Genomic DNA, 115,343 nt, shown 5'->3' on the forward strand with positions numbered 1-115,343 from the left:
GATTCTTGATTTAGACCCACTAGACCTTTAAATCGCCGCCGCGTCTACAAACCAAGTCATTCTCGCTGAACCTAGCATCTCGAGGTTACTTGGGTATAACTCATTTGTTATAGCAATGGGTTAAATAGATAGAAAATACGTTCCAAGAAACGAGAGAAGATACTGCGCTTCTCCCATTCTTCTTTATCAACAGTGTGTGATTGTTGGATGTAGGTGTCCTGCAGCCACGACATTTGCTTGGTGAACTCTTCGTCATCTACTGCCAGAGTTACCTCAAAGTTGAGCCACAAGCTGCGCATATCCATGTTTACCGTGCCGACCAGACAGAATTGATCATCAATCACCACCGATTTAGTGTGCAATAAACCGCCATAGAATTCGTAGATTTTCACACCAGCAGCCATCAACTCACTGTAGAAAGCTCGCGATGCCCATTGCACCATCATGGAATCGTTTTTGTGTGGGATGATCAGCTCAACATCGATGCCACGTTGTGCGGTCATTTTTAATGTTTCGAGTAAATCAGAGCTTGGCACGAAGTAAGGTGTGGTGATCCTCACCGAGCGATTCGCTTGGTTGATCGCCAAAGTCAGTACTTGGTAAATCAAGTACTCCGGCATCCCCGGACCAGATGGAACCACCTGAATTGGATGTTGAAACTCATCGCTGTTGTCAATGCGGCACTCTGGGTGTTTAGGTAGCTGACGTTCACCTGTTTCTACTTCCCAATCCCAGCAGTGAATGGCACTTAGCACGTTGACCGTAGGACCGGTAATTCGCACCATGATGTCAATCCACTGACCAACACCACTGCTTTGTTTAAAGAAAGCAGGGTCGACCAAGTTCATTGATCCTGTATAAGCAATTTCGTCATCAATCACGATGATCTTACGATGCTGACGCAAGTCCAAACGGCGCAGGAAGATACGCCACATTTTAACTTCCAATGCTTGTACTACATCGATGCCCGCATCCTTCATCATCTTATACCAATGACTGCGGAAGAAGCGCGGACTACCAGCAGAGTCAAGAAGCAGTTTTACGTCTACGCCACGTTTTGCCGCTTGAATCAGTGCAGAAGCGACTGAATCGGCTAAGCCTCCTGGGTGCCAAATGTAGAACACCATTCGAATGCTGTGCTGTGCGTTTTCGATATCTTCAATGATGGAATGAAGGATCTCATCCGGTGATTGCTGAAGTGAAAGTGTGTTACCACTTAATGCAGGAAGACCCAAACGGTTGTTACATAGCTCATCAATGCGATAGATATGACGCCCCATTGCTTCTGGAACATGCGCGTTACAATCATTTAACTGAGTGAACCATTGTTGGAACGGTGTGAACATCACTTTAGCCCGTTCTGCACGTTTTCGACCAAGGTTAAGCTCACCAAATAAGAAATAACAAGCAACACCAAGCACTGGCAGGATGTAGATGATCATCAGCCATGCAAGAGAGACGCTAACAGCGCGACGTTTTAATACGACACGAATAGTAACACCAGCCACTAGGAACCAATAAAGCCCAATGCTAGCTAGGGTGAGAAAGTGATAGAACTTGTCCATATACGCCAAAAGTAATAAGCCCAACATGGATATTAAGCGGAAATGACGTAACGGGAAACTATTTTCATACCAACACGGTTAGGTGATTTTATGTTGTGAAATAGATTTTATAACGGGGTAATGTGTTACTAAGGTGTGAAAAGTTGGATGAAACTTTAACTTTTGCGCAAAAAAGCAGCATTTAGCGTGAACAATGATACATTTGCGCGATAAATGTGCTATTCGGGGTTCCAATTTTAAAGTTAAACTGCTTTACTTGCCATACATAGAGCGTCACACAAACATCTTATAAAGTGTACATTAATATTTACACGAACATATTCTAGACGCCTATCTCTATGCAAACACAACAAAACATTTTGGAGAAAAAGCGTGGCTACAAATACAGCAGCACCACGTGATACGTGGGGGTCTAAACTAGGCTTCGTAATGGCAGCAGCGGGTTCCGCTGTCGGTTTAGGCAATATATGGAAATTCCCTTACACAGCTGGTGAGAGCGGCGGCGGTGCGTTCGTTGCAATTTACCTTTTGTTTGTTATTTTTATCGGCTTTAGCGTCATGCTTACTGAGTTCGCTATTGGTCGTAAGACAGGTCTTTCAGCAGTAGGTGCTTTCAAATCGACTGATCGTCGTTGGACATTTACGGGTGTTATCGGCGTACTAAGTGGTCTATTGATCATGGGTTTCTACCCTGTAGTAGGTGGCTGGGCGTTAGCGTACATCTTTAAAGTAGGCGGTGGTCTACTAAGTGCTCCTGAAGCAATTGGTGACAGCTTCGGCGGCTTCATTTCTGATCCAGTTCAACCGCTAATGTGGATGGGTGTTTACCTGTTCCTAAACATCGTTATCGTAATGAAAGGTATTTCTGGCGGTATCGAGAAAGCGGGTAAAATCCTAATGCCTCTTCTATTCCTTATCCTGATCGTTGTATCAGTGAAAGGTCTGATGCTACCGGGCGCAATGGCAGGTCTTGAGTTCCTGTTCATGCCAGACTTCTCAAAAGTAGACAGCAATGTCGTTCTAGCGGCGCTAGGTCAGGCATTCTTCTCTCTAAGTCTGGGTATGGGTTGTATGATGACTTACGGTTCTTACCTGAAGAAGAAAGAGAACCTAGTTCAAACAACCGGTATGGTTACGGCAATGGACACAGGTGTCGCAATCCTAGCGGGTGTAGCAATGTTCCCTGCAATGTTCGCATTTGGTATGGAGCCAGCAGCAGGTCCAGGTCTAGTCTTCGTAGTTGTACCTCAACTGTTTGCTGAAATGGGCGGCGTAATTGGTCTTCTATTTGCTCTGATGTTCTTCATTGGTCTTACTGTTGCGGCACTGACGTCTTCTGTATCTCTACTAGAGGTAGTTGTTTCTTACCTAATCGATGAGAAAGGTCTGAAGCGTTCAACAGCAGTACTGTCTGCGAGTGTCGTAATGGCAACACTATGTGTGTTCGCGTCACTATCACTTGGTGGTGTTGGTCCAACCCTATTCGGTACGGGCGCATTTGATATCTTCGACCTACTAACAGATAAGATCTTCCTAGCGGTTGGCGGTATGTTGGTATGTATCTTTGCAGGCTGGCGTCTAAACCGTGCTGACCTTGAAAAAGAGATCACTAACGACGGTAAAGTTTCTTTCCCTCTATTTGGTCTTTGGTACAACCTAGTTAAATACGTGATCCCAGTCGCTATCGCAATCGTAGCTTTCATGGGCATCAAGTCTGGTTTCGACAGCGGTAAAGGCGAAATCATGCTACTTGGTATTGGTATCATTGCCCTCGCAGGTATCTTCTCTAAGAAGCTATAAGCGAAAAGCATTCAGCTAAATTCAAAAACTAATAAGCGGGAGTCTTCACAGGCTCCCGTTTTTTATATTCATTATTTATAGGATTGAGTGAATTCATATTAATAATGGGTATTAATTGTGAGACGACTCGCAAAGAGAGCTGGATCACAAAAATAAGTGTTAAAGTTGCAGTTGAACGTTCCGATAAGCCTTACAAAGCATGTGTAAATATGTGGATGAATTAAGTTAGAAAATAGAAGACAAGGGTAAGGTAGGTTATTAGTGACAATGTCTGTTCGTAAAAAACTGTACGCGAGTTTTGGTGCAATCTTAGCAATCATGCTGGTGATGATTGGAATTATCACATTAGAAGTATTGAACTCGCACGAAGTGGCTGACGAGGTGAGAACGGACGATGTTCCTGAAACTGTTCAGTACTTAATTTTGATCGATGAAGCAGGTGATGTTTATCGTGATGCATTAGGTAGCATCGTAGGTGTATCGGGTGTTCAGGCGGAGTACCAAGTAAATAAACAAGAATTTGCAGCAGCGATTGCTGAAGTCAAACTTTTGGAAACGGTTGGTGGCGAAGATTACCGTAATGTTGAAAAAGTTGAACGTTACATGAGTAATTTCACTCGTGACTTTGAGTCGCAAATTTTGACTAATCTTGGTCTAGAAAACGTTGAAGAGAACGTGGCGCGCCTTCGCTCTCTTTATGACGCTAACCTAGCGCCGATTGAATCTATCCTTGATGCGGCATCAACGGATGGTCGCCAAAGTACCAGTGAAGCGCTACTGGACCTTTCGTATTCGTTTAATAGCATTGAACTGACGATTTATGTGCTTGGTTCGATTGCGCTGATTGCAACAGCCGTTATTGCGTACTTGTTGTCCAACTCAATTACTCACCGTTTGAGTAAGCTCGATGAGTTAGCGCAACGTGTCGCGGAAGGCGATTTAACGGTAGAACCGATTGAAGATAAATCGGGTGACGAGTTGGCTAACCTAGCGACTTCTCTAAATAAGATGCAAGCATCATTGACTAGCCTTATTGGTTCGATTTCGCTCGTATCGGAAGAGGTGAAATCGGTTACCGGCGAGCTGTCAGTTGTGAGCCAAGATATTGTGTCGGGTGCAAGTAGCCAATCTGATAAAGCAAACTTGATTGCGACTGCGGCAGAAGAGTTGAGCTTGACCATTTCTCAAGTTGCAGAGCAAGGTGCTGCGACGTTTGAAGAAGCACGCAAGTCGGAATCAACCGCTGAACAAGGTCGCACCGTGATTGTTGAGATGGTGGAGAGTATTCAACAGGTATCACAGCAAATGTCGGATATGTCGGTGCAGATGAACAGCCTAGGTTCTCATGGCGAGAAAATTGGCGCGGTTATCAAAGTGATTGAAGACATTGCCGAGCAGACGAACCTGCTGGCATTGAACGCGGCAATCGAAGCGGCACGTGCAGGCGAGTTTGGTCGTGGCTTTGCTGTGGTTGCCGATGAAGTACGCGCTCTGGCTGAACGCACAACGAAGGCAACACAAGAGGTCGGTGAGATCATCCAAGCGATTCAAGTCGGCACTCAAGAGGCAGTGACTTACACGGAAGATGGCTGTCGTTTGGTTGAAATTGGCGTGAGTCAAAGCTCGGGAGCGGTGAACTCACTGGAAGAAATCGTTTCTGGTGCGGCTCATGTTCAAAGCATGGTGAACTCAATCGCGACTGCGGCTGAAGAGCAAACCGCAGTTACGAAAGAAATTGCGGCTGACATTACATCGATCAGCGACATCTCAAACCGTTCATTACAATTAGCGAATGACAGCTCGCAAAGCGTAGAAGGTCTGAACCGTAAAGTTCAAGAATTGGAAGCGCTGGTGGGTAAGTTTAAGCTCGCCTAATTGCTTAGAATCGGTATACTTCTGGCTCCAAACGTGGAGCCAGTTTTTTATGTTCGACATTCTACACACCCATCCAGATTTTCTGATCATCAATAAACATCCCAACGTCTCAGTACATAAGGACGATGGTGAAACTATGTTGCTGCAAGAAGTAGCGAAACAAAGTGGTGATGAGCAGTTGTATCTTATTCACCGCCTCGACAAAATGACGTCTGGAATTTTGCTTTTGGGTCGCAACGCAAAAGCAGCAAGCGTGTTGTCGCAAGCATTTGCAGATCGTCAAGTCGAGAAGTTCTATCTTGCGATTGGTTCGAAAAAGCCTAAGAAGAAGCAAGGGCTGGTAGTGGGGGACATGGAACGCTCTCGTCGTTCTTCATGGAAACTGGTCAACAGCAAAACGAATCCAGCGGTTACCCAATTCTTTTCTCTCGCTGCAGAGCCGGGAGAGCGCCTGTTTTTATGCAAGCCGCATACTGGCAAAACACACCAAATTCGTGTGGCATTAAAATCCGTTGGTTCGGGTATTGTTGGTGATCCTATTTATAATGCAGGTAATGACGCTGACCGTGGTTACTTGCATGCATTTTCATTGTGTTTCCCGTATCAAGATGAAACACATTGCTTTGTTTGCGATCCACGCGAGCATACAGCGCTTGGCAGTAAATGGCACAATGAAATTGTATCCCAAGGTATCGACACTTGGCTTTCTCCGTGGGAACTGAACTGGCCTACGATCAAATAACCATTACAAAGAAAACGAATAAGAGAATTCGATGCAAGCATCACAACTTCCGCTGTTTTTCCAGCATCTAGAAGCGGAGCTAACACAAGCTCCCAATGAAATCCGCCGACTGTTTCACGGTCGCGGTCGCCGCTTCGAAGGTTTAGAGCAAATCACATGTGATTGGTTACAAGGTCAGTTGATCATTAACCTATTTAAAGAAGTCGATGAGACGTTTGTTTCTGAATTAAAAGCTGGATTAAATACGCTTTCTGAATCTGCTCTGTGGGCAGAAAAACAGGGTCGCACTATCGTGATTCAACACCGTTATGCTGACGGCGCACCTTCAGAAATTCTGTTGGGTGAGCTAGATGCTCGACCTGTGGTTGAAGAAAGTGGCTTGAAGTACCAGCTAGATATCGGTCGTAACCAGAACTTCGGTTTGTTCCTTGATATGCGCTACGGTCGTGATTGGGTTCGTGAAAATGCCAAGTACAAAAATGTACTTAACCTGTTCGCTTATACTTGCGGCTTTTCTGTGGCGGCTATTGCTGGTGGTGCCGATAAAGTCGTAAACGTGGATATGGCAAAAGCGTCGCTTTCGAAAGGTCGTGAGAACCATAAACTGAATGGCCATAACATCAACCAAGTGAGCTTTATGGGGCACGACATCTTTAAGTCGTGGGGGAAGATCAAGAAGTCAGGTCAGTACGATATGATCATCATTGATCCACCATCATTCCAAAAAGGCAGCTTCGCGTTAACGAAAGACTACAAAAAGATTCTACGCCGTTTGCCAGATTTGCTAGCAGAAGGTGGGCAAGTTCTCGCGTGTGTAAACTCGCCATCGGTGACCAGCGATTTCTTGATTGAAAGCATGAAGGAAGAAGCGCCTGAGCTGACATTCCGTGAGCGTTTGGACAACCCACCAGAGTTTATGGATGTAGATAGCGAAGCCGCACTGAAGGTTCTGCTGTTTAGCTGAGTTTAAAGCGAGGTTCCCAGCTCAGTCGTTTTTCCTTATAGAGAATTTCTATCAAATGCTTCGCGTCTTGGTAGAATTACAGTCTGCGATAAACAAAAAGCGCCGAGCACGGCGCTTTTTTAATGTTTGTATCAACCGCTTTAACCAATCTGAACTTCGAGGTCGGATTCAATCGTCGAAGAACAGGCGAGTACATAGCCTTGTTCAATTTCTTCCGGTGTTAATGTTTCAAGGCTGGTTGAAGAAACACTGCCTTTGCGAACCTTACACTTACAAGAGCCACAAATGCCACTTCGACAAGCGACGATCAACGGTAACCCTGCGCCTTCCAACACATCAGCAAGGACTTGACCTTTTTGTGCATCAATCGTTTGAGCAAAGTCGGGGACTGAGACACTTGCCGTTTCATCTGACACTTCAGCTTCTTCACTTGCTGCTGGTGTAAAGCTTTCTTGGAAGAAGTTAGCCATATCAAAGCCAAGCTCGGTCAAATAACCTTGAACATCGAGCATGAACTGGTTTGGACCACATAGATAAACCGTGCGCTGATTAAAATCTGGGACCAACTCCTGAAGCCATTCCTTACTGAGTCGACCTTCAGGGTACTGGGTCTCACCGCGATTTTTTAGTAACAGCTTCAAGTTAAAATCTGGGTAAACTGAGTGGTAAGTCTCTAGCAAATCAAAGTAAATCGTTTCTGGTTGAGAGCGAGCGATATGCAGAAATTCGATATCCACTTCTTGATCATTGCTCAGCCATTGTTTTGTCATCGCGAATACGGGGGTGATGCCGCATCCAGCACTGATCAGCAGGGCTTTCTTTTTACCATCTAGCGTGATTGGTGGATGGTCAACACAGTTGAAATCACCCGTTGGTGGAAGAGCTTGAACTGTATCTCCAATCAACAGTTTATCGATGATGTAGTTTGATACCTTCCCGCCGTCGACGCGTTTAATGGTCAGTTGTAAGCAATCATCGCCGGAAAGGGAACTGAGTGAATAGGCACGGAATTCCATCTTGCCATCGATTTCAATGCCAAGATTTATGAACTGACCCGCTTTAAATTCAAACAAAAGCGATTCAGATAAGTCTGCCAGCTTGAGGCTCACTGCATCGGCAGTCTCGTGATATTTATCTACACAGCGTAAGGTGACAGGTTGACTGCCTTGCCATTCAAAAAACATAACAATCTCTTTGGTTGTCGAGTACTCAATAGATAAAAGCGCCCCCAATTAAGGAGGCGCGTGATAAGCAAGGTGATTACGCTGCTAGGATAGTTTTAAGGTCATCTTGAACATTACCAATGCTGCGCATATCGAACTTCTCTTGGATAATTGCAATCAGGTTTGGCGTCAAGAATGCAGGCGCTGTTGGACCTGTGTAGATGCCTTTCACGCCTAGTGCGAATAGCGTAAGTAGGATCACAATCGCTTTTTGCTCGAACCAAGAAAGAACAAGCGTAAGAGGAAGCTCGTTGATGTCGCAGTCGAATTCTTTCGCAAGGGCTAATGCCAGCTGAATTGCTGAGTATGCATCGTTACATTGACCCACATCCAATAGGCGAGGGATGCCATTAATGTCGCCAAATGTATTCTTGTTAAAGCGGTATTTACCACAAGCCAGCGTTAGGATTAGCGTATCTTCTGGTGCTTCTGCAGTGAAGTCTGTGTAGTAGCTACGTTCTGCTTTGTCGCCATCACAACCACCTACTAGGAAGAAGTGTTTGATGTTGCCTTGTTTCACTTGGTCGATAACCGCAGGAGCCGCGTTCATCAGTGCGTTACGTCCAAAACCAACCGTGATGTTGTGCTCGATTTCGTCGTGTTGGAAGCCTTCTTGTGCCAATGCACACTCGACTACTTGGCTAAAATCATCACCTTCTAGGTGAGCGACACCTGGCCAACCGACAATGCTACGAGTGAATAGACGGTCTGCGTACTGACCCACGTTCGGGTTCAATAGGCAGTTTGAGGTCATCACAATCGCGCCAGGGAAGTTGGCGAATTCTTTCTGTTGGTTCTGCCACGCGCTGCCGTAGTTACCTACTAGATGAGGGTATTTCTTCAGCTCTGGGTAGCCGTGTGCAGGCAGCATCTCACCGTTAGTGTAAACGTTAATGCCTTTGCCTTCGGTCTGTTGCAAGATTTTTTCTAGGTCGTGAAGGTCATGACCAGAAACAAGAATACATTTGCCTTTGACTGGCTTAACGTTAACGGTTGTTGGCTCTGGGTGACCGAACGTTGCTGTTTCACCGTGATCCAGCATTTCCATCACTTTGTAGTTCATAAGACCAATACGCATTGAGCAATCTAACAGTTCGCCTAGATCTTCAGGGTCAGTACCCAACCAAGCCATGATTTCGTGGTATTCGGCGAAGATGTCATTGTTGGTTTGCTCAAGTACGCGTGCGTGTTCCATGTACGCAGCTGCACCTTTTAGACCGTATAAGCAAAGCAGACGTAGACCGATAACGTCTTCGTGTACTTGGTCTTTACCGCGGTTTACCGCAACTTGAGGAGCAAACGCCAAAATTTCCTCTGCGCTGTTTGGCAACTCGAAGTTCGCTACATCAGGAATGTTCACTAGCACTTCATCTGTAAGAGCTGCTGCTGTCATCGCTTGGTCTTTTAGCAGCGCTTTGTAAGTGGCTGCTTGAGAAGTCAGTTCAAGGATACGTTCTGGGTCAAAGTTTACGTTGGTCAACGTAGAGAAGAATGCTCTTGGAGCCCACTGGTTGATTTCATCATTGATGATATTGAATTCAAGCGCGCGTGCTGCCCAAAAAGAAACCCCTTGCAAAGTGTAAACCAACACGTCTTGTAGATCGGATACCTCTGAAGTTTTGCCACACATACCTTGTGCGAAAGAACAGCCTTTTACAGCCGGGGTTTGGATTGTCTGTTCACATTGAATACAGAACATATTGGGTTCTCCAGTGATTGTAGTAATAGTCGTTTTGTTTTCTCCAATAGAGCAGAATGCGTGCCAATAATTATCTCTTTGATTTTTAATGGTTTTATGTATTTTTGAGTATGTCGCTGATGTGATTTTTACAACGTAACTGATGTGTAAATAACAACGGTGTATTTGAATTGGTGATAAAAGCGACGCGCGAGAAACGTTTTAACGGGCGATAGTGGAAGTGTTTGTTAAACAGGAGATAAGTTATTGCGGTTTTGTGGAGGCAAGAGATTCCCGATTGCGCTCCTTCGTCGCTGTCAGGAATGACGCAATAAGGTAACTGAAACCTTGATGAGTTTAAGGAGTTACAAGAAAGCTGAGACTTGAGCGGTTTAATTATTACGAATGAGGAAGAGTAAGTGAAATACGAGAAACCAGATGGGACAGTTAGCCCAAGTACATTGGTGTTGGGTGTCATTCCGGACGAGCCAGAGTGAGTCATCCGGAATCTCTTTGTTTACTATCGATATGTTTGCTATCGATAAAAGTAAATCGTTGTTTCACAAGGGCGAAGCGGGAGCCTCTATTTATTTATGCCGAGCTTTTTACCCATGCGATATAAGTTACCCCGATCCATCTGTAAAAACTCCGCTGCTTTTGCCCAAACACCGCCAGATTGGCTCAATGCGTGCTCAATCAAGTCATGTTGATAGCGCTCCACCAACTCGCGCATCGGCTGGCTCTCTCTAGGCAAGTAATGCGATGTGCTTTTTACATCATCTAACGCGAGTGAAGTGTCAAAGTGATTGAGCATGATGGTGCTATCGCCTTGCTGAATGGCATGTAATGCCGCTCGCGTTAAGGTATGCTCAAGCTCTCGAACATTACCGTACCAAGGCAGAGACTCTAATTGAGTCAGTACCTTAGGGTGAACATGAAGGTTTGGTGCGTTAAATTGCTGGCGCACTTTTTCCAGTAAGTATCCCGCAAGAACTGGAATGTCGCCGTCACGCGCGCGCAGTGGTGGCACTTTGATGGGAAACACGTTCAATCGATGGAACAAATCAGCGCGGAATGTGCCAGTTTCCACCTCTTTTTCTAACTGTCGGTTAGTGGCTGCGATGATACGTACGTTCACCATCAAATGCTGATCGCTGCCCACACGTTGCAGCTCGCCTTGCTGAATAACGCGCAGTAGTTTTGCTTGTAAAACCAAAGGCAATTCACCTACTTCATCTAGGAAGATTGTGCCGCCATCAGCTAGCTCGAACTTACCTGCACGGTGACTATTGGCTCCGGTGAAAGCTCCCTTCACATGGCCAAACAGTTCGCTCTCCGCCAACCCCTCGGGTAGAGCGGCACAGTTCACGTAGATCATCGGCTTATCGTTGCGATGAGATTGAGCGTGAACCGAATGAGCGACAAGTTCTTTACCCGTACCGGTTTCTCCAGATACCAATACCGCGTAATCCGATTGTGCAACGGTTGCTATGTTATTTCGTAACTGATTGATCTGTGGACTTAAGCCAACCATGTCACCGTGTTGTGATCGCGCTTGTTGAATCAGGGTTTGTGTAACGCTTTTTTGCTTTTGGTTTTGTGCTTTGAGGGCTTTTAATTGTGCAATGTTGCGCAGTGTTGCCGCCGTTAGTGCCGCGAAGGTTTCGATAGCTACTGGATCGATATGATCAAACGCGCCAACAGCAAGTGCATCCATGGTTAATGCCCCGACAAGTTGCCCTTCAACATATAAGCTAAAACCCATGCAGTCATGGACATCAATGCATTGGTATTCGGTCAATAATGTCCCGTCAAATGGATCGGGCAGGGCACAGTTGGCATCGAAGCGAACAGGCTCGCGGCTATGAATGATGGCATCCAAACGCGGATGGGCTTTAGGAAAGTAACGGCGACCGAGTACTGAGTTTGACAAGCCTTTTACTGCAACCGGCGTTAGAAAGCCATCCTCATCGAATATGAACAAGCAACTCGCATCACAAGGGAATACTTGTGCGACCCCATCAATCAGGTTTTGGTATTGCTGCTCATGAGAGCGATTTGAGCTCAAATTGAGTGCGATATTGAGGAGTACATGGTCAACAGTAGGAGTCATAACAAGCCCAGAGTTATCTTGAATGGGCTCATGCTAGCAACTTGATGTCATTTGAACATCGAAAGGTGAAATAGATTGATGTTCCATTGACGACGATCAAGTGACACGCCAGAACTGTGATATAGATAAATGCAACTGGTTGAGTTTAATGAATTGAAAGCAAGGATCGCTCCACTTCTAAGGAATATATCCTAAATTGGAACTTCAGCATTGACCTCAAGTTAACTTGAGCTTCTATCCTCGATTTGAAAAACGTCAGGAGGGTAGATTATGCAGAACGATTACATTAAAGAACTAGCGGTGAAGAGCTATCAAGAAGAGCGACAAAAAGAGTATTTTCGAGCTAAGCAGCAGAAGTGGCATGTGCCGAGTTTTGTCTCTGGGATTGTGGTGACGCTGGTGGTGAGTGGGATGCTTTATTGAGGGAAGATTGAAAAGAGATTCCCGGTTGCATTCCTTCGTAGCAATCAGGAATCTCCCTTTAAGTTTTGTTTACGGTTTCAGCGTATGAAACCCAGAGTAAATACGTGTAAATGTAGTAAACCAACACGCCGCACCAAAGATATACGCAATCACGGCAAAATGTTGTGGGAACAAACAGAACAACACGAAACAACCAATGGTCTCGGTGCCTTCTGTTAGACCGCTCATGTAGTACAGAGATTTGTGTTTGTAGACAGGGTTATCGATACCGCGTTTACCTGCCATGATCGCGAAAGCTAAGAAGCTGCTCCCCGTGCCAATAAACGAGAAGATCAAGAATGCGCCCGCGACGGCGTTTTGTTCTGGATTTGCCAACACAAAACCAAATGGAATCAAAGAATAGAACAAGAAGTCCAAGCTAATATCGAGAAAGCCTCCGGCATCGGTAATGCCTTGGATTCTTGCCAACGCACCATCTAATCCATCACAAATTCGGTTCAGCAGGATAAACGCTAATGCGAGTGTGTATTGCTCTGCCATCAATGCTGGTAGGGCAAAGCAACCAAGGGCAAAACCGAACAGTGTGGTTTGGTTAGCCGTCACGCCACATTTGTCGATCAGCTTTGCGCTTTGTGCCAGTGGCCACTTAATGATTTTGATGCTTAGGCTATCAAGCATGACTTGTCTCCCACGGCCAGTTTAGGCAACGGCTGCCTGCAGGGATATCGTCTTCATCGTGAGTCACCATCAACGCGGGAATATTAGCGAGTTGAAGCTGTTCCACGACCCAGTTACGAAACTGCACGCGCAAATCTTTATCGAGTTTGCTGTATGGTTCGTCGAGTAGGGCAACTTTTGGTTTCGCCAACAACATACGAGTCAGAGCGATACGGGCGCGCTGACCACCTGATATTTGATCTGGGAAAGATTCCGCGAGCTTGGTTAACGAGATGTGTTTCAATGCTTGCATCGCACGTTCTTTACGCTCAGCCCCTTTGATTGAATCAGGCAGAGCGAAGGCAAGGTTTTCCCATACGGTGAGGTGCGGAAAGAGCAAATCGTCTTGGAACAAAATACCTACCTGACGCTTATGCGCAGGCAAAGCATCCAACTTTTCATTATCGAGAGTGATTGAGCCTGAATAGTCGAACTCGGAAGATAGGTGACCAGCAATGGCATCCAATAAAGTGGATTTGCCACAGCCGCTAGGACCCATCAGGGTAACAATTTCACCTTTCTCTACCGTCATGTTGAAGGCAGAGAAAAGCGTGTCGCCATTGGTTTTATGGATGGCGAGGTTTTCGAGACAGAGACTCATTCGGTAGTAAACCTTTAATAGACAACCGGCGATACTTAACGTGTAAGCGGCTAAGTAAAATCGCAAAAGAGAAGAACATTAACGGCAAGAGAGCTTGCCAAATTGCGTAAATCGCAGTGACACGACGGTCAAAGCCACTTGATAGGGCGACCGCTTCTGTTGTTATTGTGCTGATGCGACCAGCTCCCAGCACGAGTGTTGGTAGGTACTGCGCTAAGCTGACACTAATGCCAACTGCCCAAGCAAAAGCAATCGCAGGCAAAAGAATGGGCAGTTTGACTTTTAACCAAGCCTGCATCGGTGATTTACCAAGGCTTAAGGCGACACGAGTCAAACCATTGTCGAAGCTGCGCCATGGACCGTCGAGTGATAGGTAAACAAACGGGAAAGCAAAGAAGACGTGTGCCCAACATACCCAGAACAAGTACGCGCTGCTGTCGAGGTACAGCGTGACGACTTGCATTCCAAACAAAACGGAAAGCTGCGGAATCAACATTGGCACGGCAATGATGTACCCTGGGACTTGCCAGCGGTAACGCAGTCGGTATTCGTGAGCAATCAGAGCAAGTACCAGAGCAATTGATGCGCTGATCATCGCAATCAACATGCTTTGCTCTAGCGTGCCAAGAATGCTTTGCCACTCGTATTCCCAAAAACGTAAGCTGTAACGGCTTGGTAATAAGTCAGGGAAACGCCAACGTTGTGCAAAGCTCCACACCACCATCAACGGCACCATCAACAGTGCGAGTAGAGCAATCATAGAGAACAAGGTCTTTCCTGGTAAGCGGAAACCGCTACGACCGGAGTATTGCCAGCGTTTAAAGCCTTTAGTAACGCTCCACTCTACGAGTCGAGCAAAGCCAATCAATAGGCTCGCAATCGCAAACAACACAACTGCACCCGCCGCCGCTCTTGGTAGGAGGGATAAATCAGGATCGTTAAACCACTGCCATACCAATACTGCAAAGGTAGGAGGATTGGTTGGACCGATAATTAGCGCGACATCGACAACGGATAAGCTGTAAGCCAGCACGGCTAGGATTGGGAAGCGCAGTTTTGCTAACCATTGAGGGAAAACGCATTTCCACCAAGCTTGAGCCGAGCTATACCCCATCGAATGACTGACTTTTTCTATCTTCTCGACCTTCAATTGTTGAAGAATCGGAATACTCATCAACAAAAGGAACGGGACTTCTTTGATGGCAAGCATGATGATCAAACCCAGTGCGTATGGGTCTTTGATCAGCAACGCTAAGTCATTCACCGTTTGCGCATTTGGATCGTAACCAAACATTTGGTTGAGTACGCGAACGCCCATACCTGTTGGTGCAAATAGGAAAGCAAAACCAATGGCGAATGCCACGTGTGGCATGGCAAGAAGCGGAGAAAGACTGACTTCGATTTTACGCCAGAATTTACTTCCCCAAGAAGCTTGCAGAATCGCAAACGTCATCAAACAAGCAAGGTAGCTACTGAAAATGGCAGAGTAGAACGTTAGACCAATAGATGTCCACACGCCTTCCCAGTCAAACACAGCATCAAAGCCATCAAGTGAAAAATGATGTAAGCCGATAGGGGGAACATAGCCGAGCGCAGAGACCACCACCCCGAGTAGACCCGGGATGGTTGGTAATATACAAACTGCGATAATAACTAGATACAGCGCTCTTAACATGGGTGATTATTAATTCCCGTAGCGTTTCAACCATTCTTTTTCTAGTGCGGCTTGCCAGCTTGGATGTGGCTCTGCAATAGATTTGAATTGTTGAGTATTTTTAGCCGTACCAGTCAGGTATTGGCTGCTTAGCACTGAAGGATCACCCCAGGTGTTGATATCACCTTTACGAGATTGCGCTTCAGGACTTAATAAAAAGTTTATAGCAACTTGAGCCCCTGCACTGGCGTTTGCGTTCCAAGGGATAGCTAAGAAGTGAATGTTAGAAAGTGCACCCGCATCCATCGCATACGCTTTGGTGCTATCTGCAAGGTTGCCGCTAGATTGTGCTGAATAAACCGCATTTGGGTTAAAAGTGACGGCTAAGTCAATCTGACCATCATCTAGTAGTTGTACCGTTTCCGCTGTGCCACCCGGAAACTGCTTACCGCCACGCCATGCGACTTTGTGAAATTCATCTAGGTAAGCCCATAGAGGTTGCGTGATAGTTTTGAATGATTCGTCTGTCACTGGCTTTTGCAGTGCAGGATCGTTATTGCTCAGTTCGATCAGTAGAGATTTGATGAAACTGGTGCCATGAAACTCCGGTGGGCGAGGGTATGTCAGACGATTTGGAAACGCTTTTGCGTAGCTCAGCATTTCAGCATATGAGCTTGGCGGGTTGTGCAGGGTTTCTTCATCGTAGATAAACACCAATTGACCTACGCCCCAAGGCGCTTCTAGACCATCTGTTGGTTCAGAGAAATCGACATCAACAGGCAGGGTTTTATCGACATACTGCCAGCTTGGTAAACCTTCAACGAAAGGACCAAACAATAGTTGGTTGTCTTTCATCGATTTAAAGTTTTCGCCATTAATCCAAACCATATCAACACTGCCACCGCTGTTTTTCCCTGCGGCTTTTTCAGCAATAAGACGAGTGGTGGTTTCAGAAATATCGGTGACCTTGACGTGGTTAAGTGTCACGTTGTAGCGAGATTTAAGCTCTTTGCCTGCCCATTGGATGTAGCGGTTAATTTCTTGGCTACCACCCCAAGCATGAAAATAAACGGTCTGACCGTCGGCTTGCTGTTCTATTTTTTGCCATTCTTCAGCGGTCGAAGATGCAAAAGAGGAGGTCGCGAATGTGGTGGCTAAAATGCCAATGGTGCTAAGTAGCTTTTTCATACGTAATCCGTGTTTCTTTATCTTTGTTTTCATTTTGGAGCTTTATATTCCCATGAGGTACAAACGGCTGTTTTGGTACTCTGAATTGGGGATAAACCACGCTGGAAGCTCCGTTCCCTCTAGATGGATAGTAATCTATCTTGCTCTATTATCAACGCGAATTTGATAATAGATTCAGAGAATTACTCGCCTTGTGAGGTGATACCAATCCACGTCAGTTTTTGGTCTTAAAAGTCACCAATTTAAGGACAAAGTGTGAGCAAATCAGTAGCAATGAAAATAGTGCGACTCTCGATAAGTCGCACTATTTTGGCTTCAATAATGGATAGACCGGATTACTTCGCTAATTCTTCCATGTTGATGCCTTTTTTCTTTGCGATGTATTTTGGAATCAAAGACATGCCAAACAGCACAAGACCCGCAACCGCAAATTTTACCAACAACATTGCAGACACACCGTTTGTTGCGATGTCACCAGCCATGTAAGCAAAAATGAAAGCACCTGGCGCCATGGTCAACAGAGAAACCAGAGCGTAAGTGCCAAGGTTTAGGCTGGTTAGACCGTAAGCGTAGTTTTGTAGGCTGAATGGGAATACAGGCACAAGACGAGTCAGAATCAAGAAGCTGGTGCCGTTTGCTGCTACACCGTCATCGATTTTCTTGAAGATTGGGTTGTCGCCAAACTTCTTCATGATGGTGTTACGCAGTAGGAAGCGCGCCACGATAAAGGCTGCTACTGCACCAAGCGTTGCAGAAAAGAGCGCCAATACACCACCTTTGATAGGACCAAATACGATACCTGCCACAATGGTAAATGCGCTGCCCGGTAGTAGGAAAACACACGCAAATACGAATGCTGCTACGAATACGGCGTAACCCCACACACCAAAGCTTGCGATCCAATCTTGTAGGCTCTTGATGTCAGTGATGATTTCAAGAATGCCAGTTTGTTTTGCCGCGAACAGAGCGAGAGCAACAACAGCGACGATAAGAGCGATTTTTACGAGTTTCATAAGTTCAACTTCACTTAAACCTAATAATTAAAAAGAGATAGCGACACAGAGACAGTTACACTGACATACACTTGATCAGGCCCGCTTTTGACTTGTAGCGGTTGAACCAAGCTTTTACAGGGCTCGCAAGTACGTTTACTGGCGGCTCATCACCTTGCATGATCACAGGACCGAACATCAGATCCAGAATGTGCCAAGACTTTGTACCAACACCCATCATGGATGCACGACATGCCGAGCAATAAACCACTACGTAGTCGGTTTCAAACTCTTCAACACGGCGCTTAATTACGCGCGTTGCCACATCTGGGTTTGCAGGTACAACCATGCCGCCGAAGCCACAGCAGCGGGTGTTTTCTCGTGTGTGTTCTGGCTCAGAGGTTTTGTAACCAAGTTCGTTTAATATCCAACGGATACCGTCTTGCAGCTCTTTCTCGTAGCGAGTTGAACAAGAGTCGTGAATGGTAAACACCACGTCGCTGTTTTTGGCTTTGCCGCGCAGTTCTTCCGGTAAACCAATTTCAGGAAGTAGCTTCCACAAAGACACTGGTTTTTGTGTGCCACCAGATTTTTTGATCATGCCGTAGCAGCTTTGACACGCCACAATCACTTCTTGTGCGTCTAGCTTGTCAAAATCAGCCTGTAGCTGACCGTAACGCTCTTTAAACTTCTCCGTTTGACCGATAGCTGCAGTCGGTTTGCCACAGCATTTTTGAACTGCGCCCATGTCTGGAAATACTTGCTTTAGGTAGCTAGCAATGGCAGCTACACCTTCAGGTGAATAGGATGGCAAGCTGCATCCTGGCATAAATACTTTATTACTCATTTTGTCGATACCGCTCGTTTTGCCATAGTGAAGATTTTTGAGAAGCCAAGCTTCTGGTGCATGTTGATCGCTTTATGACCCGGCATTGGAGATTCACCGTTGTTTGCCTTAACAAAGTCAGCACGTGCCCCTAGGAACATCTCTTTCATTGGGAAGTCTTTCGGACACACGATAGTGCATTGGTCACACGCGTTGCATGAGTAAGCCATCAGTGGATCCATCGACTTGTTGTTCACAAAGTCGGAGAAAATGGTTTTCGGACAGTCGCTGAAGTCATTCATCATGATGCACTCGGTCATACATAGCTTGCAGCTGCATTGCAGGCAGCGAGAAGCTTCTAGTTTGATTTGCGCTTCAGTAAAGCCTAAATCCACTTGTGCAAAATCCTGCTTACGCTCTTCAGCGTCACGCAATTCACCGTGTAGGCGAGGGGTATCTACCGTACCTTTTGGTAGTGGTACGTCTAGACGAGATGAGTAACTGTATTCTTGCTCGAAGTCGCGGTCTTCAGTTAGTGGACGAGTCGTTAGGAAGCGTTCAACGCTCATTGCTGCTTTACGACCTAATGCCATCGCTTCAATTACGATGTTCCCGCCACACGCATCACCAGCTACGAATACGTCTTCTAGACTAGATGCTAGTGTTTGTTTATCGACAACGTAACGGCCACCGCGAGTTTGCTCTAGTGCACCGTCAGTAATATCTGCCACGATTTGACCCGTAGCGAAAACAACGGTATCCACAGAGATAGTTTTGCTTTCTTCGCTGTACTGAGGTGCAAAGTTGCCTTGCTCATCAAAGATCGACAGCACTTTCTTGATAGTAATGCCTGTTACTTTGCCGCTCTCGTGCTCGATAGCGACAGGTCCCCAACCCGCATGGAATTCAACGCCTTCTTCTAGTGACTCATCGATTTCGATTTGGCTTGCAGGCAGGTTCTCAAGGCTCTCAAGTGAACATTGGTAAACTTCACTTGCGCCGATACGCCATGAAGAGCGTGCGCAGTCCATCGCTACGTCACCACCGCCGATAACCATTACGCGCTTACCTGCTCGTGGGAATTGGCGAGTTTCAGAAATCTCTTTTAGGTATTCAACCGCAGAGAACACGCCATCGTTGTCATGACCCGGCAGAGGGATGATCGAACCTACGTGCGCACCATGTGCAAGTACCACCGCATCATGCTCGTTGCGTAGTGTTTCGAAACTGATGTCTTTGCCGATCTCAACGCCAAACTGAGTTTTGATTCCCAGCATCGCTAAGTAGCTGTATTCGAAATCGATAACATCGCGTGGCAGGCGGTATTCAGGGATACCAACACGCATCATACCGCCGTAAACGTCCAGCTTTTCATAGATGGTGACTTCATGACCCTGACGACGTAGTTCGATTGCCGCTTGAGCGCCAGCAGGACCTGCACCTACGATCGCGATGTGCTTGTTAGTTAGGGGGGCAATGTTTAGATCCCAGTGATCTTGGTTATCCATTTTCTCTGCGACGAAACGTTTAATCCCAGCTACGCTGATTGGCTGACCAAACTCAGAATTACGGCGACAAGACGCTTCACACGGATGTGCGCAGATGCGACCTAGTGTTTGAGGAAGGAATAGTTTGCTACGGATCAGATCCAGAGCACCTTGAAAATCACCTTCACCCGCCATGCGAACGTATTGCTTTACGTCTGTGTGCATTGGGCACGCGGTTTGACATGCCGGATCGGCATCACCCATACAGCCATCGACAATTATTTGAGCGGTGTCGAATAGCTTTTGACTAAAAATTACATTGTTCATTAACTGCTATTTCCGTGTTGATTAGCTCTTGCCGTTGATAACGTTCACTTCAGGTTTTTTCTGCTCATAGTGAGCATGGCTGTACTCGATCCATGAACCGTCATAGTTGTAGACGCCTTCTGCGCCAAGTACTTCAGTAAGAATCATGGTGGTGTGGGCAGAACGAACACCGGATTGGCAATAAGCGATCACTTTTTTGCCTTTGATGATGTCGCCATAAAGAGCTTGCAGTTCTTGTGCAGATTTCAGCGTTGTGTCTGCGTTTAACGCTTTGGTCCAGTTAATGTGAACACTGCTTGGGATAGTACCCGGACCGTACGCACCAGAAACCGCAACGTCACCGTTGAACTCGTCGTTGCCGCGAGTATCTAGGATCACCCAATCAGGGTTGTTTTGCGCTGCGATAACCATATCCAGTGTCGCTAGCGTGTTGTTGTCTTGTTTTGTGTTCGGTGCTTTGTATTCAACTGCGGCAACGCTTGGGTTTGCAGAGCCAGTTGGGTAACCAGCGCCCATCCAAGCGTTCAAGCCACCATCTAGGTAACGAACGTCTTGATGACCAAGGTTATGGATTTGCCAGTAAAGGCGAGCGGCATCGTGGTGAGAGCCTGCTGCGTAAACCACGATTGTGCTGTCAGCTGTTGCGCCGAAGCTGCCCAGAATGGTCTCCATTTCTTCGGTGTTATTGCTCATACCACCGAAGTCGTATTGACCATCAGCCGCCGAGTAATCGTTACGCCACATAGTGTAAGAGCCAGAAATAGGACTATCTGGTTTGATAGGGTTTAGCGCACCGATCACAACCACATCTTTGTCGCCGTCCATCAGCGACTTAAGTTGTTGTGCCGAAATGAAGTGCTCAGGATGAGCATATTCTGCGAATTTCTGCTCTTGAGCAGCGGCATCCACAATCACAGCCTCAGCTGAGAACATCGTATTGTAAGCTGAGTAGCCAACCGCTGTGACAGCTGCTAACACACCCAACGCAATCGTCGATTTTTTCATGAGTTGCTTCCATATTTTAATTTAAAGTTTTGCTGCCGAATCCTCGATGTTTCGACAGATAGAATGCTTTTGATGGGGCAGTGCTGACATGAACGTTTCTTAATCATTTTTGGTGTTCATGGCTTAAAATAAGCGGAAATGCGCTCTACCCCTTTATGGGTAAGGCATTCTGAGGAAATCGTTTAAATGACGATATTGTGGTTTCCCACAATAATGATGTGGGATTGATCTAAAGCAACAAAGTAGAAGGGGGAAGTGGTGCTAAAATGTGCCACAACCGAGTTTTGGTAGTATTTCATAAGTGATTGATAATTATTCTCAAAAGTTAATTCTTTTCATTTTTGCTCTCTCCTTTTTCTTTACCTCTTTTGCCTCTGCTAATGATCAAAAAGTACCGAGAAAAGACTACGATGTTGGCGTTTTAGCGCTGCGTGGACACGCACATGCTCGTGAAGCGTGGCAACCAACTTTGGATTGGTTGGAGACTCAGAATCCTGGCTATCAATTCAACCTACATACTTACGATTTCGACCAACTTGAAGATGCATTTTTGCACGGTTGGCTTGACTTCATTCTGACTAGTCCAGGGCAGGCGACTAAGTTGGCACGTGAATACCCAATCAACTGGTTGGCAACGCAAAAAACTGCCTATAGCAACCTACCAAATAAGTCGATTGCTTCGGTGGTAGTGGTGCGTGAAGAGTCGCCTTATAAAACGCTGCGTGACATCAATAAAGCTAATGTCGCGGCGGTATCGGAAAAAGCCTTTGGTGGCTTTCTCGCGCTGCGTTATGAGCTCGATAAGCTCGGCTATTTCAATTCCTCTTTCTTCGAAAAAATTCATTTTACTGGTCCACCAACTGACCAGTTGATATTGGACGTGATCAAGAACGATCTCGATGTCGCGATCGTCCCTGCATGTACTCTGGAGAACATGGCGAAGGAGGGGCGTATCCAACTGCACAGCTTACGTGTATTGAATGAGAAGCGTCCTGCTGATTCTGTTTGTGCGGTGAGCACGCCACTGTATCCAAACTGGACCATGGCTATGACAGAGCGAGCGCCCACGGATGTGGGGCAAATGGTGGCGCAAACCCTTTTCGCAATGCCAGAAGATCATCCAGCAGCCGTTGCGGCGAATAACGTTGGCTGGATGTTGCCTGCGCCGAGCATTAACGTTGATAAAGTCTACAAGCACTTAGACATGCATCCGTTGCAAAAATCTTGGGGACAAAAAGCACAAGAATGGCTGCATAAGAACCAAGCGATCGCAATGGCGTCGTTACTGACTTTGCTGCTATTGACGGGATATCACTTCTGGTTGGAATGGAAGTTTCAACGTAGTCGTGAAACGTTAAAAACCACCATGAACGACTTACGCCGTAAGAGCTCAATGTTGGAGCATGCCCAACGTATCACCATTGTCGGTGAACTTGGTAGCAGTATTGCGCATGAAATTAATCAACCATTGGCAGCAATCAAAAACTACAGTCAAGGGGCGAAAATGCGCATGGAACATGGCGCGACTGCCGAAGAAATGGCGCCAATCCTCGATAAAATCCAACAACAGGTGACTTCTGCAAGCGACATCATTCAGCGCCTTCGTAGCTTGATAAACAAAACACCGATTGAAAAAAACTGGGTGGATCTACCTTGTTTGATTGAAGAAGCGATGAAGCTGGTGGATTACGAATTCCAACGTCATCGAATCCAACTTGGCGTGCTTTACTCTGGTGAGCCGCAAAAAGTCTTTGCAGATGTGACAGGTTTGCAGCAGGTCATTCTCAATGTTTTAAATAATGCCAAAGATGCGTGTTTGAGCCATTCGCCGAAACGTAGAGATTTGTACGTGGATCTGCACGTGAGCTTCTGTGATGAGATGGTCATCATTGACGTGACGGACAACGGCATTGGAATTGAAGAAGAAAGTACGCCATTGGACCAAGCTTTCTACACCACGAAGGAAAATGGATTAGGGCTAGGTCTGGCAATATGTCGTGATGTACTCGATGCGCACCAAGGCAGCATGCAATTTAGGTCCATAGAGCCCACTGGGTGTCAGGTGACCATTGTTTTACCGTATCAGGAGGCTTGTTATGAGTCGTAACCTTTGTCCACTCTACATCGTTGATGATGAAGAGCCAGTATTAGAATCCATGGCGTTTATGTTGGAAAGTTATGGTTACGAGGTTGAGTCTTTTTCTAGTGGGATAGATTTTCTCAACAACGCTGAATTGTCGGCTCCGGGTTGTGTTTTGCTTGATAGCCGTATGCCCGAGATGCGGGGACAAGATGTCCATCATGTAATGAATGAGAAATTCAGCCCTATCAGCGTGATTTACCTAACTGGTCATGGCGACATACCTATGGCTGTCGATGCACTAAAAGATGGCGCATTAGATTTCTTTCAAAAGCCTGTTGATGGAAACGCGCTTGTGGTTGCAGTGGATAATGCTATGGCACAGTCATTAAAAAACGGTGAAAAGTTGAGTGCGAAACAGGTATTACAGAATCTCACCAAGCGCGAGAAAGAAGTACTTGGATTGGTAGTCAAGGGGATGAAAAACCAAGAGATGGCCGATTCGTTGTGTGTTTCTCTAAGAACAATTGAGGTACATCGCTCTAATGTGATGAAAAAACTTGAAGCAGAAAGCCTTGCAGTATTGATTCGCAAAGTCGGGCATTTGATCTAATTGATTTATGTTTTGGGGGCAACGAACTGAGCTATTTAGGTCGAATTAATCACTGTAACCTAATGATATTTTGGGAAAGGTTTGCTCAACCGGTATCAGGAAGATAACATCAGTACCCAAAATGAAATGAATCTTAATCTTGGCTAGAACCTAACTATGTTTGTCGATACCGTTAAAAGTGCCTTTGCTTCACTAAACACGCATAAACAAGCGATTGCGAAAGCGACCGCTTTACCGATTCTCTTTTCTGTTATTCTTGATCTCCTTTTAGGTGCAAGTGAAGGCGATGGTGCTGCTATCTTCGTACAAATCTTGATGGCGCTATTGTCTGCGATCGTCGCGATTAACGTGCACAGTATTATCCTTAAAGGTCCTCAATCTGTCCCTCAGTGGGGGCGTTTCACCCTTGGCAAGATCGAAATGTGGTTCATCGGTCATTACTTGGTGATGACAGTTGCAGTAGTCGCCGTTGCCGCCATCTTTGCGATGATTAACGTTGCGCTTGCCGCAATTGTACTGTTCGCACTTGGTGTGATCTGTTGCCGATTGGTGTTGGTGTTTCCCGCCATTGCTATTGGTAAAGGTGTGTCATTCCCTTATGCATGGAACTTAACCAAAGGGTACACATGGTACATGATGGGTGTAGTGATCTTGGTACCGCTTCTGTGTGGTATCGCAATATCACCTCTGGCGTATTTACAACTGCCAATCCTAATGAGTTTATTAAGCTTCCTAGTGACCATCATCGGGATTGCTATTTTGTCTAAAGCGTACGAGCAATTAAGTGGTTTTGATGGACAATCTTATTCTCAGCAGTCATTTTGAAGTCACTTAAGTAGATGTTATGAATGAAGAAGCGCCTCCTTTTAGAGGCGCTTTTTTATGGTTACTTGTAGGCAAATTTACTTGGTTTTGTAAGAATTTATTACAAATTACATTTTTTAAGTGATATAAAGCACACCTTCGATGAGGCTGGTTTTGTTTTTGACTGGCTCTTATCGAGAAAAACCGTGACGTTTCAATTGACGAATAAGGAAGGTGCTTTTTGCTCATTAGTCCGCCCTAGAACGATCTCTCAGATGCGTTTGCATCACTCCCTTCACCGTGCGCAATGCACCAACTAAGGCAATACGTTTATGAGAGATTTATGTTTAAATTTACAAAAGATACTTGGTTTAACAACGTTAAAGGAGATTGTTTATCAGGAGTTGTTGTAGCACTGGCACTTATTCCAGAAGCTATTGCATTCTCTATCATCGCAGGACTCGACCCCAAAGTGGGTTTGTATGCCTCGTTTTCCATCTGTGTCGTGATTGCGTTTACTGGCTCAAGGTCCGGAATGATTTCCGCGGCAACCGGAGCGATGGCGCTATTGATGACCACTTTAGTTAAAGATTATGGTCTGCAATATTTGCTCGCTGCGTCGTTTTTCGCTGGTGTACTGCAGTTATTGATTGGCTACTTAAGGCTAGGGGATTTAATGCGTTTTGTGTCTAAGTCCATTATGACTGGATTTGTAAATGCGTTGGCAATTTTAATCTTTTTGGCGCAACTGCCTGAACTGACGAACGTTTCTTGGTCCGTTTATGCATTGACCGTTTTAGGACTAGCCATCATCTATTTGTTTCCATATGTGCCGAAAATCGGAAAAATGCTACCGTCCCCTTTGGTATGCATTATCACGGTGACAGTGGTTGCGTTGATGTTTGATATCGATATTCGTACTGTTGGCGATATGGGGCAGCTACCCGATTCGCTTCCCGTATTCATGATTCCCGATATTCCCTTCAACATTGAAACACTCCAAATCATTTTCCCTTATTCATTAGCTCTCGCCATTGTCGGTGTCCTTGAATCACTGATGACCGCATCTATCGTCGATGAGTTGACGGATACAGAGAGTGAGAAAAACGACGAGTGCAAAGGACAGGGGATTGCGAATATGGTCGCATCGCTGTTTGGCGGTATGGCAGGATGCGCAATGATTGGTCAGTCGATGATCAATATCCAGTCTGGCGGTCGAACACGTTTATCGACGCTTTGTTCCGGTGTGTTTTTGCTGATCATGGTGGTATTTTTGGGGGATTACCTCAAACAAATCCCAATGGCTGCGCTCGTTGCAGTGATGATCATGGTTGCGATAAGTACTTTCTCGTGGCACTCCATTGCAGAAATGCGTAAACACAGTTTATCGACAAACCTTATCATGCTATCGACGGTGATTGCGGTTGTTGCCACCCACAATCTTGCTATTGGTGTGCTGGTGGGCGTTTTATTAGCGTGTGTCTTTTATGTGAATCAGAGCCGGACTTTAATGAAGGTTTCGGATGAAGTCATTGTTGATAACGACCATACGATTCACAAAGTTCATGGGCAAATCTTTTTCGCTTCCGCTTATAGTTTCACTGATATGTTTGATTTCGATAATGCGACGCGATACATCACGATTGATTTATCCGATGCGCATTTTTGGGATATCACAGCAATATCAGCTTTGGATAAAGCCATCATTAAGTTTCGTAAAGGCGGCTCTATTGTTGCTGTAACCGGAATGAATGAAGCAACCTTGGATATGATAGATCGCCACGCGGTTTATGATGATCCTGAAAAGCTGGCTAAGCAAGGTATGGGGCATTAGAAACAAAAAAAGCAGCCAAAGGGCTGCTTTTTTAGGGATTCTTTCAGAGACTTATTGTCTCAGAAACAAATGTGGGATTAGTTTACCCAGTCACGCAGTGTGAACGTTAGTTCGTGATCTGCGTTTTTCAGTACTAGACCATCGTTAGTCAGAGTAATGTCGCTCCAATCAGAAAGCGTTTCAGACATTACTTTTTCAATCTTCATTTGGTCTTCCATACACATCTTCATGGTCATGCCCATTTTCTCGATGCGTAGTTGGTTATCTTTTAGTTCAGCTTGACCGAAGAAGTTGTTACAACCTGCATTACCGTTCGCTGTTAGGTTTTCACCAATTTCTAAGCGAGGTGCTTGGCGTTCTTCTGCTGCGATGTTTTTGCCATCGATTTGAACTAGCTGCCAGTTGTGGTGCTGTAGATCTTGAGCCGTAATTTCTTTCACATTGTCACCGTTGCTAGCGCATGCAGTCATTAGAACTGGAAGTGAGATTGCTGCTACTAACGTTTTTAGGCTAAGCTTCATTTTATTGACTCCGTTTTTAGAAAACGTGGTAAGTATAGGTAATAAAACAGTGTTTTTGTCAGCATACGGTTATGGTTTCGTATGTTTTTAAACACGGCGTATTTTATAACAGAGATCCCATTCCAGGTACTAAAATTCAGCGAAAACTTCGAAATTTCTTACAGTTATTCGACTATAAGTGAATCGGGTCTTGATGAGATAACCAAAGAACGGGTTGAGCATGGAGCAACTGGAGTTTTTTACCGTCCCAAGTCCTTGTGTCGGAGTGTGCACTTCTGACGAAAAGGGCTATTGCAAGGGATGCATGCGTAAACGAGAAGAGCGGTTTAATTGGCTGAGTTTTACTCCTGCACAACAGTTGCACGTGATTAAGCTGTGTCGTCAGAGGTACAGAAGAAAGGTGCTAGCAGGGAAGGGGAAAGCAGAACTGCCTCAAGATGACTTATCCCCGCAACAGGATTTGTTTTAGTGTTGTTTACGCTTTATTACTTATGACTAACTATTCCCGGCCCAGTCTGAACTACTTATCCATAAGAGCCGGGAAGCTCCTATCCATTTTCGTGCTCAAAGTGATGAGCACTTGGCGTTACTTTAAAGACCATTGGTCGCTTACCCAGCCTCCTGCTTGTTCGTCGAAGTGACTACCGGCAAAGCGGTGATTTTGTTCCACGTCTAATTTACTGGTGGGTAATTCATCCATCATTTGATGAATGTATCTTGCCATTGGATCAGTACATGCTTCACGCTCTCTGCGAGTGACCACTTCTTTAATTATCTGCAGTCTATAGCTGTTGCTGGCTCGTTTCATTTTTGACCTCCAGAACTCGATGGCAGCAGTTTGAACACATTGGCGTTCAGATCGCTGCTCATTGGCGGGAGCGTAGAAGCCCATCGCCTTCGTTTGAAGTCTGAGAGACAAATTGTTTGAGAGCAGTGTTTGTAACGCCATTCGCATCTTTCTCAGAATCATTGACTGTGTGAATAAAAGTTAATTGCTCAAACACAGTTGATGAATCTTCATATTCGAAAGACCTTATCAAACATAGAAGCCCTACACATGGTCGTCAACAACGTAAATGAACATTTTTTGAACGATTTGTGAAGGTGGCGTTTTATCAGAGATTTAGCGCAAATAAAAAAACCGGAGCCACTTGGGCTCCGGTTGGTCTTAGAGTCAGTCTGACACGCCTTATCTCAGTTGTTATGCAACCGAATGGCTGTCAATGTCTAAGTGTAGACAAGAATGAAGTAAATTAGCTACCTGAAGCAGGACAGCCTTTCACTGATTGGCCGTTGCTCAAGTACTCAATGTTACCCAAGTTCTTATCGAAATCTGCCGCAGAAATCTGAGGGTTATTAACGAAGAACTCACGCAGTATAGCTGCATCTGTTTGCTGGGTTGATTTAACATCGATGATTGGGTAATTATCGCCACCCGCTGCACTAAAGCTAATTACAGAGAAAGTGTACTCAGCTTTTGGATCAAAGCCTTTACCGTTGATGTCTGTAATCGTTACGTCTTTCGCATCACAGTTAACTGATAGCGTGATGTTGTCTAGTTGAGCGTATGCACCAGAGCCAGCAGATTTTGTTGCTACAACGTCTAGGTAAGCTTTAACCTCTTCACCAGTCATGGTTGCTTTTGTTACAAAGTTACCAAAAGGTTGAACTGTTAGAACATCGCGGTAAGTGACATCACCTTTCTGGATAGAATCACGTACACCGCCTGAGTTCATTACACCAAAGTCAGCATTCACTAGCTTGTTCGTGCGGTATGCTTTACCCAGTAGGTGACCAAGGTTAGTTTGTTGTGAACGGACAACATTACGGTCGCCTTCAAGCTTGCCGTCTGTGTTTGAGATTACTTCGTCCAGCAAATCTTGACCTTGTTGTTGGTATGGTAGAAGCAGCGCTTTTACTGTTGCATCAGGTTTAATTTGGTTTTGAATGAATTGGTAATCACCATTTTCATCTTTCGCTTTTAGGTTTACTGGAATCAGTGCGTAGTTCGCTAGGTGAAGCTTGCCATCGTAGTATTCGAAATCTGCACGACCTACGTATTTACCCCACTCATGCGCTTGCATGATGTAAGTGCCATTTTGCTGATCTGGTGTACACTCATCACCTGGTTTGAAGTCCGCGTAGTTGTTCGTACCTGGCTCCATACATACTGGGTTTTGCGAGTGACCGCCGATGATAGCGTCTAGTTCACCTTCTTTTAGAGAACGTGCTAGTTGAACATCACCAGGCGCTTCGCTACCACTTTGACCATTTTGGTAGTGACCCATATGTGTTGTTGCGAATACTAGGTCGACTTTCTCGTTAGCTTCGATCTCGCCCAGCACTTTTTGGATTTCAACTTGAGGATCCTGGAAGTAGATGTCTTTTACGTTGTCTGGGTTTACAAGTTTTGCTGTATCTTCAGTAGTAAGACCGATAACCGCAATTTTCAGACCGTTAATCGTGAAGACTTTATAAGGAGCGAAGTAACGTTCATCAGTTACTTTTCCGTCCGCATCTTTTTTGTAGATGTTTGCTGCTAGCATTGGGAAATCAGCTAGCTCAGCTTGCATATCTAGAACATCTAGAGCGTTATCAAATTCGTGGTTACCCACAGCCATTGCGTCGTAACCCAGAAGGTTCATACCTACGAAGTCTGGCACAGCGTTCTGCATGTCTGACTCTGGTACACCTGTGTTGATGTCACCACCAGACAGTAGGATAGACTCGCCACCATTTGCTGCTACTTCAGCACGAATAGACTCAATCAGTGTTTTACGTGCAGCCATGCCGTACTCACCTTTGCTGTTTTCCCAGAAACGACCGTGGTTATCGTTTGTGTGAAGAACAGTGAACTTGGTACATGAATCTGCAGTGTCACAAGTGATTGGAGAGTTGTCGCTGTCTGAGCCACATCCTGCTAGCGCAGCGCCGACTGAAAGTACCAAAAGGGATTTGTAAAACTTCATAAGGGATCCTTTCTTTGTGATTTTGATTTTATTACGGCGTGAAATATACGGAAATAATGTGAAACTTTAGTGATCTATATCTTATTTACAGTTTTGTTGAATACAGGAAATAACAGGGCTGCAAACCGCGTCGACAAATAAACAGAAACCGTATTTAGAAAGGATTTAATGTTTTTACTAATTAAATTTGTGAGTCGCTTAATTGATTTCAATTTTCTAATGTGAATCAATACGCATTTTGGTGAGATATGGAGCAAACTTTGGTGATTATTTTGCCAGATTAATGTCTTCTTACTCTCTACGAAACAAATAGTTAAGATTTTTCTGTACGCTGTGTTGAGGAGTAAGGATGCTCAAAAAAACAACCGCACTTGCCGCGGAAATCGATTGCTCATGGCAAAAGCAGTTCAGTGTGAGCTGTAATTTGTACAATGGCTATTCTTATGACCCTCACTATTGGCAAAAGTTCTCCGATCTTTGCGCTGTATTTTTATATCAATCAGACGCCGTTACGTTTATATCTTGTCCCCCTAAATTATGGGAACGAATTAAACATTTTCAGCCAAGTGAGCTGGAGAGAAAACTCAATAATAAACAAATGTTCTGTGAATATGATGATGTCGACTACTATTTATTTAATGACGACAACGTCAACAAAGACGATGGGATAATTCCTCTCTCGATCGAATCTGATCTCGAATTACTTGAATCTTTTGTCAGCCGAATGAGCGAAGAAGATATCCTTAAAGCGGACCTTGACCTCGATAGCCATTTTTTTTACGGCATATTTGACAAAAATGAGCTGGTCGCTGTGCTTGCTTCTTATTGTTATAAAGGGAAAGAGCCGTTTGAGTCTTTATCCATATTGGTTTCTCCTAAAGCAAGAGGAAAAGGGTATGGAAAACGCCTGCTCAGTCATTTAATCAATGAAGTGAAGTCGAGGCAGCGCAAAATTAGGTATCGAGTAAATAGTGAAAATACGCCTTCAATAAGGCTCTGCCAGTCTTTGGGGTTTGAAGCGTACAGTCGTCAAAGAGTGTTTACTCCGGAGTAGTGAGAAAGGCAAGCAATGGGATATACAGTTAGAAATGCAGTGAGAGATGAAGCGGATCAGATCGCCAAAATACACGTTGATTCATGGCAAGTCGCTTACCGAGGATTAATGCCGCAGAGTTACATTGACCAATTTACTCGAGAACGTCGAGAGCGTATGTGGACGCGAGTAATGACGGAGCAACTGGCCAATCTCATTGTTGTTGAGAAACAGAAAGAGATTGTGGGCTTTCTAAGTTATGAACTGCCTGATCACACCAGCGAAGACAAGACGGCAACGGTTACTTGTTGCTATGTTTCGCCTTTATACTTCGGGCAGGGCGCTGGCAGTGCTCTGATTGATGAATTAGAAACTCGTTTACTCTCGACACCAGTGATGCAAATTAGCCTTAAGGCGTTAGACACCAATAAACAAGGGCTTAATTTCTATAAGAAGTGTGGCTTTGTGCGATCTGGAGAGGAAGAGTCGGAGGTTATCGATGATATGACGCTCAACGACGTGACGCTGGTGAAGTACATAGCACGAACATAACTTACTGGTGAGAGTGTTTAATGCGGTGTTTGCAGAAAAGCACTATCGGTAATGAAAAGAGAATTGAGAAAAGAGTAGGGGAGATTTACTTCTGTTCTAAATAGTAAAACCCCGGAGGTGGTAAGTCTCCGGGGTTTTGAAATTTTTTAGATGTCTCGGTTGGTAAGTCCGATAATCTTTATGCAAAAGGTTTGGATTTTATCCGTTAATTCCTTGGTAGGGAATTAGATACGGATGAAGTCCATGTGCTCAACTTTTGGCTTGTAAGCGTGACGTTGAACGTCTTGTGGCTTAACTTTAACTTCAGCGCCGTCGATCACTAGAACGATACCTTCGTAGAACTCAGGCTTGTCCATTTGGTTAACGATGTCGTCGTGGTTAAGAACGATAGCAACTGCTGCTTCTTCACCGCCGTATACAACTGCAGGGAATTTGCCAGCGTGACGTAGGCGGCGGCTCGCACCTTTACCTAGTTCAGTACGTACTACTGCTTCGAATTTCATAGTATTTACTCTCAAATTAGTAAAAAATAAAACTTTACAAACACAATGCGACCTTGTGTTCGTAGTAAAGCTTGAAACAGGAACTGTTCAAGCGAGCGCGGATACTATCATCCTGCTCTACATTCAGCAACCAAAATTGTACCTAAATCACCAAAAAGCCAGTAATTCTTCGTCAAGAAGAGTGTCTGTTTTGTGGTGTCGGCAAAACTTTGTCCGCATTGCGCTGATTTTAACCTATTTGGCTTTTTGTCAGTACGTTTTTATTTGCCTAGGACTCAATCCTCTTTCCAAGTTAATTCATTCATTAACGACATCTGTTATTCACAAAATGAACGCAAAATGAATGTTGACCTCAGTAACCGTTAAGTCAGTCGGTTCTATTCTCCATCGTACATAAACGGACAACCTCAATGGAGCACATTATGAATCCTATCAGTATCGTGATTATTACCCTTAATGAAGAAAAACGTATTGGCCGACTACTTGAAGATTTAACCAAACAAACTCACCAGAACTTTGAAGTGATCGTGGTGGATTCGAACAGCGAAGATTCGACACGTGAAGTTGCACAAGCTTACGAAAGCTCATTGCCAGAACTGACAGTGCACCGCATGGATACGCGTGGTGTCAGCCTAGGACGTAATACAGGTGCAGAACTGGCGAAGTATGAACGTATTCTTTTCTTAGATGCGGACGTGCGCTTATCGAGTGATTTTCTGAGCCGTGCAATGAGTAAGCTTGAGGATGCGAAGTTGGAAGTTGCTGGTGTTTACATGGGCTCAAAAAATCTGCCAATGGCACATAAGTTGGGTTATGGCATGTTTAACGCGGGATTGTTTATTACTCAGTACACATTCCCAACTGCGGTAGGTGCTTGTATTTTCTCTACCAAACGCGCACACAAAGAGATCAACGGCTTTGATGAGTCTATTACACTTTGCGAAGATTGTGATTACGTAAAACGCGCTTCTAAAACATGGCGTTTCCGTTTCTTGCCGATGACGTTTGAATTCGATCCGCGCCGCCTTGAGCAAGACGGCTTCTTTAAGATGGGCATGACCTATTTCAAAGCCAATGTACGTCGATTCTTCTTTGGCGAGATGCGTAACAACGAAATGGAATACAAATTCGGTCACTACAAAGATCAACATTCGTAATCGTCGGAGGCTGCATGCTGGAAGCCATCAGTCTGTTTTTCGGAGCATTTCTGGATGCGACGATTGGACCCAATCTCTTTGTCCCGGGCGAGCCGTTTTTGCTCGCTGCGGGCTATCAACTGCACCAAGGTGTGAGTTGGGGCGTTGTCGCCGTTTTGTTGGGCGGTTGGGTTGGCGATCAACTCAGTTACTTTATTGGTAAGCGTTCTGGCTCTAAAGCACAGAAGAAGCTGATTCGTTGGCAAGCCAAGACAAGGCGTCCAATCGCTCGTTGTCGTTTGTTGATGAAAAAACGCGGCAATGCCATTTTGATCTTTGCACGCTTACTCGGACCTGTTGCTTGGGTCGTGCCATTTATGGCGGGTACTGCGAATGTGAGTTGGAAGCGTTTTACTGTCTGTTCATCAATTGGATTGATACTTGGTGTTGGGCAATTTGTCGTTGCTGGGTATTTGCTTGCTGCGGGTCTTAACACATGGATTCCACTTGATTCCATAAAGTTCATCCTTGTTGAGCATAAGCTTCTTATTGCCTCAGTACTCATCGCTTCTGTATTCGCTCTTGTGGCTTGGAAGAAAAACTGGTCACGTAAATGGACCAAATCCCTAACGGCTTTAGTGTTATGTTTAGTTGCTGCGAATTATGGACACTTTTTCTATCTAGCAGATGACAATATTGAACAACCCAGCGTTACTGAAAATCAATCGATAGTCCTTAATGATATCGGCTTTAAGGTTTATCCGGGGCGCTCGAATGTGTTTGACGCTCAGGCAGTCAACTTGGTGTACGTCGGAGAATCCCCGCGAAGCCTAATGCAAGAGCTCGGCTGGCTAGAGAATCAAACCTTTTCAAGGAACGACATTGAATTGGCAGACTATGTGAGCTTATTGAAGCAGAAGCTGCCGCCCGTTTCTGATTTGTTTTGGAATGGCAAGCCACAGTCGATGGCATTCCAAGAGCCCGGAAGTTTGTTAAAACGCTCTCATGTTCGCTGGTGGCAAGCAGGGTTAGAATCAAAGTCTGGTCAACCGATTTGGGTCGGAGCGATTAGTTACGATGACGGTCTCAAGTTGGCACATTACTCGGGTATTGTGACGGTGTTGCATCGAATAGATCCTAATGTGGACAGCGAAAGAGACCGTCTAGCGAATCAAATTGAAGTCAGTCATTTAGCGCTAGTAGGAGAGTTACATTCGTTAGCGCAACCTGTCGCAATGGATAGTAAGCACGACTACTACTCGGATGGGAATGTGCTGTTGATTAGTGAACCATCGCTAGCATTAAACTTACCCAATCAAAGCGCTATTTAGATATACCCAAGCATCTTGAGGTTACTTGGGTATATAAAAATGGCACTTAGCGAATAAATCGATAAGTGCCATTTTAAAGTAATACTGTGAGTGACTGATGTAAGCTGACTTAAGCGCGGCTCTTTTGCAGAATCAAGGTGGCTTTTAACCCTCCCATTTTACTCTCTGATAATTCAAGTTGACCGCGGTAACTGTGCGCCATTTCACTGACAATGTTTAAACCTAAACCGGATCCTGGTGTTGTTTCATCCAGACGGTAGCCACGCTTTATTACTTGGCATAATTGCTCAGGAGGAATACCCGGACCATCGTCTTCAACAATGATATGAATGTTGTCTTTATCTAACGTTGAATGAACACGAATGATGCTGTTCGCCCATTTGTAGCCATTTTCCAGTAAGTTTCCCACCATTTCATCCAGATCGGTTTTCTCTACGGCGACGTTCAATTCAGAATAAAGCTCGTTAATCAGTGTGACGTCACGATGTGCGTAGACCTTGTCAAACGCCATGGATATGGCATCAACGCGCTCTGAAGGGTTCGATTTCACCGAAAGAATGTTCATTGAACCAGCCATACGAGCGCGACCTAAGTGGTAATCGATGTGTTGTTGGATCTGTGTGATTGGCGCGTTCAAGCGTTCTTGTTCTTCAGGCGTGAAGTTTTGTACTTCGTTTTTTAAAACCGAAAGTGGTGTTTTCAGCGCGTGAGATAAGTTTCCTGCATGATTGCGTGCACGTTCAAGTAGCTCTTGATAGTGAAAGAGCAGGGCATTAAGGTCAGAAATCAAAGGTGAGATTTCTTTCGGGTACTCTTCTTCCAAGCCTTTCTTGTTGCCTGATTTCAGTTCGGCTAACTCTCTTTGCAGCTTGGTTAGCGGACTCAATGACCAGGCGATTTGCAGCAAGATAACCGCAAGAACACCAGCAAAGAGCAATCCTAAAATGATCCAAAGCTGCCCAGTTAAAGACTGAATCGTGCCTTCAATTGGATCTTCGTCAATGCCAATGATGACATCAATAGGACCATCGTAGTCCGGTAGATAAAGGGTCTTTTTCAACGTGATAAGTTTTTCATCACGTGCGCCAAAGGCGTCTTTATCCAATCCTTTGTACTCAATTTTCTTATCCCATAGTGAACGCGAACGTTCTAGGCTTGTGTCCGTTGATGCGCTCCAGTAAAGACCACTGTATGGACGATTAAATCTTGGGTCGGAAAGTTGAGTAGGAAGGGTGAGTTGACCTTTACTGTCGACTTCGAGCTGGGCGGCAATCTCGTCCATGTAGACATTCAATTGGGAGCGAGTGTCGTCCACCATATAGCTGTAAACTTGGGTTGGGATCGTGACGCCCGCCGCGAGGATCATCGCTGTGAGCCAAACGACCGCCGCTAGCACTAAGCGGCTTTTGATGCTCAGCCGCTTAAGAATGTGCATGGGAAGTTTGCTTCTATTCCGCATTCAATTGATACCCTAAACCGCGGACGGTTTTGATGATTTTTGGGGCGATCTTCTTGCGAATACGACCGATAAACACTTCGATGGTGTTTGAGTCACGGTCGAAGTCTTGCTTGTAGATGTGTTCTACCAACTCGGTACGAGAAATGACTTTTTCTGGGTTGTGCATGAAGTACGCGACCACTTTATATTCTAACGCGGTTAAGCTTACTGCTTGCCCTTGCCACAGCACTTTTGATGAGCGCGTATCTAAACTTAAATCACCAATCTGCATGACAGGTGAGGCGTTACCTGAAGCACGGCGTAATTGAGCGCGAAGGCGAGCCGTTAGCTCAACCATTTCAAATGGCTTGGTTAGATAATCGTCGGCTCCGGCATTCAAACCCTCAACACGTTGAGATAATGTGTCACGGGCACTCAGAATTACCACAGGTGTATTAATGTTCTCGTCTCGAATACCTTTAAGGACCGTTAGCCCATCTAGTTTTGGTAAACCTAGATCGAGCACAATTGCATCCCATTCTTCAGAGGTCGCACGGTAAAGCGCGTCGATACCGTCTTGAGAAAGCTCTGGCACCCAGCCATTGTTTTCCAACGTTTCTAAAATCTGTTCGCCTAGGCGAGGTTCATCTTCGACAACAAGTATTTTCATATTCTTTCTTCTAATTATGTTTGGATATCGATTACTGCGGCTTAAGAGCTTTATTGAAGTTACGCCCTTTGATCTCGAGCATCTCTAGTGTGGCAGCGTCGTATTCCACTTTTATCACACTGTCATTGAACAAGATTTTCAGCTCGTAAACCCATTCGTCATCGTCTTCTTCGAGTTCAACTTTAATAATACGCCCATACAAATCATTCTCCACTGCTGCGTACATATCGGAGAATGGGCGAATGTAACCTTTTTGAACGGCACGATAGACTTCATCTTGATCTTCATCGAATTCAATTCGAGTTCCCGGTTTCTCAACGTCACGAACGATGGCATGACCGTCTTTTTCATCATGATGATCATGGTGAGATGCAAAACTTGGTGCTGACAATAAAAGTGGCACTAAGCCTAGCAGCACGGGAAGTTTGCGCGGAGTGAAGGAGGTAGACATAGCAAAGCCTTTTTCAATGAGTTACGACGATTATATCGTGCTGTACATGAACAGAAAGTGAATTCGTGAGCATTCGCTTATCTTAGTTCGTCGTCAAAGATCTTATCGCGCAGTTTCCAAAAACGCCCTGACTTTCTAGCAATCACGAATTGTGGCAGACGGAAACGATGCTGGTTTGCCACGACTCTGGTTGGCGACGCCTCTTCAAATGGACGATGTTTGTCAGCAAGGTGAGGGCGTACAAACTGGTCTTTGAAGATTTGCTTCTGTTTTTTGGTATTCAGTGACCAGAATTCGTGAACCAATGCATTTCCTTCTCCTTGATAGGTTTCACCGGAATACGTCACTTTCAACTGTGATTTGCCATCACTGGACTTAAATACTGACAAGTCCATCTCGGTACATTCAAAGATCAGCGCATCTTTTAGGTTCAATGCTTCCTTGAGCTTTTTGTCTGGATCAACCAGCGTGGCATCACACTCATGACAAATACGCGCTGCAATGTCGTTATCAGCGCCACACTCGCCGCAATATTTAGCTCTAAATCGATAACCGCAATGCTCACGTTCTCCGGTCTCATCGTCCTCAAAATATCCTTGGCAACGACGACCAAAGTGCTCCAGCAAAAAGCCATTGCTATCCAGTTTTCCCCAGAAGTTGTTATTAAAGCCGCAAGCGGGGCAAGGGATGGTGATGATTTCGCTAGTGGAATCTGGCTTCGGATCGCCCACTTCAGGCTGATATAAATCATAGCTGTTGCCAGCGTAATCCAGTACGAGACATTCTGATTTGCCTTCCGACAGACGCAAACCACGACCAACAATTTGCTGATACAAGCTGACCGACTCGGTTGGGCGCAGAATCGCGATTAAATCCACATGTGGTGCATCGAAGCCCGTGGTTAAAACGGACACGTTAACCAAGTACTTTATCTCACGATTCTTGAACGACTGAATAATGGCATCGCGCTCTGGTGTTGGCGTGTCACCAATCACAATCGCGGTTTCGCCTTCAGGCAATAAACCATGGATTTCTTGTGCATGGCGAACTGTAGCTGCAAATACCATTACGCCTTTGCGTTCTTTGGCGTATTGAATGATTTGTTCAACGATCTGTGGTGTCGCTCGCTTAGCTTTGTCGATCACCATGTCCATCTCAGCTTCTTTGTATCGACCTGTGTTTGCTGGTTTGAGTTGTGAGAAGTCATAAGATAGGACTGGCGCGTCCATCATGCGAGCTGGTGTTAAGAAGTTTTCATCCAGTAAGTAACGGATAGGGAGTTCGAAGATACAGTCACGGAAAAAGCGTGACTCTTCCGTGCGAACTTGTCCACGGGTGTGATACTGATAGATCCAGCCCATGCCTAAGCGGTATGGGGTTGCGGTTAACCCCAAAACTTTAATGCCTGGGTTGAGTTCTCTTAGGTGCGTGATTACTTTTTGGTAGCTACTGGTTTTTTCGTCTGGCACGCGATGGCATTCATCAATCACTAACAAGGAAAATTGATTCTTGAAAGAGTCCAGATTGCGCACTACTGATTGTACAGAAGCAAACACCACTTGCTGATCGGTTTCTTTACGTCCAAGACCCGCTGAGAATATTGAGCCTTTCAGTCCATAGCCTTCGTACTTAGCGTGGTTCTGTTCCACCAGCTCTTTTACATGAGCAAGTACTAGGACGCGCCCTTTGGCAAGTCTTGCTAGCTCTGCAATGACCAAGCTTTTACCTGCACCTGTAGGCAGCACAATGACTGCTGGTGTGGTGTGTTTACGAAAATAGTGAATCACCGCTTTAACAGAGTCGGCTTGGTATGGTCGAAGGGTGTACATGAAAATCTGTGAAATTGCTCAACTATTCGAATTAGGATCGCTATAATACCCGACCTTAAACATTAGAGGTATTCATGCGTTTAGATAAATATTTGTGTGATGGGCTGGGTGCGACTCGCAAGCAGGCAACGAAGATCATCAAAAGTGGCGAAGTGACCGTTGATGGCGAAGTACAAAAGAGTGGTGCTTTCAAAGTGCCAGAAGGTGGTGTGGTTGAGTGGGAAGGGCGCGAAGTTGGTGCTCCTGGTCCTCGTTACATTATGTTGTACAAGCCTGCGGACTTTGTGTGTTCACATGAAGATGGGCATAACCCAACCGCATTCGTGTTGCTTGATGAGCCAAAGGTAGAAAACCTACACTTTGCTGGTCGCTTGGATGTGGACACTACTGGTCTTGTGTTGATCACTGACGATGGTCAATGGTCCCACCGTATTACGTCGCCAAAACACAAATGTGAAAAGACGTACCGCGTATGGCTTGTGGATGCGATTCAACCTGATTACGTTGAAAAGTTTGCCGAAGGTATTGAGTTACGTAATGAACGCGAACCAACATTGCCTGCCCACCTTGAAATTGTAAACGAAGCTGAAAACGAAGTGCTGTTAACGATTGTGGAAGGTAAATACCACCAAGTGAAGCGTATGTTTGCTGCGCTCGGCAACAAGGTTGAACACCTTCACCGTGAGCGTATTGGTTCAATTGTGCTTGATGAATCGCTTGAGCCGGGTGATTACCGATTCTTAACAGAAGAAGAAGTCGAATCAGTAGTGAAATGATTCACTCTGGTTGGAAGTAATTGCTGTTCTGGGAAATTGTTTAATTCCTGATAGGAACTAGTGTTTTGGTAGGAAATCGCTCAGAATGGGGATTCCTACCAAATAAGTCTTAGTGTCTGAACAAGACGCGCATTCGCCGCTCATAAACGCAGGCAGAACTGTATTTAATCTGAGAAAAGTCTTTTCTCTTGTTGGTCCTTACTGACGATAAGTACAGACGGTGTTAACGTCGTCGCCTCTTCGTTTTAGCTCGGTTACTTTTTCGTTCTGCATACTCATCATGCAGTTTTTAGCGTCGAGTTAGGCAAGACCGCCTTGGTATACTTTCGTCTTTTATGATCTTCTCAATAGTAAGGATACTATGCTCTGTCTCCGTGATTGTTACGGATTCGGGGTAAGGGAAGCGTCAATCATCTATCTCAATCAATGTGGAATGTTGATGGGAGGACACAACAAGAGGTAAGGCAATGACAGAAAAAGCCCAAAGTGCTCCCCAGTCACAAATCAGTTTTTTATTGTTCCTTGTACTCGGTGCAATTGGTGCGTTGACGCCACTTGCTATCGATATGTATTTGCCGGCTATGCCAACCATCGCTAAAGATCTTGGTGTAACGGCAGGTGCTGTACAGATTACGTTAACGGCTTATACAGCAGGCTTCGCAATAGGTCAGCTGATTCATGGTCCGTTAGCCGACAGCTATGGTCGCCGACCTGTACTCATTTTAGGTGTGCTCTTTTTTGGTTTGGCAGCGGTAGTCAGTGCAACGACTAACGGTATTGATGCGCTTACTTATGTGCGTACGGCACAAGGTTTTGCGGGTGCGGCAGCGGCTGTGATTATCCAAGCGGTTGTACGAGACATGTTTGACCGTGAAGATTTTGCGCGTGCAATGTCATTCGTGACGTTAGTGATCACGATTGCACCTTTGGTTGCACCGATGATTGGTGGTCACCTCGCGATCTGGTTCGGTTGGCGTTCAATCTTTTGGGTGCTCGCTATCTTCGCGGTTGTGGTGATCTTGCTTGTTCTATGGATGATTCCAGAGACATTGAAACCAGAAAACCGTCAGCCATTAAGATTCAGAACCACGATTCGTAACTATGCACGTCTGTGTTCTAACCCTGAAGCGTTAGGGTTAATGCTCTCAGGTGCGTTCTCGTTCTCAGGCATGTTTGCATTCCTGACTGCGGGTTCATTTATATATATCGATTTATACGGTGTTCGGCCAGACCAATTTGGTTACCTATTTGGCTTGAACATTGTGGCAATGATCATCATGACCAGTCTCAATGGTCGCATGGTGAAAAAGGTCGGTTCCCATTTTATGCTGCGCTTCGGTCTAACCATCCAGTTGATTGCTGGTATTGGACTGTTTGCTGGTTGGATGCTTGATCTTGGTTTGTGGGGCATCGTGCCATTTGTAGTGCTGTTTATCGGAACCTTGTCTACGATTGGTAGTAACTCGATGGCGCTGCTGTTAAGTGGCTACCCAACGATGGCAGGCACTGCATCTTCACTTGCTGGTACTCTGCGCTTTGGCACAGGTTCATTGATTGGTGCGCTTGTTGCAGCAATGCCCGGTGGCGTTGCGTGGCCGATGATCGTTGTTATGTTTGCTTGTTCAGTGCTGTCTGCACTGTTTTATTGGACTTTAGGAAGAAAGGCGTAATGTCTAATTACACCAAAGAAATTCAAAATTTAGTTAACGCTGCTTTGGCAGATTTAGACCAAGAGCATCGCTCTGGTAAATTGGCAAATGCACCAGTAGCGAACAATCATTACTTGGTTCGTTGGGTAACCAAGGCGCTGAAGTCACAGCGTTTTGGTCGCACTGTAGGTGATGATCTAACGCGTTGGCAAAAAGCAGGTCGCTCAAAAGGCAACGATGCTGGTTTGCTATTTATCTTTAAACGCATCTCAGGCTTTTACGCGCAGTTTTTCCCTGAAGGTGAAGAGTCTAAAGTGATCAAAGATTCTGACATTGAAGCGTTTCTTGATGCGATGGAGCAAGCGGGCTGGGAAGTGTCAACTTCTGAGCAGTTAGTTGGCTGCGGTAAAGTACAAATCTACACAGAAGGTCAAAACTCACTAGCCTTATGTGCTGACCAGTGTGAAAGCTGTTTTGATGGTGAGCTGTTGGTAAAACCGATGAGTTGGTTTGTTCGCGGTAACCACGCAGAGTTCGTTGAAAAAGCATCGCAAGCAGGTTACATGGTGCACAAGGTCACTGACTACAAATCGATGGTGAAATACCACGGTGAGTACCTTATCTTCCCTGCGAACGAAGGCAATCAATTGGCAGAGATTCCACTGTCATTTAAAGCAGACTAATTCATCTATCGCATCATAAAAAATCGGAGCCTGTGCTCCGATTTTTTATATCCGTGACTTATCGATCTTATTTATGGCATGTACATGTCATTCAGTTTAGTCACTTGCTTATGCTTTCTACGCTTGATGAAGTAGTTAGAAACCACACCGAACATCAAGACCAGACCACAGAACCCGTACACTTGCATGATAGTCGGATCGCTTGAGACAAAACCGAAGTCTGAGAACATTACGTAAGCGCCCAATACCATGTAGATGATGACCGCTGATGCTTCAAAGCGGAATGACCACGGCGTCACATCGATATTCTCATTTACAGGCATTACGTAGTCTGTTTCACGTGGCATGAAGTGACCAATCGCAAACATCAGAGCAGTACACACGACGAATAGAATCGCCAATTGGTGTAGGAAGTGGATTGGTGTACCAAAGACCAATTGCATCGCGGCGTAAGAGCTAACAAATACGACCAAAGCAACTTTAGCGGCAATAGCCGGTACACGTTTGGAAATGTAGCCTACAAATACGATGGTGAAGATAGGCACACTAAAGAAGCCCGCAACCATTTGTAGGTATTGGAACAAGCCTTCTGGTGCGTACATGATGAAAGGGGCAATACAGACCGAAATGATCGCAATGATAACACCGAAGATACGACCTTTCCCGACTAACTCTTCATCCGATTTGCCTTTGCCAAATAGTGGCTTGTAAACGTTCAAAGCAAACAAGGTTGTTGAGCTGTTCAATACACCGTTAAAGGTACTTAGGATTGCGCCGAACATGACCGCAACAAAGAAACCAACAAGCGGCTTAGGCAATACCTCGTTCACCAAGCGTGTGTACATCGTGTCTGGGTTGCCTGCATCTGCGCCAAACATATGGAAAGCAATGATGCCCGGAATGATTAGGAAAAGTGGAGAGATAACTTTAATCGCACCCGCGAGAATCACACCTTTCTGACCTTCTTTCAGGTTCTTCGCGCCAAGTGCACGTTGGATAATAGATTGGTCAGTACCCCAGTAGTACAAGTTCACCAACAATAGACCTGTGAACAGGGTAGAGAACGGCAGTGGATCGGTTTCTTTACCTACGGATTGCAGCTTTTCTGGGGCGGCAGTCAGCAATACGTCTAAACCTTCCATAAAGTTACCGCCGCCTAATGCCATCAGACCAAATACAGGGATCATCAAACCGCCAGTGATCAAGCCTACGCCATTGATCGTGTCTGCAATTACCACGGCTTTTAGACCGCCGTAAATCGCGTAAAAGAAACCCAGCAAACCAATAGTGGCAGAAATAAGGGCGATAGAGCTGAACTCAGAAATACCCAATAAACCTTGCACATCAAAGATTTCGCCCAGTACCACTGCGCCAGCGTAAAGAGTGGTAGGTAGAATGTTGATGACGTATTGGCACAAGAACAACAGGGTAACGAACTTCTTCACCGACATGTCGTAACGGCTTTCTAAGAAGTCAGGAATGGTGGTGATACCTTGCTTGAGGTAGCGAGGGACAAGCAGCAGCGCAATGATAACCAGTGTGACGCCAGAGGCCACTTCCCAACCCATCACACTCATGTTGTGGGTGTAGGATTGTGCACTCATGCCAACAAAGCTAGTAGCACTCAGGTTGGTAAGAATCAAGGAGCTGGCAATCAGCCCACCTGTTAAGCTTCGTCCACCAAGGAAGAAACCGTCTTGAGAGGTGTTTTTATCGTTTTTAACTTTGCTGTAAGTGAACACCACAACAAAGCCTGTAAACAGCAAGAACGAAAGTAATACTGTAATAGACATTTTGTTTCCTTAACAAGTTAAGCAATTAAGTTTTGCTTGTTAGTTGTAGGGTGTCCCTCTAGCGCGTATAGGAGTGTTTTATCAGGAACAACGCGAAGTTGAAACCCGGTCGCTAGAGGGCACAGATAGAGGTTTAAATTTTCTTAAGGTGTACAATCAGTGCCGATTCAGGGTCGAGAATCGGAAGCGTCACCCCAATTTCCTTTAAGTTATCGCCACTTAACGTCAGGGTTTTGTCTAGCCATTGCGGACGTTGCTTCATCAACTGGAAGCTGGTTTTTGGCATTTCAACAATCTTGACTTCGTAACGGGCGTTTTCATCCGCACAGCTAACGCGAAGTGGAGATGGCAGCGCATGATTTGGCATTGCCAACTGACACACCGTAATCAGCATTTCTTGCCCGTTCTCAACGCCATAGATGTTCTGGTTTTGATCGGCAGGATCGATGCGGAAAGTACGTCCAGAATGAAGCAAATCGCGATACTGTTTGTGCAGTTGAATGTAATGAGCAAACGCTTGTTTTTCTTCCGCGCTTTCTTTTACTGGATCGAGCTCCACACCCATGTGACCACTTAACGCCGTCACACCACGCATGTTGATCGCATGGCGACGATTGGTTGAGTGACACTCTGCAGGACCAATGTGAGCGCCCATGACTTCAGGTGGGAAGAAGTAGCTCATACCACGTTGAATCGCTTGACGTTCCAGCGCATCGTTACAATCAGAAGCCCAGAAACGGTGACTGCGTTTAAGGATTTCAAAATCAATACGACCACCACCCGAAGAGCAAGACTCAATTTCAACTGCAGGGTGTGCTGCTTGAAGCTCGTCTAGCAAGCGGTAAAGCGCTTTCGTTTGACCATGCACAGCAGGTTTACCTTGATGCCCTGGTTGAACCAATTCACGGTTCATGTCCCATTTCAGGTAGCCGATGTTGTAACGAGTCAGTAAGTCATTCAAACGCTCAAACAGGTAGTTGAAGCAATCTTGGTTTTGCAAATCCAACACGTATTGCCAACGACCTGAAGGCTGGTGGTAGCCTTGTAGACTTAATACCCAATCTGGGTGTTGTCGATAGAGGTTTGAGTCTTGGCTGACCATCTCTGGCTCTACCCAAAGACCAAACTCCATGCCTTTGTTGTTTACGTGCTCGATGACAGGCTCAAGACCATTTGGGTACTTTGTTTCATCCAAGTACCAGTCACCGAGTGCAGCGCGTTCGCCATCACGACCTATGAACCAACCATCATCAATGATGAAGCGCTCGACACCCATCTCGGCGGCTTCGGTTGCCATCTGCATGATGTATTCGGGTTTATGATCGAAGTAGATGCCTTCCCATGTGTTTAAGTGAACAGGGCGAGGTTTGTTGTTTGGAAATTGAATAATATTGGCACGAACAAACTCGTGGAATCGCTCTGATATTCCATTCAAACCCGAGTTACTGTATGTCGCGTAAAGCCATGGTGATTGGTAGGTTTCACCGCTTTGTAAGCGCTTTTCACCAGACAGCAGTAGTTCACCTGCTTGAACAAAACGGCGACCGTCACTACGAACATCGGCACGCAGTTGATGGTTACCACTCCAACCAAGGTGGAAGCCCCAAACTTGCCCCAATTGCTCACTAAAGCCATTGGTGCCCGTGAACAAACCTGGGAAGTTTTCGTGAGAGGTGCGACCGCGACGGTTTTCTTGCATAAAGCCACCATGCTCAAAGCTCAGACGCTGAGTCTGAAACTCATGACACCAACGCCCGTGGAACGTCATCAGCTCGTTTGCATGGTTAGGAAGTGGCAGAGTAGAGGAGAGCTTACCCAAGCAATACTCACCGGCAGTTGTGTTTGTTACGGTGATGCGTTTTTGTACCACATCACTGTTAAAGTCCAGTTGTAGCTCAATCAATAATTCAAGACCGGCAATATCATCTTGCAGAGTAAATGTCGCGCTGTTGTCATCGTGCTCTACGGATGTGGTTGTGAACACGGGAGCCCAGTCTTCACCATTGCGATGTCCCTCAATCCCAGGCGCATTAAAGTGACCACTACCAAGCTCAGGGCAGAGTGATAAGGGTACGTCGACATCAAGACGAGCCTGAGATATAGGGCGCTCGGTTGAGAGCATTAAATCGGGATCGATCTGAGCGATTTTTGCGCCCCAATGAAGGATTTCAGGAACACGATCCACTTTAATGATCATGCTGTGATTCTTGGATTTTAAGTGAACAATTTTTTGCATGTTGTTTCTCTGTTTTCGCAAACATTTAGTCTGCAAATGATCATGCGCTTGTTTGGTTTTATTTCGATTGAATAGCCGTCTAAATGTGACTTTGAACAGGTTTTAGAACGCGGTTTTGTGTGCTAGATCTGCTGTTTTCGGGAACATTTTTTCATGTTTTTTACGACATTGTTCACGAGAACATTCGAATAAATTTGGTAGAGTGAACAGAAAATCAGAATAGGAGAACGCAGTGGCAGTTACGTTTAAAGATGTTGCACGGTTAGCAGGTGTCTCGACGCAAACCGTATCGCGCGTAACCAACGGCGCGGATAACGTCGCAGAAGAAACACGAAAGCGAGTTAACGACGCAATCAAAAAGCTTGGATACGTGCCGAACAAAGGGGCACAAATGTTGAGCCGAGCGAAGTCGCGGATCATCGGTATTGTCTCTTTGGATATCTCACTGCACGGTGTGGCTCTTATTGCTAATGGCGTTCGCAACCAAGCACATGAGATGGATTACGCGACGGCGCTGGCAGTGTTAGGTGACAACTCCATTGAGGAATTCCGTAGTGCAATCCGAGAGCTTATTGCCCAACAAGTTGATGCCATTATTATCAACGCTCCGGTAACCAGAGAGATGGCAGAGACCCTAGTGGAGCAGTTCAGTCAGCTCACGCTGGTTTTTATCGATGTACCCGAGGGGACGCCCGTTAATTCTCTCAGTTGTGATCATAAATCTGGGGCAAATTTGGCGATCTCCCATTTGATTGAGTACAAACGCGAATCTTTTGTGTGCATTTCTGGACCAAAGGCATCTACGGCTTCTCAGATTCGTTACCAAGAATGGCAGTCACAGATTCAGCAGCATGGACTGATGCAAACGGCATTCTATGAGGGGGACTGGCAAGCAGTTAGTGGATACAACGCCATTAAAGATGCCGTGTTAAAAGGTGTATCTTTTGATGCCGTATTAGTCGCAAATGATCAGATGGCGCTTGGTGTGTTATGTGCGCTTTTGGAGGCGGGTATTAATGTACCTAAAACCGTATCTGTGGTTGGGTTTGATGGCATTCAAGATAGCCAATTTTTCTCACCCCCTCTGACAACGATTAAGCAAGATTTCAACGAACTTGGACGAAGGGCGGTCAAGTTAGTGCTGAGCCAGATGGAAAAAGGACAAGGCGTTGTGTCAGAAGTATTGCCTGTCAGCTTGGTTGAACGACAAAGCACATCAGCAAAGGCGGATACACTTTATGACAAGCAAGAAATACTTGCTCATCTAGAAAATATCCGCCGATTATTGCCTTAACCGGCAGGTTGGGCTTTGCTTTGGCTTTCTAGCACTTCTGCTTCTTTGGCGATGGCTTTCACCATTCCTTTAAAGATAAATAGGTGCGCGGGCATCATCGCAAACCAGTAAAGTAAGCCCGGAAAGCCTTGTGGGTGCCACCATGCGGTAATGTCGAACTCACGCTCTTCGCCATCGTCTTTAATCGTGATTTCCAAACGACCAAGTCCCGGTCCTTTCATTCCAAAGAACAGTGAGAGGAACTGGTTCTCTTCACAGCGAATGACTTTCCATGAATCGATGAAGTCACCCACCTTAAGCTCTGGTCCTGGTGGTGAAACTCGAATAGGTTTCCCACCACCAAAGAAGATATCGAGCCACTCGCGGGTTCGCCAAAGGAGATTGGCAAAGTAATAGCCTTTTTCCGGGCTTCCGATCTTTTGCGCGACTTTCCAAAGTGATTCCGCAGAGGCTTTTGTCTTGATGTTAGCTCCCGCTTGTTTTGGATAGTACCCGTAGCCTGGTTGCCAACGTTTGAGTGCTGCAGGCTCAAATCCCCAAACATTACTGCGCACAAAAGTCCCTTCAGTTGCTATGGTGTCTGTAACGGACTGCTCATAGCTGATCAGCTCTTGAGGGAATCGCTCATGAATGGCTTTGGTATCAGCAATGTAATCGTGTTCCAAACCTGCAAGTAGCGCTTTACCAATACTTGCGGGGACAGATGTCACAATAGCTAACCAATACGATGCCATTTTAGGTGTCAGCAGGGGTGTTGACCAAAGTCGGAAAGGTTTCTTAGTGACCTTACAGATTACTTCAAATTGATCGCGATAACTTAGTGTATCTGGACCACCAACTTCATAAATTTCACTTTCTGTTGGTTTGGTTTCTGCCAATTCAAGCAAATAGTGATTGAGGTTGGGTAGGGCGATTGGGTTGGCTTTGGAGTCTACCCATTTAGGTGCAATTAGAATCGGCAGGTTATAGACAAAGTCGCGCATGATCTCGAATGCCGCAGAACCGGGACCGATAATGACGCCAGCTCTAAGTTCAGTAACAGGCACACCGGCTTGGCGAATGATCTTTCCCGTCGCTTTGCGTGCTGCCAAATGTTGAGAGTTGCCGGTTTGAGGCTGAATTGCACTTAAGTAAATAACGTGTTCTACACGACTTTTCTCAAGGGCATTTTTGAAGTTCTCTGCGAGGTTTAATTCGTATTCAACAAAGTCGTGACCTTGCGCCATACCGTGCACAAGGAAGAACACCAAATCAAAATCATTCACGATTTCGAGCGTCGCTTCTGCTTCGGCGAGGTCTAAATAAGTGAGTGTGAGATTAGGGTGTGGCTGAGTTCGGGATTCTAGATAGTCAATATGACGCGCCGCCGCCGTGACAATGTAACCTTTATCAAGCAGTTGTGGAAGAAGCTGTGAACCAATGTATCCTGAAGCCCCAAGTACCAACACCTTTTTCATTCTGAGTCCTTTTTATTGCTGGTGGATTAGTCACCACTGGGTATAATCATGAGACACTTTTCCCGTTCTATCAATAAGTTGTCGTCGGAGCGAGCATGACTTTTTTCTCACAATTGGTTACTCATGCTGATAAGTCGTTTTTACGTCGACTATTTGCTATCGCATTACCCATTACTTTACAGAGTATGATGTTCTCCAGCCGTGGCTTAGTAGACGTGTTGATGCTTGGTCAGTTGGGTGAGGCAGAAATTGCGGCTGTGGGTGTTGCAGCTAGAGCGACCTTTGTTACTACAATTATGTTGCTTGGCGTAACAACTGGTGGTGCGTTGTTAACGGCGCAATATTGGGGGGCGGGCGATAAAGTGGGGGTGCGCCAGAGTACTTCACTCACTTGGATGATCTCCATGGTATTCGCGGCTTTCACTGTCGTGTTATTTGTGTTGTTCCCCGAGCCCATTATGCGTCTGACAACAGATTCAGAAGAAGTGATTCGTCTTGGTGCCGATTATCTGGTGATCTCATCGGTCAGCATGTTTGCCGTGGCTTGTGTTGCCAGTATGGCGGTGGGTTTACGCGCCATGCATCAACCGGGGTTAAGTACGTTTTTTAGCGGCATCGGCATTCTGTCTAATATCTTTCTTAACTGGGTGCTTATTTTTGGGCAATTTGGCTTTCCTGCGATGGGGATTAAAGGGGCTGCCATTGCGACGGTCATCAGTGGCGCAATTGAAGTAACCTGTTTATTCAGTTATCTGTGGTTTAAAAAGCACATCATTGCTTTTGGCTTGGATGACATTCGTGCCAGCTTAGTGTTGGATAAAATCACCCGTTTCTTAAAACTTTCCCTTCCGACAACATTTAACTTCCTAGCATGGGCGGGCGGCTTGTTTGCTTATCACGCGATTATGGGACAAGCAGGCGTGCAAGGCTTAGCGGCATTGTCAGTAATGACGCCCGTAGAGTCGATTGCTCTTGCTATGATGATTGGCTCGTCTAACGCTGCTGCGGTATTGGTGGGTAATCAATTAGGCGCAAAGAACTTTGGTCCGGTTTACTACCAAGCGTGGGCAACCGTGATTCTCAATGTGTTGATAGCTGTTGTTGTCGCGATTTTACTTCTGCTCTCAAACCAACTTATTCTCGATGCCTTTAGTGCTCTAACGCCAGAAACGCGCCACCTAGCTGAACAGTTTATGGTGATTCTTGCGATCGGTGTGGTTCTTCGCTCTGTACCTATGATGGCTATTGTTGGTGTACTTCGTGCTGGTGGGGATGTGAAGTTCTGTTTATACCAAGATCTAATCGCGCAATGGGTGATCAGTATCCCTCTTGCTGCTTTTGGTGCAATTTATCTTGGTTTTGAGCCTCAGTGGGTTTATTTGCTGTTTTTGACCGAAGAAGTGGTGAAGTGGGGAACATGTCTACACCGCATGGCGAGCAAGAAATGGATGAAAAATTTGATCGAAGCTTGAATGGTGTCGCGAGACAAGTTGCATTTGTACTCTGATAGTGTGATCAACTATTCAAAATACTTCCTACCAACAGGATTTTAGTGTAGATTCTGATTCCAATTTTTAAACACCATTTGAGCGGCAAAATCAATGTTAAAACTGTCAGACCTATGTAAAGGCTATGTAGACGGGGGAGAATTTCATCCTGTACTACAAGGGGCAGAATTAACATTACAACAAGGTGAACAAGTTGCATTAATGGGGGAAAGTGGCTCAGGTAAAAGTACCTTACTTAACTTGATAGCTGGTCTTGATACCGCTGATTCTGGCGAGATCCAGTACCCAAGTTTCGCCATGCACAGCGCTCCAGAGCACTTAAGAACTCTATACCGCCGCAACAATATTGGTAATATCTTCCAGCAGTTTAACCTACTTCCTACTTTGAACATCGCTGACAACATCCGTTTTTGTCGCCAATTAAAAGGCTTACCAGAAGATAAAGGCTTGTGGCGTCAAATTCTTTCAGCTCTAGACCTTATGCCGCTTTTAGGTCGTTACCCTGAAGAAGTCTCTGGTGGTCAGCAACAACGTGCAGCGATTGCTCGTGCCTTGTACATGGAACCGAAAATCCTGCTTGCCGATGAGCCAACTGGTAGTTTGGATGAGCGAAATGCTGAAGCGGTAATGCGTTTGCTAACGAGTCTTGCTCGCCAGTTAGAGTGTACTTTGCTGCTGGTGACACACAGTGAAAAAGTGGCTGAACACATGGAAGGTCGAATCCGTCTTCAAGGAGGACAGCTACATGTTATGGCCCGTAGTTAAGGCACTACTCGGTCATTACCGTCGCTATCCACTTCAAATCATTCTTGTTTGGCTTGGTTTAACCCTCGGGGTGTCCCTCCTTGTCGGTGTGACTTCTATTAACCAACACGCTAAACAGAGCTACGAAACCGGTGAGAAACTTTTTTCAAACCCTTTGCCTTACCGTATTCGTACTAAGCATTCTGCTAACAAAATTCCTCAGGGCTTTTATATTCAATTACGTCGCGCTGGTTTCAACCAATGTGCGCCTTTTGATATTCTTCATCTCGATACGAAAGCCGACTTAAGCCTGATGCTAGTAGGCGTTGATCCTGTAGCGCTGTTGCCGCTTCACCAAGGTAAATCACTTAAAGACCTTCCTATGTTGTCTTTAATGAAGCCTCCGTATCCTATCCTTGCTAGCCAAGATCTGGCTGCACACATGCAATGGAATGATGGCGACTTTATTGAGCTCAATGATGGCAGTCGACTTGGACCGCTAAAAGTCGATACGGACAACTTACTCTCTGGCACTCGCCTCGTTACCGATATTTCTCTTCTTCGTATGCTTAAGCGCAGCTCCGGTTTGTCCGCTATTGCTTGTGGTGAAATGTCCGAAGAGAAAATGTTGGCACTAAAAAATATGCTGCCAAACGGTATGACACTGGTGCGTAACAGCCGCTCCGAATTAGAGTCACTGACAAAAGCATTCCACATGAACTTAACGGCGATGGGTATGTTGTCGTTCTTAGTTGGCTTATTCATCTTCTATCAAGCAATGTCGTTGTCTTTTATTCAACGTCAGCGCTTGGTTGGTATCCTCCGTCAAACGGGGGTGAATGGCATGCAATTGGCGCAAGCGCTTATGCTTGAACTGACCATCCTTGTTCTTGTTGCTTGGGCGTGTGGTAACTTCTTTGGTCTTATTTTGGCAAATGAGCTTATCCCTGCTGTCTCTTCAAGCTTGAGCGATCTTTATGACGCAAACGTCGGTTTGACGATTGGCTGGTCATGGGAGTCGAGCCTGTACAGTTTGGCAATGTCAGCGATGGGCGCTTTGATTTCGTGTCTGTGGCCGCTGATTCGCTTGTTAAAGTCACAACCGATTCGACTTTCTTCTCGGTTGTCTCTGATGCGTTTTGCTGGGCGAGAGTTCTCTTGGCAAGCTTTCGCGGCGTGTGCGTTCTGTGTAGCTGCAGTTGCCGTCTATCAAGCGCCAAAAACTCAAGAGTCGGGATTTGCGATTATCGCACTCATGCTGATCAGTGTGGCGTTGTTTATGCCGTTTTTGATGTGGCATATGTTCCAAAGCTTCTCTTACTCACTGCGTTGGGTTCGTGTACGTTGGTTCTTTGCCGATGCTGCAGCAAGTATGAGTTATCGTGGTGTAGCAACCATGGCATTTATGCTCGCATTGGCAGCGAACATTGGCGTGGAAACCATGGTGGGCAGCTTCCGTGATACAACGGATAAGTGGCTGAGCCAACGCCTTGCGGCTGATATCTATATTTACCCAACTAATAACTCAGCAGCACGCATGAGTGCTTGGTTAAAAGAGCAACCCGAAGTGGATGCTGTTTGGTGGCGTTGGGAAAAAGATGTCCCTACTGAGCGCGGTGCATTACAAGTGGTGAGCACGGGTTCTTCAGAAGGGGAGTTGGACTCTCTTACGGTGAAACTAGGCGTTCCAAATTACTGGTATCACTTGCACCATTCTAAGAGTTTAATGGTAAGTGAATCCATGGCTTTGAAGCTCGACATTCGCCCTGGCGACTATATCGACCTTCAACCTCCTTTAGGGGGAGGTTGGCAAGTGGTTGGCGTGTACTACGATTATGGCAACCCATATAACCAAATCATGATGTCTCATCGTAATTGGCTGTACGCGTTTGCGGGCTCTGGTAATGTTGGACTTGGTGTTTTGCTGGAAGATAATGTCAATGGCGAAGGCTTGAAGCGTAGATTAGAGAACGTATTCCGTTTGTCCCAAGACCGAGTCTTTGATAACAACAATATCTACAACCAAGCTATGCGTGTGTTTGACCATACCTTTGCTATTGCAGGCACCTTGGGCAACATCACTCTGATCATTGCGGTATTTGGTTTGTTCTTTGCAACACTTGCGGGAGAACTTTCTCGGCAAAGACACTTCTCACTACTGAGGTGTATGGGTGTATCAGGCAAAGAACTAGTCATGTTGGGTGGTTTACAGCTATTTGTCTTCGGTACCATCTCAGCCATCATTGCGGTCCCACTTGGTTTAGCATTGGCACACTTGATCGTTGATATCATCATTAAACAATCATTTGGTTGGTCGCTAGAGTTACAGACGATTCCTTGGGAATACGCTCAAACGATCGCTTGGGCAATGTTGGCGATCATGATAGCAGGAGCTTTACCTGTTATCAGGATGATTAAGAGCACACCAATGAAGTCATTGAGGGATGCGTTGTAGTGAAAAACATGAAACTCAAAAAGCTGCTATCTCTTTCTGCATTAGTGTTTGTCGTATTTGTCACCCTCGCGGGCATGACTCTTTATTTTACGTATTGGGCGGAAGCGACAGCAACTGAACAAAGTGAAATCAGCGATGTATTAAAGCGCGAAAGTAAGACTATCTTCGAGCCAGTTCTACCAAATGAGCACGTTTCGCTGCCGCATGATTTCCGTTTTCATCCAGATTACCAACATGAATGGTGGAACTACTTTGCGAAGGTGCAAGACAAGCACGGCAAGGTTTACAACATTCAATGGAGTTATTTCCGCGTTGCTACCGACGAGCGTGATACTCGAGGTTGGCAAAACCCACAATTGTTTATCTCTCATATTGTCGTCAGTTCTGGCTCGCATGTTTGGAAAGAGCAGCGTGTCGCTCGTGGAGGGATTGGGCAGGCGGGCATGACGAATCGTCCTTTCCGTTTATGGATTGACAACTGGACTTGGCGTGCGCTTGGCTCCACACCATTCCCAGGAAATCTTGATGTCTCGACCGATACGTTTGCAATTGACTTAAATACTACAACGAGCGGTCCTTTTGTTGTTAATGGTGACAAAGGGTTCCAAGTTAAACATGCGCTGCAATCTATCGCGTCTTTTAGCTTCAGTGCGCCGTTTCTCAATGTCAAAGGTACCCTTACCCTTAATGGACGTGAAATCCCGGTATCAGGCTCTGGATGGACACAGAAGGAGTGGGGAAGTGGTCTGATTGGCGAAGGGCAGCAAGGTTGGGATTGGTTTGTGTTTAACCTTGATGATGGACGAGCGCTTACAGTGAGTCGTTATCGTCATAATGGTCAGGTTCCTCATTTATTCGGCACACTATCAACGCGTTCTGGCAAGGTGATAAACCTAACAGAAAAAGAGCTGACGATGACGCCACTGCACGTCACTAACTTGTCTAATGGAAGAAGGCTACCGCTTCAGTGGATCATCAATGTCCCCGGGCAAAACATCAATTTAACGACACGGATCATAAAATCGGACATGTGGCTTCCTTTTGTGATTCCATATTGGGAAGGACCGATACTCGCATCGGGTTCCAATGAAGCCTGGGGTTTTATGCAACTCACCGGTTACTAGAAACAACGAAAAAGCCACCCAACAAGGGTGGCTTTTTTGTTACTGAAACACGCAGTTTTCGGTGTAAAACCGCACGTTAATCACGAAAATTAGTCAGATATTATACTAACTTAATAGTAGTCTATGTGAATAGATTGAGCTTATAAGGAGATAGGCAGGTCTTGTAAATAATTATGTTCTTGTTGAAAAATACGATGTTTCGTAAATGAAACCTCGGAAAAATCGAAGTTTAAACTCTAAACAAGCGATTATTCTAAAATTTTCAGCAGCTATACACTCTCATCATTCTTTGTTAATCGTTTATTAAGATAATAAATATAAGGGCGACACCATGAACGATGTCATTCGTGACTTTTTCAAAATGGAATCCGCAGGCGGTATCCTTCTTGTGATTGCAGCAGCAATCGCTATGACCATTGCAAACTCACCGCTTGGCGAAAGTTATCAAGCAATGCTGCATACTTATGTATTTGGTATGTCAGTGTCTCACTGGATCAACGATGGCCTGATGGCTGTGTTCTTCCTATTAATCGGTCTTGAAGTAAAGCGTGAGCTGCTTGAAGGCGCACTTAAATCAAAAGAAACCGCAATCTTCCCTGCAATTGCAGCGGTAGGTGGTATGTTAGCTCCGGCACTTATCTACGTTGCTTTCAACGCAGGTGATGCAGAAGCGATTTCTGGCTGGGCAATTCCTGCGGCAACAGACATTGCGTTCGCTCTAGGTATCATGGCGCTTCTTGGTAAGCGTGTTCCTATCAGCTTGAAGGTTTTCCTACTTGCGTTGGCGATCATTGATGACCTTGGTGTGGTTGTGATTATTGCGCTGTTCTACACTGGCGACCTATCAACGATGGCATTGATTGTCGGCTTCATCATGACGGGTGTCTTGTTCATGCTGAACGCAAAAGAGGTCACCAAGCTAACACCTTATATGATTGTCGGTGCGATACTATGGTTTGCCGTACTTAAATCTGGTGTTCACGCAACACTTGCAGGTGTGGTTATCGGCTTCGCTATCCCACTTAAAGGCAAGAAGGGCGAGCACTCTCCACTGAAACACATGGAGCACGCACTTCACCCATACGTAGCATTCGGCATTCTTCCTCTGTTTGCTTTTGCAAATGCAGGTATCTCACTAGAAGGCGTATCGATGTCAGGTCTGACTTCAATGTTGCCTCTGGGTATTGCGCTGGGTCTTTTGGTTGGTAAACCACTTGGTATCTTCACATTTAGCTGGGCTGCAGTGAAAATGGGCGTGGCTAAGCTGCCAGAAGGTGTGAACTTTGTACATATTTTCGCTGTGTCCGTGTTGTGTGGTATCGGCTTCACCATGTCGATCTTCATCTCGTCACTTGCGTTTGGCAATGTAAGTCCAGAATTTGATACTTACGCTCGACTAGGTATCCTGATGGGCTCAACGACAGCTGCTGTAATTGGTTACGCATTACTGCACTTCTCCTTGCCAAAGAAAGCGGCTGAAGAAGTCGCAAGCGAGAAAAAAGCGTAAGCTAAGATAGATAATTTAACGAAAGCCTCCCGACAGGGGGGCTTTTTTGTATCCGAGGTTCGGTGAAGTTTGTTCAACGTAATACAAGGTTAAGCGAAGGCGGTAAACTCAAATGACAGACGAAAAAAAGCCCAGACGAAAAATTGTCTGGGCGGATACAAACATAGGAGTTAATAAGAAAAAGCAGCAATGTAGCAACTAGATAGAAACAAGTTTGACGGCCTGTGAAACTTTAAATGCCCTAGTTGTTACAGTAATTCAGACCGAGACAATTCCAAACAGTTCCATTTTTTTTAGAATTTTTTTTCACAAAACAATATTCGCTTTAAATTCATTCCGTTAAGTTCGCACTTCTTTTGTCTGGTCAGACCAATGCTTGAAAATGTGATGTTAATCATTTGTTAATCTCAGGTTTCGGGAGTATATTTCAAACAGTTGTTTAATACGAGTGATTGAAATGGCCCCGAGAAGTACAACTAAAGAAAAAATACTCGATGTAGCAGAAGGACTATTTGCAGAATACGGCTTCAATGACACATCACTACGAACCATTACTGGTAAGGCGAATGTCAACCTAGCTTCGGTTAACTACCACTTTGGCGATAAGAAAACGCTGGTGAGGGCAGTATTAGACCGATACCTAGAAGCGCTAATGCCAAATATTAAGACGTCTTTGATCGAGTTAAACACGCGCGATGATTACAACATGGATGAAGTGTTTGAATCGCTACGTTTGCCTCTAAGAGCACTGAATGATGTGCGTCCGAATGGTACTGCGTTATTTATGTTGCTAATTGGTCGTGGATATACCGATGTCCAAGGTCATTTACGTTGGTTTATTAGTACAAGATATGAGGAAGTGCTAAAGCTGTTTATGTTTTCCATCATGAAAGCAAATTCGGAATTGACGGAAGAACAGTTGTTCTGGAGATTGCACTTCACACTAGGCACTTGTGTTTTCACTATGGCATCAAGCCAAGCGTTAACCGAGATTGCAGAAAGTAAGTTTGAAAAAGAGGTCGATGCAAAGTCTGTCGTTGATCTTCTGATTCCATACTTGTCGGCAGGTATGTCAGCCAAGTAAACAAAATTAAATCAATAATAAAATAAGTTAAAGCCGCGAGCGGTGACGTGAACAAAAGGATCTGAACTATGAGCTCTCTACGAAGAAAATGGATTAGTGACCCAGCATTCAAAATGTTTAAGAAAGTACTCCCTCCATTGTCGAGCACGGAAAAAGAAGCGATGGAAGCGGGTAGCGTATGGTGGGATGCTGAGCTGTTCTCAGGCAAACCTAACTTTACGACGTTACATCATTATCCAAAACCTGCGCTTTCTTCTGAAGAACAAGCTTTCATGGACAATGAACTCGAAACATTGCTTGAAATGCTTGATGATCAAAAGATCGTTAAGGAAGACAGAGATCTTTCGCCTGAAGTATGGGAATACTTGCGCAAAGAGCGTTTCTTCTCGTTAATCATTTCAAAAGAGTATGGCGGTCGTGAGTTCTCAGCACTGGCTAACTCGACCATCGTTTCTCGCATCGCAACACGTAGTATCAGTGCTGCGGTATCAGTGATGGTTCCAAACTCTCTGGGACCTGGTGAGTTGCTGTCTCACTATGGTACTCAAGAACAGAAAGATTATTGGTTGCCGCGTTTAGCAGATGGTACGGACATTCCGTGTTTCGCCCTTACAGGTCCAGAAGCGGGCTCTGATGCCGGTGGCATTCCAGATCAAGGCGTAGTGTGTTACGGAACTCACGAAGGTGAAGAAGTTCTTGGTATCCGTGTTAGCTGGAATAAGCGTTATATCACTCTAGCGCCAGTAGCAACAGTTCTTGGGTTGGCATTTAAGCTTCAAGATCCTGATGGTCTACTTGGCGACAAAAAAGACGTGGGCATTACTTGTGCACTTATCCCAGCAGATCATGAAGGTGTGGAGATCGGTGAGCGTCACGACCCACTAGGGTCTGCATTCATGAACGGTCCAACACGCGGTAATGATGTATTCATTCCAATGGAATGGTTGATTGGTGGTTCCGAATACGCAGGTAAAGGCTGGCGTATGTTGGTGGAATGTCTATCGGCTGGTCGTGGTATCTCTCTTCCTGCACTTGGCACCGCGATTGGTCACCTTACAACGCGTACAACCGGTGCTTATGCATATGTTCGTAAGCAGTTTGGTATGTCGATTGGTAAGTTTGAAGGTGTGGCAGAAGCGATGGGTCGCATTGGTGGTTTAACTTACCTGTTGGAAGCGACACGAACGCTGACAACCACTTCTCTGGATATGAAGGAGAAGCCGGGCATCGTGACCGCAATTGCCAAATACCACATGACCGAAATGGCTCGTACTATCCTGAACGACTCTTTCGATATTCATGCAGGACGTGCAATTCAAGATGGCCCAATGAATTACCTAGCTAAGCACTATTTGGGTATTCCCGTTGCGATTACCGTTGAAGGTGCAAATATCCTGACTCGCAACTTGATGATCTTCGGTCAAGGTGCGACACGTTGTCATCCATATGTTTTGAAAGAAATGGAAGCAGCAGCAAACCCAGATGTAAAAGAAGGCGCAAAAGAGTTTGACGAATTGTTGTTCAAACATATTAAACATGCGATGGGTAATACTTTTGGTGCTCTTGGCGCGGCATTGACAGGTTCTCGCTTTGTTAAAGCGCACATGAGCGGTCCTACGCAGCAATACTATAAAGACATCACGCGCTTAAGCCGCGCACTTGCAGTGAGCGCAGACTTTGCAATGTTAACTCTAGGTGGCGATCTGAAGCGTAAAGAAATGATCTCTGCACGCCTCGGTGATGGTTTGAGTTACTTGTACATGGCGTCCGCTGCACTTAAGAAGTACGAAGATGAAGGTCGTCAACAAGGTGATTTGAACTTTGTGCACTATGCCGTTCAGCACTGTTTGTACAACGCATCGAAGTCGCTTAATGAAGCGTATTCAAACTTCCCAGTGAAATACGTCGGTGGCGTTCTGAAAGGTCTGTTGTTCCCATTGGGTAATCACTTCAAAGCTCCAAGCGATGAGCTCTGTGTGAGCCTTGCTGAGGCAATGATGACGCCTGGAGCTCAACGTGACCGAATGACGAGCTTATGCTACATCGGTCAATCAGAGGATGATAGCGTAGGGCTCATGGAACGAGCGTTCCTTGCGATGTACGACGTGAAGCCTCTTGAACGCAAACTGATGAAAGCAGCGAAAGATGGCAAGGTAGCGCGTAAAGGTTTATTGCATGACCGTCTACAACAAGCATTCGAAGCGGACGTACTTACTGAGCAAGAAATTGATCAAATTATGGCAGCAGACAAACTGCGCTATAAAGCGATTCAAGTCGACCATTTTAGCCACGACTTTTCAGAAGTTCGTACTAATGCACCAAGCAAAAAATCGCATTTGAACTCGGCAGCGTAATACGACCGCGTATAAAATAAGAAAAGCACCTCAATTGAGGTGCTTTTTCGTGTTTGAGCCTATAGCTTTTTTGTTGAGTGCTCCAACCACTTGCATTTTCGCAGCATTTTTACAGAAATTAGGTGCGAAGTAGGGCTGAACCTTTTATCCTAGCAACGTTTTTTAAAGGAAGTTGAATATGATCATCAAACCTAGAATTCGTGGATTTATCTGTACTACTACGCACCCAGTGGGTTGTGAAGCTAACGTAAAAGAACAAATTGCTTACACTAAAGCGCAAGGTCCAATTAAAAACGCGCCAAAACGCGTTCTTGTTGTGGGTGCATCAAGTGGCTACGGTCTATCTTCTCGTATCGCTGCGGCATTTGGTGGCGGCGCTTCAACTATTGGTGTTTTCTTCGAAAAAGAAGGCACAGAGAAGAAGCCAGGTACAGCAGGTTTTTACAACGCGGCTGCTTTCGAGAAGCTAGCTCGTGAAGAAGGTCTGTACGCGAAAAGCCTAAACGGCGACGCTTTCTCAAATGAAGCAAAACAGAAAACAATCGATCTGATCAAAGAAGACCTTGGTCAGGTGGATATGGTGGTTTACTCACTGGCTTCTCCAGTACGTAAAATGCCAGAAACGGGTGAACTGATCCGTTCAGCACTTAAGCCTATCGGTGAAACTTACACGTCGACTGCTGTTGATACCAACAAAGACGTAATCATCGAAGCAAGCGTAGAGCCTGCTACTGAGCAAGAAATCCAAGACACAGTAACCGTAATGGGCGGTGAAGACTGGGAACTATGGATTAATGCACTATCAGAAGCTGGCGTTCTAGCAGATGGCTGCAAAACTGTGGCGTACAGCTACATTGGTACAGAGCTTACTTGGCCGATCTACTGGGATGGTGCTCTAGGTAAAGCGAAAATGGACCTAGACCGCGCAGCAGCAGCACTTAACGAGAAACTATCAACAACTGGCGGTAGCGCAAACGTAGCGGTACTTAAGTCTGTTGTGACTCAAGCAAGTTCTGCAATTCCTGTCATGCCTCTTTACATCGCGATGGTGTTCAAGAAAATGCGTGAAGAAGGCGTACACGAAGGTTGTATGGAGCAAATCTTCCGTATGTTCAGCCAACGTCTTTACAAAGAAGACGGCAGCGCAGCAGAAGTAGATGAAGTAAACCGTCTGCGTCTGGATGACTGGGAACTACGTGAAGATATCCAGCAACACTGCCGAGATCTATGGCCACAAATTACCTCTGAAAACCTAAAAGAGCTGACTGACTACGTTGAGTACAAAGAAGAGTTCTTGAAGCTATTTGGCTTTGGTGTTGACGGTGTGGATTACGAAGCAGACGTTAACCCAGCAGTAGAAACAGATTTCACTCAAATCTAATCGTTTCTAACGGTATTAAAAAGGCGCTCATTGAGCGCCTTTTTTGTGTCTTGAATCTCTGTGCTGAATAATGAGCGCTGCTTGAACACACCTGAAAAGCGCGCTCAAAGAGATTAACTCAAAATAATCAGAATCGTACCGGCTAAAGTCATTAAGATATTGGCAATCGCGTAGGTACCTGCGTAGCCAAGGGCTGGAATAGTCGACTTCGCGTATTCGTTCACTACGTCCATTGCTGGCGCACACGTACGAGCACCGATGATGGCACCAAAGAGTAGAGCACGGTTCATCTTAAGTACGTAAGCGCCAACTAGGTACGCGAGCACGACAGGCACAACACTAACGATAAATGCCAAACCGATGATTTGTGGACCCACTTGAGTTAAGTGTTCAAACATCTTGCCACCGGCGCTTAAGCCGATGCCAACCATAAAGAACATCAAACCTAAGTCTTTGACCATATTCAATGCCCCTTGCGGTACATAACCGAAAGTAGGGTGGTTCGCTCGTAGGAAGCCCAGCGTGATGCCTGAAAGCAACAGGCCAACTGCGTTACCTAGGCTGAATGACACTTGACCAAACGTCATGGTCACCAAACCAAACATAATACCTAGAATGAAGAAGCTACAGAATGCGAGCAAGTCTGCCATCTGGCTGTGGATCGAGATGAAACCGATTTTCTCGGCGAGGCCATGAACACGACTCTTCTCACCACTTACTTGGAGCACATCACCTTTGGCTAGAACAATGTCTAAGTCCATTGGCATTTCAATTTGGGCACGCACGACGCGGTTCAAGAAACAGCCGAATTCCGATAGATTCAAATCAGATAGGCGCTTACCAGCAATTGCATCACTTTTAACCACGATCTCTTCTTCGACGATTCGAAGGTCTAGCAAGTTACGGTCGAATACTTCTTTACCGTTGCGAAAGCTTGGATCAAGACGTGCATGGCTATCTGGGAAGCCTACCAATGCGATTTCGTCACCTTCTTGCAGGATTGCATCACCGTCTGGGTGAGCAAGGATACCATTACGGCGAATACGCTCTATGTAGCAGCCTGTTTGGCGGTAAATGCCCAACTCACGAAGGTTCTTACCATCTGTCCAGTCAATCAGCTCAGGACCAACGCGGTACGCGCGGATGATTGGCAAGTAGACCTTACGTTGGCTAGAGTTACCCAATCCACGTTCTTGCGCAATTTGCTGAGCTGAATCGGATAGATTCTGCTTTTGCAGTTTTGGCAACAGTTTGGCGAACATGATCATACTGATCAAACCCACCAAATAAGCCATCGCATAACCAACCGATAGATTTTCTAATACTAAAGAAAAATCCATGTTTCGTGGGATGGTTGCAAGACCAGAATTCAACGCATCTTGTGCGCCCACCAATACAGGCGTAGCGGTAAGAGCGCCGGCCATCATACCCGCAGATAGACCAAAATCGAGTCCCATGTAATGGCTACAGAAATAGGTTAACCCTACCGCTGAGACTAATACGGTCATGCTCAAAATAAAATAATGTTTACCGTCGCGGAAAAATATGCCGAAAAAGTTTGGACCAGCTTCAATACCTACACAGTAGATAAATAGCATAAAGCCGATGGTTAGGGCTTCTGCGTTAAAGGAGAAACCAAGATGACCCATAACAAGAGAAGTAATGAGGACGCCTATGGAGTTACCTAACTGTAGGTTTCCAAAGCGAATTTTACCAATGGCAAGACCAATTGCTAATACGACGAAGATTAGAAGAATAGGGTTTTGTTCAAGAAGGTGTACGACGTCTATGTTCACTGTGTGGCTCGGTAAAGTGTGTGCCAAATAAAAGATTAAGAATTGCGAATTGTAACTAAATATAGCAAAAAGATAAGTGAATTTTTTTAGGTTTTACTATTACTTGACGTAAGGGAATAACAAATTGAATAAACAATAAAAAAGCCGCTAATAGCGGCTTTTAAAAATTCAGTAATTTGGATTACTCGTCGAATAGACCTAGGTGCTCTTTTGCGTAAGCTTCAAAATCATCACAACCACCAATGTGTGTTTGGTCGATGAAGATTTGAGGAACAGTTTCTACTGGCTTACCAACTGTTTTCTCTAGGTCAGCTTTAGAAATACCTTCAGCGTGGATGTCTACGTAACGGTAGTTGAAGTCATCACGTTTTGCTTTAAGTGTTTCTGCGTGCTCTTTCGCGCGAACACAGAATGGGCAAGCTGGGCGACCAAAGATAACTACGAACATAATCTTATTTCTCCTAAAATCTATTCTTTTTGAAAGCACAACTAGACTTCATGTCGGTACATGCTTTCGTTTCTTGAGACAACTATGCCCGATCCAGATACGGAAATAAAGCAGCATTTACCTCTTGTCTCGATAGGCGAAATCTATCGTATAAAAACTAAACACGCACTAAGCTTAAAGCCATGAAAAGTCACTTTTTAGAATGATTCTTAACCGCAAAAGCACATGACGTAAGTATGTGAAGTGACGCATAAAAACACACTTTTTGAAGGGTTAATGGCGGCAAGGTGCACTTGGTCAACTTTTTTTGGTGGAAAGCATAGCACTCTAGTGTGAGTTGTTGTTTTGGGGAGGAAGTGTATGTTTCAGTTTATGACTGCGACACGGATTATCTTCGGCGAGGGAGCACTCCAATCTTCGCTGTCTGTAATCAATCAATTTGGCTACAGCGTTTTACTGGTGACTGGTAAAGATACGCAACGTGCCACACCTATCATTAATTATCTAAAAGCGCAGAACATGCGTTATCAACACGTTGCCATCAATGGTGAACCTAATATCACAATGGTAGAAGAAACCGCAGTGCTTGGACGTAAGTTCCAACCTGATATGGTTATCGCGATTGGAGGGGGTAGTGTCATTGATATGGGCAAAGCGCTCGCGGCGATCATACCTAACCAAGGTGACGTCTATGACTACGTCGAAGTCGTTGGAAGAAACGTTCCTTTGAAAACCAAGCCGATTCATTTTATTGCTATTCCTACGACAGCAAGCACAGGGTCAGAGGTAACCAGAAATGCTGTGCTTAAATCGGGGCAAGACCAAGTGAAAGTAAGCTTAAGAAGCCCGGAAATGCTCGCAGACGTTGCGATTGTTGATCCAACCTTAACCTATGGTACTGATCAGTATACTTCTGGTCGTGGCGCGATGGATGCGTTTACTCACCTTATGGAAGCCTACGTTTGTGGTGATCCAAATCCTCTTACCGATATGGTGTGTGAAGAAGGTTTACGTCGCTTAAGCCGCTCAGTAATTGCAGGGTGTAAACAAGACAGTCACAAAGCCAGATCAGACCTTTCTTTTGCGGCACTTTTAGGCGGAATGGCAATCACAAATGCCAAGCTCGGCGCTGCGCATGGTTTAGCTTCCGCATTGGGAGGCAAGCTTGATGCGCCGCATAGTGTGATTACTGCACGTCTGGCTCCGCATGTGATGCAAGAGAATATCAATGCGGCAAAGCAAGCAGGACGAAGTGATGTGATCAGTCGTTATAAGCGTTTAGCGCAATTAGTGACGGACCGAACTAATGCCAATGAGCACGATGGCGTGCTTTGGGTAAAAATGGTGTTAGATAAGCTAGCGCTACCTCAGTTAGGTAAGTTTGGAGTATGCCAAACTTCTTTTGAGCAAGTTGCGGATGATGCTTTGAAGTCAGTAGCAATCAAAGGCAACCCCTTACCCCTTACGCAGGATCGGTTGGTGTACATTCTTCGTCAAGTTTGTGATTGTAGCGATGCGTGTGTAGGAGAGAGTTCGCATCACGTAAGTTCAGTAGAAGTGCTGGAGTCTCGCTCAGATCTATCGGATGTGAATCAATAGAAATACGACCTGAACAGATACGAAAAGGGGAGCTATTTAGCTCCCCTTTCTATTTTTTATTACAGACTAAGTCGATTCGTTAGTATTGACTTAGCTTATCGTAGCGGCTGTCTTTCAATGCGTCTTTTACTCGCTTTAGGTTTTCACGGAAGCCAGTACCACGGCGCAGCGTGAAGCCTGTTGCTAGGACATCGATAACCGTCATTTGTACTACGCGACTTGCCATTGGCATATACACGTCGGTATCTTCTGGCACGTCTAGTGTAATAGCCAGTGAACTCGCTTTCTCTAGTGGTGAGTCTTTTGCTGTGATTGCAATAACGGTTGCACCGTTTTCACGTGCAAGGTTCGCAATCTCAACTTGGCTCTTAGTACGACCTGTGTGAGAAATCAGAACGATAACGTCATTGTCGCTACAGTTAATGCAGCTCATGCGTTGCATTACGATATCTTCAAAACAAGTAATAGGAATGTTGAAGCGGATAAACTTGTTTTGAGCGTCGCGTGCGACAGAAGAAGAAGCACCTAGACCGAAGAATGAGATGCGCTTCGCTTGAGTCAGGAGATCAACTGCACGATTAACTTGCATCGCATCAAGGCTGTTTTTTGCGACATCTAAACACGCCATTGTCGATTCGAAAATCTTGTGCGTGTACGCATCAGGACCATCGTCTTCTTCCACATTACGGTTAACGTAAGGCGTACCATTGGCAAGGCTTTGCGCAAGGTGAAGTTTAAAATCTGGGAAACCTTTGGTATCCAGACGACGACAGAAACGGTTAACAGTAGGCTCACTCACGTCAGCCATTTTAGCTAACGTTGCAATGCTTGAATGAATTGCAGTTTGTGGAGACGCCATAATCACTTCCGCAACTTTGCGCTCTGACTTACTGAAATTCTCCAGATTTTTTTGAATTTTTTCTAATGTATTCATAGTGTTCACGAGGGTATAGAGAACAACTCGCTGGCTCTGCTAACGAATGGAAACCCAAAGGCTTCTCGGTCTAGAGGGGCGTTAACGAAAACTACCAGCGCCATAAATTCAGTATAAACCCGATCCTCAATCTGGCTAAACCAAATACGGTTACTATTTCGTGAGAATTTGACAAGCCTCAAACAAAATGTTGTAAAAACTACAGAATTGGATGTGGGATCGATGGTTTGTTGCTCTAGTGGCACAATAATGATGATTGAGTTACATCAAAAAGAAAGAAATTTTCAATTTGATGTAACTCACATTGGCGCTTAAGAATTGAGAATGTCGTCGACAGTTTCTTCAATTTTTGCCATTAAGCTTGGGGCTTGTTGAGCAATTTCGCGCTGCTCGTCCAATACCGCACTTAGAATGTCATTGGTCGTCAATGGGTTCGCTAACACAACACGGAATACAATGGTGTTCATGCGTTGCCATTGGTCTGGGTTCAGTCGAGTACGTGACACAAAGGACTTACCTGTTTCACGCTGGCGCTTTTGGATAAACTGAGTCAGTTGGTTGAGTAACTCATTCAGTCTCTCTTTCTGCGTACCTTGTGCTTTCTCTAATGCTGCGCGCATATTGGTTGGCAAATAACGGTAAGTCAGCAGACAAAGCTCAGGCTCAGACACTAACTCAAAGTCCTCTTGCTCGTTAATAAGATCAGCGAAGTAGCGCGCTTTGGCGATACTCTGGTCAATCAGCAGTTCATAACCAGGTCGGCTAATGATATGCATTGCCGCGTAAACCAACATCGCCATACCGGAGCGAGAGCCTTCAAGGGTGTGGCTACCTAGGTCTTTTGAGCCCTTACGCAAAATGTATTGTGCGTGGTGCTCGATTGACTTCATCGCATCTGGGTCTTTAAACAGAACCATACCTGCACCCATAGGGATGTAGAGTTGTTTATGCGCGTCAATCGTCACAGAGTCTGCAAGTTCGACCCCACCAAGTAGGTGACGATGATTGTTCGACATCAGTGTCGCACCACCCCATGCAGCATCCACATGGAAGTGACAATCGTGTTCAGCACACACTTCAGCGATTTGAGGAAGCGGGTCAACGCTACCGGTTTCTGTCGTACCAGCAACACCAACCACCGCAATAGGCTTGATATTTTGCGACTCAAGTTCCGCAATTTTTGCTTTCAAGTCATCAACGATAATGCGGTTGTTTGCGTCTGTTTTGACGGCAACTAATCCTTCTTGACCAAGCCCAAGTACGTCGGCAGCTTTCTTCAGTGAGTAATGCCCACGCTCAGAAACCAGAATTGCCAGCCCTTCATAGCCATAATGTTTCATGGCTTTGAACAGACCTTCTTTTTCTACCCCTTTGAATGCGCCATCTGCTCTTAGTGCTTTATTGCGAGCAACCCAAAGCGCAGTAATGTTCGCGATGGTACCGCCAGAACAAAATGCACCGAGAGAGTGCTTCGCGCTGTGCATCCACTTACGGTAGAACTTGTCGTCCTGACCATAAATAAGGCGATGCAGCATACCAAGTACTTGGCGTTCAAGTGGTGTGAATGCTTTCGAAGTTTCAATCTTTACCAAGTTTTGGTTCAAGGCGATCATGATCTTCGACAGCGGCATTAAGAAATACGGCAGGGCAGAAGTCATGTGACCAATAAAGCTTGGCGCAGAGGTATGAACCGAGTGAGATACCAAGGTATCTAGTAGGTGCTCGGTATGGTCTGACACGAACTCTGGTTGCTCAGGAATCTGAGCAGAAGAAAAGTCTTTCTCAATTTCACGTAAAGGCTTTTCTTCTGCCACGATGTGTTCACGAAGAAATTTGTTCAAGTTCTGGGAGAGACTCTCGTCGATTTTGGTCAACGTAGAATCTGGACCTTCAGGAATTGTGAAGATCTTTAACAAGCTCTCGAAGCTAACGTCAGCGGTTTTTTGTTCCTTAACCATAGCAAAGAATCTTTGTAGTTATTTTGGTAATGCGAGCGGCACAATCTAAACCAAAACGGGCGCAAAGTCCCGTTTTAATTATTGAAACCCATGTTGCTGAAATGAAATTCTAGGGCGAGGTTTATTCACACTTCTGCTTTTCAATCTTAGCAATTGATTGATTGTACTTATTAAGCGCAGAATCGATCTGTTTTGGGTGGCTCAATAAGTCAGCAAATGCAGAACGTAGGTCATAGTTCTTTGGATGGTTCGCCGATTGACGATCACTAAACGTTTTTTGTGCAGCTTGACCGAGCTCATCACTGCGTGTTGCAAGCTGCTTCACATCGTGTTGTTCTAGCTTGAGCCACGCTTCAACAGGTTGCTCTGTAGCAACACGGCTAGGATCATTTTTCAGGAAGTAATGTACCGCTTCACGGTTTAATTCAAAGTGGTGTTGGCGACCTTCTAAGAACCATTGACTTACTTCTTTCAAATCTGGGTATTGAGTAACGGTTAGGTCTACAAGGTCTTGATACCACTGTAAAGAGGCGTCTATATAACCGTCGTATTTGTTTGCAAGACATTGCTGGTCAGCAGCAAAGGTAAAAGTTGAGCTTGTAGCGAGGAGCGCTGCAACGACAAAGCGTTTCATTGTTATTCCTTTTTGGTTGAATTCCCTTTGTAACCCCAATAGGCACTATGCCTTGCCTGTTACTGATTACCGATCCAAGAGTTTAAAAATCAAAGGGCTCGATAACTAAGCGGTAATCCAGAAAATTCTCTTTGAATTGAGCATTTTGAGGTTACGTGGGTATTTGAATTTTTGCCGTATTGTAATGGATGTTAATGAATATTCCTGAGATCTAGCTAGCAAGAGACACAAAGAAAAGCATCATGACAGGCACCAATAAGCTCAAAATAAAACCACTTACGATCGCGACAGGCACACATCGAACACCTCCAGTTGTCTGGATGACTGGCAGGGTAAAGTCCATTGCTGTTGCTCCTGCGTAACCAATGGCTGTTGAAGGGTAGGTGCGAATAAACAATGGAATAGCAACTAATGCGACCAACTCACGCATCAATTCAATCAAGAAGGAAGCGCCGCCAAAAATGGGACCAAATGCATCACCCATCAAGATGCCAGCTAACGAATACCAACCAAAGCCAGAAGACATTGCCAGCGCTTGGTAGAGTGGTAAATCCAAGATCACTGAGGCAATTGCACCACCGAGCATACAAGTTGCAATAATGACTGTCGCAATCGCCATGCCTTGTTTGTTCAACAGAATCTGCTTAAGGGTTAAGCCGCTATTGCGCAATTGAATGCCAATAAAGAACAGTAGAAGAAATAAAATCCATTCGCTCGCTGTATCCACCCAAGAAAGACCAATTGGCAAGATCAAACCGGCAATCAAACCACCACCAACGACGACAACAAGCTTGATTGATTCTAATGCCATAGAAGACAGTGGGAGTTTTTTCTGGTTTTGGTCGGTTTGCAAAGGAAGCAGTTTATCGACTAGCGGCAAGGCAAGTAGGTTACAAGCGCCCAAACAGACGAAGAAAGTACCAGCGTAAAGCAAGATGGTTTGCAAGTTGCTGCCGAGGTTGTCGAGTGCAGCAAGGCTTAAACCCATCAAGGAGAGAATGACGTAAATCAGGTATGAGGTCGACTTGTTGATTTTTTCAAGTATCGACGCCTGAGAAATTGGAATTAAGTAGCCCACCACCAATGGGGCAAAGATAAATAGCATCCCTGAGAACATAAAACTCAATGATTCCTTTATGAGGTAAGCAAAATACGTAGCCACGCATAAACAGCTCAGAATACTATCTGATGCTTAGCGTGGCTTAAAATGAAGTATTGAGAGATTAAAGACCGCTTGCGCTTAGAACTTCTTTAATTTCACAATGGAAGTCAGTATCACTCATATTGCTCAACTCGTACAAGATTTCTGCACCCGTTAAATTGAATTCCACTTCATGATCTTCAATGCGTTCATCTTGGTTACGGAACATTAATAAGTGGTTTGCGATACGAGCAATATCCAGGTAGCTGACTTCTGGGCGCGATGCTTCATATTTTTCATTCGATGAAACCTCACGGAAATCATTGTCAAAACCCCACTTCTCCAATACTAATTTGCTTGTCGCAGAACAGCGCGTTTGGAATATTTGTAGTGCAATATCTGCATCTAAGTAATTACCACGATCAAGATATAAGTGGTATTCGTTGATGAGACAGAACAGACCAATATCCGCCAACAAACCTACTAATAGCGCTTTTTCTTGCTCTAGGTGACCGTATGTCGCTGGTTCATGCTTACGGAACTCTTGGACAACCAATACCATGGTTGCGCCTAGCTCACGAGAAACCGCGGCACTTTTCACCAATATACTATTGCAGTCTTTAGAAAGGTTGACCGAATGCTTTAACTGTTCAATTGCTTGAGCTGTGACGATATCCCTCACTCGTAAAATGCCTAAGCGAGATACCGCTGTTGTCAGGTCATTACAGGTAATATTACGGCGATTAAAAATCACGGAATTCGCGACGCGAACCACAACCGCAGCAAGACTAGGATCTTCTAGTAACGCATTTGCGACGTCGGAAATCGTGGTGTTTTCTTCTGTGCAGAGTTGCTGGATTTTAAGTACGACATCAGGGATAGGAGGAAGGGAGATTTTCCCGGTAGAAATTGATTGTTCTACTAGGTGAGCGAACTCAGATTCGAGTGCTTTTATAAGCTTATCTTTATTATTTGGTAGCCAAAAAAATGATAGATGTTCCATTATGACGTTGTGCTAGAGAGCTTTCGTACAGTGTACCTCCACACTATGTTGCTTATCAATTAAATACCTATTTCACGTTCGCAATTGCCGCATTTATCACCATGATGTTTGATTTTTGGCAGTTGCTGTGTCAAAAAAACATCGCTTAAGGATGAGTAAATGTGAAACTAATCACGTATGTGGAATTTGTAGTTCGGCAACTGTGACATAGATCCTAACTTATTTTTCAACGTTAAGTATGATTAAGACAGTTGGTGAGCGCAATTCACAAAAATATCGCCAACATATCGACAATTTATAATTCGCTATAAGCTGCTGTTCATCTGGTGACATCGCTAATCGGGGTAATTTATTCCAATTACAGAGGTCAATGGACATGACAGACCAAGCTTTTTTTAACTATGTAAGCAATTTTAGTGAGTACCAAAAACGTTCAATGTTTGGCGGGATTGGTTTATTCAGCAACGACGCAATGTTCGCACTAGTAAGTAACGACTGTTGTTATTTACGTGGTGGTAACGGGTTAGATGAAGAATTTACTCAACTAAACTGTGAAAAATATAAGCACGTCAAAAAACAAACGACGGCAACCGTTAACTACTATGATGTAACCGATCTATTTGACTCAGGTTTTGCGGGTCTAGACGCGTTGTTACAAAAATCGATTGAATGTTCTATTAAGGAACGTAAATACCAAAAGTCTTCAGCCAGTAGACGTTTGCGTGACCTACCAAATATGCAGTTGACGCTAGAGCGTATGGTCAAAAAAGCAGGTATTGATGACGTAGAAACGTTTTTGGAACTAGGACCAGTAGAAGTATTTAATAAAGTAAGAGTGACATACGGTAGTGATGTTGATGTGAAGCTTCTATGGAAGTTTGCTGGCGCCACTGATGGTATTCACTGGAAGCTGCTCCAAGAACCACGCAAGAAACAACTGCTGGCAATGTGTGAATAAATCGCTTTAGTTTCACGATGATTGACTCGTTTAGGATGAAGTTAGCGAGTCATAAAAGGTGAGTGTTGAAAGCGACAAAAGGAAGTTGATGCTTTTGGCCACTTCATTTGAGTTAGTCATTGCAACAAGACAGTTTGTAGATACAAAAAAACCGAGGTAAATGCCTCGGTTTTTTAGTTCATACTTTAAGAAAGTACGCTCAGTAGGCGTTTAGAACTTAAAGCGAGTAGTGAACATTACTTGATCACCGTAGAAGTCGTTGATACGCGCTTCAGCACCCAGAGAGAATAGCTCTGTAGAGTGGAAACGAGCGTAAACAGAACCGATCCAATCGTCATCGTTGTCGATAGAAACGTAACCCGCTTTACCACCAACTTCTAGTTGAGGACCAAGCCATTGGCGCACGCCTAAGTTAAGTTCCATACCAACGTCAGTGCTGCTTGAGTTTGACGGTTGTACAACGCGCATTAGCATTGCACCCGTTAGGTCAGCCCAGTTGTTTAGTGGTGAGTGGAAACCAAAACCCGCTGCTGAATCGAAATCACCATCAAACTCAGAGTCGATGCGCGCGATTACGTGTGCATTTGGGTGGATTGATTTGCTGAAACCAGCACCGAACGTTACTGGGCTAGCACCAATGCGAGCTTCCATGTAGTCGTAGCTAAAGTTGCTCATTGTTGCTGGAGCGTTGTAGTCGTTCGCAGCTAGAGCTTGGCTTGATGCCAACAAAAGGGCAGCGGCTAATAGTGTTTTACGCATAACTAACGATAAACCTTGTCTTATAGTTCCATGGATCCAAGTAACCACTTGAACCGTAATCTGATTTGTTCGACATCATAATAAAAACGAAGGTCTACGACCAACAAAAATGTGTCGATGTTTTGTCAAATGACTCATTGTGCCGTTTTATCAGCAAAAAACGCGCCATGTTGATGACGAATATGGCTTGTTTTTCTATCCCAGCTCTCATTCACCAAAGCTTGCACGTCGTTGTGCCATCGCGTTGAGGATTGCCTCTGCGTCTAGGATGGATGTCCACGATAATAAGTTGTCATCATTTTCTATCATAAAAGCAGTCAGTTGCGAAACAATAGCGTCTCTGAGCTCTTCACCTTTCCAAGGCTTGGCGATATAGTAATCGAGGCTCGCATGATTGATTGCTTCAACGGTGTCTTCTAAGCCAGCTTGACCCGTTAAGAGCAGCTTGCGAGATGATTTAGTGTCACCATTTTGACTGAGTTCGATTAAAAAGCTGATGCCAGTTTGTTCCGGCATGATGTGGTCACACAGAATCAAGGCAAGCTGAATACCGTCTTCCGCCATTTCTTCAATCACCTGTTTTGCTTCCGTGACAGATTCCGCACCCTCAACAATGAAATTTTCTTCGAATGGCATCAAATCCTGAAGGACACTATCTAAGACTTCTCTTTCATCATCCACACATAAAATCAGATATTTAGTCATACTTCATCTCCTTCTTGAGTGATAGGTAACCAGACGGTCATGCAAGTGAAATGGTTGAGCTCAGATTCCACCTCTATCCAGCCTTTATGGCTTGCCATAATCTGTTGGCAGATAGACAGTCCGATACCTAAACCGAAATTACCTTCTTTCTTGGTTGTAAAGTTGAGTTCAAAAATGGCTTTTTGTTGCGATTCGGGGATGCCACATCCGTTGTCTGTAAATGAAATTACGGCATACTTTTGTTGGTTTTTTTCTACCAAGCGAGATTGAATAGTGAGTTCGCCTTTATCAGGAAAGGCATCAATGGCGTTGGAAATCAGATTTGTCCAAACTTGTTGTAAAGCAATGGGTTGGCAGAGTGTATTAGGAAGTTCTGCGTAGTTTGTTGTGACCTTATGCATCTTGAGTTTGTTCTCAAAGATCACCAACGTATCTTCTATGCCTTCATGTAAGTTGGCAAAGTGTAAACCTTCGTCGTCTGAGCGTGCGTAGCCTTTTAAGCTTTTTACCATATCAGCGATGCGAGCTGCGCAAACATTGATTGAGCGAAGTGATGCGCCGACTTGATGATATTGTTCTAACGTGCCAAGTGAATCCAATGAGTCGGCGTTTTGACGGTTAAGTTGTGCAACCAAAGTTTGGTCGCCCTCAAGCCCTAGATTAACGACTTTCTTTGCTAATGTTCTGTCGGGAAGGCTGGAACTCAATTGTTTTACTCGCTCTCTGAGTTCTGCGGTCGAAGCCGGTTTGGCGCTTTGAGCTCTTGTCAGTAAACCAATGCCTTTTTCTTGAACCTCGTAACTAGGTAGCTGAGTGAGTAGGTTTTCAAGTGTCAGAGTTAGGTTTTCTACCCCTCGCAAGATAGCTGCAATGGGGTTGTTTAATTCGTGTGCGACACCCGCAACAAGTTGACCCAGCATCGCCATTTTTTCGCGTTCGATGAGTTGCTGGTGGGCGGACTCCAATGATTCCAATGTTTTTTGCAGTTGCAGCTTAGTGTTGATGCTGCGTTGCAATCGTCGGTTGAAATGACGTAGCAACAAGTTGGTAAACAGAGGTAGTAAGTTAGAATCACCTTGCATCACCTTACGGAAGACATTTCTGTCAAGCTTGATGACTTCCGTTTTTGTTAGGGTGAGTGCAGTTGAAAACGAACTCTCTCCGGTGACAAATGACATGCCGCCGACAATGTTCCCTTTTGAATGGCGCACCACTTCACGTTGCATGCCAAGTTCATCACGTTTGTAGAGCGCTACCTCACCACTGGTAATAAACCACAAGAAACTGTTTGGCTCGCCTTCAATCGTAAGTAGGTGTTCAGGAGAGTAGGTACGGCAAGCCTTGGTATCGTCATTTTGTTCAAAGAAGTGTTGCAACGCCGTGATGACTTGTTCTGCGAGTTCCCCATCAGAGAGGGCGTGGTAGTCGTTCAAGAACCCTGCTTGATAGTTGCTCATCTGATTTTCGATGTGAGCGCGCAGCAATTTATGCTGGTCGAGGATTTGGCTGTAGTTGAGCAAGTCTTCTCTATCATGACGGAGAATGAACTGGGTCAGTTCTTTTTGCGCCGTATTGAACAGGACCTTATCTGGAAGAGGCTTGGTTAAGCAGTGATCGAGGCGTCCTTCATTGACGGCGGTTAAAATGGCCTCAATATCGGACGAGCAGCTAATAAGGATTTTGCGAGCTTGCTCAGTGTGTGGCTTGCGGTCGAGACCGATGAGGAAGTCAACGCCATTAAAATGTGCATGATGGCTCGCAATAACCAGCGCAACCTTTTGTTCTCTTTCTTCGAGGTATTCGAGAGCGCTCTGCGCTTCTTCTATCGATTCTACAGAGAGAATATCAAACTTGCTCGAAAAGGCAGACAACTCCAATCGAAACTGTTCGGCACTGATTGGATTATTGTCGAGGCACAATACGGCGTAACGGTTCACAGTGGTTTGAGCTCCGGTTAAAACTTGGCACCAACAACATATCAATTAAATATAGAAATGGTTGAGAGCTGAGTATTGTTCTCGATTAATGAACTAAAATAACCATCAATAGTCTGATATATCTCAATGTTTTATCCGCTTTGGGTTTGGGTTAGACTGAGCACAAATACTCAATAAGTGACGTTATGGAAAATCTTAAAAAAATCGGTGCCATTGGTGGCGCTATTTCTCTTGCGCTGTGTTGGCCGTTAGCAGTTGGTCAGATTGGTCAAACTATCATTGAAGATGGCATCGCCAATATGAACGATGAAATGGTCAAAGGTGAAATTGTGGAATATGACCGCGGTTACCTGTCTTCGGTCGTTCTGACGCGTTACACCGTTGTCGACCCAGAAATCAAAGCGCAGCTTGAGCGTGATGGTCTTCCGACAGCTTTTGATGTGACCAGCGACGTAACACATGGTTTAACGAGCTTAAGTGCAGATTCTAAACTCGTTGACGCGGACTTCCTACCGTTGACGATGCACAGTAAAACTCAGCTCAACGGAAACACGGATTTCACGCTTAACCTAGCAAGTTGGAATTACCAAAACGACGCTCAAGGTATGCACCTTTCATCTAGTCCTGCGCAAGTTAAAGGTAATGTGACTGTGCTGGGTGATTTAAACTACCAAGTGTCGATTCCTTCGGTACAAATCGACTTTGAAAATGGTGAAGAGATTCATCTAACAGAGCTGAAAGGTGAAGGCAAAGGTAAGCAAGCAAAAGGATACTGGCTAGGGGAGCAATCTTTCTCTCTACAAAAACTGGATATTGTTGATGCGCAACTTGCCCCGATGTTCCTAATCGAGAACGCAAGCTACAGTGGCAATACATCCCTGAATGAATCTGGCGACAAACTGAACACCCAGTTGGTATTAGACGCTAAGCAAATGCGTTTAACGGATGGTACAGACGTTGATAACTTCAAGCTTGATTTCGCTATCGGTGATATTGACAGCCAGTCGTTCGATCAAATTATGTCGATTTACCAAAGTTCACCAATGCTAGATGAGCAAGAGATTCAAAAGCTGTTGCCGCATATTGATACTTTGTTTAGCAAAGGCTTTAACCTATCAGTCAACGAGCTATCTCTCGCATTTGGAGACGGCAAATTCCGTAATGAATGGCAATTATCCGTGCCGGAAGGTACCGACCACATCACGCAAGACCCGATGAAGCTAATGACAGCGACAAAAGGCTCGCTGAATACTTACTTCTCTGATGAGTTGGTGGATCTGTACCCATTCATTCAAGAAGGCGTTGACGAGTTGATGGTGATGGAACTTATTGAGAAAAAAGACAAGGGCTATGAACTAAAAGCACAAATTTCTGATGGGAAGTTGAAGTTCGAAAATGGACAAGAATTTCCTTTAATCGCACTGCTTATGCCTGCATTGATGCAATAGAGAAGTTTACAAAGTAAGTTTTTAGCTTTTCCAGTTTAAAAAGAGGTCGTAAGACCTCTTTTCTTGTTTTTATCCCTGCAAAAACGTGATATTAATTTCGTAATCTTTACTTAGCAGGAGCAATGAGCATCATGGAACAAAATACGGACAACGTATTTAACTTCAGTGCAGGACCTGCAGGTCTGCCAAAAGCAGTCATGCAGCAAGCACAAAAGGAGCTAATCAACTGGCAAGGTCTTGGGACTTCAGTGATGGAAATCAGTCACCGAAGCAAAGAGTTCATTAAGGTTGCAGAAGAAGCAGAGCAAGACCTTCGTGATCTTTTAAATATCCCAGACAACTACAAAGTATTGTTTTGCCAAGGTGGTGCTCGTGCTCAATTTGCCGCTGTTCCACTAAACCTATTAGGTAGCGCGGAAACTGCGACTTACATTGATGGTGGTTACTGGGCAGAAAGCGCAGTAGCAGAAGCGAAAAAGTACTGTGAACCTGACGTGTTCAACGCAAAAACGGTGATTGACGGTAAAGCGGCAGTTCTACCTGCAACAGAATGGAAAATTTCGCCAGATGCGGCTTACGTCCATTTTTGCCCGAACGAGACCATTGATGGTATTGAAATCAACGATCTGCCAGTAACGGATAAACCAATTGTTGCAGATATGTCTTCGACCATTCTTTCTCGTGAAATTGATGTTTCTCAATACGGTGTCATTTATGCTGGTGCACAAAAGAACATTGGTCCATCAGGCATTGCAATTGCGATTGTTCGTGACGATCTTCTTGGTTTGGCGAAAGAAGTGCTACCGAGTATTCTTGACTACAAAGTGTTGGCAGAAAAAGAGTCGATGTTCAACACGCCTCCTACATTCGCTTGGTACTTATCAGGTCTAGTGTTTAAGTGGTTAAAAGAGCAGGGTGGCGTAAAAGCGATCGAGCAAGTAAACCGTGAAAAAGCAGCACTGCTATACGATTACATCGATCAGTCTGATTTCTACCGTAACGGAGTGCACTCTGCGAACCGTTCTCTGATGAACGTACCGTTCCAACTAGCAAAACCAGAACTTGATGGCACATTCCTAGAGTTGGCAGATGCAAAAGGACTGAAGGCACTAAAAGGTCACCGTGCCGTTGGTGGTATGCGTGCATCAATTTACAACGCGATGCCGCTTGAAGGTGTGCAAGCTCTCGTGGACTTTATGCGTGAGTTCGAGCAAGAGTACGCTTAATCACTAACTGTGATATAATCTTTGAAAGCGTCGCAATTGCGGCGCTTTTTGCTTTCTATGGTAGGGTGAACCACCAATGGAAGCACCCGCACATTTCCTGTCGGCGCTTTTGAATAAGCACCAGTCGTTCGCTACTTTTGTAATACCATCAATTTTCGAGAATTCTAGTGAGAAACCTGAGCCTGTTGTTGTTATTTCTGTTTTCCTCCTTGGTCTCCGCTCAAGAGATCCAAGTTTGGAGTGGCATTGAATATTCTACCGTCGCAGAAATTAACGAGCGCTTCGAAGCCGAAACAGGCAACACACTCGCGATCAGAGAGTTCGATGTAAACAATATCCGTTCAGAACTACTACTCGCCAAGCAAACTGGTATTACCGTGCCTGATGTTATTTGGGTTCCTTCTGATTTCTTGGGACTACATGACTACTTTGATCTCGCCCAAATTCCGCCAAGCTGGTTAGAAGAGAGAAGCATAGAGCCAAAAGCTCTGGAACTCGTCACCGTGGACGACGCCATTTATGGGGTACCGCTTGGTTTAGGTAATCACTTGGTTTTGTATGTGAATACGAAGCTGACCAACGAAGTACAGCCAACTTGGGAAAAGCTTATTGAAGATGCCAAACAGGGCAAAAGCACGCTCGCAATGCAGTATCCGAACATGTACTTCTTGATGTCGTTTGTGCCTATGTTTTCCGATCATAGAACGCAACCTATCACCGATATTGATGTTGGTGCACTGGCGGCGGCTCTTAAGTTTTATGGTCGTTTACCTAAAGAAGGTGTGGTGATTGATGATTACAACCAAGATCAAGCGCGAGCGTTGTTCATTGAAGGGAAAGCGCCGTATCTCATTGATGGTGATTGGGCGCTAGGTGAGCTGAAGCAACACTTCTCAACAGAACTCAGAATCAGCAGTTTACCGACGTACAATAATCACCACATGCACTCACTGAGTGGCGGAAAGGTGTTGGCATTTAATGCTGAAGCAATGCGCAATCCGGCGAAGCAAAAAGCAATGCGTACTCTGGCGATGATCGTACAAAAGCCGGAGTTTATTGAAGACGTCATCATCAACCAGAACTTGATCTCTACCAATCGCTCAATCAACCGCAAATGGTATGACGAAGAGAACACCTACTATAGCGATTTGTACAAAGAGCTGACCCCCGCTTATGCCATGCCAAGTACCGTAGAAATGGCGGTGACTTGGGAAGCGTTGATTCGCGGATATAAGCGCTATAAAGCAGGCATGCCTGCACACGGCGCCGCTCAGTTTGTGGTGGACTTCATCAATAAACATTCAAATCACATTCACAAGAGTAGGAAAGCATCCTTATGATAAGTTTGCGTAGCATCTTAACTTTGATTGTGGTGGTAGGGTCGTTACTGCCTGCTTATTGGGTGGGCACCAGTATGATCGATAAGCACCAAACCGATTTGTTGGTGCAAAAAGAACTTAAACTGGAAAATACCAATCAAGGTATCCAAGAAACGATAGGTGAAGACCTGACCTTTGTGGCGAACTTAACTCGCTGGTATTCCAAGGATCGCTTACTCGTTCAAGGCATGGATAACGTCCTGTATTCATCCATTATCTGGCAAATGATAGAGACATTTGAAGAGTTGGCGGTCAATGTCAGTACGACTTACATTATCGATAAAAACTGGCAACCAATGTACGAAAGCAATGGCTCAGTATATCACCTAGAAAACAGTAAGCTGCTGACCAAAATTCGAGCCGCTGAAGACATTTATAAGCAAGGTAAGATGTATCACAGTACTTACTTTGATGAGGGGCTGGTATTAAATGGGGGGCAAAGTGGTATCGCCTTTGTCAGCCCGTTACTGCCGTACACGCTGCTGCCAGGTTCAGAGTATGAGCCGCAAGGTTATTTGGTTGTTTTAGTGTCATATCAGGATTTAATCCGAATTTCGCAACCATTCTTATATGCTCAAGAAAGCGTTAACTTCCACTATGGTGCGGTGAGTAATACCAAGGGGGATACCACGCATCATTTGAGTAAAATTACCGTCCAGAACAACAGTTTTGTGAAGCCATTAGAAGTGACTATGATTCACACTGTGTCAGACGCAGCACGAAACCAAGAACTGACACAATCGAAGCAACAGCTATTAAATATCATCATTGCGACCTTGGTTGTGACTCTATGCATTGCGATTGTGGCAAGCCGATGGCTTACAGAACCTATTCGTCAGATGGAAGTGGTCGTGCGTCGATTTAAAACGAATAAACGACCAGATTTATCGCCTAAGCGTTTTCAATTTAAAGAGTTTAGACAGTTGATGAGCCTATTGGATTCGCTTTGGGCGCAATTGACCAGTCAGATGGATGAGTTGGAAGTACGAAACAAAGCGCTGCGCAACGCCAACCAACAAGTTCAAGATACTAACGCGCAACTTGCGAACTTCAACCAAAAGCTAGAGCATCGAGTTGAAGAGCAAACGGCGGAGTTGCGGGCAAACTTAACACGCGAAGAAGCGCACCAAGCAAAACTCATGACGCTGATTAACTTTACCACTAGCCATGCAGGGGTAGGGTTCCATGCGATTCCGGAAGTGATTAATTCGGGGCTCTCCCGCTTGTTTCCTGACTCAGACATGCGCTTTAGTTTTGAAAAACCGCGCAGCGAAAATGCGAAAACCATGCGATCTTCTACGGGAGCTGAAATTGGTTACTTCTGTTATGGCAATTATGTCATGACAGGAGAAGATCGCATTTTATTGGAGCTATTTAAGAAGCAGTTATACTCGTGGCTGGAGTTAGAAGATTTCGCACGTCGAGACAAACTCTCAAAGTGCTTTAATCGTAAGGCGTTTGACGAAGACTATGAGTTTGCTTGCCAATCAGTCATTCAAGGACATTGGCAATCTATGGCTATTATTGTGATTGATATAAACGGCTTAAAAAACCTCAATGACAATTATGGGCACGACCGTGGTGATGTTTTGATTGCTAAGTCAACGCAACTCATCAAGTCGGTTCTCAACGGAAAATCCTTGTTGTACAGAATTGGTGGTGATGAATTTGCCGTCATTGCAAAAGACTTGAGTATTGACGCTCTAAACGAGTTGATTACACGTCTTGAGGTATCTCAACAGAATAAGTGGGTTGAGCTATCTGAGCATAACCGCTACCCAGTTCAGTTTTCTGTTGGAGGGGCTTCAAGTGAATCTGTGTCGATTGAAAATCTGTTTTCGATCGCGGATGAAGCTATGTATGAGAAAAAACGCGCCTTCTATCAGAAGTAATAACGAGTAATCGCAGACAGAAAAGCCCTTGTTCTTGCCGAATTAAGGGCTTTTTCGTATCCGGTTTTAAACGTTAGGTTAGTTAAGGTGCAGAGTCAGAGGTTTCGCGATAGCAATGGATTCAATCGGCGAGTCATCATCGAGAGGATAGGAGATACTAGAGCTGACAATGCCTGCATTATATAGGCAATAGACGATATCAAGTTTGATATTATTTTGTTTAAGTTCGATGCCCGTCAATACTGAATCACAGTCAGCTATTTCAGATAAATTTACCGCTTTTTGTAGTGAGATTTTTAATAGACGATCTTCCGCTTCATAGCTGAATGCTCTTACTGCAAAGTCATCAATATCAATGATGGATTGGTTTTCTTCATTAGTGTCTAGAAATATTGGATTAACTTTATCCCGATATTGAATTGAGAGTGTCCCGTGCAAATCAAATGGATAGCGAATCTTTTTCATGCGTTTCACCTGCTAATAAATTAAAGCACTTGGGTATAGATCTTAACGACTTAGATGTTGAGCAGGATAGCATTTGAGAATTGATGAGCATCTCGATTGCTAAGTAATATAGCGGCAATCATTTGAATGCCGCTATAGAGCTGTGAACCGTTATCAGAAGTCAAAGATAGCGATTGAAGGCACAGTGAATCTAAACTAACAATCGACAGCAAAGCGTAAAAGCCGGTATTTGTTTAACAAATGCAATTAGGGTGTTCTGTACAACTGTCACATTGGCGATGAGTACAAACACCACAACACGTCAATAAATAGAGAAATTCTGGCTGAATAAACAGCTCACTGGTTTCAATATACATGATTGCGCGAGTATAGCGTTTAGCGCCAACTTTGATTGCACCTACCGGGCTTTCTCCTTCGTAAGCCGCAACACTAAAGCCCATTTTAAACATCACATCGACCGAGCTCTTTAAAGTGACACTTGCGTAATAATGATGAATATGCGCGTTTTGAGCCAAGAAAGTGAACTCTGTATGCAGCTGTTTACGAAATACGCGTTCATTTTTGGAGTGCTGACTGATGGCGTAGTAAGAATATACTCCTTTCTCTCTCAATGGCTTGGTTAATCTAAGGTCAATCGTGTCGATAGGTAAGCGTTGCTTTTTAGTTCTATCTAGCTCATTTTCCAATGTGGGCACAGTAAAAAACATACCAATGTTATGACCGACTAGCTCACCTTTGGAAAGGTATTTATAAGCAATTGCTCGATTGTCTTTCTGATATTCAACCAAATCAATAGTCGCAAGACTATGTTTAATATTTAAAGACTTAAGCTGATTATGAAAGTTGTTCAGACTATTAATGAATTCTTGCTCATTATTTTGGCTCAGTTCTTCCTCTTCAATATGATCATACACAACAGGGTAAGCATTTTTGTAGTCAATCCCTGAGATGATAGACATTGCGTCTTGGTATCTTTGTTTCAAAGACAATTCAAACTGTTCAACCTCGTCTTTTAAAGGCGTATCTAACCCTAAATTACAAAGGTATGGCAGCAGGTTGTTTTCAAATGCACGAAGCACTCTGACTCGTCGGCTTAGACTCGGTTGAGTGATTCCTCTTTCCCATCGGCTAAAAGTAACACAGTCTATATTTGCTAAATCACCACCTAATAGATTTAGTCTTATTGATGCTTGCTCCTGAGTTAACCCTAATGTGGTTCTTATTGATTTTAGATAACTCCCGAACACTTTACTTCCCCCATAGGTTTAAAACATGTCCATAGCTAATTGTTATTTTTCGTTTAAGTTATGTGCATGACATTTCTCTGCCAAATGTGTCAATTTTGAGAAATGGTATTCCGGTACGGTACAATCATTTAAAATTGATGAGACATATAGGAAGTTGGAAATGCATTAATATTTATGTCGTGCTGCTCATAAATATCATGCAAATCGTATTATGTTTGTCGTTTAATTGAGAAGGCATTGTGCGTATTCTATAGGCATGAGATGCCTAGTTGAAAATGAAGGATATTATTTTGCATTCATATAACCATATGAATAATAATGATTTTATTGTTTTATTTATCAATGTCCAAACAAAAATAATTGAATTTTAATTCGAGCTAATATTTTTTGCCATTATCTTAAAAATGAGAAATGTTCATCAAAGAGAATATATTTCATAAGAAAATAATAGGTATTAATGGAATGGTGTTCTTTAGGTGAATTTCAGCCTCTTATACGTAGGAATATACGAACTAAAGCCGTTAATAACGTTGCATAGTCATTTTATATTTATCTTTGAGCAGCCATGTTGGTTTGATGTTGGTGGAGCAGGTAGATCATCGCTGGCTGAGCTAACAGCACGGCAGTATCCAATTTCAATAAACACTTTCGATATGCTTTTCGACCGATTTTGACAGAGCCGGTCCGAGCTGGGCTGTCATACGCGACTTTTTTGGCACCAAGGTCCACTAGATAATCACTGAATTTGTTATCGAAGGCATAGTAGTAAATCTCAGTAATATTGGATTTGCTCGCGATGTAATCCACAAACGTTGGGTGCAGTTTCATGAAGACTTGTTCACTCATGGCATAACGACTCAAACAACACATGGCGAATTGATACTGCTCCGAATAAGACCGCACGAGCTCAAATGGCAGTGTTTGGTTAGGATTGGTAAAGTGTTCGTCGAGGTCCTTTGTTTTAAATAAGAAGGAAATTGAATGTCCTTTTACCTTGTTGGACTCACTATCTCTATACACCTTGGCTATCAATTTGTTTTCTTCATCTAATGCTAAGAAATCAAGGTCCAGCATTCCTGGGTAGTGAGCATCGGCATTTAGGAAGAAGTTATGCAACCGTGGGAGGTGAGTGTCGATGTCATGAGCAAAGAGTGCCTCTTCGATAATAGGCGCTTCTTCTTGGGGTTTTAATTCTTCATATCCAGAAGAAAGTAATAGTGCTTTTTGTGAGTAGTAACGTTCATAAATGATATCGTCCAAAAACGTTTCGTTCTCCGGCGAAGGCAAAGAGAGCAAAAAAGGTCTGAGATCTAAGGTAAGCTCACGTAGCACTTTAATTGCTTTGACGGTCTTAGGAGCCGTTGCATTCCTTTCCCAGCGACTAATAGTGACTGAATCCACAGATGAAAACTCTGGATTTGCCAAGTTTAATTTTGTCGCAAGCTCCCTTTGCGTTAATCCAAGTTGATATCTCAATTGCTTTAGATAATCACCGAACATTAACTACCTCACCAAGTTTGTTCTGTTTGGGGTATTGATTGTTGGGTCATTATAGGGAGAGACAGACAAAGCTCAAGCATCAGCGCTTTCTAATGAAGGCGCTGGTTTTTCAGTCAGCCTTAAAATTTATTTGTGACGCGAAATCGGCGCGTGAAGTAATAGATCTTCTGAATCGTTTTCTCTTATATTCTCGTTATACTGATTTGCTCAATTAGCCAGTTAATAAAAAGCTCAAGCTTTCGAGAATGTTTTTCGTTAGCCGTAACGACATAATATTTCTGTTTGCATTGCAGAGTTTGGTTTCTAAAAGGGGTGATCAGTTCGCCGGATTTAAGTCGTTTTTCCACCAGCGATAATCGACCGATAGCAACCCCCGCATTGTGCATAGCAGCACTGACGGCTAAATCGGATCGGTCGAATGAAATGCTTGGAATAGCGTCAATGTCTGTTATGCCATTTTGCTTTGCCCACAGTGTCCATTCATCGTGATGGGAGTTGTAATCCCATGCTTGGTTGTCGTGAAGTAGGGTGGCGTTTACCAAATTCGCTGGCTTTTCAAATAGGTTAAATTGTTCTGCATATGTTTGAGTGCAGACCGGGATTATCTCTTCGCTCATCAATTCTTTCGACCACAACTTTTCTGGCATTTGCTCATCGAAATAGATCGCGGCATCGATGCCATAACCTTGGAAATTGACGTTCTCATTGCCAGTAAGAATATTCAGCTCGATGGAAGGGTGCTTTTGCTTAAATAGGTACAACCTAGGCACAAGCCAACATTGTGCAAAAGAAGGGCGGGAGTAAATCGTCAGCTCTCCGGAGACTTCGCCATTTCTGACTTCCATGACCTCTTGGTTTAACTCGTTGAGCGTTCTGTTCAAGGCGAGATAAATACGTTCCCCTTCTTCAGTGAGCGTGATTTTTCGGTGAGAGCGGGTAAACAAGGCAATGCCAAGTTCTTCTTCTAGCTTGTTGATACGGTGAGAGATTGCGCTGGGCGTCATGGAGAGTTCTTCTGCTGCAAGAGAAAATGAACAGTGTCGTGCTGCCACTTCAAAAGTATGAAGCTTGGAAAGTTGAAAACTATTGATGCGTTGGTTCTTGGCGAAAATATTATCTCTGGTGTACATGTGCGTTATTGAGTCGAACTTGATAGAACACATAATAACGGCGTTGTTATAGTTGGATTCACCTATTGGTCGAAAAATTCACTAAACGTCGTATAAATCACGCTTTTGTTTAAGTTTACTTCATCTAAAGGTGAGTTTTGATCGTTTGTCAGGGCTATGGATTCCTCGTTTAATTGCAGTCAATTAAAACAACAACATAGGTCTGAACATGGAATCCAACCTTTGGGTCATTACTACCCTCATAACGAGTATCTTAATGATCGTTTTTGCGATCGTTAAGTTTAAACTCCATCCTTTTTTAGCGCTGTTACTCGCCAGTTTTTACGTTGGTGGGATGATGGGCATGCAACCTTTAGAGATGGTCAGTGCTATCGAAAGTGGCATTGGCGGCACTCTTGGTTTTCTTGCTGTCGTGATTGGTTTAGGCACCATACTTGGCAAGATGATGGAAGTGTCTGGGGCGGCTGAGCGAATTGGGCTTACCCTACAAAAGATTCGCTGGCTATCACCTGAAGTCATTATGGTGTTAATCGGCCTTGTTTGCGGAATTACTCTATTCGTGGAAGTTGGCGTGGTGCTGTTAATTCCACTGGCTTTTTCGATTGCGAAAAAAACCAATACCTCACTTTTAAATCTCGCCATTCCGCTTTGTACCGCCTTGATGGCAGTGCACTGTATTGTTCCTCCACACCCAGCCGCATTGTTTGTGACCAATGAGCTTGGTGCTGATATCGGTTCTGTGATTTTCTATGGCTTACTCATAGGTTTGGTTGCGTCTTTAGTTGGCGGTCCGCTGTTCTTGAAGATGATGGGTGCTCGTCTACCTTTCAAAACCGTACCTGAAGAGTTCACCTCATTAGAAGTGAAAGATGAATCACAATTACCATCTTTGGGGGCGACGCTATTCACCGTGATGTTACCTATTGCGCTGATGCTGTTAAAAACGGCGGCAGAACTCAATATGGAACATGGCAGTGCGCTGTACACCACTTTGGAGTTTATCGGTAACCCAATTACAGCAATGTTTATCGCCGCTTTTGTTGCTTATTACATGTTAGGTATTAAGCAGAACATGGGCATGAGTGTACTGCTTGAGAAAACGGAAGGTGCATTTTCTTCGATTGCCAACATCTTGCTGATTATTGGCGCTGGTGGTGCATTCAACGGCGTATTAAAGGGCAGTGGTTTGGCGGATGTATTGGCACAGTTACTTTCTAATCTCGATATGCATCCGATCCTTCTTGCATGGCTTGTCGCGATTATTCTGCATGCGGCAGTGGGCTCTGCCACCGTTGCCATGATGGGCGCGACGGCAATTGTGGCTCCATTACTCCCACTTTATCCGAACGTAAGTCCAGAAATCATTACTCTGGCTATAGGCTCTGGCGCAATTGGTTGTACGATAGTGACCGATTCGCTCTTTTGGTTGGTGAAGCAATATTGCGGAGCCACGATGACAGAAATCTTCAAGTACTACACGACAGCGACATTCATTGCCTCTTTTGTTGCATTAGCAGGCACATTCCTTCTGTCGTACATGATCTAATAAAGGTAAACAATAATGACTACGCATAACGTAAACGCACTAGTAGCAGAATTCCCTTTGGTTGAGCGACTCATTGGGTTAGAAGAGGTGGTTTGGTTCAACCCAAATATCACCACACTTGAAGAAGGTCTGCCGTACGTTGGTTTAGGTGCAGCCAACATCAAAGACGCGAGTGAACGACTAAAACGCTTTGCTCCATACTTAATGAAAGCCTTCCCAGAAACGGTGGCTTCTAACGGAATTATTGAATCGAATGTTGTTGAAATCGACAAGATGAAGTCATGCTTGGAAGCGCAATACGGCACTCAAATTCTTGGACGTTTGATGCTTAAAAAAGACAGTCATTTGCCTATTTCAGGATCAATAAAGGCGCGTGGTGGCATCTATGAAGTGCTAACACATGCAGAGAAGTTGGCGATTGAAGCTGGGCTTCTAAGTAAAAGTGATGATTACAGCAAATTGTTCAGTGAAGAGTTTCGTCAGTTCTTTCAGCAGTACAGCATTGCCGTAGGTTCGACAGGGAATCTCGGTATGTCTATCGGCATCATGAGTGCAAAACTCGGCTTCTCGGTATCGGTTCATATGTCAGCGGATGCACGAGAGTGGAAGAAAAACAAGCTGCGTTCTCATGGCGTAAACGTGGTGGAGTACGAGCAAGATTACGGTGTTGCTGTAAAGCAGGGACGCAAAGAAGCGGAGAAAGATCCAACTTGCTTCTTTATTGATGATGAGAACTCTCAGACCTTGTTCTTAGGTTATTCCGTTGCAGGCGAACGCTTGAAGCAACAGTTTGATGATATGGGTATCATCGTTGACGCGGAGCACCCTCTGTTCGTTTACCTACCTTGTGGGGTGGGCGGTGGCCCTGGTGGTGTGGCGTTTGGCTTGAAGATGGCATTTGGTGACCACGTTCATTGTATCTTCGCGGAGCCGACACACTCTCCGTGTATGCTGCTTGGGGTGCATACTGGCTTACATGATGACATCGCGGTGCAAGATCTTGGTATCGACAACATTACTGCCGCTGATGGTCTAGCGGTAGGGCGTGCGTCTGGTTTTGTGGGACGAGCAATGGAAAGACTGCTTGATGGTTACTACACCATGACGGATGAGCGCATGTACCATCATCTGGGTGAGCTAAGTGAACAAGAAGACATTCGTTTAGAGCCTTCTGCGTTGGCGGGCATGATGGGGGCAGTTCACGTTTCACAAGACCAAGTTTACCAAGCTCGAATGCAATTTAGTGAAGATAAGATGAAGAACGCCATTCACCTAGTTTGGGCGACGGGTGGTGGCATGGTGCCAGAGGCTGAAATGTCGGCGTACCTTGCGAAATCTGGTCGATAATCGAGTTTGCTCTTGCTTTGGGAACTGCGAGAGTAATACCAATCGTAGCAAATAGCTGGTCATTCTAGCTGGTTATAACGCTTGATAACTTTGTTTACTTTTCGTTTCAAAGTAAGTTAATTGTAGAGTAACTACTTATCGAAAATTTTAGCCTTGTTCTCAAGCGTTTTTCCTGCGTTAACTCTGAACACTTGCTTACTGTGATTGGTATAAAAAAGGGCTCATCAATGGATAAGCCCTTTGTTTATGTTAATTCCAGACTACAGAGATTGTAATAGCTGGTGGTAACGACCTTTCTCAGCTAGTAGCGCTTGGTGGCTACCTTGTTCGATGATCTCGCCTTGCTCCATCAGACAGATTTTGTCCATACTCTCTAGCTCAATCAAACGGTGGGTGATAAATACCACGGTTTTGTTCGCAAAGTGCTCTTTGAACAGTGCCATTACCGTTTGCTCTGTGCGTTTGTCTAGACCTTCAGTTGGTTCATCAAGAAGCAGGATTGGGGCATCACGCAATAGAGCGCGCGCAATACCAATTCGACGCTTTTCACCACCAGACAGTTGACGTCCGCCATCACCTAACCAAGCGTTCAATCCTGGCTCTTCTAAGAGATTCGCCAAGTCCACTTTGGTCAGAATATCAGCTAGCTGCTCGTCCGTGGCTTCAGGGGCTGCAAGCAGCAGGTTGTCACGCAATGTGCCATTAAGAACATCAACACGTTGGCTTACTACTGTGATTGCCGCGCGCAGATCAGATTCACTCCAATCTTGCAGAGGTGCGCCACCGATGCTCACTTGCCCCTGGTTTACATCCCAGTAGCGACAAAGCAATTGAATAAGTGTTGATTTACCTGAACCAGTTTGACCAACAATCGCCGTTTTCGAGCCCAGTGGCAGTGATAGCGTTAGATCTTTCAGTACTTTTTGCTGACCATCAGGGTAGGTGAAATCTACCTTACTGAACTCAATATCTAACGGCTTATCTTCGCGTTTAGAACGTTCAGGGAAGATAACGTCTGGTTCAGCTAGCGTGATTTCGTTTAATCGACGTGCTGAAGTCAGTGTTTGACCTAGGTATTGGAAAGCACCGGCGATTGGCATCAGAATTTCAAAGCTCGCCATGGTGGCAAATGCGAACAGCGCAATCCAAGGATCTGGCGCACGACCACCAACGCCATCCGCAGCAAACCACAGCATCGCAACGAGCGTTAAACCATTCGCTAGCATCAGCAGGCCAGACGCCATGCCCGTTAGGTTCGCGTTGACAAACTGGTTGGATAGCAGTTGTTTTTGCTTCTCAAGAATCACATTGCGGTAGCGCTCTTCTGCGCCGAATAAGCTTAGTTCGCTGTAACCTTGCAACCAGTCTAATGTTGCCACGCGTAGCTGTGCTTTATTTTGTGTCAGATGTTCGCCGTTATGCTTACCCAGTTTGTAGAACAGTACCGGCCACACTAACAGCATTACCGTTAGAATACCGCCAAGCAATAGGGCAAGATGCCAGTCAAAGAAAGCAAGCACTGCGGTTAGCGACAAGATGCCGAATACGCCAACAATCACAGGGCTGATAAGACGCAAATAAACATGATCCATTGCATCTACATCCGCCACTAGACGGTTTAGCAAGTCTGCATCACGCAAAGTCGAAACACGACCGGGGATCAACGGCGCAAGCTTCTTGAAGAAGAAGATACGTAGATCCGTTAGTAGCTTGAAGGTTGCATTGTGGCTAACCACTCGTTCACCCCAACGACCAGCCGTACGTGCCATTGCCGCACCACGAACACCTGCGCCAGGCAACATGTAGTTAAAGGTCTCGCGAGCTATGGTCAATCCTGCCACAGCAGCGGCCGAAATAAACCAGCCTGATAAGGTTAGCAGACCAATGGAAGCGGCCAGTGTTAGGAAAGCCAGTAGCATACCCAGCGACAAACCAAACCAGTGCTTTTTATACAGTTTTAGATAAGGGAGTAAATCACGCATCTAAGTTCCCCTTGTCTGATTCACGTTGAGCTAGGTTGGCAGCCAACATTTCTTTAAATAAACCATCTTGAGACGCCAGAGTTTCGTAATCACCACGTTGGACAATTTGACCTTCTTGCATCACCAAAATCTGAGACACATTTTGCAGTGGTGCCAATTGGTGAGTGATCATCAAGTTAGTGGTGGATTCGGTGTATTTACCGATGCCTTCCATCACAAGTTTCTCGCTCCGAGCATCCAAGCTGGCGGTTGGCTCATCGAGTAACCAAAAACGCCCGTTTTGTAGCATCGCACGCGCAAGTGCAAGACGCTGTGCCTGACCGACAGATAGACCACCGGAGCGGTCAGAAATTTGGTAATCCAAGCCATGCATTTCAACAAACTCTGCGGCGTGAGAGTCGTTGAGTACTGAATGGACTTGTTGGTCTTGAATATCTTGCTTGCCCAAGGTGATGTTGTCACGAATGCTGCCATGTAAAAGCATCGGGTTTTGCCCAATCCAACTGATGGCTTTTCGCCATGTAGACAAGTCCAGCTCAGATAATTCACAACCGTTAACTTTCAGACTGCCCTTGTATGGCATAAAGCCAAGGATGGTGTTCACTAAGCTGGTTTTACCTGCACCACTAGGGCCAACTAATGCCGTGCTTTGGTTGGCGTCTAAAGAGAAGGTTAGGGGACCGACGAGTTGTTTGCCTTCTGGACTGAAGATAACAAGGTCACTGGCTTCGATGTGAATCGCTGCGTTTTGCTCAACGACTTTATTGCCGTCTTTCACTTGGTCAATGTCTAGCTCTAAGAACTCAACGATGCTTTCTGCTGCACCGACTGCTTGCTGCTTCGCATGATAGAAAGTGCCTAGATCGCGCAGTGGTTGATAGAATTCAGGCGCAAGGATAAGAATAAACAAACCGGCGAAGAGGGTTACGCCAGCGCCGTAATAGCCGAAGTTCAGTTCACCGATGTAGCTGAAACCGAAGTATACCGCAGTAATCGCAATTGAAATCGAAGTGAAGAACTCAAGCACGGCAGAAGATAGAAAGGCAATCTTCAAGACATCCATCGTACGTGTACGGAAGACTTCTGATGCCCCTTTTAATGTCTCGGTTTCTGACTTAGTGCGATCGAACAAACGAATCGTTGTCATCGCTTGTAAGCGGTCGTAGAAATGCCCAGAAAGACGTTGTAGCGCTTTGAAGTTCTTGCGGTTTGCGTCAGCGGCTTTCATACCAACCAAGGCCATGAACATTGGGACCAATGGCGCAGTTACTAGGAAAATTAAACCCGCTGCCCAGTTAATAGGGAAGACCACCACCAGAATGATGAAAGGCACCAATACAGACAACGACATTTGTGGAAGGTAGCGAGAGAAGAAATCTTGCATATCTTCTACTTGCTCTAAAATCAGAGTTGCCCAACTGCCCGCTGGCTTGCCTTTGATGTAAGCAGGACCAAGTTGGTGGACTTTATCGAGAATCAGTTGACGAATATAAACGCGGATTTGTTCACCACAACGGTATCCCGCAATTTCGCGTCCCCAAGTACAGGCCGCGCGACCAACAACGGTGACACCTAATCCGACGAAGTGCCAAACAAGTTCACTTTTGTCGACATGCTCAATGATTAACTGGTGGAGAATGGAGGCGAGCAGGGCTGCTTGAGCCAATAAAAACACGCTTGATAGTACGCCTAGGCCTATCGCAACCATCAGCCAGCGCTTGGCTAACTTACTTTGTTGCTTAAGCCACTTATTCAAGCTGCTTTGCTTTTTCTTATCCATCGTGAAGGCTTAATGATAATTGTTTTAATGAGGCGGTAGTATACAAAAGAAAACCCAGCGGGAATACCGCTGGGCTTTAAGGATATGACACAAATGTGAAAAGTTATTTGTCAGTAAGTGCGTCTAGGAAACGTTCTGCATCCAGTGCAGCCATACAACCAGTACCTGCAGAGGTAATAGCTTGACGGTAGTTATGATCCATCACATCACCCGCTGCGAACACACCTTTAATGCTGGTTTGTGTTGCGTTTCCTTCAAGACCAGATTGAACGATGATATAACCATCTTTCATGTCTACCTGACCTTCAAAGATCTGTGTATTTGGTTGGTGACCGATTGCGATGAATGCGCCCATTACTTCGAGATCTTCGGTCGCACCGCTGTTCACATCTTTGATACGAACGCCAGTAACGCCCATGTCGTCACCTAGCACTTCATCTAGAGTGCGATCAGTATGAAGAATGATGTTACCGCTTTCTACTTTATCCATCAGACGCTTCACGAGGATCTTTTCAGCGCGGAATGAGTCGCGACGGTGGATCAGGTGAACTTCAGAGGCAATGTTTGATAGGTAAAGCGCTTCTTCTACCGCTGTGTTACCACCACCCACTACCGCTACTTTTTGATTACGGTAGAAGAAACCATCACAGGTTGCACATGCCGATACACCACGGCCTTTGAACGCTTCTTCAGATTCAAGACCTAGGTATTTTGCTGATGCGCCGGTAGAGATAATTAACGCATCACAAGTGTACTCACCAGAGTCACCTTTTAGACGGAATGGACGTTGAGACAATTCCACTTCGTTAATGTGATCGAACACGATTTCTGTTTCGAATCGTTCTGCGTGCTCTTTCATGCGTTCCATCAAACCAGGACCAGTAAGACCTTCTGCATCACCAGGCCAGTTTTCTACTTCTGTTGTGGTCGTTAGCTGACCACCTTGCTGCATTCCCGTCACAAGCACAGGGTTTAGATTGGCACGCGCTGCGTAGACTGCTGCGGTGTAACCTGCTGGACCAGAACCAAGAATTAATAGTTTACAGTGTTTTACGTCGCTCATTATGGCTCCATAGAGGGCTGAACATTTTCTCCGATTGTATGGAAATTCTTAGTGCTTTAAAAGCATAAACGAAAGGAGCCAACCGAATTATTGGTTATAGGTTAGAACTTGCTGATGTTTATCATCGAGTGTGCCATTCCAGAATAAAATTCTATTCATAGTGGAGAGTTCTAGTTTCAAATGTGGTGAATGCTCCATTCTGAATGTTTAGACTGATATTTTACAAAATATTAGATATGTATGTTGTTTTTTTGTTTTTGTTGAAGCTATCAACGTCAAATTCTGGTAATTGCAGAATATTTGCGTATCCTAGAATGTAAATTAAATGTTAATCAAAACAAACTAGATGTGCCTCATTAAAGGAGCCAATGATGTTACATTCACGTGAGAACACCCTACATTTAACTCAGCTCAGCATGGCCGCGATTGAGCAACTTTCTCCTTCCTTTGAAGGACTACCTCGGACAGAACATGCCGATGGTCAGTATCGTTTACGCCGCTACTCCGTCGTGGGGTTTGAAAATGGTCAAGTGATTGATTTAAATAAGAACAGCTTTGTTCAGTCATCGGATATCAACCGCTTTCAAGGTGATGTCGTTCGTCAATTTGAGCCGATTGAGAAAGGTATTCTTTCAAGTGACGGCTTCCGTGAAATGTGCGCGTTGTTTGTTAATGCTAATCACCTACCAGAAGGTCAGGAAATCGAAATTCACCAGATTCGAATCACAGCGATTTATGATGAAACTCAAGTTGCTCCCGAAGGCGTGCACCAAGATGGCTTTGACCATATCGCGCTTGTCGGCGTGGGACGTCACAACATCATGGGCGGGGACATCATGCTTTACAGCAGCCACAATCAAGCGCCTTTCTTCCGTAAAGTGCTGGAGAATGGGGAAGTTGCAATGCTGGCAGACAGCAAACTGTGGCACAACGCCGTTCCAATTCGCTCAGTGATTAATGATCAAGAAGGTCACATGGATGTATTTGTACTGACAGCGACGGACAAACGAAATGAACTTCAATCTTAATCAAATTCGAGAGCAGTTTCCGGCATTGGCGCAATACCATAACAACCGTCCAGTAACGTTTTTTGATGGTCCTGGCGGTTCACAGGTACCGCAGTCGGTGTTAGACAGTATGGTGAGTTACCTTGGGCATTTTAACTCTAATCTCGGTGGGCACTATTTCTCGAGTCAAGCGACGGTTGACGTTATGCAATCCGCTCGTGAGTCTGCGCAAGCACTGCTCAATGCACCTTCATCCGGTAATATCGTTTTTGGTGCCAATATGACGTCACTGACTTTCCAATTAAGCCGTGCGATCAGTCGCGATTGGAAAGAGGGAGATGAAATCATTGTCTCGGCATTAGATCACTACTCCAATGTATCGAGCTGGCAGCAAGCCGCAGAAGACAAAGGCGTCATTGTTCACCAAGTGAGAATCAACGAACATGACTGTACGTTAGATCTAGAACATCTGCAAAGTCTGCTGAGCGAAAAAACTCGCTTAGTCGCTGTGACTTACGCATCGAATACCACCGGCTCAATTGTCGACATTCATCAAGTGGTAGAACTGGCGCATCGCATTGGTGCTCAGGTTTATGTGGATGCTGTTCATTATGCGCCGCACCACTTAGTCGATGTGCAAGCTATAGGGTGTGATTTCTTGGCGTGTTCCGCATATAAGTTTTTTGGACCACATGTCGGTATCGCTTACATTGCTGACCAATGGTTGCACAGTATCAAACCGTATAAAGTGGAACCTGCAACGAATATTGGACCAGGACGCTTCGAAACAGGAACGCAGAGTTTTGAAGGTTTAGCAGGCGTGACTGCTGCTATCGAATACTTAGCGCAATTTGGTGATGAAGGTGCATCACTTCGTCAGCGTTTAGAGCAAAGCTACGCGTTATATAATCAGCATGAACAGCAATTAAGTGCGCATTTCTTACAGCGTCTGAGTGCGCTTGATGGGGTGAATCTGTTTGGTATTAACGATGAAAGTAGCCAACTGAGGACACCCACGTTTGCTCTTACGTTTGATAAATACGCTCCAGAGTTTATTGCTAAAACGTTGGGGGAACACAATATCTGCGTTTGGAACGGGCACTTCTATGCACTCGGGTTGGTTCGCCAATTGGGGCTCGAAGAATCTGGTGGCGTGGTGCGAATTGGTTGTATGCACTACAACACCACAGCTGAGATCGATATGTTATTTGATGTGTTAGAGAGCATACTCGACGCGTAAGAATCGAAAACTCAAAGAACAAAAAGCTCGGGCACTTGGCTCGAGCTTTTTCGTTTCTCTAAATTCAATTAATCGAGGCTTATTCGCTCACTTCAATCTCATACGAAGTAAATTTACGTACGTTAATCACCCCAGTATCAAAGATTAGGTATTGACCTTTAATGCCTTGCAGCGTGCCAGTGACGACAGGGTTCTTATCAAAGTTGTGTGAGGTGATTTTTGTTGGATGTTGCTGAACTGGGTAGCTCAGGGAAGTGATGTTCTCACTTAATACTTCAATAGCATCATCACCGTATTGTTGCTTAATCTCTGCAATTTTATCTTCCACCAATGGCAGTAGCTCTACAAAACGCTCTTGTAGCTCAATTGGTTCTCCATCACCTTTTAATAGAGTACGCCAATTCGTCTTATCGGCAATGTGTTTCGCTAATTCTACTTCAATCAGACCAGAGATATGGCGGGTTTTCACCTTGAAGATCGGTAGACCTTGCGTCGCACCCTGATCGATCCAGCGGGTTGGGATTTGAGTATGACGTGTGATACCAACTTTCAAGCTTGACGTATTCGACAGGTAAACGAAGTGGTCTACCATGCAATTCTCTTCCCCCCATTGAGGTTCACGGCAGGTACCTTGCTCGTAGTGACAAGTTTCTGGCTTCATGATGCACATGTCGCAACTCGCTAACTTTTTCATACAAACAAAACAGTGGCCTTGAGAATAGCTTTTCTTAGTTTTCTTACCGCAAGAGCAGCAGTAAATGTTGCCAGTGTGAGTCAAGGTAAGTGTTTGACCAAGAAACGGGCTTAGATCCACTTCTTCATCACCGACAGGTAAACGGTAACTTACGGCACCGTCTAGAGAAGCACGCATCTTACTTAGCGTACCAGTAGCAATTATTGACATGACATTACTCATTATTGTGTTTTTGCACAGTATATACCGAACCGGGCTCGATAGGCAGGAAGAGGGAGCGAAGTTGCGGGATTTGAGTGTTCTTTGTTGGTTTTTTAATCGATGTGCTCTATTAGGGTTTGAAGTGCTTCGCACAAGCACTTAAATGAAAATACACAGGCTACTTTGGAGCAAGATCATGTTGTATAACCATATGTAATGTATCAATAGTGAGAATTTGAGTTAAAAATCGCTTTTTGGCTTGATAAATAACTTTATTTGAAAAGTGAAATAACATTCAGTACATTGGTCGATATAAACAGAATGATACTCAGTAACTAGGTTGGTCGTGATGAAATGGATACATAGATTAATTTTTGCATTATCGATATGCACCATCAGTTTGGTGGCGTTATATAGCTTGCTTGGTGACACCCGCAAACTTGAAGTTACACCAGATAAGTTCAATATCCATGTAACCAATGACGCTATTGCGGGCGGTCTGAGTGAGTCAGATATTACCTATCAAAACCACAGTTTGACTTTAAATTGTGATCTCAAAGAGAGTAAGTACGCATGGCCATACTGTGGAATTTCCGTGTACACCGATGTAAAAGAAGCAACCAAGGGGTTGGATCTTTCTAGTTACCACACGGTCCGTTTGAAGATCCGTTACGAGGCTGCAGGTGATGGGCAAAGCCCAAGCAAAAATCTACGTTTGTATTTAAGAAACTTTAACTCTGCCTACTCAATACCAACGGATGAATACACCATTAAATACAATGGTATGCAGTTTTCTCCTTCCGATTTCAGTGAGATTATTGAGATTCCAATTAAGAACCTTCAAGTCATGACATGGTGGTTGAATGACAATGATGTTGCTATTGAGCACTCTGCTCCGGAGTTTTCTAACATTACACGCATTGATTTAGCGACAGGTGCAGGTGCGGCGCTTGGTAAACATAAGATCGTGATCGACAAAATTGAGTTTGAAGGTGCGTACGTCCAGCAATCAACGCTGTTGTTTGTTTTATTGTTCTCCTGGATGGCATTAGGTTTGGCATTTTCACTGCACGAGATGCGAAAGAACAAAATGGCTTACAACAAAGCGAAAAAACGTCATCGTCATCTAGAGAAAGTTAACAACACGTTACGTGCGCAAAATTATGAATTCGCTGAACTGGCGCACCGTGATGCATTGACTGGAGCGATGAACCGTCATGCGGTACAAAGTTGGCTAGAACAGCAAGCTCGACAGGTTCGATGGGGGCACGACTCATTTTCCATTTTGTATATGGACTTAGATAAATTCAAACGTGTGAACGACAAGTACGGTCACCAGATGGGTGATGATATTCTGCGTGAGTTCGTCATGGTAATCTCAAGTTCGATTCAACCCGAAGATCGCCTGGTTCGATGGGGTGGGGAAGAGTTTGTGGTTTTTTGCCCTGACACCAATGTGGAACAAGCGGTGAAAAAAGCAGAAGTCATAAGACAGAATGTTGAAAGTCACTTGTGGGTTCATGGTGAACCTTTGACGTGCAGTATCGGTGTCGCTCAGATGCAAAATGAACGAGTCTCTGAGACGATGGCTCGTGCAGACGAAGTGCTCTACTTAGCTAAGCGCAATGGTCGCAACCGAATCGAAGTGAATTACGGCATGCAAATGAAGTCAGATGTGGCGTCTTAAATCCAGCCTTAGACAGAGAAATACAGAGAAGAAAAAAGGTGGCCGACCGACCACCAAAAGGGAAACTGCTGAACATGACTATGGGGTAGTAGCTAGGTATTCATATGATTACCGAGAACAGCAGCTGTAGTGCTAGACTTTGACGACAGAGAGCTGCGCATGATGTAGCTCTCTGCGTTTTTCCAGAACCTCGTTGTTACCAGAACAACCAAGCGAACAGCGTTAGTGCACCAATACATGCGATGTTCAGAACCATACCAATTCGCATCATTTCTTTCTGTTTAATATGACCCGTTGCAAAAACAATAGCATTTGGTGGTGTTGCTACTGGAAGCATGAAGGCACAAGACGCAGCAACAGCGATTAGCGCAGATAGAATCACTGGCGATAGACCAAGAGCCTCAGCAATGGTTGCAAATACGGGCACCAACAGTGCAGCACTCGCCGTGTTACTTGCAAACTCAGTTAAGAAAACGACGAATGCGACAACGGCTAAGATAGTCAGTAGCACGCCAGCTTGCTCTAGGAAGCCAGCTAGACCATTTGCTAGGAATACGCTTGTTCCTGTCGCTTTAAGCACATTGCTCAGACAGATACCGCCGCCGAACAAGATCAGTACGCCCCAATCGGTGGTTTTCTCAATGTCTTTCCATTCCACTGCTCGTGACGCACCAAGCAAAAGAATTGCACCGATTGCCACTAAGGTATCGAATTTAGCAAAGCCACCTAGCATCGCGTTGATTGGTTTGCTGAAAATCCACAAAGTAACCGTCAATAGGAAGATTGCTAGCGTGATCATTTTGCCGTTTGTCCACTCAACAGGCTGGTGGTCAAGTTCGAACTTGTGGCTCAAATCAGGCTTAGTCATGGTGTAAAGGACCAAGATAGCGATAGGCATGAGAATCAATGAAATTGGTAAACCTAGTTCCATCCACTCTGTAAAACTCAAACCGACTTCTGCCGCTGCGATAGCGTTCGGTGGGCTACCAACTAGCGTTGCAATGCCACCAATAGAGGCGCTGTAAGCAATGCCCAGTAGAACGAACAAGTAGGTACTGTGACTTTTCTTCGCATCCAGTTTGCTCATTACACCTAGAACCAATGGCAACATCATGGCTGTGGTTGCAGTGTTTGAAATCCACATTGAGAGACCCGCGCTAACACCAAACAACATAAACACAGCAACTGACATCTTACCGCGTGCGATGAGCAACACTTTATCGGCGATGGCTTGATCGAGCTTTTGTTTATGAAGGGCAGCGGCAAGAGCAAATCCACCCAAGAACAAGAAGATGATCGAGTTAGAGAAGTTGTTCAGTGCGGCTTGCGTATTAAAGACCCCTAAAAATACCGCGAGTAGCGGGATCAAAAGGGCCGTGATGCTCACATGGATTGCTTCCGTTAACCAAAGTACAGCTACGAAAATCAAAATACACAAGCCAGTTACGACTTGAGGATCAAAGGGTAGGGTGTTGAACAATATAGCGAATAGCAGGACATTAGACGTTAATATCATGCTGTTGCGAGTGAAGAACCAGTTCTTCAATGTCACAGCGAGTGCGGTCATGGTTGTGCTCCTTTTGCATTGCCTTAGTGTTGGTTTTTTATGGCAAAGTAACTGACTTGTAGTTATTTATTGATTAAATGTTACTGCGAATGCGAAAGGTAATTTTGTCTGAATCGACGGTCGAGCAAGAAAGTGTGAGGTTGGGAATTAGAAATGGGTAGAAAGCTACCCATTTACTTTTAATGAATTGTTATCGGTGTGTAATGCATGGCTGAGTGGTTGAAATAAACGACATCTCATAGAGTTTACTGCACAGGGATATTACGTTCGTTATCGATGGTTTCTGGTACCTCTTCCACGGCAACGATTGGCTCTTGAGGACCAAGAAAGCGCGGTTGAGTATGCATTACGTACAGATCTAAGAATGCTTTTACACGAGCCATAAGTTCACGAGTGCGCATGTTGAGTTTTTGCTTGCTTGCCGTTGGACCTGCTACTGCCAAACATTGCGCGTCGATATTGTATGCATCGGCAATGAAAAGAGCACGCTCACAGTGGAATCGCTGTGTGACAATTAGGAAGCGCTCAGAGGCAAAAATCTTCTTTGCTCGAACAATCGAATCCAAAGTACGAAATCCTGCGTAATCGAGATGGATGACCTCCTCCGGCACACCAGCTTTCAGTAAGTCTCGTTTCATCGTCCAAGGTTCATTGTAAGAGCGGTGAGCGTTATCCCCACTCAACAAAAATTGCTTAACTTTGCCTTGTTTGTACAACTCAATAGCCGCATTGATTCGGTGTGTGTAATAGGTGTTGAGCACCTTACCAATGTATTTACTGGTACCAAGAACAACGGCGACTTCATGCTCAGGTACTTGCTCGTAGTCGGTAAAAATTTGTTCTTGTGCTTGTAGCACAACCCAACGGTCTATGGCGATAACGGTGACGAGGAGACCGATTAAAGAGATCGACAAAACCAAAGCCAGACGCTTCCATGAGAATTTAAGCTTCCACTTTGACTTTATGCGGGAAAACAGCAAAACGTTCGATGTCCTTATTTCAATGTGTATCCCTCATCATATCTGATAGAAATGAAGAGAGAGAAGCCCATTTATGCCAAAATACGGTTAGGATGAGAAAAAAAAGCATAAAAAACAAAAGCCCCCGCAATGCGAGGGCTAATTATTATACAAAGCGTAGCAAAATTTAGAATGCTGTGCGTTTGTAACGGCGATAAACAGGCTGCCAGAACGCTTGGTCAATGGCGTCGTTTAACGCTTCATCGGTGATTTCTAGCGCAACGCCTTGCTCAATTGCTTTCTTCGCAACAGCGAATGCAATCTTCTTCGATACCAAATGAATTTCTTCTAGTGGTGGAAGTAGGGCACCGTTGCCGTTGATAGCTAATGGCGAACATGTTGCCAACGCTCGGCTTGATTCCATCAGCATTTCATCGGTTACACGCTTCGCATTTACCGCCAGAACACCAAGTCCAATACCCGGGAAAATGTAGCTGTTGTTACATTGTGCGATAGGGTAAGAACGACCTTCATGAACCACTGGCTCGAATGGGCTACCTGTTGCAACCAATGCTTCGCCGTTTGTCCAACGAATGATGTCGTTTGGCGTTGCTTCTACACGGCTAGTTGGGTTCGACAATGGGAACACGATCGGACGCTTACAGTGTTTGTGCATCTCTTTGATTACTTCTTCACTGAACAGACCCGGAGCACCCGATACACCGATCAGCACTGTTGGTTTCGCGTTGTGCATCACATCAAGAAGTGAGAAGCCATTTCCTTCATTTTCCCACTCTTTTGTGTTGTCGAACTTCTGAACCAAGCGTTGCTGGAAATCAAGAAGGTTAGGCATACCCTCTTGCAATAGACCCCAACGGTCAACCATGTAAACTTGTGAACGCGCTTTCTTATCAGAAATCCCTTCCGACACCATTTGTGCGATGATCGCTTCGGCGATACCACAACCTGCTGAACCTGCACCCAAGAAAGTAATACGTTGATCTGAAAGCTTAGTGCCTGCCGCTTTACATGCTGCTAGTAGAGAGCCTACCGTTACCGCCGCTGTACCTTGAATGTCATCGTTGAAACAACAGATGCGATCTTTGTAGCGCTCTAGAAGCGGCATTGCGTTTTTCTGTGCAAAGTCTTCGAACTGGATTAGCGCATCTGGCCAACGACGTTGTACTGCTTGGATAAACTCTTCAACAAACGCATCGTAATCTGGACCCGTGATACGAGGATGACGCCAGCCCATGTACATTGGGTCTGCTAGACGTTGCGGGTTGTTAGTACCTACATCCAGTACGATTGGTAGCGTGTACGCAGGGCTGATACCACCACACGCCGTGTATAAAGAAAGTTTACCGATTGGAATGCCCATGCCGCCGATACCTTGGTCACCCAAGCCCAAGATTCGTTCGCCATCAGTCACTACGATAACTTTAACGTTGTGGTTGGCTGCGTTGTTTAGCAGATCATCGATACGATCGCGGTTCGGGTATGAGATAAATAGACCACGACCACGACGGTAGATATTTGAGAAGTTCTCACACGCTGCACCAACAGTTGGTGTGTAGATGATAGGCATCATCTCTGAAATGTGGTTTTGAACTAGTCGGTAGTATAGCGTTTCGTTTGTATCTTGGATGTTGCGCAGGTAAATGTGCTTATCCATGTCGCTTTCAAAGCTTTTGTACTGTTGGTACGCACGCTCTACCTGTTCTTGGATCGTTTCAGTTGTCTCTGGTAGAAGACCTTCCAAGTTAAATGAACTACGTTCTTCTGCAGAGAACGCACTGCCCTTGTTCAATAGAGGAGTCGCTAAAAGAGCCGGACCCGCATATGGGATATAGAGTGGGCGCTTGTCGTTGTTCATTGGGTGCCTTAAATGTAGGGTTGAAGGATGCGTGCAAAATTCTAACGGGTTCACTATTTAGTTGTAAACATTCGTTGATGTACATCAACGTAATGTCGCAAAAAAATTCAGTTCCCGACGAAAATATCGTCACTGGAAAGAAAACATAACCATGAAATCGATTCCTAAAGCAGGAATTTCTCACTCAGGTATAATGCCCCGCAATCCATTATCACGTTCTTATTTGTTATGTCTCAATTGCCTATCGATAGCTTACAAGCTGAATTTGACCAACTCGTGAATCACCACCATTTGGTGGTAGAAGCCGAAACGGGCTCTGGTAAATCTACGCGTTTACCGCTTTGGTCTGCTAATCATGGTCGAGTATTGGTCATTGAGCCGCGTCGAATCGCATGTACGTCATTGGCAGAGTTTCTTGCTGATCAATCTGGTCAACCGTTAGGGAAGCAGATTGGTTACGCGATTAAGCTTCACGCTCACTATGATGAAAACACCAAAGTCGTGTTTGTGACGCCTGGTGTTGCACTACGTTGGTTCGCAGAAGACAAGCTTGCTAGCTTCGATATCGTGATGGTGGACGAATTTCATGAGCGTCGCTGGGACATTGATCTCCTTACGGCGATTTTAAAGCAAGAAAAGCAACACCGCTTGATCGTGACGTCAGCAACCTTAGAAGGTGAAAAACTGGCGAGCTATTTGGATGCCAAACGGCTGCGATCGGAAGGTCGTTGTTTTCCTGTTACCGTTACCCATCGTTCACTGGATAGCCGTTACTTGCCGAACAAAAAGGGTTGCGAGAATGATGTCGTTCGAACAGTGAAGGAAGCGCTGGAAGACGAAGAGGGCGATATTCTCGTTTTCTTACCGGGTCGCAAAGAAATTACTCAATGCGCGCAAATGCTGCAAAACATCAATGACGTAATGATTGTGAAGCTACATGCTTCGGTGAGTGATGAAGAGCGACACCGTGCATTAACGGTACAAAATCAACGCAAAGTGGTTTTAGCGACCAACGTGGCGGAAACCTCGCTGACCATTCCCAATATCCGCGTGGTGATCGACAGTGGTTTGGAACGCAGAACGGTGCAACGAAACGGACGCACAGCTCTGACATTAACTCATATCTCCAAAGCCAGTGCCGCTCAGCGAATGGGGCGTGCTGGTCGTGTTGCAGAAGGGGCGTGTATTCGTCTGTTTGGTGAACATGCGCCATTAGAATTGGTTACCCCACCCGAATTACATCGTGAAGAACTTGTGGAGCCTATGCTTGCGGCTGCTTGTTGCGGCTATAGACTTTCCGAACTTCAATTTCTTGATGTGTTACCTGAAAAATCGCTGCTCTCCGCGAGCCAAACCTTGCGAGGTATGGAAGCGATAGACCAACAAGGTGATGTAACCGAGCATGGTAAAAAAGTTTACCCCTTACCTATTGACGCATTGTTTGCTGATTTAGTCACTCGTATGCAAACCAAATCAGAAAAAGAAGCGATGATCGACTTAGCTGCCGCACTCTCTGTTCCTGCTCAGTTGCATCAATTGCAAGGCGGTGAGTCTGCCGAAGCCCTAGCGCAAGAAGAACCATTTGGTTGTGATGCGTCGCTGATGATTCGCTTGGTGAGAGGAGAGCAACTTCCCGGCGTTAATGTTGATGTGAGCGTACTTGAAGAAGCACAAGGCTTGGCGAAACAGATGCGAGAAGTGTTTGAATTGCCAGAACTTGACGTAGCATCGCGATACAAACGTGATGAACTGACCAAAGCAATCGCCAAGTTGCATCCTGAGCTGGTCTTCGTTCGTCGAGAACGACGCCGTGACGCTTTGGGCAATGGCTTGATGGAAATGGTGGTCGGTCGCAATAGCCGCTTCTCTGATAAAAGTGAGGCAGCATTGGTACTCGATAGCCATAGTGTCCCCGGAAGAGGCGTAAAGCAGACGCTTAACCTTGCATCTGTGATGTTACCTGTTTCCTTGGCGCTGCTACGTGAATTAGAACTTGGCGAATGGCAGCAAGGCGAAACCAATTATGAAGAAGAAGTCCCGCGCGCGACCATGCATTTGATCTATGCAGGGCGAACCATTTGTACTGAATACCAAGCACTTCAAGGAGAAGTAGCGGTTCAGTCTATTGTTGAGATGATTGATGAACAAGCGCTATTGCCGGGATTTGCGCCACTAAGAAAGCAACAAATTCAGCATTGGAAGATCTATAACGCTCTCGGGTTAAACCAAACTCCTGTTGATAAAAGCATGCTTGATGATTTGTCTTTTTCTACTTGGCTGGTCGAACAGCTGGAAACGCTTGGTGTCGAAAGTGTAGAAGACATCGAACTGTTTGACGCGGATGATATCCCTTTCGAAGGTATTCCAGATTGGGAATATCAAGATTTTGCAGAACAGTTTCCACTTAAGCTGGTGTTAGCTGAACTAAAACTCGACGTAGAGTACTTTGTGTCACGTAAATTGGTTCATGTCATCTACACAGAAGGTAACCGGAAAGGTGACCCAAAACGCTGGGAGCTACCACGATGGTCAGGCTGGAAAGTGCAATATAAGAAAGCCAGCCGAGTGCTCGATGTAAAATAACCTAAACCGGAACAGTAAAGGCGGAATCGAACTAAGCGACACCTTGTACTCTAATGACATCTTAGGTCTGTATGTGCAGGGGTATCACGACTACGGAGAAACCTCGATAGATTATGACTAATCACAAACTCAAGTAGGACTCGATATTCGTCTTTTGAACTTAATAGTCATCATCCACTGGCATGCCTTGGCACACCGTAGTTTTAGTTCGTCGTTTAAAATATTAATCAATTGAATGCTTATATATGGCGAAGCTGTACTCCATTTGTTACAAAGCTGGTTTTAATATTTCCTTTTGAGGTTAAATTAGGGCATAAAAGACCATTGTTTTATATCCTATTGCTATATCAAAGTAATTGAACGATATTTTGTATATCTCATTTCAGAGTGTCGAGGCATAGGATGGAGCAACAAGGAAAGACATGCATTGAATTCGACTACACAAGCTTCCTAGGGGCAACGGGAAGTAAGAAGTGGACCTTCTTGGAGGCATTCGCCACCATCGCTCCCATTTTTGGCTTGATGTGGAAACAGAACATCGCGGAGTTGAGCTTACCAGAGGATCGCCTTTGGGATGCTGCCTTAAAATCGATGTCTTCACGTCAGAGTGATGAATCCAATCTAGTGATGTTGGTGAAGCTAGCAAAACATGAAGGGATCCATGAATTACGTGTAGTTATGCCTTATTCGTTAGACTCAAAGCAGATTGAGTACATTGAATCTCGAAGCAAACTAAAAGTAGAAACTGCCGAGCAAGATGTGCTGAATTTGAGGCTCTAACACCCAAGGAACGATCCCCAAACACAAAAGCGACCTGTCAAAAGGTCGCTTTTTTTGTTTTACCTATCAGATTTATAAATACCTTCATGATTTGTTGGAAGTGTGATGAATATAGAGTATTTACACTTAAATTAACAAAAATGTAACATCAAGAAATGCAATTGTCATAACTACCTTCTAACTTAATGTTTTTTAGAGTAATTAGCCAAAGAAGCATAATGCGTCTATTGGCTGGTTAAATCGTGCAGGAACGAGCGCGTTAATAAAAACACAATAACAAAGGAAGTTACTATGTCATTGTCTCGTCGAGATTTCATAAAAGCCGTCTCTTCAGGAGCCGTTGCAACAACACTTACCGCCTGTGGTAGCGATGATAGCGATGCGACTCCCACGGGATCATTCGAATACGGTGTGGCCAGCGGCGACCCGACCCAAACTCAAGTGATTATCTGGACTCGAGTGACCACCGCCGCCAGTTATGTGGATGTAACATGGCAGGTCTCAAGATCAGAAGATTTTTCAACCGTTGAGCAAAGCGGTACTTTCGCCACGGACACTAGTCGAGACTTTACGGTTAAGGTGGATGTGCAAAACCTCAACCCGAGTACTCAGTATTACTACCGCTTCATGGTGGGCGAGACCACTAGCATCGTTGGGATGACACAAACTCTACCTGAAGGCAGCGTAGATAAAGCATCCATGGCTGTCGTGTCTTGCGCAAATTATCCCGCGGGTTATTTCAACGTTTATAAGGAGATTCTCAAACAGCATCAAACAGAGTCGTTCGATGTAGTTTTGCACCTTGGTGATTACATCTACGAATATGGTGCTGGTGGTTATGCTAGTGAAGATGCAGCTAGGTTGGGGCGTGAGCCAAGTAAAGGTACCGAATGCATTACTTTAGATGACTATCGAAAGCGCTATGCTCAATACCGTCAAGATCAAGATCTCCAAGCTTTGCATGCTGCATTGCCAATGATTGCGGTTTGGGATGACCATGAGCTTGCAAATGACGCATGGAAAAATGGTGCAGAAAACCATCAAGATAATGAAGGCAGTTTTGTCGACAGACGCGCCGCCGCTGCCGCAGCATGGACTGAGTGGTTGCCTGTTCGCGAGAATACCTTTTCGAATATGTTGATTTATCGTCAGTTCTCGTTTGGTGATTTGATCAACCTAATGATGCTCGATACTCGCTTAGTTGGGCGAGATCAGCCGTTGGACTACTTTTCGCTTAGTGCACCGACAATGGATGCGATTGGTGGACTCGTAGCGCAATCACGCAGTGCTGATAGGGAGTTACTTGGTACTGAACAACTGGCTTGGTTGATGAACGCGTTTAACAGCCAAGACGCCAAATGGAATATTCTTGGGCAGCAAGTTCTTATGTCGCGTATGGAGCTTCCAAGCTCGGTTATGTTAGCAATGTTTCAGTTATTCAATGCCACAGACGAGCAGAAAATGGATGCTCTTCTCGCGGTGAACAGTGCGATTTCAAATTACCTCGCTGATCCAAGCTCAGATACGATTAAGCTGCCATATAACCTCGATGCTTGGGATGGGTACTATGTTGAGCGAGAGCGAGTGTATGAGATTGCAAAAGCGAGTGAAGGTCATTTTGTTTGCTTAGCTGGTGATACGCACAATGCATGGACCAGTGAGTTAAAGGATGTATCTAATAACCCTGTTGGTGTCGAGTTTGCGACAAGTTCGGTTAGCTCTCCGGGTTTAGAAGAATACTTAGCGTTAGAGCCCGTTGCCATCGCACAAATGGAGTACACATTGCCGCATTTGGTTTCTGAGTTGCAATGGACAGACATTAAACAGCGTGGCTTTATGCGTGTAACCTTTACACCGGAAAAAGCGCAATCTACTTGGTACATGCTCTCTAGTGTTAAAGATAAAAACTACCAAGTGACCACAAAGATGGCATCAACAACAGATGGTGTCACGCTCGCTCTTGAATAGGGTTTCAACTCATTCTCCTTGAACGAATTCCTTAAACGTTAACCTTAAGCCAGCAAGGTCGTTGCTGGCTTGATTACATATGACGTCCTCACTCCCAATGAACAATCACTTTCCTCGAATGTGTCGCAAATTCCAAATGCTGGGTGCAATGAGACGTAAAGGTGCGTTAGGTTGCATCTAGCTTAAAGTTTAAACTTTTTGGATGAGACTCAAGGATGAAGACATTGAAAAATAGCGTCTGGTTAGGATGTGTCGGTTGGTTTTACAGTTTATTGGTAGGAGCAAGTCCGCTTGAAAATCACAGTAACGAGCAGTTGTTGACGAACTTTGCTCTTGCTTCGTGCATCGCCACGTTTTATCCAAAAACAGAAGTGGCAAAAGACGCGAGAGTGGCAATGCAGGGGTACGTAGAGTTTTCAGATCTATCGATAGAAGTGTTTGCAGGTATTCATGAACTCATTGACCGTAAGGCGGTAGAACAGTATCAAGCGAAAAGAGGAGGGACGGTAGAGCTCGCTTATTGCATCGACTTCTCACACTCAGAACAAGTCCAGCGACTCACGACTTATGATTAAATCTCGGAAAGAAAAACGGCCCTTAGGGGAGTAGGGCCGTCACAGAACAAAAAGCAAATTAACGCTCAGGAGTCGTTAACAGTCTAATCGCGCTGTCTACTGCATTGTCTATTCCTTCACGGCTTTCCAGTTTCCCTGAACTCGCTGGGCCAAGAGCGCATGCATACAATGCAAGTTGCTTATCAAATGGCAGATCGAGTTGCTCATACAAGTTTTGGCGGATCTTTGCGTGGTGTTCAGGTTCTTGGTTAGCAAGGTTGACAAGCGTGTCATAAATAAGCGTTTTCATATAATTCCTTTTTTATTGCACGGGGTGCATATGGAGTGTATTCGATTACAAGCTAAATTTCAGACGCACCAATCACAGAAAAGCTGCCCAATGAAAATTTTCGAAGCGAAGTAACTATTTATCAGTAGTTATGTATGAGCCGAGATTAAATGTTTATTTAAATCAGCGTGATAGGGGAGGTATGATTCTTATAGATGATATTTAAGTTGGGAACTTCAAGGACTTCAATGCGTACTTTTATTTGCACTTTAACAAGTTCGATTTTAAAGGATTAAAAAGGGAGCTGACATGGAAAAACACTGCGTTGTATTACGCCTGATTAAAAGCGCCACTATCAAATGGCGCTCCTCTTCATTCACTTTAAAAGTGCCTGTTACTTAAGCGGCTGCCTTTGTAAACGAGCTCGGTTTATTCTTCTCAATCACGCTGATTGAAATTGCTAGGAACAAAATATCTTTCACTAGGAAAAAGTTCGCGATTAGAACACCGTCGGAAACTTTCCATGTGTTTGGTGTCGTAACTAAGAAGCTCAGTGTAGCAAGAAAGATGATGCTCGCCGCAATACCAGACCAGTAGGCAACGGTTGGTTTTTTCAAACCGATGATCAATCCAAGTGCGACGATGATTTCTGTCAGACCAATGATATTAGAAACTGCTTGAACTGAGATGATGCTGTACAGCCAAGACATTGCTGGGTGATTAAGCACCAAAGGTTCAATTAGCTTGGCTTCTGTAGGGGTGAACTTATAAATACCTAGCCAGATAAGAACCAAGGCAACGCCAAATACGCCTAGGTAGTAGCCAAATTGAGTCGGTTTTTGGGTAACAGATGATGCATGCATAATAACTTCTCCTATAAAAGCATGATTTCAAATGACCGACGGTTGAATTATAAAATTCTTGAATTTATGGTTATATAAAATAACTAATGTCTATATAGGCAAGCTAAGCAAGAAAAGGAAAGGCTTAAATGGAATTTGTTCCCGTCGATTTATCTCGTCATTTGGATTTGTGCATTGCATTTCGACAAGACGCGTATGAGGTGAGTTTTGGTCATCAAAATGGGTTCGATACTCAAGAAATCACCTTGTGGTTCAAGTCGATAGTGGAAGATCCCGAAGCGGGATTTTTTCATGTGATCAAAGATGACCAAATTATCGGGCAGTTAGAGTGTCGGTATCCGGTAGCCGATGAAGAGGGTCATAGATTCGGATACATCAACCTGTTTTATTTGCTGCCGGAGTTTCGTCATCAAGGGCTGGGTAAGCAATTGCAAGATTTCCTATTCAAACGCTTTGTTGAAGAGGGCTGCGTATATGCAAGATTGCGTTATATTCCGGGTAATGATGCGGGAGAACGTTTCTACCTCAAGCATGGTTGGTACCCAGTTGGTGAGCCAGGTGTGCGAGGCCAATTAATGCAGTTCGATTTAATAGAAAAACTATGATTGTTATTCGTGATTTTCGTGAGCAAGATGCACCAATACTCTGGGCACTTTTCTATAACACGGTACGTAATGTCAACCGTCGAGACTACAACGAACAGCAACTGAAAGCGTGGGCGCCAGACGAGTTTGATTCAGAAATTTGGCTGCAGAAAATGATGGACATTCACCCCTTTGTCGCAGAGTTAGATAGGGTCATTGTGGGCTATAGCGATGTTCAATCAAGCGGGCTTGTTGACCACTTTTTCTGTCATCACGCATATCAAGGGCAGGGCGTTGGACGCGCACTAATGGCGCATGTATTCAAGCAAGCTAAAGAAAAAGGGCTGACACGGCTCTATTCGGAGGTGAGTATTACCGCTCGTCCGTTCTTTGAGCACATGGGATTCTCTGTGCTTAAGGAACAACAAGTTGAGGTGCGTGGAGCGATACTGACGAACTATGTTATGGAGCGAGCGTATGATGGAAGCGCTGTGTGATCGATAAATATATTTCGCTCAATTAGTGAGCTTGAACACAGATACCGCATGTTTTCCGTCGTGAATAAGAGTTCATTGATCTAACACCAGAAACCCTCCTCTAAAGGGCGCGCATAATTTCTTCTCGGAGTGGCGAAAGGAAGCCAATAAAAACAGCTTCTTACGCTTGTTATCTCACGGTAAACCATCTCAGGAAGAGAAGTAGTACTATGCGCCCTTATCTCAAATACATCATCCCAACGGTGATCCCTTTGCTCGTTTTGCTGATGCCATTGTCAGCCTTTCCATTCGAAGGAATCACCATTATTCAGCAACGAGTGATTGCAATCTTCTTGCTTGCAGCGCTTTGCTGGGTATTTGAACCGATCCCAATTTATGCCACGTCGGTGGTGATCATCGTGCTTGAGCTGTTGCTCGTATCCAACAAGAGCATCATTTTCTTTAGGTTTGATGAAGGGCAGCCTCATTTTGGCGAGCTATTGCAATACAACGACATCATGGCGACCTTTGCTAGCCCAATCATTATGCTGTTTTTGGGCGGTTTCTTTCTTGCGATGGCCGCAACTAAATATCGCTTGGATGTGAACTTGGCGCGTGTGCTACTCAAGCCTTTTGGGCAAAATCCTAAATACGTGATGTTAGGTTTAATGCTGATCACGGCGATTTTTTCGATGTTTATGTCGAACACAGCGACAACCGCAATGATGTTGTCGATTCTAACGCCAGTGATTGCGGTGTTTGGCCCCAAAGACCCTGGGCGTATCGCGTTTGCTTTGTGTATTCCTGTTGCTGCAAACATTGGTGGCATCGGCACGCCAATTGGTACGCCTCCAAATGCGATTGCCTTGAAGTATCTCGTTGGTGATAACTTAATTACCTTCGGTGAGTGGATGGTCTTCGGTGTTCCTTTTGTGGTTGTGATGATGGCTCTTGCTTGGTTCTTAATCGGCTTTATGTATAAAGCGGAACAAACCACGATTGACCTCAATATTAAGAGCAAATTCCTAAAAACACCGAAAGCGATGATTGTTTATATCACCTTTGCAGGCACCATTTTACTTTGGTTGATGGGTTCTGCTCATGGCATGAACTCGTACACCGTCGCTTTAATTCCTGTCGCGGTATTCTCGCTAACTGGCATCATCAACAAAGAAGACTTGAAAAAAATCTCTTGGGATGTGCTTTGGCTCGTGTCTGGTGGTATTGCGCTTGGGCTTGCTCTGGATAAAACGGGTCTAGCTAAGCTGGTGGTGCATAGCATTCCGTTTGATGAATTCTCACCTTATGTTGTGTTGTTTGGTGCGGCGTTCTTATGTTTGGTGATGGCGAACTTTATGTCCCACACGGCGACGGCTAACTTGCTGATGCCTATTATGGCTGCGCTTGGTACATCTATGGCGTCCTTGACTCCGTTGGGCGGTGAAGTGACATTGATTCTAGTAGTGACTTTCGCAGCGTCATTAGGAATGTCTCTCCCAATCAGTACACCACCAAACGCATTGGCTCATGCAACTGGGCATGTACAAAGCAATCAAATGGCTCGTGTCGGCGTTGTGCTCGGTGTGGTTGGTGTGTTGTTGAGCTTCTTGATGGTGTGGATTCTTCACACGGTTGGACACATTGGTTAAGCCATGTACGAAAGTAAATTAGATACGCTGGTCGAGCGTTACTTCAATCATATCGAGCGTCGCATTACCGTAGCGGCAGGTTCGGTATTGATTGAACAAGACGGTTACAACGAGCGACTCTATTACGTGTTATCAGGCGAGCTTGCTGGCTACTTTTCCGAAGACGGTAAAAAGCAAACCGAAGTTTTTTCTGCATCGAAAGGGGCATTTATCGGTGTGCACAGTTTCTTTTCAGGAACGTGGACCGCGTCGTCAACGGTGATAGCGCAAACGGATGTTGAGCTAGCGTGGATAGAGCGCAATACTCCGGCTGTGGAAGCGGGCAAATACGGACCATTAACGGCGCAGTTTATGCCTGTCATGGTCAATGAGCTGTCGCGCCGTCAACGTCGAGCGATGCAAGAAGCCTTAGCCAAAGAGAAAGCACTGCAAAAGCTGCACACCGCAGAGCAAATGACGACGTTAGGTCAACTTGCTGCAGGCATTGCGCATGAGCTTAATAATGCCATTGGGGTGGTGAGTAGTAAGTCGGAGCGTTTGGAATCCGTGATCATGGAATTACTTGAAGAAGTTCATCCGGAAGCAAGTCAGTTCTTTGATTTTGGTTTGATGCAAGGGCAAAAAGTGTCTTCCAGTGAGGCAAGAAAGCGGGGACGCCATTTCGAAAAATATTACGGTTTACCCAAAGAATTGGCTCGTGAACTCGCCCGTGCAGTGCCGACTGATTACCTAAATGAACATTGGTTAAAGCGACCAGAAGAAGCCATTCGTTACTGGCAAATGGGGCGTGATTTACACGACTTACGCATTGCCTCCAAGCACACTGTTGGCATCGTGAAATCGGTGAAACAGCTTGGTCGCACGGACATCGATAAAGAAGAAGGGCTTAGAGTCAATGACTCGATAAACCAAGCGCTTGCTTTGTTACAAAGCGATTTACGACGCGTAAGCGTGCGCTTTAGTCCTGCTGACTTGCCTTTGTTTGTTGGTTCCCAAACGGAATTGGTGCAGATCTGGGTCAACATCCTAAAGAACGCATGTGATGCGATGAGAGAGACAGAATCACCTGCGATTGAGATCCAAACTCGTGTGAGTAAAAGCAAGATACTTGTGACCATCGCGAATAATGGTCCAGAGATTGATGAAGCGACACGCAGAAAGATTTTTCGACCAAACTTCACCACGAAAAAAGGTGGGTTGTCGTTTGGCTTAGGGTTGGGGCTGTCGATAGTGAAACGTATTGTGGCTGGCTATAACGGCTCAATTGCGGTGAAAAGCGACAGTGAGAAAACCATATTTAGAATTAAATTACCGGTAGAGGATGAACATGGACAAGCTTAATTTAATTTGCGTTGATGACCAGCGAGAGGTGTTAAGCGCGGTTCTGCAAGACTTACAGTCGTTAAGCCAATGGCTCAACATTGAAGATTGCGAGTCTGCCGATGAAGTTCTTGAGCTGATGGACGAATTGGATGCGGAAGGTGAGATGATAGCTCTCATTATTTCAGATCACGTCATGCCAGGGAAAACAGGTGTAGAACTGTTAACGGAAATTTCCAAAGACAGTCGTTTTATCCATACGCGAAAAGTACTGCTGACAGGACAAGCAACCCATACGGATACGATTAATGCGATTAACTCGGCAGGTATTGACCGTTACTTTGAAAAGCCATGGCAAGCGGAACAATTGGTCGAATGTGTCAGAAATTTGGTGACTAAATATATCTTTGATATGGGATTAGACTACACCGAATATCATGAGCACTTAGATCAAAATGTTGTGTTTGATCGCTTGAGATAAATCGCAAACAAAATGAAAAGCCTGAGCTGGAGTGTCTCCAGCTCAGGGAAGTTCAATGATGAGGACCGATTCTTAGTGAGCGCCTTTATTGACTTAAGGTATATCGGCTTGCGCTCGCCACTGAAAGCGGTTTCGAGAACCAATAGCCTTGTAGGTAGTCCACGCCCATACTGGTAAAGAAGTCGCGCATTTTTGCGTCTTCAATCCCTTCGATAACCACTTCTATATTTTGTTCGCGACACATAGTGATCAAGAACTTCAGATACTCATGAGAGGAGCGGTTGGTTAATGTCTTCCAAGCCATCGACTTATCAATCTTAATCTGTGTCATTGGCAGATCGAAGAAGCAGTTTAATGAGCTGTAACCAGCACCGAAGTCATCCAAAGAGAGAGCGAAGCCCAACTCACTCAAGGTGTTCAAAGGAGCAATAGCTGCCTGGTTATTGTCCAATATAAAGGTTTCAGTAAGCTCCAAAACAATTGCTTGTGGCTCGACTCCTACTTCGTCAGCCATTGCTTTAATTTTGTTTGGAAATTCGCTATTGAGAAGCTGTAATACTGATACGTTTACGTTCACCCTTACTTGGTTTTGATAGCGCTCACGATAGCTCTTTATGAACTGACACGCTTTCTCGAATACTTGATAGCCAAGCTCAACGATCAAGCCTTTGTTTTCTGCGACGGGAATGAACTCGTCTGGATAGATCTCACCGAACTCTTTACTGCGCCAACGTACCAAAGACTCGAAACTCACAACTTGCAGATCGGATGCACTGACGATTGGTTGGAATTTTACACTCAGTGTTCGCTCTTCAAGTGCGTTTTTTAAGCCTTGCTCAATAAAGAAATAGCGATCTACCGCATACTGCGTTTTCTGGCTGTATACGGCAATACGATCTTTGTTCTTCTCATTGGCGTATTGGCAAGTGCGTGCGGCTTTACGCAAAATTTCTTCAGCAGAGTGTTCCGGATCGATGGAAGGGTATAAACCGATACTGATGTTACTGCCAAGATATTGCCCTTGTTCGACAACGGCATCGTGATAATTTTGCTTGATGGTCTGTGCGTATTCTTGCAACTGTTCGAGCGGCACGTCGTCAAGTACCAAAATCGCGAAGTCGTCATCGTGAACACGATAAACCGTGCAGTTTGGTGAAGGTAAGTGACTAAGCGTTTGCAATAGCTTTTCTACTAAACCATCAACAAGCTCGCTACCGTATTGGTTTAGGTACGACTTGATCTCTTCGATCTGGATGTAAAAAATCGACGCATGAGCACCGTTGGATTTTACGCATTCACTGATGTTAAGCAGTAAGTGAGCGCGGTTGGCCATACCGGATGCGTTGTCATGGAAAGCGACTTGATGAATGTAACTCTCCATCAACTTACGTTCAGAAATATCGCGATGGCTGCCAACCATATAATGACCCAGTTCGGTTTCTTTGGTCATTGCAACGCCTTCGATCCAAACATATTGTCCGTTGGGTTTACGAAGGCGGTAGGTGGTCGTGACGCGAGTGTTGTCGGTCGTGATGTGTTCATCGACACGTTTAGATAAGCGTTCTCGATCTAACGGGTGCACCAACTCTAACCATCTATCGAGGTTGATACGCCCAGCGTTGATGCCGAACTGCTCATAAAAACGCTGATTATAAAAAACCATGCTGCCGAACTCATCCATGTAGAAGAGTCCTTCATT

At 44.9% G+C, this 115,343-nt stretch carries 93 protein-coding genes (1 of these 93 running past the window's edge); 46 read left to right on the forward strand and 47 right to left on the reverse strand.

Annotated elements, in window-relative coordinates; all coding sequences use genetic code 11:
- Positions 1-107 precede the first annotated feature (107 nt).
- Positions 108-1,565 (reverse strand): cardiolipin synthase, encoded by a 1,458-nt coding sequence (gene cls, locus MHO32_RS10840; protein ID WP_239211766.1) that lies wholly within the window; start codon positions 1,563-1,565, stop codon positions 108-110.
- A 372-nt stretch (positions 1,566-1,937) separates the two neighbouring features.
- Between cls and MHO32_RS10845 the strand changes: the two genes are divergently transcribed.
- The 4 genes from MHO32_RS10845 (at position 1,938) to MHO32_RS10860 (ending at position 6,946) form a co-directional block, all read left to right on the forward strand.
- Positions 1,938-3,365 carry a sodium-dependent transporter gene (locus MHO32_RS10845; RefSeq protein WP_005450673.1) on the forward strand — a complete coding sequence of 476 codons (1,428 nt, stop codon included), beginning with the start codon at positions 1,938-1,940 and terminating at the stop codon, positions 3,363-3,365.
- A gap of 261 nt (positions 3,366-3,626) precedes the next feature.
- Entirely contained in the window at positions 3,627-5,240 is a 1,614-nt protein-coding gene (locus MHO32_RS10850; RefSeq protein ID WP_239211769.1) for a methyl-accepting chemotaxis protein, read from the forward strand.
- 49 nt (positions 5,241-5,289) lie between these two features.
- The gene (locus MHO32_RS10855) at positions 5,290-5,982 is read left to right on the forward strand and encodes a TIGR01621 family pseudouridine synthase (protein WP_239211772.1); all 693 of its coding nucleotides are present in this window, start codon (positions 5,290-5,292) and stop codon (positions 5,980-5,982) included.
- A gap of 31 nt (positions 5,983-6,013) precedes the next feature.
- A complete protein-coding gene (locus MHO32_RS10860; RefSeq protein WP_005450667.1) occupies positions 6,014-6,946 on the forward strand; it encodes a class I SAM-dependent methyltransferase in 933 nt (310 codons plus the stop codon).
- 140 nt (positions 6,947-7,086) lie between these two features.
- On the opposite strand, the gene MHO32_RS10865 is transcribed toward MHO32_RS10860, so the two are convergent.
- From MHO32_RS10865 to norR, 3 genes are all read right to left on the reverse strand, one after another.
- Positions 7,087-8,130, reverse strand: coding sequence for a hybrid-cluster NAD(P)-dependent oxidoreductase (locus tag MHO32_RS10865; protein ID WP_029789457.1), 1,044 nt, complete (start codon positions 8,128-8,130; stop codon positions 7,087-7,089).
- A gap of 76 nt (positions 8,131-8,206) precedes the next feature.
- The gene (gene hcp, locus MHO32_RS10870; protein WP_005450663.1) at positions 8,207-9,868 is read right to left on the reverse strand and encodes a hydroxylamine reductase; all 1,662 of its coding nucleotides are present in this window, start codon (positions 9,866-9,868) and stop codon (positions 8,207-8,209) included.
- 562 nt (positions 9,869-10,430) lie between these two features.
- Positions 10,431-11,960, reverse strand: a complete 1,530-nt coding sequence (norR, locus tag MHO32_RS10875) for a nitric oxide reductase transcriptional regulator NorR (protein ID WP_239211775.1) — start codon at positions 11,958-11,960, stop codon at positions 10,431-10,433.
- 270 nt (positions 11,961-12,230) lie between these two features.
- Between norR and MHO32_RS10880 the strand changes: the two genes are divergently transcribed.
- Complete coding sequence (locus MHO32_RS10880) at positions 12,231-12,383, forward strand: hypothetical protein (RefSeq protein WP_017188183.1); 153 nt, start codon at positions 12,231-12,233, stop codon at positions 12,381-12,383.
- Between the two features lie 69 nt (positions 12,384-12,452).
- Here the strand turns inward: MHO32_RS10880 and MHO32_RS10885 are convergent, their stop codons facing one another.
- The 8 genes from MHO32_RS10885 to MHO32_RS10920 form a co-directional block, all read right to left on the reverse strand.
- On the reverse strand, positions 12,453-13,061 hold the full coding sequence (locus MHO32_RS10885; RefSeq protein ID WP_005450653.1) for a CDP-alcohol phosphatidyltransferase family protein: 609 nt from the start codon (positions 13,059-13,061) through the stop codon (positions 12,453-12,455).
- Complete coding sequence (locus MHO32_RS10890; protein WP_005450651.1) at positions 13,054-13,701, reverse strand: ATP-binding cassette domain-containing protein; 648 nt, start codon at positions 13,699-13,701, stop codon at positions 13,054-13,056. The genes MHO32_RS10885 and MHO32_RS10890 overlap by 8 nt, the downstream gene beginning before the upstream one ends.
- Complete coding sequence (locus MHO32_RS10895) at positions 13,667-15,376, reverse strand: ABC transporter permease (RefSeq protein WP_239211779.1); 1,710 nt, start codon at positions 15,374-15,376, stop codon at positions 13,667-13,669. The genes MHO32_RS10890 and MHO32_RS10895 overlap by 35 nt, the downstream gene beginning before the upstream one ends.
- 9 nt (positions 15,377-15,385) lie before the next feature.
- Positions 15,386-16,543, reverse strand: a complete 1,158-nt coding sequence (locus MHO32_RS10900; protein ID WP_239211791.1) for an ABC transporter substrate-binding protein — start codon at positions 16,541-16,543, stop codon at positions 15,386-15,388.
- 335 nt (positions 16,544-16,878) lie between these two features.
- Positions 16,879-17,556 carry a TVP38/TMEM64 family protein gene (locus MHO32_RS10905; protein ID WP_005450645.1) on the reverse strand — a complete coding sequence of 226 codons (678 nt, stop codon included), beginning with the start codon at positions 17,554-17,556 and terminating at the stop codon, positions 16,879-16,881.
- 55 nt (positions 17,557-17,611) lie between these two features.
- Entirely contained in the window at positions 17,612-18,382 is a 771-nt protein-coding gene (locus MHO32_RS10910) for a (Fe-S)-binding protein (protein ID WP_009698151.1), read from the reverse strand.
- Positions 18,379-20,175 (reverse strand): FAD-dependent oxidoreductase, encoded by a 1,797-nt coding sequence (locus MHO32_RS10915; RefSeq protein ID WP_239211804.1) that lies wholly within the window; start codon positions 20,173-20,175, stop codon positions 18,379-18,381. Before MHO32_RS10915 ends, MHO32_RS10910 begins: the two co-directional genes overlap by 4 nt.
- A gap of 21 nt (positions 20,176-20,196) precedes the next feature.
- Complete coding sequence (locus MHO32_RS10920; protein WP_239211807.1) at positions 20,197-21,180, reverse strand: sulfurtransferase; 984 nt, start codon at positions 21,178-21,180, stop codon at positions 20,197-20,199.
- A 301-nt stretch (positions 21,181-21,481) separates the two neighbouring features.
- On the opposite strand from MHO32_RS10920, the gene MHO32_RS10925 reads away from it, so the two are divergent.
- From MHO32_RS10925 to MHO32_RS10940, 4 genes are all read left to right on the forward strand, one after another.
- On the forward strand, positions 21,482-23,287 hold the full coding sequence (locus tag MHO32_RS10925; protein ID WP_005450639.1) for a sensor histidine kinase: 1,806 nt from the start codon (positions 21,482-21,484) through the stop codon (positions 23,285-23,287).
- Positions 23,277-23,873 (forward strand): response regulator transcription factor, encoded by a 597-nt coding sequence (locus MHO32_RS10930; protein WP_045488283.1) that lies wholly within the window; start codon positions 23,277-23,279, stop codon positions 23,871-23,873. The genes MHO32_RS10925 and MHO32_RS10930 overlap by 11 nt, the downstream gene beginning before the upstream one ends.
- A gap of 156 nt (positions 23,874-24,029) precedes the next feature.
- The gene (locus tag MHO32_RS10935) at positions 24,030-24,698 is read left to right on the forward strand and encodes a hypothetical protein (RefSeq protein ID WP_005450635.1); all 669 of its coding nucleotides are present in this window, start codon (positions 24,030-24,032) and stop codon (positions 24,696-24,698) included.
- 322 nt (positions 24,699-25,020) lie between these two features.
- Positions 25,021-26,511: a SulP family inorganic anion transporter gene (locus tag MHO32_RS10940; protein WP_005450633.1), complete on the forward strand. Its 1,491-nt coding sequence runs from the start codon at positions 25,021-25,023 to the stop codon at positions 26,509-26,511.
- 77 nt (positions 26,512-26,588) lie between these two features.
- Here MHO32_RS10940 and MHO32_RS10945 read toward each other — a convergent pair whose 3' ends face one another.
- A complete protein-coding gene (locus MHO32_RS10945; RefSeq protein WP_005450631.1) occupies positions 26,589-27,032 on the reverse strand; it encodes an META domain-containing protein in 444 nt (147 codons plus the stop codon).
- A gap of 220 nt (positions 27,033-27,252) precedes the next feature.
- Here MHO32_RS10945 and MHO32_RS10950 point away from each other — a divergent pair, with 220 nt between their 5' ends.
- Entirely contained in the window at positions 27,253-27,501 is a 249-nt protein-coding gene (locus MHO32_RS10950) for a DUF1289 domain-containing protein (RefSeq protein WP_017188178.1), read from the forward strand.
- A gap of 117 nt (positions 27,502-27,618) precedes the next feature.
- On the opposite strand, the gene MHO32_RS10955 is transcribed toward MHO32_RS10950, so the two are convergent.
- Both MHO32_RS10955 and ushA read right to left on the reverse strand, forming a co-directional pair.
- Complete coding sequence (locus MHO32_RS10955; RefSeq protein WP_005450627.1) at positions 27,619-27,840, reverse strand: hypothetical protein; 222 nt, start codon at positions 27,838-27,840, stop codon at positions 27,619-27,621.
- A 445-nt stretch (positions 27,841-28,285) separates the two neighbouring features.
- On the reverse strand, positions 28,286-30,001 hold the full coding sequence (ushA, locus tag MHO32_RS10960) for a bifunctional UDP-sugar hydrolase/5'-nucleotidase UshA (protein WP_009698144.1): 1,716 nt from the start codon (positions 29,999-30,001) through the stop codon (positions 28,286-28,288).
- Positions 30,002-30,350: 349 nt separating this feature from the next.
- Between ushA and MHO32_RS10965 the strand changes: the two genes are divergently transcribed.
- Together MHO32_RS10965 and MHO32_RS10970 are read left to right on the forward strand one after the other, a co-directional pair.
- On the forward strand, positions 30,351-31,055 hold the full coding sequence (locus MHO32_RS10965) for a GNAT family N-acetyltransferase (protein WP_239211810.1): 705 nt from the start codon (positions 30,351-30,353) through the stop codon (positions 31,053-31,055).
- A gap of 15 nt (positions 31,056-31,070) precedes the next feature.
- Complete coding sequence (locus MHO32_RS10970) at positions 31,071-31,586, forward strand: GNAT family N-acetyltransferase (RefSeq protein ID WP_005450623.1); 516 nt, start codon at positions 31,071-31,073, stop codon at positions 31,584-31,586.
- Between the two features lie 224 nt (positions 31,587-31,810).
- Here the strand turns inward: MHO32_RS10970 and rplY are convergent, their stop codons facing one another.
- Complete coding sequence (gene rplY / locus MHO32_RS10975; protein ID WP_005450622.1) at positions 31,811-32,089, reverse strand: 50S ribosomal protein L25; 279 nt, start codon at positions 32,087-32,089, stop codon at positions 31,811-31,813.
- Between the two features lie 422 nt (positions 32,090-32,511).
- Between rplY and MHO32_RS10980 the strand changes: the two genes are divergently transcribed.
- Entirely contained in the window at positions 32,512-33,246 is a 735-nt protein-coding gene (locus MHO32_RS10980; RefSeq protein WP_239211813.1) for a glycosyltransferase family 2 protein, read from the forward strand.
- 14 nt (positions 33,247-33,260) lie between these two features.
- Positions 33,261-34,556, forward strand: a complete 1,296-nt coding sequence (locus tag MHO32_RS10985) for an LssY C-terminal domain-containing protein (protein ID WP_239211824.1) — start codon at positions 33,261-33,263, stop codon at positions 34,554-34,556.
- A 109-nt stretch (positions 34,557-34,665) separates the two neighbouring features.
- On the opposite strand, the gene MHO32_RS10990 is transcribed toward MHO32_RS10985, so the two are convergent.
- From MHO32_RS10990 to MHO32_RS11005, 4 genes are all read right to left on the reverse strand, one after another.
- The gene (locus tag MHO32_RS10990; protein ID WP_239211836.1) at positions 34,666-36,015 is read right to left on the reverse strand and encodes an ATP-binding protein; all 1,350 of its coding nucleotides are present in this window, start codon (positions 36,013-36,015) and stop codon (positions 34,666-34,668) included.
- Positions 36,005-36,664 (reverse strand): response regulator transcription factor, encoded by a 660-nt coding sequence (locus tag MHO32_RS10995; RefSeq protein ID WP_005442273.1) that lies wholly within the window; start codon positions 36,662-36,664, stop codon positions 36,005-36,007. The genes MHO32_RS10990 and MHO32_RS10995 overlap by 11 nt, the downstream gene beginning before the upstream one ends.
- A 31-nt stretch (positions 36,665-36,695) precedes the next feature.
- Positions 36,696-37,115, reverse strand: coding sequence for a PepSY domain-containing protein (locus MHO32_RS11000; RefSeq protein ID WP_005450617.1), 420 nt, complete (start codon positions 37,113-37,115; stop codon positions 36,696-36,698).
- Positions 37,116-37,192: 77 nt separating this feature from the next.
- On the reverse strand, positions 37,193-38,944 hold the full coding sequence (locus MHO32_RS11005) for a DEAD/DEAH box helicase (protein ID WP_009698138.1): 1,752 nt from the start codon (positions 38,942-38,944) through the stop codon (positions 37,193-37,195).
- Positions 38,945-39,018: 74 nt separating this feature from the next.
- On the opposite strand from MHO32_RS11005, the gene rsuA reads away from it, so the two are divergent.
- The 3 genes from rsuA (at position 39,019) to MHO32_RS11020 (ending at position 42,052) form a co-directional block, all read left to right on the forward strand.
- On the forward strand, positions 39,019-39,720 hold the full coding sequence (gene rsuA, locus MHO32_RS11010) for a 16S rRNA pseudouridine(516) synthase RsuA (protein ID WP_009698137.1): 702 nt from the start codon (positions 39,019-39,021) through the stop codon (positions 39,718-39,720).
- Between the two features lie 467 nt (positions 39,721-40,187).
- A complete protein-coding gene (locus tag MHO32_RS11015) occupies positions 40,188-41,390 on the forward strand; it encodes a Bcr/CflA family multidrug efflux MFS transporter (RefSeq protein WP_005450614.1) in 1,203 nt (400 codons plus the stop codon).
- Entirely contained in the window at positions 41,390-42,052 is a 663-nt protein-coding gene (locus MHO32_RS11020; protein ID WP_009702485.1) for a DUF2913 family protein, read from the forward strand. The genes MHO32_RS11015 and MHO32_RS11020 overlap by 1 nt, the downstream gene beginning before the upstream one ends.
- A 71-nt stretch (positions 42,053-42,123) precedes the next feature.
- Here the strand turns inward: MHO32_RS11020 and MHO32_RS11025 are convergent, their stop codons facing one another.
- Complete coding sequence (locus MHO32_RS11025) at positions 42,124-43,845, reverse strand: solute:sodium symporter family transporter (RefSeq protein ID WP_029789440.1); 1,722 nt, start codon at positions 43,843-43,845, stop codon at positions 42,124-42,126.
- Positions 43,846-43,978: 133 nt separating this feature from the next.
- Positions 43,979-46,081 (reverse strand): alpha-galactosidase, encoded by a 2,103-nt coding sequence (locus MHO32_RS11030; RefSeq protein WP_239211839.1) that lies wholly within the window; start codon positions 46,079-46,081, stop codon positions 43,979-43,981.
- Positions 46,082-46,313: 232 nt separating this feature from the next.
- Between MHO32_RS11030 and MHO32_RS11035 the strand changes: the two genes are divergently transcribed.
- Positions 46,314-47,375, forward strand: a complete 1,062-nt coding sequence (locus tag MHO32_RS11035) for a LacI family DNA-binding transcriptional regulator (protein WP_239211842.1) — start codon at positions 46,314-46,316, stop codon at positions 47,373-47,375.
- Here MHO32_RS11035 and MHO32_RS11040 read toward each other — a convergent pair.
- Positions 47,372-48,832, reverse strand: coding sequence for a DUF2867 domain-containing protein (locus MHO32_RS11040; RefSeq protein WP_239211844.1), 1,461 nt, complete (start codon positions 48,830-48,832; stop codon positions 47,372-47,374). The two genes, MHO32_RS11035 and MHO32_RS11040, sit on opposite strands and share 4 nt — an antisense overlap.
- A 95-nt stretch (positions 48,833-48,927) precedes the next feature.
- On the opposite strand from MHO32_RS11040, the gene MHO32_RS11045 reads away from it, so the two are divergent.
- From MHO32_RS11045 to fabV, 8 genes are all read left to right on the forward strand, one after another.
- Complete coding sequence (locus MHO32_RS11045) at positions 48,928-50,304, forward strand: MATE family efflux transporter (RefSeq protein ID WP_005450606.1); 1,377 nt, start codon at positions 48,928-48,930, stop codon at positions 50,302-50,304.
- 129 nt (positions 50,305-50,433) lie between these two features.
- Complete coding sequence (locus MHO32_RS11050; RefSeq protein ID WP_005428554.1) at positions 50,434-51,105, forward strand: ABC transporter ATP-binding protein; 672 nt, start codon at positions 50,434-50,436, stop codon at positions 51,103-51,105.
- Positions 51,086-53,539 carry an ABC transporter permease gene (locus MHO32_RS11055; protein ID WP_009698130.1) on the forward strand — a complete coding sequence of 818 codons (2,454 nt, stop codon included), beginning with the start codon at positions 51,086-51,088 and terminating at the stop codon, positions 53,537-53,539. The genes MHO32_RS11050 and MHO32_RS11055 overlap by 20 nt, the downstream gene beginning before the upstream one ends.
- The gene (locus MHO32_RS11060) at positions 53,539-54,663 is read left to right on the forward strand and encodes a lipocalin-like domain-containing protein (RefSeq protein WP_005450604.1); all 1,125 of its coding nucleotides are present in this window, start codon (positions 53,539-53,541) and stop codon (positions 54,661-54,663) included. Before MHO32_RS11055 ends, MHO32_RS11060 begins: the two co-directional genes overlap by 1 nt.
- A gap of 331 nt (positions 54,664-54,994) precedes the next feature.
- A complete protein-coding gene (gene nhaA / locus MHO32_RS11065) occupies positions 54,995-56,170 on the forward strand; it encodes a Na+/H+ antiporter NhaA (protein ID WP_005444559.1) in 1,176 nt (391 codons plus the stop codon).
- Between the two features lie 457 nt (positions 56,171-56,627).
- Positions 56,628-57,254, forward strand: a complete 627-nt coding sequence (locus MHO32_RS11070) for a TetR/AcrR family transcriptional regulator (protein ID WP_005444555.1) — start codon at positions 56,628-56,630, stop codon at positions 57,252-57,254.
- Positions 57,255-57,322: 68 nt separating this feature from the next.
- Positions 57,323-59,608 carry an acyl-CoA dehydrogenase gene (locus tag MHO32_RS11075; RefSeq protein WP_009698128.1) on the forward strand — a complete coding sequence of 762 codons (2,286 nt, stop codon included), beginning with the start codon at positions 57,323-57,325 and terminating at the stop codon, positions 59,606-59,608.
- Between the two features lie 178 nt (positions 59,609-59,786).
- Positions 59,787-60,989: an enoyl-ACP reductase FabV gene (fabV, locus tag MHO32_RS11080; RefSeq protein WP_005444550.1), complete on the forward strand. Its 1,203-nt coding sequence runs from the start codon at positions 59,787-59,789 to the stop codon at positions 60,987-60,989.
- 113 nt (positions 60,990-61,102) lie between these two features.
- Here fabV and MHO32_RS11085 read toward each other — a convergent pair whose 3' ends face one another.
- Both MHO32_RS11085 and MHO32_RS11090 read right to left on the reverse strand, forming a co-directional pair.
- A complete protein-coding gene (locus tag MHO32_RS11085; protein WP_005444545.1) occupies positions 61,103-62,785 on the reverse strand; it encodes an aspartate:alanine antiporter in 1,683 nt (560 codons plus the stop codon).
- A 181-nt stretch (positions 62,786-62,966) separates the two neighbouring features.
- Positions 62,967-63,233, reverse strand: a complete 267-nt coding sequence (locus tag MHO32_RS11090) for a GrxA family glutaredoxin (RefSeq protein ID WP_005428550.1) — start codon at positions 63,231-63,233, stop codon at positions 62,967-62,969.
- A gap of 360 nt (positions 63,234-63,593) precedes the next feature.
- Between MHO32_RS11090 and MHO32_RS11095 the strand changes: the two genes are divergently transcribed.
- Positions 63,594-64,832, forward strand: coding sequence for an iron-containing alcohol dehydrogenase (locus MHO32_RS11095; RefSeq protein WP_009702965.1), 1,239 nt, complete (start codon positions 63,594-63,596; stop codon positions 64,830-64,832).
- Between the two features lie 79 nt (positions 64,833-64,911).
- Here MHO32_RS11095 and MHO32_RS11100 read toward each other — a convergent pair whose 3' ends face one another.
- The 5 genes from MHO32_RS11100 to MHO32_RS11120 all read right to left on the reverse strand — a co-directional run bounded on the left by MHO32_RS11100 (position 64,912) and on the right by MHO32_RS11120 (position 70,502).
- Positions 64,912-65,766 (reverse strand): MurR/RpiR family transcriptional regulator, encoded by an 855-nt coding sequence (locus MHO32_RS11100; protein ID WP_005444542.1) that lies wholly within the window; start codon positions 65,764-65,766, stop codon positions 64,912-64,914.
- 311 nt (positions 65,767-66,077) lie between these two features.
- Complete coding sequence (gene panP / locus MHO32_RS11105) at positions 66,078-67,724, reverse strand: pyridoxal-dependent aspartate 1-decarboxylase PanP (protein ID WP_239211847.1); 1,647 nt, start codon at positions 67,722-67,724, stop codon at positions 66,078-66,080.
- A 121-nt stretch (positions 67,725-67,845) separates the two neighbouring features.
- Complete coding sequence (locus MHO32_RS11110; RefSeq protein ID WP_005444538.1) at positions 67,846-68,358, reverse strand: hypothetical protein; 513 nt, start codon at positions 68,356-68,358, stop codon at positions 67,846-67,848.
- Between the two features lie 211 nt (positions 68,359-68,569).
- Positions 68,570-69,475: a lysine exporter LysO family protein gene (locus MHO32_RS11115; protein WP_239211850.1), complete on the reverse strand. Its 906-nt coding sequence runs from the start codon at positions 69,473-69,475 to the stop codon at positions 68,570-68,572.
- Positions 69,476-69,581: 106 nt separating this feature from the next.
- A complete protein-coding gene (locus MHO32_RS11120; RefSeq protein WP_005444535.1) occupies positions 69,582-70,502 on the reverse strand; it encodes an HDOD domain-containing protein in 921 nt (306 codons plus the stop codon).
- Between the two features lie 370 nt (positions 70,503-70,872).
- Here MHO32_RS11120 and MHO32_RS11125 point away from each other — a divergent pair, with 370 nt between their 5' ends.
- The gene (locus tag MHO32_RS11125) at positions 70,873-71,460 is read left to right on the forward strand and encodes a TfoX/Sxy family DNA transformation protein (RefSeq protein WP_005444533.1); all 588 of its coding nucleotides are present in this window, start codon (positions 70,873-70,875) and stop codon (positions 71,458-71,460) included.
- Between the two features lie 210 nt (positions 71,461-71,670).
- Here the strand turns inward: MHO32_RS11125 and MHO32_RS11130 are convergent, their stop codons facing one another.
- The 3 genes from MHO32_RS11130 to MHO32_RS11140 form a co-directional block, all read right to left on the reverse strand.
- The gene (locus MHO32_RS11130; protein ID WP_005442235.1) at positions 71,671-72,219 is read right to left on the reverse strand and encodes a hypothetical protein; all 549 of its coding nucleotides are present in this window, start codon (positions 72,217-72,219) and stop codon (positions 71,671-71,673) included.
- 207 nt (positions 72,220-72,426) lie between these two features.
- The gene (locus MHO32_RS11135) at positions 72,427-72,924 is read right to left on the reverse strand and encodes a response regulator (RefSeq protein ID WP_050908059.1); all 498 of its coding nucleotides are present in this window, start codon (positions 72,922-72,924) and stop codon (positions 72,427-72,429) included.
- On the reverse strand, positions 72,921-74,861 hold the full coding sequence (locus MHO32_RS11140; protein ID WP_009698121.1) for an ATP-binding protein: 1,941 nt from the start codon (positions 74,859-74,861) through the stop codon (positions 72,921-72,923). Before MHO32_RS11140 ends, MHO32_RS11135 begins: the two co-directional genes overlap by 4 nt.
- A gap of 185 nt (positions 74,862-75,046) precedes the next feature.
- Between MHO32_RS11140 and MHO32_RS11145 the strand changes: the two genes are divergently transcribed.
- From MHO32_RS11145 to MHO32_RS11160, 4 genes are all read left to right on the forward strand, one after another.
- Positions 75,047-76,309, forward strand: coding sequence for a DUF945 family protein (locus MHO32_RS11145; RefSeq protein ID WP_009698120.1), 1,263 nt, complete (start codon positions 75,047-75,049; stop codon positions 76,307-76,309).
- Positions 76,310-76,440: 131 nt separating this feature from the next.
- A complete protein-coding gene (gene serC / locus MHO32_RS11150; protein WP_009698119.1) occupies positions 76,441-77,535 on the forward strand; it encodes a 3-phosphoserine/phosphohydroxythreonine transaminase in 1,095 nt (364 codons plus the stop codon).
- 167 nt (positions 77,536-77,702) lie between these two features.
- Complete coding sequence (locus tag MHO32_RS11155; protein WP_239211853.1) at positions 77,703-78,875, forward strand: sugar ABC transporter substrate-binding protein; 1,173 nt, start codon at positions 77,703-77,705, stop codon at positions 78,873-78,875.
- On the forward strand, positions 78,872-80,806 hold the full coding sequence (locus MHO32_RS11160; protein WP_029789428.1) for a diguanylate cyclase domain-containing protein: 1,935 nt from the start codon (positions 78,872-78,874) through the stop codon (positions 80,804-80,806). The genes MHO32_RS11155 and MHO32_RS11160 overlap by 4 nt, the downstream gene beginning before the upstream one ends.
- Positions 80,807-80,884: 78 nt before the next feature.
- On the opposite strand, the gene MHO32_RS11165 is transcribed toward MHO32_RS11160, so the two are convergent.
- The 4 genes from MHO32_RS11165 to dsdC form a co-directional block, all read right to left on the reverse strand.
- Entirely contained in the window at positions 80,885-81,271 is a 387-nt protein-coding gene (locus tag MHO32_RS11165) for a hypothetical protein (protein WP_005444511.1), read from the reverse strand.
- Between the two features lie 233 nt (positions 81,272-81,504).
- Positions 81,505-82,518, reverse strand: coding sequence for a helix-turn-helix domain-containing protein (locus MHO32_RS11170; RefSeq protein WP_017188162.1), 1,014 nt, complete (start codon positions 82,516-82,518; stop codon positions 81,505-81,507).
- A 549-nt stretch (positions 82,519-83,067) separates the two neighbouring features.
- Positions 83,068-84,018, reverse strand: coding sequence for a helix-turn-helix domain-containing protein (locus MHO32_RS11175; protein WP_009698116.1), 951 nt, complete (start codon positions 84,016-84,018; stop codon positions 83,068-83,070).
- 182 nt (positions 84,019-84,200) lie between these two features.
- A complete protein-coding gene (dsdC, locus tag MHO32_RS11180; protein WP_038898864.1) occupies positions 84,201-85,148 on the reverse strand; it encodes a DNA-binding transcriptional regulator DsdC in 948 nt (315 codons plus the stop codon).
- A 208-nt stretch (positions 85,149-85,356) separates the two neighbouring features.
- On the opposite strand from dsdC, the gene dsdX reads away from it, so the two are divergent.
- Positions 85,357-86,694: a D-serine transporter DsdX gene (gene dsdX / locus MHO32_RS11185; RefSeq protein WP_026138392.1), complete on the forward strand. Its 1,338-nt coding sequence runs from the start codon at positions 85,357-85,359 to the stop codon at positions 86,692-86,694.
- A gap of 15 nt (positions 86,695-86,709) precedes the next feature.
- Entirely contained in the window at positions 86,710-88,041 is a 1,332-nt protein-coding gene (locus tag MHO32_RS11190) for a D-serine ammonia-lyase (protein WP_239211856.1), read from the forward strand.
- A 260-nt stretch (positions 88,042-88,301) separates the two neighbouring features.
- On the opposite strand, the gene cydC is transcribed toward MHO32_RS11190, so the two are convergent.
- From cydC to trxB, 3 genes are all read right to left on the reverse strand, one after another.
- A complete protein-coding gene (gene cydC, locus MHO32_RS11195) occupies positions 88,302-90,023 on the reverse strand; it encodes a heme ABC transporter ATP-binding protein/permease CydC (RefSeq protein WP_038898863.1) in 1,722 nt (573 codons plus the stop codon).
- Positions 90,016-91,803, reverse strand: coding sequence for a heme ABC transporter permease/ATP-binding protein CydD (gene cydD / locus MHO32_RS11200; RefSeq protein ID WP_239211868.1), 1,788 nt, complete (start codon positions 91,801-91,803; stop codon positions 90,016-90,018). Before cydD ends, cydC begins: the two co-directional genes overlap by 8 nt.
- A gap of 103 nt (positions 91,804-91,906) precedes the next feature.
- Positions 91,907-92,866 carry a thioredoxin-disulfide reductase gene (gene trxB, locus MHO32_RS11205; RefSeq protein ID WP_005444498.1) on the reverse strand — a complete coding sequence of 320 codons (960 nt, stop codon included), beginning with the start codon at positions 92,864-92,866 and terminating at the stop codon, positions 91,907-91,909.
- 368 nt (positions 92,867-93,234) lie between these two features.
- On the opposite strand from trxB, the gene MHO32_RS11210 reads away from it, so the two are divergent.
- Complete coding sequence (locus MHO32_RS11210; protein ID WP_005444497.1) at positions 93,235-93,894, forward strand: 2OG-Fe dioxygenase family protein; 660 nt, start codon at positions 93,235-93,237, stop codon at positions 93,892-93,894.
- Positions 93,878-95,113: a cysteine desulfurase-like protein gene (locus tag MHO32_RS11215; protein WP_239211871.1), complete on the forward strand. Its 1,236-nt coding sequence runs from the start codon at positions 93,878-93,880 to the stop codon at positions 95,111-95,113. The genes MHO32_RS11210 and MHO32_RS11215 overlap by 17 nt, the downstream gene beginning before the upstream one ends.
- Before the next feature lie 79 nt (positions 95,114-95,192).
- Here the strand turns inward: MHO32_RS11215 and MHO32_RS11220 are convergent, their stop codons facing one another.
- The gene (locus MHO32_RS11220) at positions 95,193-96,017 is read right to left on the reverse strand and encodes a DUF2797 domain-containing protein (RefSeq protein ID WP_050906986.1); all 825 of its coding nucleotides are present in this window, start codon (positions 96,015-96,017) and stop codon (positions 95,193-95,195) included.
- A 340-nt stretch (positions 96,018-96,357) separates the two neighbouring features.
- On the opposite strand from MHO32_RS11220, the gene MHO32_RS11225 reads away from it, so the two are divergent.
- Positions 96,358-97,695: a GGDEF domain-containing protein gene (locus tag MHO32_RS11225; RefSeq protein ID WP_017188153.1), complete on the forward strand. Its 1,338-nt coding sequence runs from the start codon at positions 96,358-96,360 to the stop codon at positions 97,693-97,695.
- Between the two features lie 196 nt (positions 97,696-97,891).
- On the opposite strand, the gene MHO32_RS11230 is transcribed toward MHO32_RS11225, so the two are convergent.
- The 3 genes from MHO32_RS11230 to MHO32_RS11240 all read right to left on the reverse strand — a co-directional run bounded on the left by MHO32_RS11230 (position 97,892) and on the right by MHO32_RS11240 (position 102,097).
- The gene (locus tag MHO32_RS11230; protein ID WP_009698107.1) at positions 97,892-99,262 is read right to left on the reverse strand and encodes an SLC13 family permease; all 1,371 of its coding nucleotides are present in this window, start codon (positions 99,260-99,262) and stop codon (positions 97,892-97,894) included.
- A gap of 245 nt (positions 99,263-99,507) precedes the next feature.
- Positions 99,508-100,242 (reverse strand): SanA/YdcF family protein, encoded by a 735-nt coding sequence (locus tag MHO32_RS11235; protein ID WP_009700901.1) that lies wholly within the window; start codon positions 100,240-100,242, stop codon positions 99,508-99,510.
- A gap of 166 nt (positions 100,243-100,408) precedes the next feature.
- Positions 100,409-102,097: an NAD-dependent malic enzyme gene (locus tag MHO32_RS11240; protein ID WP_005444490.1), complete on the reverse strand. Its 1,689-nt coding sequence runs from the start codon at positions 102,095-102,097 to the stop codon at positions 100,409-100,411.
- Positions 102,098-102,325: 228 nt separating this feature from the next.
- Here MHO32_RS11240 and MHO32_RS11245 point away from each other — a divergent pair, with 228 nt between their 5' ends.
- The 4 genes from MHO32_RS11245 (at position 102,326) to MHO32_RS11260 (ending at position 108,003) form a co-directional block, all read left to right on the forward strand.
- Entirely contained in the window at positions 102,326-104,680 is a 2,355-nt protein-coding gene (locus MHO32_RS11245; RefSeq protein WP_239211878.1) for a helicase-related protein, read from the forward strand.
- Between the two features lie 402 nt (positions 104,681-105,082).
- Complete coding sequence (locus tag MHO32_RS11250; RefSeq protein WP_005444488.1) at positions 105,083-105,460, forward strand: hypothetical protein; 378 nt, start codon at positions 105,083-105,085, stop codon at positions 105,458-105,460.
- 291 nt (positions 105,461-105,751) lie between these two features.
- Entirely contained in the window at positions 105,752-107,428 is a 1,677-nt protein-coding gene (locus MHO32_RS11255; protein WP_239211880.1) for an alkaline phosphatase D family protein, read from the forward strand.
- 215 nt (positions 107,429-107,643) lie between these two features.
- Positions 107,644-108,003, forward strand: coding sequence for a T6SS amidase immunity protein Tai4 family protein (locus MHO32_RS11260; RefSeq protein ID WP_038898695.1), 360 nt, complete (start codon positions 107,644-107,646; stop codon positions 108,001-108,003).
- A gap of 58 nt (positions 108,004-108,061) precedes the next feature.
- On the opposite strand, the gene MHO32_RS11265 is transcribed toward MHO32_RS11260, so the two are convergent.
- A complete protein-coding gene (locus MHO32_RS11265; RefSeq protein WP_009698104.1) occupies positions 108,062-108,292 on the reverse strand; it encodes a PAS factor family protein in 231 nt (76 codons plus the stop codon).
- A gap of 377 nt (positions 108,293-108,669) precedes the next feature.
- Positions 108,670-109,134: a DUF417 family protein gene (locus MHO32_RS11270; protein ID WP_050936545.1), complete on the reverse strand. Its 465-nt coding sequence runs from the start codon at positions 109,132-109,134 to the stop codon at positions 108,670-108,672.
- A gap of 128 nt (positions 109,135-109,262) precedes the next feature.
- Between MHO32_RS11270 and MHO32_RS11275 the strand changes: the two genes are divergently transcribed.
- The 5 genes from MHO32_RS11275 to MHO32_RS11295 all read left to right on the forward strand — a co-directional run bounded on the left by MHO32_RS11275 (position 109,263) and on the right by MHO32_RS11295 (position 113,644).
- Positions 109,263-109,739 (forward strand): GNAT family N-acetyltransferase, encoded by a 477-nt coding sequence (locus MHO32_RS11275; protein ID WP_009698103.1) that lies wholly within the window; start codon positions 109,263-109,265, stop codon positions 109,737-109,739.
- A complete protein-coding gene (locus MHO32_RS11280) occupies positions 109,736-110,215 on the forward strand; it encodes a GNAT family N-acetyltransferase (protein WP_053050924.1) in 480 nt (159 codons plus the stop codon). Before MHO32_RS11275 ends, MHO32_RS11280 begins: the two co-directional genes overlap by 4 nt.
- 209 nt (positions 110,216-110,424) lie before the next feature.
- A complete protein-coding gene (locus MHO32_RS11285) occupies positions 110,425-111,843 on the forward strand; it encodes an SLC13 family permease (protein WP_005444477.1) in 1,419 nt (472 codons plus the stop codon).
- Positions 111,844-111,846: 3 nt separating this feature from the next.
- Complete coding sequence (locus MHO32_RS11290; protein ID WP_009698101.1) at positions 111,847-113,184, forward strand: ATP-binding protein; 1,338 nt, start codon at positions 111,847-111,849, stop codon at positions 113,182-113,184.
- Positions 113,171-113,644, forward strand: coding sequence for a response regulator (locus MHO32_RS11295; protein WP_005444472.1), 474 nt, complete (start codon positions 113,171-113,173; stop codon positions 113,642-113,644). The genes MHO32_RS11290 and MHO32_RS11295 overlap by 14 nt, the downstream gene beginning before the upstream one ends.
- A gap of 85 nt (positions 113,645-113,729) precedes the next feature.
- Here the strand turns inward: MHO32_RS11295 and MHO32_RS11300 are convergent, their stop codons facing one another.
- Positions 113,730-115,343, reverse strand: partial view of a putative bifunctional diguanylate cyclase/phosphodiesterase gene (locus MHO32_RS11300; protein WP_005444471.1) — the 3' portion only. It continues 93 nt past the right edge of the window; the window shows 1,614 of its 1,707 coding nt (coding positions 94-1,707); its start codon lies beyond the right edge, outside the window; the stop codon is at positions 113,730-113,732.

This window comes from Vibrio sp. MMH1-50 (genome assembly GCF_022347645.1).
GTDB classification, from domain to species: Bacteria; Pseudomonadota; Gammaproteobacteria; order Enterobacterales; family Vibrionaceae; genus Vibrio; species Vibrio harveyi.

Bases quoted from the DNA above. Each gene is read 5' to 3' on its own strand.
- MHO32_RS11050 (WP_005428554.1), top strand. From the start codon at position 50,434: ATGTTAAAACTGTCAGACCTATGTAAAGGCTATGTAGACGGGGGAGAA.
- MHO32_RS11075 (WP_009698128.1), top strand. From the start codon at position 57,323: ATGAGCTCTCTACGAAGAAAATGGATTAGTGACCCAGCATTCAAAATG.
- MHO32_RS10930 (WP_045488283.1), top strand. From the start codon at position 23,277: ATGAGTCGTAACCTTTGTCCACTCTACATCGTTGATGATGAAGAGCCA.
- MHO32_RS10905 (WP_005450645.1), bottom strand. From the start codon at position 17,556: ATGAAACTCGTAAAAATCGCTCTTATCGTCGCTGTTGTTGCTCTCGCT.
- MHO32_RS10855 (WP_239211772.1), top strand. From the start codon at position 5,290: ATGTTCGACATTCTACACACCCATCCAGATTTTCTGATCATCAATAAA.
- MHO32_RS10895 (WP_239211779.1), bottom strand. From the start codon at position 15,376: ATGTTAAGAGCGCTGTATCTAGTTATTATCGCAGTTTGTATATTACCA.
- MHO32_RS10920 (WP_239211807.1), bottom strand. From the start codon at position 21,180: ATGAAAAAATCGACGATTGCGTTGGGTGTGTTAGCAGCTGTCACAGCG.
- MHO32_RS11210 (WP_005444497.1), top strand. From the start codon at position 93,235: ATGATGTTACATTCACGTGAGAACACCCTACATTTAACTCAGCTCAGC.
- cls (WP_239211766.1), bottom strand. From the start codon at position 1,565: ATGGACAAGTTCTATCACTTTCTCACCCTAGCTAGCATTGGGCTTTAT.
- MHO32_RS10970 (WP_005450623.1), top strand. From the start codon at position 31,071: ATGGGATATACAGTTAGAAATGCAGTGAGAGATGAAGCGGATCAGATC.
- MHO32_RS11070 (WP_005444555.1), top strand. From the start codon at position 56,628: ATGGCCCCGAGAAGTACAACTAAAGAAAAAATACTCGATGTAGCAGAA.
- MHO32_RS11275 (WP_009698103.1), top strand. From the start codon at position 109,263: ATGGAATTTGTTCCCGTCGATTTATCTCGTCATTTGGATTTGTGCATT.
- MHO32_RS11255 (WP_239211880.1), top strand. From the start codon at position 105,752: ATGTCATTGTCTCGTCGAGATTTCATAAAAGCCGTCTCTTCAGGAGCC.
- MHO32_RS11175 (WP_009698116.1), bottom strand. From the start codon at position 84,018: ATGTTCGGTGATTATCTAAAGCAATTGAGATATCAACTTGGATTAACG.
- MHO32_RS11260 (WP_038898695.1), top strand. From the start codon at position 107,644: ATGAAGACATTGAAAAATAGCGTCTGGTTAGGATGTGTCGGTTGGTTT.
- MHO32_RS10940 (WP_005450633.1), top strand. From the start codon at position 25,021: ATGTTTAAATTTACAAAAGATACTTGGTTTAACAACGTTAAAGGAGAT.
- MHO32_RS10915 (WP_239211804.1), bottom strand. From the start codon at position 20,175: ATGAACAATGTAATTTTTAGTCAAAAGCTATTCGACACCGCTCAAATA.
- panP (WP_239211847.1), bottom strand. From the start codon at position 67,724: ATGGTTAAGGAACAAAAAACCGCTGACGTTAGCTTCGAGAGCTTGTTA.
- MHO32_RS11265 (WP_009698104.1), bottom strand. From the start codon at position 108,292: ATGAAAACGCTTATTTATGACACGCTTGTCAACCTTGCTAACCAAGAA.
- MHO32_RS11250 (WP_005444488.1), top strand. From the start codon at position 105,083: ATGGAGCAACAAGGAAAGACATGCATTGAATTCGACTACACAAGCTTC.
- MHO32_RS11160 (WP_029789428.1), top strand. From the start codon at position 78,872: ATGATAAGTTTGCGTAGCATCTTAACTTTGATTGTGGTGGTAGGGTCG.
- MHO32_RS11135 (WP_050908059.1), bottom strand. From the start codon at position 72,924: ATGACTAAATATCTGATTTTATGTGTGGATGATGAAAGAGAAGTCTTA.
- MHO32_RS11025 (WP_029789440.1), bottom strand. From the start codon at position 43,845: ATGTCTATTACAGTATTACTTTCGTTCTTGCTGTTTACAGGCTTTGTT.
- MHO32_RS10860 (WP_005450667.1), top strand. From the start codon at position 6,014: ATGCAAGCATCACAACTTCCGCTGTTTTTCCAGCATCTAGAAGCGGAG.
- trxB (WP_005444498.1), bottom strand. From the start codon at position 92,866: ATGAGCGACGTAAAACACTGTAAACTATTAATTCTTGGTTCTGGTCCA.
- MHO32_RS11030 (WP_239211839.1), bottom strand. From the start codon at position 46,081: ATGCAAAAAATTGTTCACTTAAAATCCAAGAATCACAGCATGATCATT.
- MHO32_RS10910 (WP_009698151.1), bottom strand. From the start codon at position 18,382: ATGAGTAATAAAGTATTTATGCCAGGATGCAGCTTGCCATCCTATTCA.
- MHO32_RS11230 (WP_009698107.1), bottom strand. From the start codon at position 99,262: ATGACCGCACTCGCTGTGACATTGAAGAACTGGTTCTTCACTCGCAAC.
- MHO32_RS11100 (WP_005444542.1), bottom strand. From the start codon at position 65,766: ATGAATACATTAGAAAAAATTCAAAAAAATCTGGAGAATTTCAGTAAG.
- MHO32_RS11115 (WP_239211850.1), bottom strand. From the start codon at position 69,475: ATGTTCTCAGGGATGCTATTTATCTTTGCCCCATTGGTGGTGGGCTAC.
- MHO32_RS11090 (WP_005428550.1), bottom strand. From the start codon at position 63,233: ATGTTCGTAGTTATCTTTGGTCGCCCAGCTTGCCCATTCTGTGTTCGC.
- rsuA (WP_009698137.1), top strand. From the start codon at position 39,019: ATGCGTTTAGATAAATATTTGTGTGATGGGCTGGGTGCGACTCGCAAG.
- MHO32_RS11000 (WP_005450617.1), bottom strand. From the start codon at position 37,115: ATGTCTACCTCCTTCACTCCGCGCAAACTTCCCGTGCTGCTAGGCTTA.
- MHO32_RS10935 (WP_005450635.1), top strand. From the start codon at position 24,030: ATGTTTGTCGATACCGTTAAAAGTGCCTTTGCTTCACTAAACACGCAT.
- MHO32_RS11290 (WP_009698101.1), top strand. From the start codon at position 111,847: ATGTACGAAAGTAAATTAGATACGCTGGTCGAGCGTTACTTCAATCAT.
- MHO32_RS10865 (WP_029789457.1), bottom strand. From the start codon at position 8,130: ATGTTTTTTGAATGGCAAGGCAGTCAACCTGTCACCTTACGCTGTGTA.
- MHO32_RS10945 (WP_005450631.1), bottom strand. From the start codon at position 27,032: ATGAAGCTTAGCCTAAAAACGTTAGTAGCAGCAATCTCACTTCCAGTT.
- dsdX (WP_026138392.1), top strand. From the start codon at position 85,357: ATGGAATCCAACCTTTGGGTCATTACTACCCTCATAACGAGTATCTTA.
- norR (WP_239211775.1), bottom strand. From the start codon at position 11,960: ATGACTCCTACTGTTGACCATGTACTCCTCAATATCGCACTCAATTTG.
- MHO32_RS11270 (WP_050936545.1), bottom strand. From the start codon at position 109,134: ATGCATGCATCATCTGTTACCCAAAAACCGACTCAATTTGGCTACTAC.
- cydD (WP_239211868.1), bottom strand. From the start codon at position 91,803: ATGGATAAGAAAAAGCAAAGCAGCTTGAATAAGTGGCTTAAGCAACAA.
- MHO32_RS11225 (WP_017188153.1), top strand. From the start codon at position 96,358: ATGAAATGGATACATAGATTAATTTTTGCATTATCGATATGCACCATC.
- MHO32_RS11005 (WP_009698138.1), bottom strand. From the start codon at position 38,944: ATGTACACCCTTCGACCATACCAAGCCGACTCTGTTAAAGCGGTGATT.
- MHO32_RS11120 (WP_005444535.1), bottom strand. From the start codon at position 70,502: ATGGAACATCTATCATTTTTTTGGCTACCAAATAATAAAGATAAGCTT.
- rplY (WP_005450622.1), bottom strand. From the start codon at position 32,089: ATGAAATTCGAAGCAGTAGTACGTACTGAACTAGGTAAAGGTGCGAGC.
- MHO32_RS11190 (WP_239211856.1), top strand. From the start codon at position 86,710: ATGACTACGCATAACGTAAACGCACTAGTAGCAGAATTCCCTTTGGTT.
- MHO32_RS11020 (WP_009702485.1), top strand. From the start codon at position 41,390: ATGTCTAATTACACCAAAGAAATTCAAAATTTAGTTAACGCTGCTTTG.
- MHO32_RS11245 (WP_239211878.1), top strand. From the start codon at position 102,326: ATGTCTCAATTGCCTATCGATAGCTTACAAGCTGAATTTGACCAACTC.
- MHO32_RS11130 (WP_005442235.1), bottom strand. From the start codon at position 72,219: ATGCGTAAAACACTATTAGCCGCTGCCCTTTTGTTGGCATCAAGCCAA.
- MHO32_RS11220 (WP_050906986.1), bottom strand. From the start codon at position 96,017: ATGTCAATAATTGCTACTGGTACGCTAAGTAAGATGCGTGCTTCTCTA.
- MHO32_RS11015 (WP_005450614.1), top strand. From the start codon at position 40,188: ATGACAGAAAAAGCCCAAAGTGCTCCCCAGTCACAAATCAGTTTTTTA.
- hcp (WP_005450663.1), bottom strand. From the start codon at position 9,868: ATGTTCTGTATTCAATGTGAACAGACAATCCAAACCCCGGCTGTAAAA.
- MHO32_RS11125 (WP_005444533.1), top strand. From the start codon at position 70,873: ATGGACATGACAGACCAAGCTTTTTTTAACTATGTAAGCAATTTTAGT.
- serC (WP_009698119.1), top strand. From the start codon at position 76,441: ATGGAACAAAATACGGACAACGTATTTAACTTCAGTGCAGGACCTGCA.
- MHO32_RS11145 (WP_009698120.1), top strand. From the start codon at position 75,047: ATGGAAAATCTTAAAAAAATCGGTGCCATTGGTGGCGCTATTTCTCTT.
- MHO32_RS10950 (WP_017188178.1), top strand. From the start codon at position 27,253: ATGGAGCAACTGGAGTTTTTTACCGTCCCAAGTCCTTGTGTCGGAGTG.
- MHO32_RS10965 (WP_239211810.1), top strand. From the start codon at position 30,351: ATGCTCAAAAAAACAACCGCACTTGCCGCGGAAATCGATTGCTCATGG.
- MHO32_RS11045 (WP_005450606.1), top strand. From the start codon at position 48,928: ATGACTTTTTTCTCACAATTGGTTACTCATGCTGATAAGTCGTTTTTA.
- MHO32_RS11295 (WP_005444472.1), top strand. From the start codon at position 113,171: ATGGACAAGCTTAATTTAATTTGCGTTGATGACCAGCGAGAGGTGTTA.
- MHO32_RS10980 (WP_239211813.1), top strand. From the start codon at position 32,512: ATGAATCCTATCAGTATCGTGATTATTACCCTTAATGAAGAAAAACGT.
- MHO32_RS11215 (WP_239211871.1), top strand. From the start codon at position 93,878: ATGAACTTCAATCTTAATCAAATTCGAGAGCAGTTTCCGGCATTGGCG.
- nhaA (WP_005444559.1), top strand. From the start codon at position 54,995: ATGAACGATGTCATTCGTGACTTTTTCAAAATGGAATCCGCAGGCGGT.
- MHO32_RS11240 (WP_005444490.1), bottom strand. From the start codon at position 102,097: ATGAACAACGACAAGCGCCCACTCTATATCCCATATGCGGGTCCGGCT.
- MHO32_RS10880 (WP_017188183.1), top strand. From the start codon at position 12,231: ATGCAGAACGATTACATTAAAGAACTAGCGGTGAAGAGCTATCAAGAA.
- MHO32_RS10985 (WP_239211824.1), top strand. From the start codon at position 33,261: ATGCTGGAAGCCATCAGTCTGTTTTTCGGAGCATTTCTGGATGCGACG.
- MHO32_RS11285 (WP_005444477.1), top strand. From the start codon at position 110,425: ATGCGCCCTTATCTCAAATACATCATCCCAACGGTGATCCCTTTGCTC.
- dsdC (WP_038898864.1), bottom strand. From the start codon at position 85,148: ATGTACACCAGAGATAATATTTTCGCCAAGAACCAACGCATCAATAGT.
- MHO32_RS10995 (WP_005442273.1), bottom strand. From the start codon at position 36,664: ATGAAAATACTTGTTGTCGAAGATGAACCTCGCCTAGGCGAACAGATT.
- MHO32_RS10900 (WP_239211791.1), bottom strand. From the start codon at position 16,543: ATGAAAAAGCTACTTAGCACCATTGGCATTTTAGCCACCACATTCGCG.
- MHO32_RS10890 (WP_005450651.1), bottom strand. From the start codon at position 13,701: ATGAGTCTCTGTCTCGAAAACCTCGCCATCCATAAAACCAATGGCGAC.
- ushA (WP_009698144.1), bottom strand. From the start codon at position 30,001: ATGAAGTTTTACAAATCCCTTTTGGTACTTTCAGTCGGCGCTGCGCTA.
- MHO32_RS11280 (WP_053050924.1), top strand. From the start codon at position 109,736: ATGATTGTTATTCGTGATTTTCGTGAGCAAGATGCACCAATACTCTGG.
- MHO32_RS11055 (WP_009698130.1), top strand. From the start codon at position 51,086: ATGTTATGGCCCGTAGTTAAGGCACTACTCGGTCATTACCGTCGCTAT.
- MHO32_RS10990 (WP_239211836.1), bottom strand. From the start codon at position 36,015: ATGCGGAATAGAAGCAAACTTCCCATGCACATTCTTAAGCGGCTGAGC.
- MHO32_RS11040 (WP_239211844.1), bottom strand. From the start codon at position 48,832: ATGAAAAAGGTGTTGGTACTTGGGGCTTCAGGATACATTGGTTCACAG.
- MHO32_RS10885 (WP_005450653.1), bottom strand. From the start codon at position 13,061: ATGCTTGATAGCCTAAGCATCAAAATCATTAAGTGGCCACTGGCACAA.
- MHO32_RS10955 (WP_005450627.1), bottom strand. From the start codon at position 27,840: ATGAAACGAGCCAGCAACAGCTATAGACTGCAGATAATTAAAGAAGTG.
- cydC (WP_038898863.1), bottom strand. From the start codon at position 90,023: ATGCGTGATTTACTCCCTTATCTAAAACTGTATAAAAAGCACTGGTTT.
- MHO32_RS11165 (WP_005444511.1), bottom strand. From the start codon at position 81,271: ATGAAAAAGATTCGCTATCCATTTGATTTGCACGGGACACTCTCAATT.
- fabV (WP_005444550.1), top strand. From the start codon at position 59,787: ATGATCATCAAACCTAGAATTCGTGGATTTATCTGTACTACTACGCAC.
- MHO32_RS11095 (WP_009702965.1), top strand. From the start codon at position 63,594: ATGTTTCAGTTTATGACTGCGACACGGATTATCTTCGGCGAGGGAGCA.
- MHO32_RS11110 (WP_005444538.1), bottom strand. From the start codon at position 68,358: ATGAAACGCTTTGTCGTTGCAGCGCTCCTCGCTACAAGCTCAACTTTT.